The 111,727-nt window shown below is 62.3% G+C and carries 107 protein-coding genes, 1 other RNA gene and 1 pseudogene (1 of these 109 only partly in view); 49 read left to right on the top strand and 60 right to left on the bottom strand.

All coding sequences use genetic code 11. From position 1 onward, the window contains the following. The 3 genes from mraZ to rsmI all read right to left on the bottom strand — a co-directional run. Nucleotides 1-338, bottom strand: partial view of a division/cell wall cluster transcriptional repressor MraZ gene (gene mraZ, locus ACI2JX_RS11035; RefSeq protein WP_186553864.1) — the 5' portion only. The gene continues 118 nt to the left of window position 1, outside the view; 338 of the gene's 456 nt are visible here — the first part of the coding sequence; it begins with the start codon at nt 336-338; the stop codon falls past the left edge of the window. A gap of 308 nt (nt 339-646) precedes the next feature. Further along, an RNA gene (rnpB, locus tag ACI2JX_RS11030) (RNase P RNA component class A) lies at nt 647-1,006 on the bottom strand. 151 nt (nt 1,007-1,157) lie between these two features. Then, nucleotides 1,158-2,033 carry a 16S rRNA (cytidine(1402)-2'-O)-methyltransferase gene (gene rsmI / locus ACI2JX_RS11025; RefSeq protein ID WP_368972605.1) on the bottom strand — a complete coding sequence of 292 codons (876 nt, stop codon included), beginning with the start codon at nt 2,031-2,033 and terminating at the stop codon, nt 1,158-1,160. Nucleotides 2,034-2,220: 187 nt separating this feature from the next. Between rsmI and ACI2JX_RS11020 the strand changes: the two genes are divergently transcribed. From ACI2JX_RS11020 to ACI2JX_RS11000, 5 genes are all read left to right on the top strand, one after another. Beyond that, nucleotides 2,221-4,035, top strand: coding sequence for a penicillin-binding protein activator (locus ACI2JX_RS11020; protein WP_264236485.1), 1,815 nt, complete (start codon nt 2,221-2,223; stop codon nt 4,033-4,035). Then, complete coding sequence (locus tag ACI2JX_RS11015; RefSeq protein WP_186553861.1) at nt 4,035-4,406, top strand: YraN family protein; 372 nt, start codon at nt 4,035-4,037, stop codon at nt 4,404-4,406. Before ACI2JX_RS11020 ends, ACI2JX_RS11015 begins: the two co-directional genes overlap by 1 nt. An 88-nt stretch (nt 4,407-4,494) precedes the next feature. Further along, nucleotides 4,495-5,088, top strand: a complete 594-nt coding sequence (locus ACI2JX_RS11010; protein ID WP_186553860.1) for a phosphoheptose isomerase — start codon at nt 4,495-4,497, stop codon at nt 5,086-5,088. Further along, nucleotides 5,085-5,663: a BON domain-containing protein gene (locus ACI2JX_RS11005; protein ID WP_264236483.1), complete on the top strand. Its 579-nt coding sequence runs from the start codon at nt 5,085-5,087 to the stop codon at nt 5,661-5,663. The genes ACI2JX_RS11010 and ACI2JX_RS11005 overlap by 4 nt, the downstream gene beginning before the upstream one ends. A gap of 114 nt (nt 5,664-5,777) precedes the next feature. Then, on the top strand, nt 5,778-5,996 hold the full coding sequence (locus ACI2JX_RS11000) for a YgdI/YgdR family lipoprotein (RefSeq protein WP_186553858.1): 219 nt from the start codon (nt 5,778-5,780) through the stop codon (nt 5,994-5,996). 102 nt (nt 5,997-6,098) lie between these two features. Here ACI2JX_RS11000 and ACI2JX_RS10995 read toward each other — a convergent pair whose 3' ends face one another. From ACI2JX_RS10995 to rplM, 7 genes are all read right to left on the bottom strand, one after another. After that, complete coding sequence (locus ACI2JX_RS10995; protein ID WP_264236482.1) at nt 6,099-6,533, bottom strand: ClpXP protease specificity-enhancing factor; 435 nt, start codon at nt 6,531-6,533, stop codon at nt 6,099-6,101. A gap of 10 nt (nt 6,534-6,543) precedes the next feature. Further along, nucleotides 6,544-7,167, bottom strand: coding sequence for a glutathione S-transferase N-terminal domain-containing protein (locus tag ACI2JX_RS10990; RefSeq protein ID WP_186553856.1), 624 nt, complete (start codon nt 7,165-7,167; stop codon nt 6,544-6,546). A gap of 119 nt (nt 7,168-7,286) precedes the next feature. After that, on the bottom strand, nt 7,287-8,066 hold the full coding sequence (locus ACI2JX_RS10985; RefSeq protein WP_264236481.1) for a cytochrome c1: 780 nt from the start codon (nt 8,064-8,066) through the stop codon (nt 7,287-7,289). Continuing rightward, nucleotides 8,066-9,277 (bottom strand): cytochrome bc complex cytochrome b subunit, encoded by a 1,212-nt coding sequence (locus tag ACI2JX_RS10980; RefSeq protein WP_186553993.1) that lies wholly within the window; start codon nt 9,275-9,277, stop codon nt 8,066-8,068. Before ACI2JX_RS10980 ends, ACI2JX_RS10985 begins: the two co-directional genes overlap by 1 nt. Continuing rightward, nucleotides 9,277-9,870 (bottom strand): ubiquinol-cytochrome c reductase iron-sulfur subunit, encoded by a 594-nt coding sequence (gene petA / locus ACI2JX_RS10975; protein ID WP_368972602.1) that lies wholly within the window; start codon nt 9,868-9,870, stop codon nt 9,277-9,279. Before petA ends, ACI2JX_RS10980 begins: the two co-directional genes overlap by 1 nt. A gap of 263 nt (nt 9,871-10,133) precedes the next feature. Continuing rightward, on the bottom strand, nt 10,134-10,526 hold the full coding sequence (rpsI, locus tag ACI2JX_RS10970; RefSeq protein ID WP_186553853.1) for a 30S ribosomal protein S9: 393 nt from the start codon (nt 10,524-10,526) through the stop codon (nt 10,134-10,136). A 14-nt stretch (nt 10,527-10,540) separates the two neighbouring features. Further along, nucleotides 10,541-10,969, bottom strand: coding sequence for a 50S ribosomal protein L13 (gene rplM, locus ACI2JX_RS10965; protein ID WP_186553852.1), 429 nt, complete (start codon nt 10,967-10,969; stop codon nt 10,541-10,543). 257 nt (nt 10,970-11,226) lie between these two features. Here rplM and ACI2JX_RS10960 point away from each other — a divergent pair, with 257 nt between their 5' ends. Both ACI2JX_RS10960 and ACI2JX_RS10955 read left to right on the top strand, forming a co-directional pair. Beyond that, nucleotides 11,227-12,267: an NADP(H)-dependent aldo-keto reductase gene (locus ACI2JX_RS10960; RefSeq protein WP_264236479.1), complete on the top strand. Its 1,041-nt coding sequence runs from the start codon at nt 11,227-11,229 to the stop codon at nt 12,265-12,267. Between the two features lie 281 nt (nt 12,268-12,548). Continuing rightward, nucleotides 12,549-13,445: a GlxA family transcriptional regulator gene (locus ACI2JX_RS10955; RefSeq protein ID WP_186553992.1), complete on the top strand. Its 897-nt coding sequence runs from the start codon at nt 12,549-12,551 to the stop codon at nt 13,443-13,445. A 59-nt stretch (nt 13,446-13,504) separates the two neighbouring features. Here ACI2JX_RS10955 and zapE read toward each other — a convergent pair whose 3' ends face one another. The 3 genes from zapE to ACI2JX_RS10940 form a co-directional block, all read right to left on the bottom strand. Next, nucleotides 13,505-14,599 carry a cell division protein ZapE gene (zapE, locus tag ACI2JX_RS10950; RefSeq protein WP_186553850.1) on the bottom strand — a complete coding sequence of 365 codons (1,095 nt, stop codon included), beginning with the start codon at nt 14,597-14,599 and terminating at the stop codon, nt 13,505-13,507. 83 nt (nt 14,600-14,682) lie between these two features. After that, the gene (locus ACI2JX_RS10945; RefSeq protein ID WP_264236478.1) at nt 14,683-16,032 is read right to left on the bottom strand and encodes a tryptophan--tRNA ligase; all 1,350 of its coding nucleotides are present in this window, start codon (nt 16,030-16,032) and stop codon (nt 14,683-14,685) included. Between the two features lie 25 nt (nt 16,033-16,057). Continuing rightward, on the bottom strand, nt 16,058-16,693 hold the full coding sequence (locus ACI2JX_RS10940; RefSeq protein ID WP_404690076.1) for an alpha/beta hydrolase: 636 nt from the start codon (nt 16,691-16,693) through the stop codon (nt 16,058-16,060). Between the two features lie 139 nt (nt 16,694-16,832). On the opposite strand from ACI2JX_RS10940, the gene ACI2JX_RS10935 reads away from it, so the two are divergent. Next, nucleotides 16,833-17,270 (top strand): YhcB family protein, encoded by a 438-nt coding sequence (locus tag ACI2JX_RS10935; protein WP_264236476.1) that lies wholly within the window; start codon nt 16,833-16,835, stop codon nt 17,268-17,270. Nucleotides 17,271-17,347: 77 nt separating this feature from the next. Here the strand turns inward: ACI2JX_RS10935 and mdeB are convergent, their stop codons facing one another. Next, on the bottom strand, nt 17,348-20,044 hold the full coding sequence (mdeB, locus tag ACI2JX_RS10930) for an alpha-ketoglutarate dehydrogenase (RefSeq protein WP_404690075.1): 2,697 nt from the start codon (nt 20,042-20,044) through the stop codon (nt 17,348-17,350). An 85-nt stretch (nt 20,045-20,129) separates the two neighbouring features. Then, a complete protein-coding gene (locus ACI2JX_RS10925) occupies nt 20,130-21,326 on the bottom strand; it encodes a methionine gamma-lyase (protein ID WP_404690074.1) in 1,197 nt (398 codons plus the stop codon). 127 nt (nt 21,327-21,453) lie between these two features. On the opposite strand from ACI2JX_RS10925, the gene ACI2JX_RS10920 reads away from it, so the two are divergent. The 3 genes from ACI2JX_RS10920 (at nt 21,454) to ACI2JX_RS10910 (ending at nt 22,684) form a co-directional block, all read left to right on the top strand. Continuing rightward, nucleotides 21,454-21,933 (top strand): Lrp/AsnC family transcriptional regulator, encoded by a 480-nt coding sequence (locus ACI2JX_RS10920; protein ID WP_264236472.1) that lies wholly within the window; start codon nt 21,454-21,456, stop codon nt 21,931-21,933. 171 nt (nt 21,934-22,104) lie between these two features. Further along, nucleotides 22,105-22,425, top strand: coding sequence for a scaffold protein involved in DNA repair (locus tag ACI2JX_RS10915; protein WP_264236471.1), 321 nt, complete (start codon nt 22,105-22,107; stop codon nt 22,423-22,425). A 61-nt stretch (nt 22,426-22,486) separates the two neighbouring features. Continuing rightward, complete coding sequence (locus ACI2JX_RS10910; RefSeq protein ID WP_404690073.1) at nt 22,487-22,684, top strand: bacteriocin immunity protein; 198 nt, start codon at nt 22,487-22,489, stop codon at nt 22,682-22,684. An 85-nt stretch (nt 22,685-22,769) separates the two neighbouring features. Here ACI2JX_RS10910 and cysN read toward each other — a convergent pair whose 3' ends face one another. From cysN to ACI2JX_RS10895, 3 genes are all read right to left on the bottom strand, one after another. Beyond that, nucleotides 22,770-24,671, bottom strand: a complete 1,902-nt coding sequence (gene cysN, locus ACI2JX_RS10905; RefSeq protein WP_404690072.1) for a sulfate adenylyltransferase subunit CysN — start codon at nt 24,669-24,671, stop codon at nt 22,770-22,772. Nucleotides 24,672-24,687: 16 nt separating this feature from the next. Then, nucleotides 24,688-25,605 (bottom strand): sulfate adenylyltransferase subunit CysD, encoded by a 918-nt coding sequence (gene cysD, locus ACI2JX_RS10900; protein WP_186553839.1) that lies wholly within the window; start codon nt 25,603-25,605, stop codon nt 24,688-24,690. Between the two features lie 222 nt (nt 25,606-25,827). Then, nucleotides 25,828-26,586: a Nif3-like dinuclear metal center hexameric protein gene (locus ACI2JX_RS10895; protein WP_264236467.1), complete on the bottom strand. Its 759-nt coding sequence runs from the start codon at nt 26,584-26,586 to the stop codon at nt 25,828-25,830. A gap of 281 nt (nt 26,587-26,867) precedes the next feature. Here ACI2JX_RS10895 and algW point away from each other — a divergent pair, with 281 nt between their 5' ends. Further along, nucleotides 26,868-28,028: a Do family serine endopeptidase AlgW gene (algW, locus tag ACI2JX_RS10890; RefSeq protein ID WP_264236466.1), complete on the top strand. Its 1,161-nt coding sequence runs from the start codon at nt 26,868-26,870 to the stop codon at nt 28,026-28,028. A 123-nt stretch (nt 28,029-28,151) separates the two neighbouring features. Here the strand turns inward: algW and ACI2JX_RS10885 are convergent, their stop codons facing one another. The 4 genes from ACI2JX_RS10885 to ACI2JX_RS10870 form a co-directional block, all read right to left on the bottom strand. After that, nucleotides 28,152-28,916: an amino acid ABC transporter ATP-binding protein gene (locus ACI2JX_RS10885; RefSeq protein WP_186553836.1), complete on the bottom strand. Its 765-nt coding sequence runs from the start codon at nt 28,914-28,916 to the stop codon at nt 28,152-28,154. A gap of 10 nt (nt 28,917-28,926) precedes the next feature. Beyond that, the gene (locus tag ACI2JX_RS10880) at nt 28,927-30,024 is read right to left on the bottom strand and encodes an amino acid ABC transporter permease (RefSeq protein ID WP_186553835.1); all 1,098 of its coding nucleotides are present in this window, start codon (nt 30,022-30,024) and stop codon (nt 28,927-28,929) included. Between the two features lie 10 nt (nt 30,025-30,034). After that, nucleotides 30,035-31,213 carry an amino acid ABC transporter permease gene (locus ACI2JX_RS10875; RefSeq protein ID WP_264236465.1) on the bottom strand — a complete coding sequence of 393 codons (1,179 nt, stop codon included), beginning with the start codon at nt 31,211-31,213 and terminating at the stop codon, nt 30,035-30,037. 67 nt (nt 31,214-31,280) lie between these two features. After that, entirely contained in the window at nt 31,281-32,309 is a 1,029-nt protein-coding gene (locus ACI2JX_RS10870; RefSeq protein WP_186553833.1) for an amino acid ABC transporter substrate-binding protein, read from the bottom strand. Between the two features lie 337 nt (nt 32,310-32,646). Between ACI2JX_RS10870 and ACI2JX_RS10865 the strand changes: the two genes are divergently transcribed. Beyond that, nucleotides 32,647-33,303 carry an alpha/beta hydrolase gene (locus ACI2JX_RS10865; protein ID WP_186553832.1) on the top strand — a complete coding sequence of 219 codons (657 nt, stop codon included), beginning with the start codon at nt 32,647-32,649 and terminating at the stop codon, nt 33,301-33,303. Between the two features lie 100 nt (nt 33,304-33,403). Then, nucleotides 33,404-34,843, top strand: a complete 1,440-nt coding sequence (rhlB, locus tag ACI2JX_RS10860; RefSeq protein WP_392469057.1) for an ATP-dependent RNA helicase RhlB — start codon at nt 33,404-33,406, stop codon at nt 34,841-34,843. Between the two features lie 206 nt (nt 34,844-35,049). Here rhlB and moaE read toward each other — a convergent pair whose 3' ends face one another. The 5 genes from moaE to ACI2JX_RS10835 form a co-directional block, all read right to left on the bottom strand. Then, on the bottom strand, nt 35,050-35,499 hold the full coding sequence (moaE, locus tag ACI2JX_RS10855; RefSeq protein WP_368973030.1) for a molybdopterin synthase catalytic subunit MoaE: 450 nt from the start codon (nt 35,497-35,499) through the stop codon (nt 35,050-35,052). A gap of 2 nt (nt 35,500-35,501) precedes the next feature. After that, nucleotides 35,502-35,747: a MoaD/ThiS family protein gene (locus tag ACI2JX_RS10850; RefSeq protein WP_404690071.1), complete on the bottom strand. Its 246-nt coding sequence runs from the start codon at nt 35,745-35,747 to the stop codon at nt 35,502-35,504. After that, the gene (gene moaC, locus ACI2JX_RS10845; protein ID WP_264236460.1) at nt 35,747-36,217 is read right to left on the bottom strand and encodes a cyclic pyranopterin monophosphate synthase MoaC; all 471 of its coding nucleotides are present in this window, start codon (nt 36,215-36,217) and stop codon (nt 35,747-35,749) included. The genes ACI2JX_RS10850 and moaC overlap by 1 nt, the downstream gene beginning before the upstream one ends. Nucleotides 36,218-36,401: 184 nt before the next feature. Beyond that, on the bottom strand, nt 36,402-37,796 hold the full coding sequence (locus tag ACI2JX_RS10840) for a PhoH family protein (RefSeq protein ID WP_186553827.1): 1,395 nt from the start codon (nt 37,794-37,796) through the stop codon (nt 36,402-36,404). 308 nt (nt 37,797-38,104) lie between these two features. After that, nucleotides 38,105-39,247 (bottom strand): polysaccharide deacetylase family protein, encoded by a 1,143-nt coding sequence (locus tag ACI2JX_RS10835; protein ID WP_404690070.1) that lies wholly within the window; start codon nt 39,245-39,247, stop codon nt 38,105-38,107. Nucleotides 39,248-39,392: 145 nt separating this feature from the next. Here ACI2JX_RS10835 and yaaA point away from each other — a divergent pair, with 145 nt between their 5' ends. The 15 genes from yaaA (at nt 39,393) to ACI2JX_RS10760 (ending at nt 59,184) form a co-directional block, all read left to right on the top strand. Then, nucleotides 39,393-40,172 (top strand): peroxide stress protein YaaA, encoded by a 780-nt coding sequence (gene yaaA, locus ACI2JX_RS10830; RefSeq protein WP_404690069.1) that lies wholly within the window; start codon nt 39,393-39,395, stop codon nt 40,170-40,172. Between the two features lie 796 nt (nt 40,173-40,968). Beyond that, nucleotides 40,969-42,285: a nucleotide sugar dehydrogenase gene (locus ACI2JX_RS10825; protein ID WP_368973025.1), complete on the top strand. Its 1,317-nt coding sequence runs from the start codon at nt 40,969-40,971 to the stop codon at nt 42,283-42,285. A 62-nt stretch (nt 42,286-42,347) separates the two neighbouring features. Next, a complete protein-coding gene (locus tag ACI2JX_RS10820; protein WP_186553821.1) occupies nt 42,348-43,829 on the top strand; it encodes a glycosyltransferase family 2 protein in 1,482 nt (493 codons plus the stop codon). A 37-nt stretch (nt 43,830-43,866) separates the two neighbouring features. Beyond that, a complete protein-coding gene (locus ACI2JX_RS10815; RefSeq protein WP_186553820.1) occupies nt 43,867-45,033 on the top strand; it encodes an alginate biosynthesis protein Alg44 in 1,167 nt (388 codons plus the stop codon). 12 nt (nt 45,034-45,045) lie between these two features. Further along, the gene (gene algK / locus ACI2JX_RS10810) at nt 45,046-46,554 is read left to right on the top strand and encodes an alginate biosynthesis TPR repeat lipoprotein AlgK (protein WP_404690068.1); all 1,509 of its coding nucleotides are present in this window, start codon (nt 45,046-45,048) and stop codon (nt 46,552-46,554) included. Next, complete coding sequence (locus ACI2JX_RS10805) at nt 46,551-48,029, top strand: alginate export family protein (protein WP_186553818.1); 1,479 nt, start codon at nt 46,551-46,553, stop codon at nt 48,027-48,029. The genes algK and ACI2JX_RS10805 overlap by 4 nt, the downstream gene beginning before the upstream one ends. Before the next feature lie 17 nt (nt 48,030-48,046). Further along, nucleotides 48,047-49,603 (top strand): mannuronan 5-epimerase AlgG, encoded by a 1,557-nt coding sequence (gene algG, locus ACI2JX_RS10800; RefSeq protein WP_264236454.1) that lies wholly within the window; start codon nt 48,047-48,049, stop codon nt 49,601-49,603. Nucleotides 49,604-49,617: 14 nt separating this feature from the next. Next, nucleotides 49,618-51,060 (top strand): alginate O-acetyltransferase, encoded by a 1,443-nt coding sequence (locus ACI2JX_RS10795; protein WP_404690067.1) that lies wholly within the window; start codon nt 49,618-49,620, stop codon nt 51,058-51,060. A gap of 8 nt (nt 51,061-51,068) precedes the next feature. Further along, nucleotides 51,069-52,172, top strand: coding sequence for a mannuronate-specific alginate lyase (locus ACI2JX_RS10790; RefSeq protein ID WP_264236452.1), 1,104 nt, complete (start codon nt 51,069-51,071; stop codon nt 52,170-52,172). A gap of 192 nt (nt 52,173-52,364) precedes the next feature. Beyond that, a complete protein-coding gene (locus ACI2JX_RS10785) occupies nt 52,365-53,822 on the top strand; it encodes an MBOAT family protein (protein WP_186553814.1) in 1,458 nt (485 codons plus the stop codon). 13 nt (nt 53,823-53,835) lie between these two features. Beyond that, a complete protein-coding gene (locus tag ACI2JX_RS10780; protein ID WP_368973527.1) occupies nt 53,836-54,993 on the top strand; it encodes an alginate O-acetyltransferase in 1,158 nt (385 codons plus the stop codon). 17 nt (nt 54,994-55,010) lie between these two features. Then, nucleotides 55,011-55,667, top strand: coding sequence for an alginate O-acetyltransferase AlgF (locus tag ACI2JX_RS10775; RefSeq protein WP_404690066.1), 657 nt, complete (start codon nt 55,011-55,013; stop codon nt 55,665-55,667). Between the two features lie 33 nt (nt 55,668-55,700). Next, nucleotides 55,701-57,155 carry a mannose-1-phosphate guanylyltransferase/mannose-6-phosphate isomerase gene (locus ACI2JX_RS10770; RefSeq protein WP_264236449.1) on the top strand — a complete coding sequence of 485 codons (1,455 nt, stop codon included), beginning with the start codon at nt 55,701-55,703 and terminating at the stop codon, nt 57,153-57,155. Nucleotides 57,156-57,422: 267 nt separating this feature from the next. Further along, nucleotides 57,423-57,887, top strand: coding sequence for a multidrug transporter (locus ACI2JX_RS10765; RefSeq protein WP_186553810.1), 465 nt, complete (start codon nt 57,423-57,425; stop codon nt 57,885-57,887). Nucleotides 57,888-58,359: 472 nt separating this feature from the next. Continuing rightward, the gene (locus ACI2JX_RS10760; protein WP_264236448.1) at nt 58,360-59,184 is read left to right on the top strand and encodes an SDR family oxidoreductase; all 825 of its coding nucleotides are present in this window, start codon (nt 58,360-58,362) and stop codon (nt 59,182-59,184) included. 334 nt (nt 59,185-59,518) lie between these two features. On the opposite strand, the gene ACI2JX_RS10755 is transcribed toward ACI2JX_RS10760, so the two are convergent. The 5 genes from ACI2JX_RS10755 to ACI2JX_RS10735 form a co-directional block, all read right to left on the bottom strand. Continuing rightward, the gene (locus tag ACI2JX_RS10755; protein WP_404690065.1) at nt 59,519-60,028 is read right to left on the bottom strand and encodes an SDR family NAD(P)-dependent oxidoreductase; all 510 of its coding nucleotides are present in this window, start codon (nt 60,026-60,028) and stop codon (nt 59,519-59,521) included. Between the two features lie 58 nt (nt 60,029-60,086). Beyond that, nucleotides 60,087-61,535 (bottom strand): efflux transporter outer membrane subunit, encoded by a 1,449-nt coding sequence (locus tag ACI2JX_RS10750; protein ID WP_404690064.1) that lies wholly within the window; start codon nt 61,533-61,535, stop codon nt 60,087-60,089. After that, nucleotides 61,532-62,593, bottom strand: coding sequence for an HlyD family secretion protein (locus ACI2JX_RS10745; protein WP_404690063.1), 1,062 nt, complete (start codon nt 62,591-62,593; stop codon nt 61,532-61,534). The genes ACI2JX_RS10750 and ACI2JX_RS10745 overlap by 4 nt, the downstream gene beginning before the upstream one ends. Before the next feature lie 29 nt (nt 62,594-62,622). Beyond that, nucleotides 62,623-64,164 (bottom strand): MFS transporter, encoded by a 1,542-nt coding sequence (locus ACI2JX_RS10740; RefSeq protein ID WP_264236443.1) that lies wholly within the window; start codon nt 64,162-64,164, stop codon nt 62,623-62,625. A 232-nt stretch (nt 64,165-64,396) separates the two neighbouring features. Then, on the bottom strand, nt 64,397-65,305 hold the full coding sequence (locus tag ACI2JX_RS10735) for a LysR family transcriptional regulator (protein ID WP_264236442.1): 909 nt from the start codon (nt 65,303-65,305) through the stop codon (nt 64,397-64,399). A gap of 263 nt (nt 65,306-65,568) precedes the next feature. Here ACI2JX_RS10735 and ACI2JX_RS10730 point away from each other — a divergent pair, with 263 nt between their 5' ends. Then, entirely contained in the window at nt 65,569-66,015 is a 447-nt protein-coding gene (locus ACI2JX_RS10730; RefSeq protein ID WP_264236440.1) for a universal stress protein, read from the top strand. 140 nt (nt 66,016-66,155) lie between these two features. On the opposite strand, the gene ACI2JX_RS10725 is transcribed toward ACI2JX_RS10730, so the two are convergent. From ACI2JX_RS10725 to ACI2JX_RS10710, 4 genes are read right to left on the bottom strand one after another with little or no spacing between them, the layout of a single operon-like run. After that, complete coding sequence (locus ACI2JX_RS10725) at nt 66,156-67,016, bottom strand: HlyD family secretion protein (protein WP_264236439.1); 861 nt, start codon at nt 67,014-67,016, stop codon at nt 66,156-66,158. A 10-nt stretch (nt 67,017-67,026) separates the two neighbouring features. After that, nucleotides 67,027-67,227 (bottom strand): DUF1656 domain-containing protein, encoded by a 201-nt coding sequence (locus ACI2JX_RS10720; RefSeq protein ID WP_186553801.1) that lies wholly within the window; start codon nt 67,225-67,227, stop codon nt 67,027-67,029. Continuing rightward, nucleotides 67,217-69,394: an FUSC family protein gene (locus ACI2JX_RS10715; RefSeq protein ID WP_404690062.1), complete on the bottom strand. Its 2,178-nt coding sequence runs from the start codon at nt 69,392-69,394 to the stop codon at nt 67,217-67,219. Before ACI2JX_RS10715 ends, ACI2JX_RS10720 begins: the two co-directional genes overlap by 11 nt. Then, nucleotides 69,391-70,917: an efflux transporter outer membrane subunit gene (locus ACI2JX_RS10710; protein WP_264236436.1), complete on the bottom strand. Its 1,527-nt coding sequence runs from the start codon at nt 70,915-70,917 to the stop codon at nt 69,391-69,393. Before ACI2JX_RS10710 ends, ACI2JX_RS10715 begins: the two co-directional genes overlap by 4 nt. Before the next feature lie 182 nt (nt 70,918-71,099). Here ACI2JX_RS10710 and ACI2JX_RS10705 point away from each other — a divergent pair, with 182 nt between their 5' ends. Together ACI2JX_RS10705 and ACI2JX_RS10700 are read left to right on the top strand one after the other, a co-directional pair. Further along, entirely contained in the window at nt 71,100-72,047 is a 948-nt protein-coding gene (locus tag ACI2JX_RS10705) for a LysR family transcriptional regulator (protein ID WP_368972273.1), read from the top strand. Nucleotides 72,048-72,263: 216 nt separating this feature from the next. Further along, nucleotides 72,264-73,238 (top strand): 2-hydroxyacid dehydrogenase, encoded by a 975-nt coding sequence (locus ACI2JX_RS10700; protein WP_404690061.1) that lies wholly within the window; start codon nt 72,264-72,266, stop codon nt 73,236-73,238. Between the two features lie 105 nt (nt 73,239-73,343). On the opposite strand, the gene ACI2JX_RS10695 is transcribed toward ACI2JX_RS10700, so the two are convergent. Beyond that, a complete protein-coding gene (locus ACI2JX_RS10695; RefSeq protein ID WP_404690060.1) occupies nt 73,344-74,246 on the bottom strand; it encodes a DMT family transporter in 903 nt (300 codons plus the stop codon). Between the two features lie 233 nt (nt 74,247-74,479). On the opposite strand from ACI2JX_RS10695, the gene ACI2JX_RS10690 reads away from it, so the two are divergent. Next, a complete protein-coding gene (locus ACI2JX_RS10690) occupies nt 74,480-75,355 on the top strand; it encodes a helix-turn-helix domain-containing protein (protein ID WP_368972270.1) in 876 nt (291 codons plus the stop codon). On the opposite strand, the gene ACI2JX_RS10685 is transcribed toward ACI2JX_RS10690, so the two are convergent. The 6 genes from ACI2JX_RS10685 to ACI2JX_RS10660 form a co-directional block, all read right to left on the bottom strand. Further along, on the bottom strand, nt 75,352-77,754 hold the full coding sequence (locus ACI2JX_RS10685) for a TonB-dependent siderophore receptor (RefSeq protein ID WP_404690059.1): 2,403 nt from the start codon (nt 77,752-77,754) through the stop codon (nt 75,352-75,354). The genes ACI2JX_RS10690 and ACI2JX_RS10685 overlap by 4 nt on opposite strands. A 134-nt stretch (nt 77,755-77,888) precedes the next feature. Next, nucleotides 77,889-78,872: a FecR family protein gene (locus tag ACI2JX_RS10680; protein WP_404690058.1), complete on the bottom strand. Its 984-nt coding sequence runs from the start codon at nt 78,870-78,872 to the stop codon at nt 77,889-77,891. Continuing rightward, the gene (locus ACI2JX_RS10675) at nt 78,872-79,444 is read right to left on the bottom strand and encodes an RNA polymerase sigma factor (protein ID WP_404690057.1); all 573 of its coding nucleotides are present in this window, start codon (nt 79,442-79,444) and stop codon (nt 78,872-78,874) included. The genes ACI2JX_RS10680 and ACI2JX_RS10675 overlap by 1 nt, the downstream gene beginning before the upstream one ends. A 4-nt stretch (nt 79,445-79,448) precedes the next feature. Next, nucleotides 79,449-79,775 (bottom strand): DUF3325 domain-containing protein, encoded by a 327-nt coding sequence (locus ACI2JX_RS10670; RefSeq protein ID WP_186553791.1) that lies wholly within the window; start codon nt 79,773-79,775, stop codon nt 79,449-79,451. Next, nucleotides 79,769-81,349: a PepSY-associated TM helix domain-containing protein gene (locus tag ACI2JX_RS10665; protein WP_404690056.1), complete on the bottom strand. Its 1,581-nt coding sequence runs from the start codon at nt 81,347-81,349 to the stop codon at nt 79,769-79,771. The genes ACI2JX_RS10670 and ACI2JX_RS10665 overlap by 7 nt, the downstream gene beginning before the upstream one ends. After that, nucleotides 81,346-81,651 carry a DUF3649 domain-containing protein gene (locus tag ACI2JX_RS10660; protein WP_392464038.1) on the bottom strand — a complete coding sequence of 102 codons (306 nt, stop codon included), beginning with the start codon at nt 81,649-81,651 and terminating at the stop codon, nt 81,346-81,348. Before ACI2JX_RS10660 ends, ACI2JX_RS10665 begins: the two co-directional genes overlap by 4 nt. Before the next feature lie 179 nt (nt 81,652-81,830). Here ACI2JX_RS10660 and ACI2JX_RS10655 point away from each other — a divergent pair, with 179 nt between their 5' ends. The 5 genes from ACI2JX_RS10655 (at nt 81,831) to ACI2JX_RS10635 (ending at nt 86,766) form a co-directional block, all read left to right on the top strand. Continuing rightward, a complete protein-coding gene (locus tag ACI2JX_RS10655) occupies nt 81,831-82,325 on the top strand; it encodes a sigma-70 family RNA polymerase sigma factor (protein WP_368972264.1) in 495 nt (164 codons plus the stop codon). Continuing rightward, nucleotides 82,322-83,251, top strand: coding sequence for a FecR domain-containing protein (locus ACI2JX_RS10650; RefSeq protein WP_404690055.1), 930 nt, complete (start codon nt 82,322-82,324; stop codon nt 83,249-83,251). Before ACI2JX_RS10655 ends, ACI2JX_RS10650 begins: the two co-directional genes overlap by 4 nt. A 239-nt stretch (nt 83,252-83,490) precedes the next feature. Continuing rightward, the gene (gene fecA, locus ACI2JX_RS10645; protein WP_404690054.1) at nt 83,491-85,818 is read left to right on the top strand and encodes a TonB-dependent Fe(3+) dicitrate receptor FecA; all 2,328 of its coding nucleotides are present in this window, start codon (nt 83,491-83,493) and stop codon (nt 85,816-85,818) included. Nucleotides 85,819-85,985: 167 nt separating this feature from the next. After that, nucleotides 85,986-86,333: an HPF/RaiA family ribosome-associated protein gene (locus ACI2JX_RS10640; protein ID WP_404690053.1), complete on the top strand. Its 348-nt coding sequence runs from the start codon at nt 85,986-85,988 to the stop codon at nt 86,331-86,333. Between the two features lie 136 nt (nt 86,334-86,469). Then, nucleotides 86,470-86,766, top strand: a complete 297-nt coding sequence (locus tag ACI2JX_RS10635; RefSeq protein ID WP_404690052.1) for a DUF3509 domain-containing protein — start codon at nt 86,470-86,472, stop codon at nt 86,764-86,766. 3 nt (nt 86,767-86,769) lie between these two features. Here ACI2JX_RS10635 and ACI2JX_RS10630 read toward each other — a convergent pair whose 3' ends face one another. Continuing rightward, nucleotides 86,770-87,240, bottom strand: coding sequence for a phosphate-starvation-inducible protein PsiE (locus tag ACI2JX_RS10630; protein WP_186553783.1), 471 nt, complete (start codon nt 87,238-87,240; stop codon nt 86,770-86,772). A 243-nt stretch (nt 87,241-87,483) separates the two neighbouring features. Between ACI2JX_RS10630 and ACI2JX_RS10625 the strand changes: the two genes are divergently transcribed. Beyond that, nucleotides 87,484-87,747 carry a YebG family protein gene (locus ACI2JX_RS10625; RefSeq protein ID WP_264236419.1) on the top strand — a complete coding sequence of 88 codons (264 nt, stop codon included), beginning with the start codon at nt 87,484-87,486 and terminating at the stop codon, nt 87,745-87,747. Between the two features lie 136 nt (nt 87,748-87,883). On the opposite strand, the gene ACI2JX_RS10620 is transcribed toward ACI2JX_RS10625, so the two are convergent. Then, nucleotides 87,884-88,903 (bottom strand): Glu/Leu/Phe/Val dehydrogenase dimerization domain-containing protein, encoded by a 1,020-nt coding sequence (locus tag ACI2JX_RS10620; RefSeq protein ID WP_264236418.1) that lies wholly within the window; start codon nt 88,901-88,903, stop codon nt 87,884-87,886. Nucleotides 88,904-89,026: 123 nt separating this feature from the next. Here ACI2JX_RS10620 and ACI2JX_RS10615 point away from each other — a divergent pair, with 123 nt between their 5' ends. Continuing rightward, nucleotides 89,027-89,833 carry a SirB1 family protein gene (locus tag ACI2JX_RS10615; protein WP_264236417.1) on the top strand — a complete coding sequence of 269 codons (807 nt, stop codon included), beginning with the start codon at nt 89,027-89,029 and terminating at the stop codon, nt 89,831-89,833. On the opposite strand, the gene maiA is transcribed toward ACI2JX_RS10615, so the two are convergent. The 3 genes from maiA to hmgA are packed head-to-tail and all read right to left on the bottom strand — an operon-like array spanning nt 89,827 to nt 93,069. Next, entirely contained in the window at nt 89,827-90,459 is a 633-nt protein-coding gene (gene maiA / locus ACI2JX_RS10610; RefSeq protein ID WP_264236416.1) for a maleylacetoacetate isomerase, read from the bottom strand. The genes ACI2JX_RS10615 and maiA overlap by 7 nt on opposite strands. 12 nt (nt 90,460-90,471) lie before the next feature. Next, nucleotides 90,472-91,764, bottom strand: coding sequence for a fumarylacetoacetase (gene fahA / locus ACI2JX_RS10605; RefSeq protein ID WP_404690051.1), 1,293 nt, complete (start codon nt 91,762-91,764; stop codon nt 90,472-90,474). A gap of 3 nt (nt 91,765-91,767) precedes the next feature. Continuing rightward, the gene (hmgA, locus tag ACI2JX_RS10600; RefSeq protein ID WP_404690050.1) at nt 91,768-93,069 is read right to left on the bottom strand and encodes a homogentisate 1,2-dioxygenase; all 1,302 of its coding nucleotides are present in this window, start codon (nt 93,067-93,069) and stop codon (nt 91,768-91,770) included. A gap of 184 nt (nt 93,070-93,253) precedes the next feature. Between hmgA and ACI2JX_RS10595 the strand changes: the two genes are divergently transcribed. After that, on the top strand, nt 93,254-94,030 hold the full coding sequence (locus ACI2JX_RS10595; protein WP_404690049.1) for an IclR family transcriptional regulator: 777 nt from the start codon (nt 93,254-93,256) through the stop codon (nt 94,028-94,030). A gap of 6 nt (nt 94,031-94,036) precedes the next feature. Here ACI2JX_RS10595 and ACI2JX_RS10590 read toward each other — a convergent pair whose 3' ends face one another. The 5 genes from ACI2JX_RS10590 to ACI2JX_RS10570 form a co-directional block, all read right to left on the bottom strand. Then, nucleotides 94,037-97,213 (bottom strand): hypothetical protein, encoded by a 3,177-nt coding sequence (locus tag ACI2JX_RS10590; RefSeq protein ID WP_404690048.1) that lies wholly within the window; start codon nt 97,211-97,213, stop codon nt 94,037-94,039. Nucleotides 97,214-97,585: 372 nt separating this feature from the next. Next, the gene (locus ACI2JX_RS10585) at nt 97,586-98,500 is read right to left on the bottom strand and encodes an SDR family oxidoreductase (protein ID WP_264236410.1); all 915 of its coding nucleotides are present in this window, start codon (nt 98,498-98,500) and stop codon (nt 97,586-97,588) included. Nucleotides 98,501-98,633: 133 nt separating this feature from the next. Then, on the bottom strand, nt 98,634-99,539 hold the full coding sequence (locus ACI2JX_RS10580; RefSeq protein WP_186553743.1) for an alpha/beta fold hydrolase: 906 nt from the start codon (nt 99,537-99,539) through the stop codon (nt 98,634-98,636). A 181-nt stretch (nt 99,540-99,720) separates the two neighbouring features. After that, nucleotides 99,721-100,407, bottom strand: a complete 687-nt coding sequence (locus tag ACI2JX_RS10575; protein ID WP_264236408.1) for an LrgB family protein — start codon at nt 100,405-100,407, stop codon at nt 99,721-99,723. Continuing rightward, nucleotides 100,397-100,783: a CidA/LrgA family protein gene (locus ACI2JX_RS10570; RefSeq protein ID WP_186553741.1), complete on the bottom strand. Its 387-nt coding sequence runs from the start codon at nt 100,781-100,783 to the stop codon at nt 100,397-100,399. Before ACI2JX_RS10570 ends, ACI2JX_RS10575 begins: the two co-directional genes overlap by 11 nt. A gap of 100 nt (nt 100,784-100,883) precedes the next feature. On the opposite strand from ACI2JX_RS10570, the gene ACI2JX_RS10565 reads away from it, so the two are divergent. Then, nucleotides 100,884-101,762, top strand: coding sequence for a LysR substrate-binding domain-containing protein (locus tag ACI2JX_RS10565; RefSeq protein WP_404690047.1), 879 nt, complete (start codon nt 100,884-100,886; stop codon nt 101,760-101,762). A 14-nt stretch (nt 101,763-101,776) separates the two neighbouring features. Here the strand turns inward: ACI2JX_RS10565 and ACI2JX_RS10560 are convergent, their stop codons facing one another. Continuing rightward, nucleotides 101,777-102,232, bottom strand: coding sequence for a flavodoxin (locus tag ACI2JX_RS10560; RefSeq protein ID WP_264236406.1), 456 nt, complete (start codon nt 102,230-102,232; stop codon nt 101,777-101,779). A 105-nt stretch (nt 102,233-102,337) separates the two neighbouring features. On the opposite strand from ACI2JX_RS10560, the gene ACI2JX_RS10555 reads away from it, so the two are divergent. Both ACI2JX_RS10555 and ACI2JX_RS10550 read left to right on the top strand, forming a co-directional pair. Continuing rightward, nucleotides 102,338-102,778 (top strand): PAS domain S-box protein, encoded by a 441-nt coding sequence (locus ACI2JX_RS10555; protein ID WP_404690046.1) that lies wholly within the window; start codon nt 102,338-102,340, stop codon nt 102,776-102,778. Between the two features lie 59 nt (nt 102,779-102,837). Next, complete coding sequence (locus ACI2JX_RS10550; protein WP_368972254.1) at nt 102,838-103,455, top strand: hypothetical protein; 618 nt, start codon at nt 102,838-102,840, stop codon at nt 103,453-103,455. On the opposite strand, the gene ACI2JX_RS10545 is transcribed toward ACI2JX_RS10550, so the two are convergent. Continuing rightward, entirely contained in the window at nt 103,440-104,381 is a 942-nt protein-coding gene (locus ACI2JX_RS10545) for a MerR family transcriptional regulator (RefSeq protein WP_404690045.1), read from the bottom strand. The two genes, ACI2JX_RS10550 and ACI2JX_RS10545, sit on opposite strands and share 16 nt — an antisense overlap. A 216-nt stretch (nt 104,382-104,597) precedes the next feature. Here ACI2JX_RS10545 and ACI2JX_RS10540 point away from each other — a divergent pair, with 216 nt between their 5' ends. The 4 genes from ACI2JX_RS10540 to ACI2JX_RS10525 all read left to right on the top strand — a co-directional run bounded on the left by ACI2JX_RS10540 (nt 104,598) and on the right by ACI2JX_RS10525 (nt 106,583). After that, nucleotides 104,598-105,170, top strand: coding sequence for an antibiotic biosynthesis monooxygenase (locus ACI2JX_RS10540; RefSeq protein WP_264236401.1), 573 nt, complete (start codon nt 104,598-104,600; stop codon nt 105,168-105,170). 78 nt (nt 105,171-105,248) lie between these two features. Continuing rightward, nucleotides 105,249-105,941 (top strand): dihydromonapterin reductase, encoded by a 693-nt coding sequence (folM, locus tag ACI2JX_RS10535; RefSeq protein ID WP_264236400.1) that lies wholly within the window; start codon nt 105,249-105,251, stop codon nt 105,939-105,941. A gap of 11 nt (nt 105,942-105,952) precedes the next feature. Continuing rightward, nucleotides 105,953-106,249 carry a DUF1244 domain-containing protein gene (locus ACI2JX_RS10530; protein ID WP_264236399.1) on the top strand — a complete coding sequence of 99 codons (297 nt, stop codon included), beginning with the start codon at nt 105,953-105,955 and terminating at the stop codon, nt 106,247-106,249. After that, nucleotides 106,242-106,583, top strand: coding sequence for a HopJ type III effector protein (locus ACI2JX_RS10525; protein WP_404690044.1), 342 nt, complete (start codon nt 106,242-106,244; stop codon nt 106,581-106,583). Before ACI2JX_RS10530 ends, ACI2JX_RS10525 begins: the two co-directional genes overlap by 8 nt. Before the next feature lie 93 nt (nt 106,584-106,676). Here ACI2JX_RS10525 and ACI2JX_RS10520 read toward each other — a convergent pair whose 3' ends face one another. From ACI2JX_RS10520 to fabV, 3 genes are all read right to left on the bottom strand, one after another. Beyond that, nucleotides 106,677-107,585: an alpha/beta fold hydrolase gene (locus ACI2JX_RS10520; protein WP_404690043.1), complete on the bottom strand. Its 909-nt coding sequence runs from the start codon at nt 107,583-107,585 to the stop codon at nt 106,677-106,679. A gap of 95 nt (nt 107,586-107,680) precedes the next feature. Further along, on the bottom strand, nt 107,681-108,367 hold the full coding sequence (locus ACI2JX_RS10515; protein ID WP_404690042.1) for an N-acetyltransferase: 687 nt from the start codon (nt 108,365-108,367) through the stop codon (nt 107,681-107,683). A gap of 156 nt (nt 108,368-108,523) precedes the next feature. Beyond that, the gene (gene fabV / locus ACI2JX_RS10510) at nt 108,524-109,723 is read right to left on the bottom strand and encodes an enoyl-ACP reductase FabV (RefSeq protein ID WP_264236396.1); all 1,200 of its coding nucleotides are present in this window, start codon (nt 109,721-109,723) and stop codon (nt 108,524-108,526) included. A gap of 309 nt (nt 109,724-110,032) precedes the next feature. Between fabV and ACI2JX_RS10505 the strand changes: the two are divergent. Beyond that, a pseudogene (locus ACI2JX_RS10505) lies at nt 110,033-110,335 on the top strand (agmatine deiminase family protein); the annotation flags it as partial. A gap of 450 nt (nt 110,336-110,785) precedes the next feature. On the opposite strand, the gene ACI2JX_RS10500 reads toward ACI2JX_RS10505, so the two are convergent. Both ACI2JX_RS10500 and ACI2JX_RS10495 read right to left on the bottom strand, forming a co-directional pair. Beyond that, nucleotides 110,786-111,322, bottom strand: coding sequence for a cytochrome b/b6 domain-containing protein (locus ACI2JX_RS10500; protein ID WP_404690041.1), 537 nt, complete (start codon nt 111,320-111,322; stop codon nt 110,786-110,788). Beyond that, nucleotides 111,322-111,588, bottom strand: coding sequence for a PepSY domain-containing protein (locus ACI2JX_RS10495; RefSeq protein WP_186553722.1), 267 nt, complete (start codon nt 111,586-111,588; stop codon nt 111,322-111,324). Before ACI2JX_RS10495 ends, ACI2JX_RS10500 begins: the two co-directional genes overlap by 1 nt. Between the last annotated feature and the right edge of the window lie 139 nt (nt 111,589-111,727).

The following is a 111,727-nucleotide window of genomic DNA, read 5'->3' as shown; positions in this document are numbered from 1 at the left end:
TGCCCCACCAACATCGCCTTCTTGTCGAGCTTGGCGTATTCACGTAGGCGGGGCGGCACCAGGAAACGCCCACTGCCATCGAGCTCCAGGTCAACCGCATTACCGATCAGCAAACGCTGGAGGCGGCGGTTTTCCTCACGCAACGACGGCAAGGCGCGCAACTTGGCTTCTATCTGTTCCCACTCATCGAGGGGGTATACGCAAATGCAGGGATCGACCGCATCAATGGTCACGATCAACTGCCCTTGGCAACGCGAATCGAGCTCGTCACGGTACCGACTCGGCATGGCGAGTCTGCCCTTTGCATCGAGGCTGACGGCGTTGGCTCCGCGGAACACGGCTGCGATTCCCCACAATGTTAGCGTTTTTGTGTCAGAAAACCCACTTCATCCCACTTTCTGCCACTTGCGCACACTATAGGAATCCGCCCGCCACACCGTCAAGGCACGCTCGTAGGGAAATCCCTTACAGGACGGCGATTTAGCGTAACAATGAGAGGAAGAAGGAGTATCAGCAGGTAAATCTGAGGAAAAAAATCGCGCACACTCAGTCGGATAGAGTGCGAAGTTAAAGTGATTTATTAAGAGTAAGATTTTTTCGGTATTACCAATGCGTTCCTGCTATCGATTCAAGCAGGGAGGGAGAGGTGGAGAGTCGACCTGTAAGCCGGGTTTTGTCGAGGACAGTCATTCCTCTACGACGGCCATCACTGGACGCCTCTAGCAACCTACCCGGTTCCGACGCGGGCCACGCCTAATGGAACCCTATTTGGTCTTGCTCCGAGTGGGGTTTACCTAGCCACGAACTGTTGCCAGACGTGCGGTGCGCTCTTACCGCACCTTTTCACCCTTACCGGCACCGAAGTGCTTAGGCGGTTATTTTCTGTGGCACTTTCCGTAGGCTCGCGCCTCCCAGGCGTTACCTGGCACTCTGCCCTATGGAGCCCGGACTTTCCTCCCCCCTCTTTTGCGGAACAAAAGAAGGCAGCGACTGTCCGATCGACTCTCCGCCGACAAGGTTAACGGCAGGCGCGCTCAAGAACAAGTGATATAGCAGCTATATCGCCAAGCCGAGCGCGCTTTACGGCTGATCGCCCAGCACGCCTGTTCGGGCGCCGGCAAATAATTCGAAACACTCAATTGAATATCAGTAAGCCATTATTGGGCTTTCTGCTTTTCCAGCGCGGCCTGATAAAGCAGGTTTTTCCGCACGCCGGTAATTTCTGCCGCCAAAGCAGCCGCACGCTTGAGCGGCAACTCAGCCAACAGCAGATCCAGTACCCGCTGTGCCTCGTTACTGATCGCCTGCTCATCTTCTGGCGCACTCCATCCGCCCACCAGCACCACGCACTCGCCACGCTGCTGGTTGCTGTCGCCAGCGACGAATGCGCGTAGCTCACCCAGGGGCAAACCCTTGAGGGTCTCGAAGGTTTTGGTCAGTTCACGCCCCAGCAACGCCGGACGATCAGCACCGAACACTGCCTCCATATCTTCGAGGCACTCAAGAATACGGTGCGGTGCTTCATAGAAAATCAGCGTGCGCGGCTCTTCCCTGACCTGCTCCAGGCGAGCGCGACGCCCGGCGGTCTTGGCCGGCAGGAAGCCTTCGAAAATGAATCGGTCAGACGGCAGCCCGGCCGCGGACAACGCCGCGATCAGCGCGCAAGCGCCCGGCACTGGCACCACCTTGACCCCGGCGGCACGCGCCTGGCGCACCAGGTGATAACCCGGATCGGAGATCAGCGGCGTGCCCGCATCGGAGACCAGCGCCACATCGTCACCCGCCAGCAGCCGGGTAATGAAGCGCCCACCTTCGTCACGCTCGTTGTGCTCATGACAGGCAGCCAGCGGGGTATCGATACCGAAATGCTGCATCAGGCGCACCGAGTGGCGAGTGTCCTCGGCAGCGATCAGGGCAACATCGGCCAATACCTTGAGCGCCCGCGCGCTCATATCGTCGAGGTTGCCGATAGGCGTGGCGACGACGTACAGCGTACCGGTGGTGGATTTCGAAGCCCCTGCTACATCTGTCACTGCGCACACCTGTCTTTCGGATCAAAGGCGCCATTGTAGCCCGAGCCTTGGCAATAGGGCGCAATGAACTTCACCGGCGCACGCCCTCAAGCGACCTATAGTGAAGGTTCAGCATCAGCAACATCGCGCCCCGGCCAGCGGTTGGGTACAATTGCCGGCCAACTTGATCGAGTAACAGGACCTTTACATGATCGCTTGCCTGCGGCTGCTTACAGCCCTCTGCCTCGCTGCCCTGCTGGCAGCTTGCGCCAGCTCGCCCTCATCCAGCCTGGGCGAACTCCCGCGCACCCCGGATGCCAGCATCGAGCAGCTGCTCGACAAGGCAGCCAACAGCAAGTCGCCGGAGGACGCCGCGCTGCTGCGCCTGAGCGCCGCCGACCTTGCCTACAAGCAGAAGGACTACCCACGCGCCGCACGCATTCTCGAGCAGGTGCCACTGGATCCACTCAAGCCTGCCCAGCAAGTGTTCGCCAGCACGCTCAGCGCTGAACTGGCCATGAGCCGTAACCAGCCCAAGGCCGCCCTGACCGCCCTCGCCCACCCGAGCCTGCAGCGCCTTGGCGAGCTGCCCGAAGAGCAACAGGTGCGCACCTATAGCGTGCACGCCGCGGCGCTGGAGGCCGATGGCCAGACCCTCGCCGCCGCCCAGCAGCGCGTAGCGCTGACGCCACTGCTCAGCGGTCAGGCCGCCAGCGCCAACAATGACGCGATCTGGGCACTGGTCGCCGCGTTGCCAGCCGAGCAACTGCAACCGAGCACCGATCAAACCCTGGCCGGCTGGACCAGCCTGGCCCTGGCAGTGAAAAGCGCAGGCACCCTGGAGCAACAACAGGCCGCCATCGATACCTGGCGCACTCAGAACCCAGAGCACCCAGCGGCCAAGCAACTGCCGACCGCGCTGGTCAAGCTCAAGGAACTGGCCAGCCAACCCCTGACCAAGATCGCCCTGCTGCTGCCCCAGGAAGGCCAACTGGCCGGTGTCGCCCGCGCCCTGCGAGATGGCTTCATGGCTGCCCACTTCCAGGCCCAGCAATCCGGTCAAGCGGTGCCAGCGGTGCAGGTGTTCGACAGCTCGCGCATCAGCTCGCTGGACGACTTCTACCGTCAGGCCCAGGCCGCTGGCGTGCAACTGGTCATCGGCCCGCTGGAGAAGCCGCTGGTGAAGAAGCTCGCCGCCTACCCGCAGCTGCCGATCACTACCCTGGCCCTGAACTACGCCGACGCTGGCCAGAAAGCCCCGCCACAACTGTTCCAGTTCGGCTTGGCTGCTGAAGACGAAGCCCGCGAAGTCTCGCGCCGCGCCCGTGCCGATGGCATGGTTCGCGCCGTCGCCCTGGTGCCTAGCGGCGAATGGGGCGACCGCGTACTGGCCGCCTTCCGCAAGGACTGGGAAGCCAATGGCGGCACCCTGCTGGCCGCCGAGCGCATCGCCCAGCCGATTGCCCTGGCCCAACAGATTGCCGAGCTGTTCCAGCTGCGCCAGAGCGAAGGCCGCGCCAAGAGCCTGCAGAGCACTGTCGGTGGCAACATCGCCGCCCAGCCGTCGCGCCGCCAGGACATCGACTTCATCTTCCTCGCCTCGACGCCGCAGCAGGCCCAGCAGATCAAGCCGACCCTGAACTTCCAGTACGCCGGGGACGTACCGGTCTATGCCACGTCCAACCTGTACAGCGCCAGCGGTGATGTCAACCAGTACAACGACATGACCGGCATCCGCTTCTGCGAAACGCCATGGCTGCTCGACAGCAGCAACAGCTTGCGCCAGCAAGTGGTCCAGCAGTGGCCGCAAGCTGCCGGCAGCCTGGGTCGCCTGTATGCCATGGGCGTCGATGCCTACAGCCTGGCGCCACGCCTGGGCCAACTCAAGGCTCTGCCGGACAACCGCGTCGAAGGCCTGTCGGGCAGCCTGAGCATGAATGCCAACCAGCGGGTTGAACGTCAACTGCCGTGGGCAGAGTTTGCTGGCGGCCAGGTCAAGCGCCTGCCGGACACCCCGCGCTAATGCCCGACGCATCGCCCAGCCGCGCCGGCCAAGCCGCTGAAGACCAAGCCCTCGAGTACCTTCGAGGGCAAGGTTTGCAGCTAGTCACGCGTAACTGGCGATGCAAGGGTGGTGAGCTTGATCTGGTCATGCTCGACACCGATACAGTAGTATTCGTCGAAGTCCGCTACCGGCTGCACGCGGACTTCGGCGGCGCCCTCGGTAGCATCGACGGGCGCAAGCAGAAGCGACTGGCGCTAGCCGCCAACCTGTTCCTGCAGAAGGAGTCCCGCTGGGCCAATCATCCCTGCCGCTTCGATGTAGTCGCTCTGCAAGGCAGTGGCCACGCAGGCCAACCGCTGCAATGGCTGCAAAACGCCTTCGAATGCTGAACCCATTCCGAATTTTTTGCTCTATGTTTCGCGGGCTGGTCCCTGTTGCGCGTAGCAAAGGCCACCGCCCCTCTTAAGGTCACACCAGATGGACATGCAATCCCGAATTCGCCGGCTGTTTCAGGCCAGCATCGACACCAAGCAACAGGCAATGGACATCCTGGCACCGCACATCGAACATGCCAGCATGGTCATGGTCAATGCACTGCTCAACGAGGGCAAGATGCTCGCCTGCGGCAACGGCGGCTCGGCCGGCGACGCCCAGCATTTCTCCTCCGAGCTGCTCAACCGCTTCGAGCGCGAACGCCCGAGCCTGCCGGCGATCGCCTTGACCACCGACAGCTCGACGATTACCTCGATCGCCAACGACTACAGCTACAACGAAGTCTTCTCCAAGCAGATCCGCGCCCTGGGCCAGCCCGGCGACGTACTGCTGGCGATTTCCACCAGCGGTAACTCGGCCAACGTGATACAAGCGATCCAGGCCGCACATGACCGCGAAATGATTGTCGTAGCAATGACCGGGCGCGACGGCGGTGGCATGGCCTCGCTGCTGCTGCCCGAAGATGTAGAGATCCGCGTGCCTTCGACGGTCACCGCGCGGATCCAGGAAGTCCACCTGCTGGCGATCCACTGCCTGTGCGATCTGATCGACAGCCAACTGTTCGGGAGTGAAGAATGATCCCCAAGCGTTTCGGCCTGATGGCCCTGACCCTGTGCCTGAGCATCTCCGGCTGCAGCTCGGTCCTGACCTCGACCCGCGACAACCCCATCGAGGATGATCGCGGCACCCGTACCATCGGCAGCAAGATCGACGACTCGCTGATCGAGACCAAGGTCTCGGTCAACGTCGCCAAGGCCAACCCTGACCTGGACAAGGGTTCGCACATTGTCGTGAGCAGCTACAACGGTGTTGTACTGCTGGCCGGCCAGACCCCACGCGCCGACCTCAAGAGCCTCGCCGAGCAGACCGCAGGCCAGGTGCAACGGGTCAAGAAGGTCCACAACGAGCTGCAGGTGATGCAGCCCTCGTCGATCCTGGCGCGCAACAACGATGCCTGGCTGACCACCAAGATCAAGGCCTCGATGCTCGGTGACGCCAACGTCCCTGGCTCGCGGATCAAGGTGATCACCGAAAACGGTATCGTCTACCTGCTGGGCCTGGTCACCCAAAACGAAGCCAATGCCGCCACCAACGTGGTGCAGGGCGTCTCTGGCGTGCAGAAGATCGTCAAGCTGTTCGAATACATCGACTGATCAGCCACTACCATCGCGGGGCAAGCCCGCTCCCACGCGCCCTTGCTCTGAGCACTCGCGTGCGAGCGGACTTACCCCGCGGTGCTTACACCTCGACAACTCAGGAAACACCGCATGAACAAGTACCTGCTGCCCGCCCTGCTGATCGGCGCCTGCGCCACCCTGGCCGGCTGCTCCACCCCGAGCCTGATCACCCTGAACGATGGCCGCGAAATCCAGGCCGTGGACCAACCGCACTACGACCGTAACTCAGGCTTCTACGAGTTCGAGCAACTGGACGGCAAGCGCACTCGCATCAACAAGGACCAGGTTCGCACCATCAGCGACCTGTGATAGCACGGCAGCCCGCTACCAGCGTGCAGGAGCGGGCCTGCTCCGCGACAGGTCAGACGCGGCAACACAAAAAAGGCGATCCATCACGGATCGCCTTTTTCGTTACTTGACCACCTTCAGACTCGGCCGGCCGCTCGGGCGCGGCGGCTGCCCGCCACCCTCTGGCGGACCATCGTCATCTGGCTCGACACCTTCTTCTTCGAACTCATCTTCATCATCGCTCAATGGCGGCTCCAGCTCGAAGACCATGCCCTGGCCATTCTCTCGGGCGTAGATCCCGAGGATCGCGCTGATCGGCACATACAACGAATGGGCAACCCCACCAAAGCGACCTTCAAAGCTCACCGCCTCGTTGTCCATGTGCAGGCTACGCACTGCACTGGGGGAAATATTCAAAACTATCTGGCCATCACTGGCGAAGCCCTGAGGCACCTGGACGGCCGGGTACTCGGCGTTGACCAGCATATGGGGCGTGCAATCGTTGTCGACGATCCACTCGTACAGTGCTCTAACCAGATAGGGGCGACTGGAGTTCATCAACGGCTCCTTAAAGCTTGCGCATTTCACGTTCAGCAGCAGACAGGCTCGCCTGGAAAGGCTCACGAGCAAACTGTCGCTCCATATAATCAAGCAGCGGCTTGGCTTGCCGCGGCAATTCGATACCCATTACCGGCAAGCGCCAGAGTATGGGCAATAGACAACAATCGACCAGGCTTTGCTCCTCACTCATGAAGCAGGCCATCTCGCCAAACAGCGGCGCAACGCCCGTCAGGCTCTCACGCAGCTCTTTGCGCGCCTGGGTGCGGGCAGCCTCGGCGCTACGCTTGTCGAGCAACACATCGGCCAGTGCGCACCAGTCACGCTGGATGCGATGCATGAGCAAGCGGCTGTTGCCGCGCCCGACCGGATAGACCGGCATCAGCGGCGGATGTGGATAACGCTCATCGAGGTATTCCATGACCACGGTCGATTCGTACAACGCCAAATCGCGGTCGACCAAGGTCGGTACGCTGGCATAGGGGTTCACTTCAACCAGCTTGGGTGGCAGACGACCAGGATCGACGTCGATGATCTGCACACTGATGCCCTTCTCGGCGAGCACAAGGCGCACCCGGTGAGAGTAGTGATCAGTGGGATCGGAATAGCAGGCTAACCTGTTGGTTACGCCCATGAAGCGCCTCCTCGCATGGGATGCTCGTGAAACTGAAATGCAAACGCGCCCTGGGAGGCTCTCCGCAGCTGCGGGGAGCGCCCCAGGGCGCGTTCAACTAACCAGAAATTACTGCGTGATCAGTGCACGTCCTTCCAGTATTCGCGCTTGAGCAAGTAGGCGAACACGAAGAAGAAAGCCAGGTACAGCAACACATAGGTACCAATGCGCTGGCTCTCCAGTTTGACCGGGTTGGCCGAATAGGCCAGGAAGGTCACTAGGTTCTTGACCTTCTCGTCGAACTGCTCGGGAGTCAGGGTACCGGATTTCGGCTCGATGGTCAGCTGGTCACACGCTTCATGGGTCAATGGGCTGCCTGTCAGCGGGTCGTACTGCTTCTTGCCATCGACCACACTCTGCACCTGTTTGCAGCCAATCACCTGGTTACCCTGCAAGCCGACCAGCACGTTAGGCATGCCGACGTTAGGGAAGACCTTGTTGTTGACCCCATAAGGCCGCGACTTGTCCTCGTAGAAGCTGCGCAGGTAAGAGTACAGCCAATCGTTGCCACGCACCCGGGCGACCAGGGTCAGGTCCGGTGGCGCTGCGCCGAACCAGGTCTTGGCGTCGTCCGGCTGCATGCCGATCTTCATGTGATCGCCGATCTTGGCCCCGGTGAACACCAGGTTCTCCAGCATCAGCTCATGTGGAATATCCAGATCATCCGCCACCCGCTCGTAACGCTGGAACTTGGCGCTGTGGCACCCCATGCAATAGTTGGCGAAAGTGCGCGCACCATCTTGCAGGGCGGCTTTGTCGGTCAGATCGACATCGACCTTGTCCAGCTCCAGGCCGTGTTCCGCGGCAAAGGACAAGGCAGGCATCACAGCCAGGAACAATACTGCAATAAGCTTTTTCATCAGCCAGTCACCCTTTCCGGAACCGGTTTGGTCTTCTCAAGCCTGGTGTAGAACGGCATCAGCAGGAAGTAGGCGAAATACAGCACGGTGCAGACCTGCGAAAGCAAGGTCCGACCCGGCGTAGGCGCCAGCACACCGAGGATGCCAAGGATGACGAAGGACACACAGAACACCAGTAGCCAGATCTTGCTCAACCAGCCCTTGTAGCGCATCGAGCGCACCGGACTGCGGTCGAGCCAGGGCAACACGAACAGCACAGCGATGGCGGCGCCCATGGCGATCACGCCGAACAGCTTGTCAGGCACCGCACGCAAGATCGCGTAGAACGGCGTGAAGTACCAGACCGGAGCGATGTGCTCGGGGGTCTTGAACGCGTTGGCCTGTTCGAAGTTCGGTTTTTCCAGGAAGTAACCGCCCATTTCCGGGAAGAAGAACACCACGGCGCAGAACACGAAGAGGAACACCACCACGCCGACAATATCCTTGACGGTGTAGTACGGGTGGAACGGAATGCCATCCAGCGGAATGCCGTTTTCGTCTTTTTTCTTCTTGATGTCGACGCCATCGGGGTTGTTCGAACCCACTTCATGCAGCGCCAGGATGTGCAGTACCACCAGGCCGAGGATCACGATCGGCAAGGCGATCACGTGCAAGGCGAAGAAGCGGTTCAGGGTGATACCGGAAATCAGATAGTCACCACGGATCCACTGGGTCAGGTCATCGCCGATCAGCGGAATCGCGCCGAACAGCGAGATGATCACCTGGGCGCCCCAGTAGGACATCTGCCCCCACGGCAGCAGGTAGCCCATGAAGGCCTCGGCCATCAGTGCCAGGTAGATCAGCATGCCGAACAGCCAGACCAGCTCACGTGGCTTCTGGTAGGAGCCGTAGAGCAGCCCACGGAACATGTGCAGGTAGACCACGATGAAGAACGCCGAGGCACCGGTGGAGTGCAGGTAGCGCAGGATCCAGCCGTACTCGACATCGCGCATGATGTACTCGACCGAGGCGAACGCCTCTTCCGCCGAGGGAGTGAAACTCATGGTCAGCCAGACACCGGTCACGATCTGATTGACCAGCACCAGCAGTGCCAGGGAGCCGAAGAAGTACAGGAAGTTGAAGTTCTTGGGCGCGTAATACTTGCTCAGGTGGTCTTCCCACATCTTGGTGGCGGGGAAGCGAGCATCAATCCAGTCCATGAACTTGCTCATCATGCGTTCTCCTGATCGACGCCGATGACGATGATGTCGTCCGTCTCGTATGAGTGCGGAGGCACTGGCAGGTTGAGAGGCGCAGGTTGCGATTTATAGACGCGACCCGCGAGGTCGTAGTGGGAGCCATGGCAAGGGCAGAAGTAGCCACCGACCCACTTCGGACCGAGGTCAGCCGGTGCGACTTCAGGGCGGAAGGTCGGCGAGCAGCCCAGGTGGGTACACAGGCCCACGAGGATGAGAATTTCTGGCTTGATCGAACGCGTTTGCGGGTCGACATAGGTCGGCTGCGCTGACGCCTTCGATTCAGGATCGGATAGCTCGCCGGCGATGTTCTGCAGATTCCCCAGAATCTCCTGCGTTCGCCGCACGATGAATACCGGCTGACCGCGCCACTCAGCAACCATCTGCTGGCCCGGCTCAACCTTGGCAATATTGACCTTCACCGGTGCACCTGCGGCTTTCGCCTTGGCACTGGGAAACCATGACCCCACGAACGGTACCGCAGCCCCCACAGCCCCCGCTGCACCCACCACGGACGTGGCGGCTACGAGGAAGCGGCGCCGGCCTGCGTTGACGCCGTCATTACTCATTCAGTCCTCTCCCATCAGCTGCTTTTGGCCTGTTGGATCAGGCCTGTATTTAGTTAAGTCTGTGGCACTAAATTTTGGTCGCCATGGTAAGAAACAAATCCACACACTGACAAGGTGATTACCCCCCGGCCGGGCTATAACCCTCTCTTTGCTTGATCTGCGTCTATGTGGCAAGTGGTCACGGACATGCTGACAGGTTAGTTCAAGACATAAAAAAAGCCCGGTTCCAAAGAACCGGGCTTTTTTCGACTGCCGAAGCGAAATTAACGCTTGGAGTACTGAGGACGCTTACGCGCTTTACGCAGACCCACTTTCTTACGCTCAACTTCACGAGCGTCGCGGGTGACGTAGCCAGCACGACGCAGAGCGCCACGCAGGGTTTCGTCGTAGGCCATCAGAGCGCGGGTGATACCGTGACGGATCGCACCGGCTTGACCGCTAACACCACCACCGGAAACGGTGACATAGATGTCGAACTTGGCCACGTTCTCGGTCAGCTCCAGCGGCTGGCGAACAACCATGCGAGCGGTTTCGCGACCGAAGAAGGTGTCCAGAGGACGGTTGTTGATGGAGATGTTACCGGTACCTGGACGCAGGAAAACGCGAGCGGTTGCGGTCTTGCGACGGCCAGTGCCGTAATTTTGAGTCGCCGACATAATGAACTATCCCGTTAGATCTTCAGTTCTTGAGGCTGCTGAGCAGTGTGTGGGTGAGCAGCACCCGCGTACACTTTCAGCTTGCGGTACATGTCGCGACCCAGCGGGTTCTTAGGCAGCATGCCTTTGACCGCGGTCTCGATGACACGCTCAGGGGCTTTGGCGATCAGCTTGTCGAAGCTGATTTCCTTGATGCCACCTGGGAAGCCGGAGTGGGAGTAGTACATCTTGTCAGTAGTTTTGGCACCAGTGACACGTACCTGCTCGGCGTTGATAACGACGATGTAGTCGCCGGTGTCAACGTGAGGGGTGTATTCAGCTTTGTGCTTGCCACGCAGACGACGAGCGATTTCGGTAGCCAGACGACCCAGGGTCTGACCAGCGGCGTCGACGACGAACCAGTCGCGCTTTACTGTTTCTGGTTTAGCAGTAAAAGTTTTCATTATCTCTAAAGCCTCAGAGGCCGCCCAGCGAAAAATAGACGGCGAATCTTACTGGATAGTGCACAGCTTGACAAGCAAGCGCGCAGCCGGATACGGACGCTATTGGGGGCTCGGGTCGGGCACGTCCAATATTCGGCGGGGTTACTCTCGTAAGGCGGTGCATCACTTCCGCAGAACGCAGAGGTGCAGAATTATCCAGATTGCGCAAAAAAATTCAACCTGATTTGATGGCTTATTTCCCGAGGAGACGCACCCGCATGGAACATCGCAAGCTCGGCCGTACCGACCTCAACGTCAGCGCCCTGTGCCTGGGCACCATGACCTGGGGCGAGCAGAACGATCAGGCCCAGGCCTTCGAGCAAATCGCCCGGGCCAAGAGCGGCGGAATCAACTTCATCGACACCGCCGAAATGTATCCGGTGCCGCCGCGCCCGGAGACCTACGCCGCCACCGAGCGAATCATCGGCAATTGGTTCGCAGCCAACGGCGATCGCGACCAGTGGATCCTCGCCAGCAAGGTCGCCGGCCCCGGCAACGGCATCAGCCATATCCGCGATGGCCAGCTCAAGCACAACCGCCAGCACATCGTCGCTGCCCTGGATGAGAGCCTCAAACGCCTGCAGACCGACCGCATCGACTTGTACCAGTTGCACTGGCCAGAGCGCAGCACCAACTTCTTCGGCAAATTGGGCTACCAGCATCTGCCGCAGGATCACTTCACGCCGCTGGAAGAAACGCTTGAGGTGCTCGATGAGCAGGTGCGCGCCGGCAAGATCCGCCACATTGGCCTGTCCAACGAAACGCCGTGGGGCACGATGAAGTTCCTGCACCTGGCCGAGAGCCGTGGCTGGCCACGGGCGGTGTCGATCCAGAACCCCTACAACCTGCTCAACCGCAGTTTCGAGGTGGGCCTGGCCGAGGTGGCGATTCGCGAACAATGCGGCCTGCTGGCTTACTCGCCACTGGCGTTCGGCATGCTCTCGGGTAAATACGAAAATGGCGCGCGGCCGGCGCAAGGCCGCCTGACCTTGTTCAGCCGCTTTTCCCGCTACTCCAATCCGCAGACCGTCGCAGCCTGCAGCCGGTATGTGCAGCTGGCCCGCGAGCATGGCCTGGATCCGGCGCAGATGGCCCTGGCGTTCGTCACTCGCCAGCCGTTCGTGACCAGCAACATCATTGGCGCGACCAGCCTGGAACAGTTGGACAGCAACCTGGCGAGCACCGACCTGGTACTCAGTGATGAGTTACTGGCGGCGATCGAGGCGATTCATCAGGAGCAGCCTAACCCGGCGCCTTGATCGTGAATTGCGTCGTTCTTTTCGCGGGCAAGCCCGCTCCCACAGGGTTATCCACTGACCCTGTGGGAGCGGGCTTGCCCGCGAAAAGAACGACGCAGTCCTGCGGGGTAGACACAATCGCCAAAAAATAAGACGATCCAGCCGGTGATTGACCACTCTACCCTATAAGAACAATGACAATGATGTTTACCCAACCCTCCACTTCACTGCGGCGCGTCAGCATTCTGGCTGTCGACAAAGTGTTCGCATCGACGCTGATGCAGGCCAAGGATTTCTTCCACCTGGCCAGCCTGCGCTACAGCAAACAGCTGGGCCTGGGCCTGCAACCGATGTTCGAGATCTGCCTGGTGAGCCCCGACGGCCAGCCGGTGGACAGTTTCAGCAACGTGCAGGTGCCGGTCGATGGCGGTCTGGGCGATGCCGATGTGATCATCCTCCCGGCATTCTGGGACGACTTCGACAATCTCCAGCAACGCTACCCACACGTCCTGCCCTGGCTACGCGAGCAGCATGCGCGTGGCGCGGTACTGTGCGGCGAGGCCAGCGGCGTGTTCTGGCTGGCCGAGGCCGGCCTGCTCGATGGCAAGGAGGCAACCACCTACTGGCGCTTCTTCGCAAGCTTCGCCGAACGCTTCCCCAAGGTGAAGCTGAATCAGGACAAGCACCTGACCGACGCTGATAACCTCTATTGCGCCGGCGGCACCACCTCGGCCTGCGATCTGTACATCTATCTGATCGAGCGCTTCTGCGGGGCCAATGTCGCCCGCGCCGTGGCCCGTGACATTCTTTATGAGGTGCAGCGCAGCTATACCCCTGGGCGGATGGGGTTTGGTGGGCAGAAGCTGCATCAGGACCTGATCATCCTGCAGATTCAGCACTGGCTCGAAGAACACTTCGCCGACAAGTTCCGCTTCGAGGACGTGGCCCGCAACCACGGCATGAGCATTCGCAACTTCATGCGCCGCTTCCAGACGGCGACTGGCGACAAGCCGTTGCACTACTTGCAGCGGCTGCGCATCGAGACGGCTAAAGGCCTGCTGTCGAGCACTCGCAAGAGCATCAAGACCATCAGCTATGAGGTGGGTTACGACGATGCCAGCTTCTTTGCCCGGCTGTTCCGCCAGCACACCGAATTGTCGCCGAACCAGTATCGGCAGCAGTTCATGCAGGAAGCGTGAAAACAGCGAGGCCGCTGTAAGAGCGAGCTTGCCCGGCTCCTACAGCGGCAGTGGCGCACTCAGGGCTTGTGCGCGCGCGACAGGAATTCGTGCGACTGCATCTCCAGCAAGCGGCTCAGGGTACGCTGGAACTCGAAGCTCAAGCGGCCTCCGGTGTACAGGTCCTTGAGCTCGACCTCGGCGGAGATGATCAGCTTGACGTTGCGGTCATAGAATTCATCGACCATGTTGATGAAGCGCCGGGCGATGTCATCGGTGGTTACCCCCATCTGCTCGACATTGCTTAACAACACGGCGTGGAAGATCTTGCCCAGCTCGATGTAGTCGTTCTGGCTGCGCGGCCCGTCGCACAGGGCGCGGAAGTCGAACCAGGCAACGTCATCGCAAGTACGCAGGGCGTGGATCTCGCGATTCTCGATCATCAGTACGTCGTTCTCGACGGCCTGGGTGCACTCCGGCGTCAGCGCCTTGAAGCTCTGGCGCAGGCTCTCGTGAGCCGCCGCGTCGAGTGGGTAGTGGAACAGTTCGGCCTGCTCCAGGTGACGCAGGCGATAGTCGACCCCGCTGTCGACGTTCACTACGTCGGTGTACTGCTTGATCATGGCAATCGCCGGCAGGAAGCGCGCACGCTGCAAACCGTCCTTGTACAGGCCGTCAGGGACGATGTTGGAGGTTGCCACCAAGGAGACGCCATTCTTGAACAGCTCTTCCATCAAGGTGCCGAGGATCATGGCATCGGTGATGTCGGAGACGAAGAATTCATCGAAGCAAATGACCTTGGCTTCCTGGGAGAAACGCTTGGCGATCACCGTCAGCGGGTTCTTTTCGCCCTTGAGCGTGCGCATCTCTTCGTGCACGCGCTTCATGAAGCGGTGGAAGTGGGTGCGCATCTTCTCTTTGAACGGCAGGGCCTCGAAGAAGGTGTCTACCAGGTAAGTCTTGCCCCGGCCTACCCCGCCCCAGAAGTACAGACCCTTGACCGGCGTCTGGTCTTTCTTGCCGAACAGCTTGCCGAACACGCCCGGCTTGTTGTTCTGCGCCGCGACCAGATCGTCGTACAGACGCTGCAAATGACGCACCGCTGTTTCCTGCGCCGCGTCATGGAAGAAATCGGGACGTTTCAGATCTGCTTGATATCGTTCTAAGGGCGTCATAATTCGTTAGCGAGGTAACAAAAGCGGGCCGTCACTGTAGCGACGGGCCCGCATAATGGCAATCAGAGTTGCGGCGAAATGCCTCAGTCGGCCTGTGGTTGCAGTGCTGCACGCAAGCTGACCAGCGCTGCGTCGCGGGCGGTGGCGTCGGCGAACTGCGGGCCGGCGGCGACTTGCTCGCCTTCGAGCCACAGCGAGAAGCTCAGGCCATCGACCCGTACATCGGCTTCACCCCCCTGCTGCAGTTGCTTACTGACAGCGCCCGCGCTCTTACCGTCGGCGAAGCTGCGCGACAGCAGCAGTTGCTCACCGTCAGCAGCCAGCAGGCGGAAGCGGAAGCTGCCGTCGTCATCGCGGAAGCTGACGAAGCGGGCGCTCTTGGCAGCCTTTTTCTTCACTTCGCCGGTGCTTTGCACGCTGGTGCGGAACGAACGCAGGCCGACCGCTTCACGCAGTTGCTCAAGGAATGGCGTAGCGATCTTGCGCGCCTTGGCGGCGCCGGCCAAGAGGATGTCCTCAAGGTCTGCGGGGCGCGCGATCAACTGATGGTAGTGCTCACGCGGCGCGGCCAGTTGGCCATCGAGCAGCTGGAACAGGCGCTGCTTGGCCTCACCCCAGCCCAAGCCCTGCAGCAGTTCTTCACGGAATTCGGCCGACTGCGCCTGGGTCGAGAAGGCCTGGAACAGGGTGAACAAGTGCGAGTTGTCTGGATCCTTGGCCTCGCCCGGCGCGCGCGAGTCGGTGACGATCCGCGAGATGGCGTCCTTCATGTCCTTGGCGCTGCTGAACAACGGAATGGTGTTGTCGTAGCTCTTGGACATCTTGCGACCGTCCAGGCCTGGCAGGGTAGCCACGCTTTCTTCGATCACCGCTTCCGGCAGGGCGAAGAACTCCTTGCCCTGGCCGAACAGGTGGTTGAAGCGCTGGCCGATATCGCGGGCCATTTCCACGTGCTGGATCTGGTCACGGCCCACTGGCACCTTGTGGGCGTTGAACATGAGGATGTCGGCGGCCATCAGCACCGGGTAGCTGAACAGGCCCATGGTCACGCCGGCGTCCGGGTCTTCGCCGTTTTCCAGGTTCTTGTCCACCGAGGCCTTGTAGGCATGGGCGCGGTTGAGCAGGCCTTTACCGGCGACGCAGGTCAGCAGCCAGGTCAGCTCGGGGATCTCAGGGATGTCGGACTGGCGGTAGAAGGTCACCTTGTCCGGATCCAGGCCGCCGGCCAGCCAGGTAGCGGCGATCTCCAGGCGCGAGCGCTGGATGCGCAGCGGGTCATCGCACTTGATCAGCGCGTGGTAGTCGGCCAGGAAGTAGAACGAGTCGGCACCGGGCTGTTGGCTGGCGAGAATCGCCGGGCGGATGGCCCCGGCGTAGTTGCCCAGGTGCGGGGTGCCGGTGGTGGTGATACCGGTAAGAATGCGCGTAGTCATGGGTAATCGCTTGATCAGGCTTGGCTCAGTTCGAAAGACGCGGCAGCACCAGATCCTTCAGATCGGTCAGCTTGCCATGGAAGAAGTGTCCGCATTCTGCCACTTTCAGCAGCTCATGGGGGCGCGACAGGGCGTCGGACCAATCGTAAACCAGCTGCGGATCGACCACCTCGTCGGTGTCTGGCTGGATCACGCTCAACGGGCAGCGCTGCGGCAATGGGAAGTCGGCGTTCAAACGCATCACCGCTGGCGCGACCATGAACAGGTGTTGCAAGGTCACACCCGTGGTCTCCAGGCGCCCGGCCAGGCTGGCAGCCACGAAGCCGCCGAAGGAGAAGCCCATCAACACCAGCGGCAAGTGCGGATGGGTAGCACGCACCCAGGCGGCGACCGCCTCGGCATCGTCGACTTCGCCTGCGCACATGTCGTGGCTGCCAGCGCTTTGCCCGACCCCACGATAGTTGAAGCGTAACGTGGTGTATCCAGCATCACGGGCAGTGCGTTGCAGGGTCGAGACCACCTTGTTGAGCATGGTGCCGCCCTGGACCGGGTTGGGATGGCAGATCAATACCACCCCGCGCGGCTCGGCGACTTCCAGGTGCAAGGCTTCAAGTTGGCCGCAGGGACCATCGATGAACAAAGGGGTTTCGCGGATAAGCAAAGCACTACTCCGTGACCTCAGGAGGGGTCGACTCGTCTAGCTGATGAATTCTGTTCTGAAATATTTGCGATCGCTCGCGGTATACAGCGCAGGTCTGAGCCGTTAACGTAAAGCAAAGCCGTTTATAGAGGAAGGACTCGTGGAACTCTCGCTCCTTGTTTGGTTGTTGCCGACCCTGGCCCTGGTCGTCGGCGTAGTCGTCGGCTTCGTCGTGGCCCGCCTGCTGCCCAACGCTGCACCCAGCAGCACGCAACGCCAGCTGGATGACATCCAGCAGCGTTTTGACAGCTATCAGAACGAAGTGGTGACGCACTTCAACAGCACTGCTGCCCTGGTCCAACGCCTGACCCAGAGCTACCAGGATGTGCAGGATCACCTGGCCGATGGCGCCAACCGCCTGGCCCTCGACGAACTGACCCGTCAGCGCCTGCTGGCCGCCCTGCACTCGGAAGCGGCGCAAGGTCCACGTGACCGCCTGACTCCGCCCAAGGACACGGCCGAAGTACCGCGTGACTACGCGCCCAAGGCACCTAACGCGCCGGGCATGCTCGACGAGAGCTACGGGCTCAAGCGTTGATCAGGATGTAACGAACAAGGCCTCGCAAGAGGCCTTGTTTATTTCAGACACATTGACACTTGGCGTCACCTCCAGGATCAGCGGCACCAGGGCGCATGTGAATCACTCAGCTGATAACGCGCCCTCGCCTGCCCCAGCACCTGCCCTGCCAACTGCCCCTGCTTGACCAGGCTATACAACGCCGCCATCACCACGCTATGCCGATCCACCTCGAAGAACTGGCGCAACGCCTGGCGCGTATCGCTGCGCCCAAATCCATCGGTACCCAAGGTCATGTAAGGCGCCTCGATGTATTCGGCAATCAGCTGCGGCCAGGCCCGTGCATAATCACTGGCGGCTATCACCGGTGCATCTCCTGCCAAGCAGCGGCGTACATGACTCTCTTCTTCGCCACCCTGCCCCATCGCCGCAGACCGGCGCTCTTGCCGTGCTTCACGCGCCAGTTCACTGAAGCTGGTCACGCTGAACACCTCACTGTCGACCTGCCACTCGGTGGCCAACAGCTCGCTGGCGGCGATCACCTCCCGCAAGATCGCCCCTGAGCCCAATAACCGCACCTTGCCACGTGGATTGAGCGCCTGCTGTTGGCTAAAACGGTACATCCCACGCAGCACATCCTCGTAGAGCTGGGCAGCCAGCGTGGGTTGTGGATAGTTTTCATTCATCACCGCCACATAGTGGAATTCGTCGCACTGCTCGACCAACATGCGCCGCGCGGCGTAATCGAGGATGACTGCCAGCTCGCCAGCAAAGCACGGATCCCAAGCTCGGCAGTTAGGCACTAGCGCAGCCATCACCAGGCTCGAACCATCCTGATGCTGTAACCCCTCGCCGCCCAGTGTGGTGCGCCCGGCCGTTGCCCCGAGCAGTAAGCCCCGGGCACGCTGATCGGCGGCAGCCCAAATCAAGTCACCGACGCGCTGGAAGCCGAACATCGAGTAATAGATGTACACCGGCAACATCGGCTCGCCGTGCACCGCGTAGGAGGTTGCCGCCGCCACCCAGGAGGAAATCGCCCCTGCCTCGGTGATGCCTTCCTCGAGTAACTGACCGTCGCGAGCTTCCTTATAGGTCAGCAGCGAACCGGCATCCTCAGGCTCGTAGCGCTGGCCACAAGACGAGTAGATGCCGATCTGGCGAAACAGGCTGGCCATGCCAAAGGTTCGCGCCTCGTCAGCCACGATCGGCACTACCCGCGGGCCCAGCTCCGGCGTCTTCAGCCAACTGCCAAGCAGGCGCACGGCGGCCATGGTGGTGGACATCGGCTTGCCATCGGCGTGCAGGGCGAAACTGCCGAATGCTTGCAGATCCGGCACTGGCAGCGTGCGGCAGTCACTGCGCCGCTGCGGCAAAGGTCCGCCCAAGGCGGCCCTGCGCTGGCGCAGGTAGAGCATCTCGGCGCTGTCCTCGGCGGGGCGATAGAACTGCAGTTGCTCCACCGCCTGGTCCGACAATGGCAAATGGAAACGATCGCGAAATGCCAGCAGTGCCTGCACATCGAGCTTCTTGGCCTGGTGCGCGGTCATCCGCGACTCACCGGCGCTGCTCATGCCGTAGCCCTTCTTGGTCTTGGCCAGGATCACCGTCGGTCGGCCCTTGCAGGCCTTGGCGGCGGCGTAGGCGGCATGCAGCTTGCGCATGTCGTGGCCACCGCGCCTGAGCGCATTGATCTGCTCTGAGCTCATGTGCTCGACCAGCCGCTGCAACGCCGGGCTTTGCTTGAAGAAATGCTCGAGGTTGTAGCTGCCATCGTTGGCGCCCAGGGTCTGGAACTGGCCATCCGGGGTCGCGGCCAATTGGCGCAGCAGCGCATGTTCATGGTCACGGGCGAACAACGCATCCCATTCCGAGCCCCACAGCACCTTGATCACATTCCAGCCGGCACCGCTGAACAGCGCCTCCAACTCCTGGATGATCTGCCCGTTGCCACGCACCGGGCCATCCAGGCGCTGCAAGTTGCAATTGATGATGAAAGTCAGGTTATCGAGGCCTTCGCGCGCCGCCAGGGTGAGCCCGGCAATCGATTCCGGCTCGTCCATCTCGCCATCGCCGAACACGCCCCAAACATGTCGCTGCGACGTATCCAACAGGCCGCGGTGCTGCAAATAACGCATGAAGCGCGCCTGGTACACCGCATTGATCGGGCCAATGCCCATGGAACCGGTAGGGAACTGCCAGAACTCAGGCATCAGCCAAGGGTGTGGATAAGAGCACAAGCCATTGCCGGCGACTTCCTGGCGGTAATTGGCCAATTGCGCCTCGCTCAAGCGCCCCTCGAGAAAGGCGCGGGCATAGATGCCTGGTGCCGAATGCGGCTGGAAGAACACCAGGTCCGCGCTGCGCTGCTCACCGCCGCCCTCGCCCCGGAAGAAGTGCTGAAAACCCACTTCGAAAATCTCCGCCGCCGAGGCGTAGCTGGCGATATGACCGCCCAGATCGCCATAGGCATGGTTGGCCCGGACCACCATCGCCAGGGCGTTCCAGCGCAGGATGCTGGTGATGCGCTCGTCCAGCTCCAGGTCACCGGGATAAACGCCTTGCTGCTCCACCGGCAAGGTGTTGCGATAGGCGGAAAAAGCCTGGACATCGCGCTCCAGGCCCAGCTCCAGGGCATGCGCCTGTAACCGCTGCAACAAGTAGCGCGCCCGCGCCGGGCCGCAATGGGCCAGGGTCGACTCCAGCGCTTGACACCATTCAGCGGTCTCGCCGGGATCGCTGTCCAGATCGGCCTCTTCGGCGCTCAGCGGCTCATTGGGATTCATCATCGCTACCATGGCATCGCCTCATCCCTGAAGGTTTTGTAGAGCCGCGTAGGCCTGTAGGAGCGGGCTTGCCCGCGAAGAAGCCACCACCCACTGCTCAGGCACACAACCGAAGTGCCTGCTCAATATCAGCAAGCAGATCATCGACATCTTCCAACCCCACCGACAACCGCACCAACCCTTCGGAAATCCCGTGATGGGCACGCTCCTCTGGGGTGTAGCTGGAGTGGGTCATGCTGGCCGGATGCTGGGCCAGCGACTCGGCATCGCCCAGGCTCACGGCCCGGCTGAACAGTTGCAGGGCATTCATGAAACGCCTGCCAGCCTCGATGCCACCCTTGAGTTCAAAGGCGATCATCCCGCCCGGCTGGCGCATTTGCCGCTGTGCCAGCGCGTACTGAGGAAAGCTCGGCAGCCCTGGATAGTGCAGCAGCTCCACCTGGGGCTGCTCTTGCAGATACGCCGCCACCTGCCGAGCATTGGCGCAATGTCGATCCATGCGCAGGGCCAGGGTCTTGATACCGCGCATCAGCAGCGAAGCATCGTGCGGCGACAGCACCGCGCCGGTCATGTCCTTGAGCCCTTCCAGGCGAATACGATCGACCAGCGCCTTGCGCCCGACCACCAGCCCAGCCGTGATATCGCCATGGCCGCTGAGGTATTTGGTGGCCGAATGCACTACCAGGTCAGCGCCCAGCTCCAGCGGGCGCTGTAGATAAGGCGTGCAGTAAGTATTGTCGACCACCACCCGAATGTCATGGCCAGCAGCGGCCGCCACCACAGCCGCGATATCGACCAACTGCATATTGGGGTTGGCCGGCGACTCGAAGTAGATCATTCGCGTCTTCGCCGTGATCGCGGCGTTGAGCGCCTGTAGATCGGTGAGATCCACATGCTGCACCTTGACCCCAAATTCGCCGATACCGTGATGCAGATAGGCAAAGGTACAGCCATACAGCGTACGCCCGACGATCAGCTCATCGCCAGGGCGCAGTAAGGTCCACAACGTCGAGGTGATCGCGCCCATCCCCGAGGCCAACGCCAGCCCCGCCTCGCCGCCCTCCAACGAAGCCATGCGCTGCTCCAGCAGGGCGAGGGTCGGGTTGGAAATGCGGCTGTAGAAGTGCCCCGGCTCTTCGCCGGCAAAGCAGGCAGCGCCGTATTCAACAGTGGGGAAGGCATAGGTCGCGGTTTGATACACCGGCGGCACCAGCGCGCCACCGTGAGAAAGCGGGTCGTAACCGTGGTGGATCGCTCGCGTGGAAAACCCTGAATTATTGTTGGAGTCGCGCATGGCAACAGCCTCGTGTGGTTTGTTATAAGCTTATGCCAACGAGCTGCCAGGATTTTTCCAAAGTTGCCCACGCAAGCGGGTGCTTCTTGGAACAAAAACAACAATTAGCCACCCTGGAGGGCAAATCATGCCTTCGACTCTCGACCGCACCGACCGCGCCCTGCTCGCGGCCCTGCAAGACAACGCCCGCCTCACCGTTTCCGAACTCGCCGACCAGGTCGCGTTAACTACCTCGCCGTGCTGGCGGCGAGTCAAACTGCTCGAAGACAACGGCTTTATCACCGGCTATCAGGCCATTCTCTCGCCCAAGTCACTGGGTTTTGGCGTGACCGCCTTCGTCAGCATCATGATGGATTCGCACACCAAGGAAATCGCCCTGGCGTTTGAAAAGCGGCTGCTGGAAATTCCCGAAATCGTCGCCTGCCATAACATTTCCGGGCGCTATGATTTTTTGCTGGAGATCCTCGCGCGGGACTTGGAGTCGTTTGGCGAGTTCACCCGGGAAGTGCTGCAGCGGTTGCCGGGGGTGAAGGAGATTTATTCGAGTTTTTCTTATAAAGCGGTCAAGGAAAGACGTGTGATCCCAGTGTCGGAAAAGCACATCTAGAACGTTTTTGAATCAACCTACGCCAACGTCAAAAACCACCTACAGCCGACTCAGCCCTCGAAAGCTGTTCCCTCTGCGCGTTTCAAGCAAACATCAACACCTGCAATTGCGCTAGCAGCGGACTGACTCTCCCTGCACATCGCTTGTCGTCACTTACGCAGGTAAATATTCATGGCCGCCTACCTACCCCGGCACATCACCAGCAAACTGGCAGGGCACACATTCGAAAGTTTCGAGCAATATTCCATGGCCTTCTGGATGGCGATTGCCGAAGACCCGGTCTACTCCCAGCAGTTCATCAGTGCTCAGCTGCATCGAATCAAACAAGGCTGGCCACCCCGTGCGCCGTTCAAGGACACTGCAAAGGGGCTGCGTTCCTATGAGATCCGCCACCTCGACCCACCCGAGTTTGGCGGCTCGCTGTATGACGCTTACAACCTGAGGGTCATGAGCGCTCTGCAATTTGCGCTTTCGTCGGAGGTTCCGTGGTGATCCTTGATAGACCAGCCTCGCTGATTACAGCTATGGAGAGTTCAAGGCGCTGGTCGAGGAGTTGATCCAGGCCGCCGGGACGCGCGCCTGGCAGGACCGTTTGCTTGAGCATTTCATTGAGCTGGTGGGACACCCATCCGGCTCCGACCTGATCTACAACCCGGACTCGGGGAAGGATGAAAGCGCTGAGCAGATTGTCCAGCGTGTAATTGGCTGGCGGACGGCAGAGGGGCTTGTGAGCCTGCGCGACATGTCATGACGCTGCATAAACCGCCGAAGCGCACTGCCACCATGTCGTCAGTTTTGGGGCCGCCTTGCGGCCCCAACAGCTGTAGCGCTAGCGATCAGATCGCGCCGCGCTGGCGCAACACGTCCAGCACTTGCTTGACGCCTTCTTCAACACTGCTGTTCTGGGTATCGATCACCAGGTCGGCATCCAGCGGTACATCGAACGGGAAGCTTTCACCCGGGATGTTGTCGCCACCGGCAGCGTACAGGCCTTGCGGGTCGCGCTCGCGGCAGGCAATCGGCGATGCCTGTACGTACACGGTCACCAGGCGCTCTTTGCCGATCAGTGCCTTGGCCTGTTCGCGGCCTTCGGCATCCGGGGCGACGAAGGCGGCCAGGGTCAGCAGGCCGGCTTCGTTGAACTGGCGCGCGACGTGGGCGGCGCGGCGCCAGTTCTCGGTGCGACCGGCGCGGTCCTGTGGCAGGCCTTTGTTCAGGTCATGACGCAGGTTCTGGCCATCAAGCACATACACCGCACGGCCCATGTCGAACAGCTTGCGCTCAACGGCATAGGCCAGGGTGCTCTTGCCAGCGCCAGAGAGGCCGCTGAACAGCACGGTAGCCGGCTGCTGACCGAAGCGCAGGGCGCGCTCTTCGGTGGCAACGTGGGCCAACTTGCCATGCTGGCCGGTGCTGCCATGCGGCAGGACTGGCGGGGCGATGATCATGCCGGCGCCAACGGTGCCGTTGGTCAGGCGGTCGATGACGATGAACGCACCGGTGGTGCGGTTGCTGTCGTAGCCGTCCAGCGCGATAGCGGCGTCGAGGCTGACCTTGACCTGGCCGATCTCGTTCAGCTGCAGCGCGCTAGCGGCGCCCTTCTCGAGGGTGTTCACATCGACCTTGTGGGTGATGCTGGCAATCGAGCCGGGTACGTAGCTGGTGGCACGCTTGATGTCGTATTTCTTGCCTGGGAGCATCGGCTCTTCAGCCATCCACACCAGCATGGCGTCGAACTGATCGGTCACCGGTGGGACATTGTCGGCATGCACCAGCAGGTCGCCACGGGAGATGTCGATCTCGTCTTCCATGGTCAGGGTCACGGCCTGGCCTGGCCCTGCGTTTTCCAGCTCACCTTCGTAGGTGACGATCGACTTGACCCGGCTGCTCTTGCCCGACGGCAGCACGACGATTTCATCGCCCTTGTGCACTACGCCGCTGGCCAGGGTGCCGGCAAAGCCGCGGAAGTTCAGGTTCGGCCGGTTGACGTACTGCACCGGGAAGCGCAGGTCGGTGAAGTTGCGGTCGGCGGCAACTTCAACGGTCTCGAGGATTTCCATCAACGCCGGGCCCGTATACCACGGCGAACGCTCGCTGCGGTTGACCACGTTGTCGCCCTTGAGCGCCGACATCGGCACGAAGTGCAGGCTGCTCGGCGTCAGGTTGATGGCCTCGGCAAACTTCAGGTAGTCGGCCTTGATCGACTCGAACACGCCTTCATCGAAGCCCTTGAGGTCCATCTTGTTGACCGCAACGACGATGTGCTTGATGCCCAGCAACGAGGCAATGTAGCTGTGTCGGCGGGTCTGGGTCTGCACGCCGTAACGGGCGTCGACCAGGATGATCGCCAGATCGCAAGTCGAGGCACCAGTGGCCATGTTACGGGTGTACTGCTCGTGGCCCGGGGTGTCGGCGATGATGAACTTGCGTTTGGCGGTGGAGAAATAGCGGTAGGCGACATCGATGGTGATGCCCTGCTCACGCTCGGCCTGCAGGCCATCGACCAGCAGCGCCAGGTCGACTTCTTCGCCAGTGGTGCCGGACTTCTTCGAGTCACGGGTGATGGCCTCGAGGTGGTCCTCGTAGATCATCTTGGAGTCGTGCAGCAGGCGCCCGATCAGGGTGCTCTTGCCATCATCGACGTTGCCGCAGGTGAGGAAACGCAGCAGTTCTTTACGCTCGTGCTGAGCCAGATAAGCGACGATGTCTTCGCTGATCAAATCGGATTGGTGCGACATGGAGTAACCCTGAAAATTAGAAGTAGCCCTGACGTTTTTTGTCTTCCATGGAGCCTGCGCCATCGTGGTCGATGACCCGGCCCTGGCGCTCGGAAGTGCGCGTCAGGAGCATTTCCTGAATGATGTCGGTCAGGCTCTCGGCTTCCGACTCGACAGCACCCGTCAACGGGTAGCAGCCGAGGGTACGGAAACGCACCTTCTTCTTGACGATGCGCGCTTTCTCTTCCTCGGACAGGTGCTCGAGGATGCGCTCGTCGTCGATCATGATCAGGGTGCCGTTCTTCTCGATGACGTCACGCTCGGCGGCGAAGTACAGCGGCACGATTGGGATGCCTTCGAGGTAGATGTACTGCCAGATGTCCAGTTCGGTCCAGTTCGACAGGGGGAAGACGCGGATCGACTCGCCCTTGTTGACCTTGCCGTTGTAGACGTTCCACAGCTCCGGACGCTGGTTTTTCGGATCCCAGCGATGCTTGCTGTCACGGAACGAATAGACCCGCTCCTTGGCCCGCGATTTCTCTTCGTCACGGCGCGCACCACCGAAGGCGGCGTCGAAGCCGTACTTGTCCAGCGCCTGCTTGAGGCCCTGGGTTTTCATGATGTCGGTGTGCTTGGAGCTGCCATGGGTGAACGGGTTGATGCCCTGCGCCACACCCTCAGGGTTGACGTGGGTGATCAGCTCCAGGCCCATTTCCTCGACCATCTTGTCGCGGAAGCTGTACATCTCCTGGAATTTCCACTGGGTGTCGACGTGCATCACCGGAAACGGCAGCTTGCCCGGGAAAAAGGCCTTGCGCGCCAGGTGCAGCATCACGGCGGAGTCTTTGCCGATCGAGTACAGCATCACCGGGTTGTCGAACTCGGCGGCCACCTCGCGGATGATGTGGATGCTTTCCGCCTCCAGCTGTTTCAAGTGCGTCAGTTTGTCGACCATGGCTACTCACGTAAAACGATACGATCTTATGGACGGCCAAGCGGGCCGTGTTCGAGCGAGCCACTTTATCACAGCACCTGATTCTATTTAGGAGGCTGGCTAGATCGAAACAATCTAACCATATGACTGGGGGTTTGGGCCGCATGGGGCCTGCTGTGCAGGCCATCGCAGGCAGGCCGGCTCCTACAGGATCGATGAGCCGCAAAGCGGCCCAACGCTCGATCAGATCGGATTAGGGCAATCGATGAACAGGTGCTCCACAGCAAACCGCCGCGCCAGGTAATCGCCCAGTGCCTGCACGCCATACCGCTCGGTCGCATGGTGCCCGGCCGCGATGAAGCTGATGCCATTCTCGCGAGCGCTGTGGAAGGTCTGCTCGGAAGCTTCACCGCTCAGAAACAGATCGACACCCTCGGCAATCGCCGTGTCGATGTAGCCCTGGCCGCCGCCTGTGCACCAGCCAATGCGTCGCACCAATTGATCACCCTCGATCAACAGCGGCTCACGGCCCAACGCTTCCTGCACTCGCCGGGCAAAGTCGCGCGCCGACATCGCCTCACTCAGCGAGCCGACCATGCCCACCACCTTCGGGTTGTTCGGATCCAGCGGCCCTTCGACGGTAATCCCCAGCTGGTGCGCCAACTGCACGTTGTTGCCCACCTCCGGATGCACATCCAGCGGCAGGTGAAACGCCAGCAGGCTGATGTCATGCTTGAGCAAGGTCTTCAACCGGCGCTGCTTGATGCCGGTGATGCACGGGTTCTCGCCTTTCCAGAAATAACCGTGATGGACCAGGACCAGATCCGCTTGCGCCTCGACGGCAGCATCGAGCAACGCCTGGCTGGCAGTAACGCCTGTGACGATCCGGCTGACCTGCGGCCGCCCCTCGACCTGCAGGCCGTTGGGGCAGTAATCCTGGATCTTGGCGCTGGACAGGTAGCGCTCGGCTTCCTCGACCAGGGTGCTGAGGGCGACGGCCATGGAAAATCTCCTCGAAATCTGCACATTCGGCGGGCGCAACGCCCGTATAATGGCCGCCATTATGGGCCGTCGCCGGACGCGGGGAAACCGGCGATAGTCGCCTGGGACATATGGCAATCGCGGGGCAAGCCCGCTCCCACGGATCAGCGCGGCCTGGGTAGGAGCGGGCTTGACCCGCGATTGCAGCCGTCGCCGAGCATACTTTTGACGTGTATGATCGCGCGCGCTTGCATCCCGGCCCGCTCTGCAACGGCCCTTGCCCCACTCCCAGGATTCATTCGATGCTCAAGGTTCTGCGTTACTTTGGCTGGCCACTGCTTACCGGCATATTGATTGCCCTACTGGTGATCCAGCGCTTCCCCGAATGGGTCGGCCTGCCCAGCCAGGACGTCAACCTGCAACAAGCACCGCAAACCACGCGGATCATGCAGGGCCCGGTGTCGTATGCCGACGCGGTGACCCTGGCCGCCCCGGCGGTGGTCAACCTGTACACCACCAAGGTGGTGAACAAGAGCGCCCACCCGCTGTTCGAAGACCCGCAGTTCCGCCGTTTCTTCGGCGACAACCTGCCCAAACAGCGCCGTTGGGAGTCGAGCCTGGGTTCGGCGGTAATCATGAGCCCCGAGGGCTACCTGCTGACCAACAACCACGTCACCAGCGGCGCCGACCAGATCGTCGTGGCCCTCAAGGATGGCCGCGAAACCCTGGCGCGGGTGATCGGCAGCGACCCGGAAACCGACCTCGCGGTGCTGAAGATCGACCTCAAGAGCCTGCCGGCGATCACCATCGGCCGCTCCGACAACATTCACATCGGCGACGTCTCGCTGGCCATCGGCAACCCGTTCGGTGTCGGCCAGACCGTGACCATGGGCATCATCAGCGCCACCGGCCGTAACCAGCTGGGGCTGAACAACTACGAAGACTTCATCCAGACCGACGCCGCCATCAACCCAGGCAACTCCGGTGGCGCGCTGGTCGATGCCAACGGCAACCTGATCGGGATCAACACGGCGATCTTCTCCAAATCTGGCGGCTCGCAGGGCATTGGTTTCGCCATTCCGGTCAAGCTGGCGCTGGAGGTGATGAAGTCGATCATCGAGCACGGCCAGGTGATCCGTGGCTGGCTGGGTATCGAAGTACAACCGCTGAGCCAGGAGCTGGCCGAGTCGTTTGGCCTTGAGGGGCGGCCAGGGATTGTCGTGGCGGGGATCTTCCGCGATGGCCCGGCGCAGCGCGCAGGCTTGCAGCTCGGTGACGTGATTCTGAGCATCAATGGCGAACCGGCCGGCGATGGCCGCAAGTCGATGAACCAGGTGGCGCGGATCAAGCCGACCGACAAGGTCGCCATCGAGGTGATTCGCAATGGCCAGCAGCTCAAGCTGATTGCCGAGGTGGGGCTGCGGCCGCCACCGGCGCCGGTGGCCAAAACCGAGGAGAAGTGAGGTTCAGTCTAGGTAGAGTTTCAGCCTAGCCAGCGAACCTTGTGGGAGCGGGCTTGCCCCGCGATAGCGTTAGTTTGATCGGACGCTATCGCGGGGCAAGCCCGCCCCCACGAGGGCGTTTTATCAGTGCAGGATCTGGCTCAAGAACAGCTTGGTCCGATCACTGCGCGGCCGGTCGAAGAAATCATCCGGCGCCGCCTGTTCGACGATCTCGCCCTTGTCCATGAAGATCACCCGGTTCGCCACGGTCCGGGCAAAGCCCATCTCGTGGGTCACGCAGAGCATGGTCATGCCGTCTTCAGCCAGGCCGACCATGGTATCGAGCACTTCCTTGACCATCTCCGGATCGAGCGCCGACGTCGGCTCATCGAACAGCATGATCTTCGGCTTCATGCACAGCGCCCGGGCAATCGCCACCCGCTGCTGCTGGCCACCGGACAACTGCCCCGGAAACTTGTGCGCCTGCTCGGGAATCCGCACCCGCTCAAGGTAGTGCATGGCGATTTCCTCGGCCTTGCGCTTGGGCATCTTGCGCACCCACATCGGCGCCAGGGTGCAGTTCTGCAGAATGGTCAGGTGCGGGAACAGGTTGAAGTGCTGGAACACCATGCCCACCTCGCGGCGGATCGCTTCGATCTGCTTGAGGTCGTTGGTCAGCTCGACGCCATCGACGACGATACGCCCCTGCTGATGCTCTTCCAGGCGGTTGAGGCAGCGGATGGTGGTCGACTTGCCCGAGCCAGACGGGCCGCACAGGACGATACGCTCGCCTTGGCGCACATTCAGATTGATGTCCTTGAGTACATGGAACTGGCCGTACCATTTGTTCACGCCCTGCATCTGGATGATGCCTTCGGGGCCAGCAGGCTGCTTGATCGCTTCACTCATATGCAAACTCCTAACGCTTGTGGCCAGTGTCCAGCTTGTGCTCCAGATGCATGGAGTAGCGGGACATACCGAAACAGAAAATCCAGAACACCAGGGCCGCGAACACATAGCCCTCGGTCGCCATGCCCAGCCAGGCCGGGTCGGCCGCCGCCTGCTTGACGCTGTTGAGCAGGTCGAACAGGCCGATGATGATCACCAGGCTCGTGTCCTTGAACAGGGCAATGAAGGTGTTGACGATGCCGGGGATAACCAGCTTGAGCGCCTGCGGCAGGATCACCAGGCCCATCGCCCGCCAGTAACCCAGGCCCATCGCCGCAGCGGCCTCGTACTGGCCCTTGGGAATCGCCTGCAAGCCCCCGCGCACCACCTCGGCGATGTACGCCGACTGGAACAGGATCACCCCGATCATCGCCCGCAGCAGCTTGTCGAAACTCATGCCCTCGGGCAGGAACAGCGGCAGCATCACCGACGACATGAACAGCACGGTAATCAGCGGCACGCCGCGCCAGAACTCGATGAAGGTCACACAGACCACCTTCACCGCCGGCATGTGCGAGCGTCGGCCCAATGCCAGCAATATGCCCAACGGCAACGCGCCGACAATTCCGACAGTGGCGATCACCAGGGTCAGCATCAAGCCGCCCCATTGGCTGGTCGGCACCGTGGCCAGGCCCAGGCTGCCGCCATGCAGCAACACATAGGCGACGATGGGGTACAGGACCAGGAAACCCAGGCCGTAGATGGCCTTGCGCGGGAAGCGACTGATGAACAGCGGCGCGGCGCCGATCACCGCCAGCCATACCGTCAGGTCGACGCGCCAGCGCAGTTCGCTGGGGTAGTAGCCATACATGAACTGGCCGAAGCGCTGCTGGATGAACACCCAGCAAGCGCCTTCCTTGGTGCAGTCGGCACGGGTGGTACCGACCCAGTTGGCGTCGATCAGCGACCACTGCAACAGCGGCGGCACGATCAACCACACCAGGTAAAGGGCGAACAGGGTCAGCAGGGTGTTAAGCCAGCTGGAGAACAGATTGGCACGCATCCATGCGAGCACGCCGACGGTTTTCACCGGTGGCGGCATATCGGGTTTGAAAACATGGGCATTCACGGGCGTATCCTCACCGCTCGATCAGCGCAATGCGCTTGTTGTACCAGTTCATCAGCAACGAAATGCTGATGCTGATGGCGAGATAGACACTCATGGTGATGGCAATCACCTCGATGGCCTGGCCGGTCTGGTTGAGCACGGTACCGGCGAACAGCGAGACCATCTCCGGATAGCCGATACCGGCGGCCAGGGACGAGTTCTTCGCCAGGTTCAGGTACTGGCTGGTCAGTGGCGGAATGATCACCCGCAGGGCCTGGGGAATGATCACCTTGCGCAGGGTCGGGCCCTCGCGCAGGCCAAGCGAACGCGCAGCTTCGGTCTGGCCATGGCTGACCGAACGGATCCCTGAGCGCACGATCTCGGCAATGAAGGCTGCGGTATAGATGGTCAGCGCCAGGGTCAATGCCAGCAACTCCGGGATCAGCACCCAGCCGCCAACGAAGTTGAAACCCTTGAGCTGCGGCACTTCCCAGTGCACCGGGCTACCGAACAGCAGCGCGCACACGCCAGGAATGCCCAGCAACAGCAGCAAACCCACCCAGAACTTGTGAAACGGCTCGCCAGTCTCGTCGAACCGTTTGTTGGCATGTCGCACCATCAGCACCACCGCGACGATCGCCAGCAGCACCGCGGCAACGAACGGCCAGAACCCGTCCGCCATGGACGCGCCGGGCATGTTCAGGCCGCGGTTGCTGATAAAGAACATGTCGTCGATGTTGATGCTGCCACGGGGTCCGGGCAGGGTCAGGAACACCGCGAAGTACCAGAACAGGATCTGCAACAGCGGCGGAATGTTGCGGAAGGTCTCCACATACACGGTCGCCAGCTTGTTGATCATCCAGTTCGGCGATAGCCGCGCCACGCCGACGATAAAACCCAGCAAAGTCGCCAGGATGATGCCGATGAAGGTCACCAGCAGGGTGTTGAGCAGGCCAATGACGAACACCCGCGCATAGCTGTCCGACTCCACGTAGGGAATCAGGTGCTGGGCGATGCCGAAGCCGGCACTGCGTTCGAGGAAGTCAAAGCCCGAGGTGATGCCACGGTGCTGCAGGTTGGTCTGGGTATTGTGGAACAGGTACCAACCCAGACCGACCACCAATGCCACCGTGACGATCTGGAACAGCCACGCACGCACACGTGGATCGCTCAGGGAAAACCCCTTTTGTGCGCCGATTTGATTTTGCATGAAGTGCCCCGGAAAAAAGGGATCAGAACAGCCTGCGGCGGCGGAATGCCGCCGCAGGGTGCAGCCATCAGCGCACAGGTGGCGCGTACTGGATGCCGCCGTTGTTCCACAGGGCGTTCAAGCCACGATCGATTTGCAGGGGGGTGCTTTTGCCCAGGTTCTTCTCGAACACTTCGCCGTAGTTACCCACTTGCTTGACGATCTGTACGACCCAGTCCTTGGGCAGCTTGAGGTCCTTGCCGTATTCGCCGTCAGCGCCGAGCAGACGGGCGTTGTCCGGGTTCTTGCCCGACTTGGCTTCGGCCTCGACGTTCTTCGAGGTGATGCCCGCCTCTTCCGCGTTGAGCATGGCGAACAAGGTCCACTTGACGATGCTGAACCACTCTTCATCGCCTTTGCGTACCACAGGGCCCAGAGGTTCCTTGGAGATGGTTTCCGGCAGTACCACGTACTCGGTCGGTGCAGCCAGCTTGGAGCGCTGTGCGTAAAGCTGCGACTTGTCCGAAGTAAGCACGTCGCAACGGCCGGATTCGAGCGACTTGGCGCTCTCGTCGGAGGTGTCGAAGGTGATCGGGGTGTACTTCAGGCCATTGGCACGGAAGTAGTCGGAGACGTTCAGCTCAGTGGTGGTACCGGCCTGGATGCACACGGTAGCGCCGTCGAGCTCCTTGGCACTGGAGACGCCGAGCTTCTTGTTGACCAGGAAGCCGATGCCGTCGTAGTAAGTAACACCGGCGAATACCAGGCCCATGCCGGCATCGCGCGAGCTGGTCCAGGTGGTGTTGCGCGAGAGTACGTCGACTTCGCCGGACTGCAGCGCGGTGAAGCGCTCCTTGGCGTTGAGCTGGCTGAACTTGACCTTGGTGGCGTCGCCGAACACGGCGGCGGCAACGGCGCGGCAGACATCGGCGTCGATACCGACGATGTTGCCTTTGGCATCAGGTACCGAGAAGCCCGGAAGACCATCGCTCACGCCACACTGGACGAAGCCCTTCTTCTTTACCGCATCGAGGGTAGCGCCGGCCTGGGCGAAACTGGTGGCGCCCAGCGCGGCGGCAGCGGTCAGGACTGCCAGGGTGGTTTTCAACATCTTCATTCACAACCTCCAAATCGCTCTTGTTGTATCGAGCCGGAATTGCACCGCACCCTTATGAGGCGCATCCGACCCTTGTTGGCTTGTTTTTGGGTCAATTGGCGCAATGAGCTGTTCTATGACAGCCTTTGTATCCGTACGAGGGGTGTTACCGGCATGGGGCCATCCCTTCGCATCACTCGATTCATAGCAAAGCGCGTACCACAGTCGAAGGCTTAAGCGTTTAAGCGGTAGTCAAGTAGGAAAAGTTGTAGAGTTGCGACATCTATTTCTGGCATTCACTACAGATGCCTTCTTTTTACGCACCACTTAAGCCAGCGCGCACACTTTCGGAGCAGTCATGACCCAACCGCTGATTCTCGAACCGCAAAATACCGCCGACGCCTGTGTGATCTGGTTGCACGGACTGGGGGCCGACCGTTACGACTTCCTACCGGTGGCCGAATTTCTTCAAGAGCGCCTGCTCAGTACCCGCTTCGTCATGCCTCAGGCCCCGACCCGACCAGTGACCATCAACGGCGGCTATCAGATGCCTAGCTGGTACGACATCAAGGCCATGACTCCAGCCCGCGCCATTGACGAGGCGCAGCTGGATGAATCGGCCGAGCAGGTGATCGAACTGATCAAGGCCGAGCAAGCCAAGGGCATCAACCTGGCGCGGATCATCCTCGCCGGTTTCTCCCAGGGTGGCGCGGTGGTACTGCACACTGCCTATATAAAGTGGCAAGAAGCACTGGGCGGCGTGATTGCCCTGTCCACCTATGCCCCGACCTTCAGCGAAGGCCATCAGCTCAGCGCCTGCCAACAGCGCACCCCGGCCCTGTGCCTGCATGGCGTGCATGACCCGGTGGTGATCCCGTCCATGGGCCGCACGGCCTTCGAATACCTCAACAGCTGGGGCGTCGCCGCGCGCTGGCATGAATACCCGATGGAGCACGAGGTGGCCGTGGCAGAGCTGTCCGACATCCACGACTGGCTGAGTGAACGCCTGCGCTGAGTCCGCCCGTATGTAGTTGCCTGTGCATTGCGCTACGCCGCGCCCGGTTCTTGCATTACACTGCCGGGCGTACATTCCTTAACCAATTGATGAGACGACCGTGCTCAAGGCACTTAAAAAAATATTCGGCAAGGGAGACGCCGCGCCTCAGGCCGTCGAACCCGATGCCCGCGTGATCACGCCCGCGCCCGCGGTCCAACCGCCGGCACCCCAGGCCCAGCCCAGCGCCAAAGCGCCAGCTCCAGCGCCTGCCAGCCCTCGCGTCGACAAGCCCGTACCGGACAAGCCGCGCCGCGAGCGCAAACCCAAGCCACAAGCCAGCCTGTGGAAACCAGAAGACTTCGTCGTCGAGCCACAAGAAGGCAAGACCCGCTTCCATGACTTCAAGCTCTCCAACGAGCTGATGCATGCCATCCAGGACCTGGGCTTCCCCTATTGCACTCCCATCCAGGCCCAAGTGCTGGGTTACACCCTGCGCGGCCAGGACGCCATTGGTCGGGCGCAGACCGGCACCGGCAAGACCGCCGCGTTCCTGATCTCGATCATTTCCCAACTGCAACAGACCCCGGCGCCTAAAGAGCGCTACATGGGCGAGCCGCGCGCGCTGATCATCGCCCCAACCCGTGAGCTGGTGGTACAGATCGCCAAGGACGCCGCGGCGCTGACCAAGTACAGCGGCCTGAACGTGATGACCTTCGTCGGCGGCATGGACTTCGACAAGCAGCTCAAGGCCCTCGAAGCGCGTCACTGCGACATCCTGGTGGCCACGCCAGGGCGCCTGCTGGACTTCCACCAGCGCGGCGAAGTGCACCTGGACATGGTCGAGGTGATGGTGCTCGACGAAGCCGACCGCATGCTCGACATGGGCTTCATCCCCCAGGTGCGGCAGATCATCCGCCAGACCCCACCCAAGAGCGAGCGCCAGACCCTACTGTTCTCGGCGACCTTCACCGACGATGTGATGAACCTGGCCAAGCAGTGGACGACCAACCCTGCGATCGTCGAGATCGAGCCGGAGAACGTTGCCAGCGAGACCGTCGAGCAGCACGTCTATGCCGTGGCCGGCAGCGACAAGTACAAGCTGCTGTACAACCTGGTGACCCAGCAGAAGTGGGAACGGGTGATGGTCTTTGCCAACCGCAAGGACGAAGTGCGGCGCATCGAAGAGCGCCTGGTGCGCGACGGCATCAATGCCGCCCAGTTGTCCGGTGACGTGCCGCAGCACAAGCGCATTCGTACCCTGGAAAACTTCCGAGAGGGGCGCATCACCGTACTGGTCGCCACCGACGTGGCTGGGCGTGGGATTCACATCGATGGCATCAGCCACGTGATCAACTTCACCCTGCCGGAAGATCCGGATGACTACGTGCACCGCATTGGCCGTACCGGCCGCGCCGGGGCTGCGGGTGTGTCGATCAGCTTTGCCGGTGAAGATGATTCGTATCAGTTGCCAGCGATCGAAGAGCTGCTGGGGCGCAAGATCAAGTGCGAGATGCCGCCTGACGAGTTGCTGCAAGCAGTACCGCGCAAGCATCATTGATCACACAAGCTCGACTATCGCAGAACAACTGCTGATTGATTGACCTAGCAGGGACGCTGTGGGAGCGGGCTTGCCCGCGAAGAGGCCACTAGCAGCGCTATCTAGGTACGGCGAGGGCTTCGCCCTCGTTCGCGGGCAAGCCCGCTCCCACAGGCTAAGCCTGATCACACAAGGGTCGACAAGCCATCCTGCGACTGCCCGCGTAGCTATTGCCAGCGCTCGGCAGCATCCTGATCCGACTGCCTGCCCTCGACCCAGCGCGGCCCGTCCTGGGTGTTTTCCTTCTTCCAGAACGGCGCCCGGGTCTTTAGGTAATCCATGATGAAGTTGCAGGCATCGAATGCTGCCTGCCGATGCGCACTGGCCACACCGACGAACACGATCGGCTCGCCCGGCTCCAGCCCGCCAATACGATGCAGCACCTCGACCTTCAATAACGGCCAACGCTGCTCGGCCTCGACGACGATCTTGGCCAAAGCCTTCTCGGTCATGCCCGGATAATGCTCCAGGAACATCCCGGCCACATCCCGGCCATCATTGAAATCGCGCACATAACCGACAAAGCCGACCACCGCCCCGACCCCGACGTTGGCGGCATGCATGGCGTTGACCTCGGCGCCCGGATCGAACGCCTGCTCCTGCACTCTAACCGCCATGCTCAGCCTCCGGTCACCGGTGGGAAGAACGCCACTTCGTCGCCCTCTGCCAACGGCTCGTCGAGCCGGCACAGATCCTGGTTACGCGCGCACATCAGGTTCTGCTCGGCCAGCACCTGGTAATCATCGCCCTTCGCCAGCAAGGCGTTGCGCACATCGGCAATCGTCGCGAAATCGCCTTCCAGCGGCTCGCCATCACGCCCCAGTTGCTCACGGTAGCGAGCGAAATACACCACTTGGACTTTCATCACGCCTGCACCTGATAGTGGCCGCTCTTGCCGCCGATTTTTTCCAAGAGGCGCACCTGCTCGATGACCATGCCCTTATCCACTGCCTTGCACATGTCATAGATAGTCAGCGCCGCAACGCTGGCGGCAGTCAGTGCTTCCATCTCGACTCCGGTCTGCCCGGCCAGCTTGCAGCGGGCGACGATACGCACTGCATCGGTACCTTCGGCGCTGAGCTCGACCTTGACGCTGGTGAGCATCAGGGGATGGCAAAGCGGGATCAGCTCGCTGGTCTTTTTCGCCGCCTGGATACCGGCAATCCGCGCCACGGCGAACACATCGCCTTTGGGGTGCTCGCCGTCGACGATCATTTGCAGGGTCTGCGGCAACATGCGCACGCGCGCTTCGGCCACCGCTTCGCGTTCTGTCACGGCTTTTTCAGTGACGTCGACCATGTTGGCGCGCCCCTGGGAATCGAGATGAGTCAGCACTGCTCTGCTCCTGGGAAGGGAGCGATCAGTGTAAACCTGCCGGTCAGGTTTACGCAGCGAAAAAAGCCGGGCGGGTGGTGATTGTAGCGGCCTCATCGCGGGGCAAGCCCGCTCCCACAAGAGCGGTGCAGCCCGGTAGGAGCGGGCTTGCCCCGCGATGAGGCCGCTACAGCCACCTATCTATCTACAGGTGCGACTCAGCGTACTCAGCCAGTACCGAACGAGGCACACCCTGCAGGGTGATGTGCACGCCATGCGGGAAGTCCTTGAAGCGCTCGGTCAAGTAGGTCAACCCAGAACTGGTCGCCGACAGGTAAGGCGTATCGATCTGCGCCAGGTTGCCCAGGCACACCACCTTGGACCCTGCCCCCGCGCGGGTGATGATGGTCTTCATCTGGTGCGGGGTAAGGTTCTGGCATTCATCGATCAGGATCAGGCTCTGTTGGAAGCTACGACCGCGAATGTAGTTCAGCGACTTGAACTGCAGCGGTACCCGCTCAAGGATGTACTCGACGCTGCCATGGGTGCTCTCATCGTCCATGTGCAAAGCTTCAAGGTTGTCGGTGATCGCCCCCAGCCAAGGCTCCATCTTCTCCGCCTCGGTGCCTGGCAGGAAGCCAATCTCCTGGTCCAGCCCCTGCACGCTGCGGGTGGCGATGATGCGCCGGTAGCGCTTGCTGACCATGGTCTGTTCGATAGCCGCAGCCAAGGCCAGGATGGTCTTGCCGGAACCGGCGGCGCCAGTCAGGTTGACCAGGTGAATATCCGGATCGAGCAAGGCGAACAGCGCCAGGCTCTGATGGATGTCACGCGGTTTCAGCCCCCAGGCCTCCTGGTGCAGCAGCGGCTCCTGGTGCAGGTCGAGCAATAGCAGCTCATCGTTACGGATGCCCTTGATCCAACCCACGAAGCCTTGCTCATCGATGATGAACTCGTTGACGTGCACCGCCGGCAGGTTGTCGGTCAGCTGCACCCGATGCCAGGTGCGGCCGCGCTCCTGACGGGTCTCGACCTTGCTGACCCGGTCCCAGAACGATCCGCTGACCGAGTGATAGCCCTTGGACAGCAATGACACGTCGTCGACCAACTGGTCGGTGCTGTAGTCCTCGGCGGCAATCCCGCAAGCGCGCGCCTTCAGGCGCATGTTGATGTCCTTGGTCACCAGCACCACGTCCAGGTCGGATCGTTTAGCGCGCAGTTCCAGAAGCTGGTTGATGATGATGTTGTCGGCCAGGTTCTCTGGCAGCAGACGGTTGGGCTCGCTACGCGGGCTCATCAGGATGGACAAAAAACCTTTCGGTCCGCTCTTGCCACGCTGGATCGGCACACCCTGTTCGACATCACTGGGCGAGGCGTCACCAAGGGTTTGATCGATCAGCCGGATCGCCTGGCGGCATTCGGCGGCGATGGTGTGTTTACCGGTCTTGAGCTTGTCGAGTTCCTCCAGCACCGTCATCGGAATGGCGACGTGGTGCTCCTCGAAGTTGAGTAATGCGTTGGGATCGTGAATCAGGACGTTGGTATCGAGCACATAGAGGATCGGCTGGGTGGAGGAAGGGTTGCGTCCATGGTCATCCATACTCGGGCACCTTGTGTCAGAACCACGCGGCGCGTAACCGCTGCGCCGCAGAGTGACGCCGTTCTCCCCGTATCCGCGTCGTTACGGGCGGGAAGCGCACCTGGCAAAGGAGGGTCTGGATGACGCCACCTGTGCTGCAGGAATCGGCTGTCTGGTTCTTTCATACCGCAAAAACCATGAACAAAAAAAGCTTTTTTACGTGTCGATGAAGTTTATTTTTCCGAATGGCTAACGCGCCTTGGCTGGCTGCCATCGGGGGACTAAAGTCAAAGATCAAGCCCTATGCTTTTCGCGGGGTAGGTTGCCGCCTAGCGTGATGCAGGGGGGCCATCCTGGTGCGCATACGCCTGGCAATCCTCCCAGCCGATGCCACTTTGACCGGTGTTGTGCAGCAGCCACTGCACCGCCTGCTGGGCCTTGGGCTGATTGTCGTGCAGCTGAATCACCCCTTTGCGCCACAACAGCATCAGGGTTACCACGCGCTGGGCGGATTGCTCGGCAGTCAAGGCCGTGTCATCCAATGCATCGATATCCCACAGCGACACCTGCAGCCCCTGGCTGGCCATGAACGCCTCGCCATCGGCGCGGCGCTGGCCATAGGGCGGACGGAACAACGGCACGTACCGCTCGGGCAAATCCGCCTGGACCCGCGCCTGACTGCGGCGCAGCGAGTCTTGCCAGTCCTGCCACTGCGCATGCGAGCGGTACTCCCACCCCTGAATGCCTACGCATTGCCCGGCATATAGCTCGCCGAGCGAACTGGCGGCGGCGTCGCGACGTTGTTGCAGGCGATTACCCAAGACAAAGAAGGTGCCGCCCAGCTTCTGCCGGCGCAAATAGTCGGTCAGGCTGTCGGTGCTGCTGCCTTCGGCGCCGGGGCCACCAACGAAGGTCAGCAAGAACATCCGGTCATTGAGCTCATCGCCATTGCGCTCGCGGCTGGAGAGGCGCTCGATCTCGCTGCTGGTCTGCGGGAACAACGCTGCCTTGCGCAATTGCTCATCCAGATAGCGTACATGGAACTGCCGGCTCGGCTCGATCCAATCGGTATAGAACTCGCCGACATCAGCGTTGAACGTGGCGGCTTGCGTGCGAAGTTCGGCCATCGACTCGACCGGATAGCAGAACGAGGCATCCTGCTCGCAACTGCGCTGGGCCTGCTGATAGTTCTGCCACAGCCGCTGCCACATCCGCGCCCTTACCGCACGAATCACTGTCAAGTTGACCTGCCTGAGCTTGAGCCGCGCAGCCAGCGCCGGCTCATCGAGCAACTCGCTCTCTTGCAACACCTGGGCAAACGACAAAATTTCCGCGCGCGAAGCGACATCGAACAGCGCCGGGCTGTCCAGTTGCTCGGGCCACAGGCTGCGGTCCAGGCTGGCTTGAATCGGTGGGGCGGCCTGCACGGCCAGGCTGAACCATCCTGCCAGCAAGGCTAAGGCAATGCGCACGGTCGGACTCTCCGCAAATCCCGTTCAATCATGAGCTGCACTATAACGCGAGCCTCGCCGATGTTCTGTGACTATCGTCGGCATAGTTTGGACTTACCCCGGCCAGCCCGTAGAATCCGCCTCTACGATTCAAGGAGCCGACCTGATGCTGACGGTGATTTCCCCCGCCAAGACCCTCGATTACGACACCCCTGCGGTGACCCAGCGCTTCACCCTGCCGCAGTACCTGGACGACTCGCAGGAGCTGATCACCCAGCTGCGCGAGCTGAGCCCTGCGCAAATCAGCGAGTTGATGCACCTGTCGGACAAACTCTCCGGCCTCAACGCCGCACGCTTCGGCAGCTGGACCCCAGACTTCACCCCAGCCAACGCCAAGCAGGCGCTGCTGGCTTTCAAGGGTGACGTGTACACCGGGCTCGACGCCGAAAGCCTCAGCGAAGACGACTTCAGCTATGCCCAGCAACACCTGCGCATGCTCTCCGGCCTGTATGGCCTGCTGCGCCCGCTCGACTTGATGCAACCCTACCGCCTGGAGATGGGCACCAAGCTGGCCAACGCACGCGGCAAAGACCTCTATGCATTCTGGGGCACGCGGATCAGCGAATGGCTGAACCAGGCCCTGGCCGAGCAAGGCGATGACGTGCTGCTCAACCTGGCCAGCAACGAGTACTTCAGCGCAGTCAAGCGCAACGCCTTGAATGCGCGGGTCATCAACGTCGACTTCAAGGACTGGAAAAACGGCCAGTACAAGATCATCAGCTTCTATGCCAAGAAGGCCCGGGGAATGATGAGCCGGTTCGTGATCCAGGAGCGGATCAACGATCCTGAGCAGCTTAAGCAGTTCGATGTGCAGGGGTACTACTACAGTGCCGAGCAGTCGAAGACGGATCATTTGATGTTCTTGCGGGATAATCCTGAGGCCTGAAACATGCTGGGCCGCTTTGCGGCCCCAGCGGCGGTCCGACGCGAAGGGCGGCACCGCCCCCTCACGTCACTCCTAATTCATATAGCCATCACGCCAAGATCCTGGCGCCAAAAACCCACCTCCTATACTGTTATCGCCAAACGCCATAAGACCGTTCGTACTTTTTTGACGAATTTTGAAAAAATTTTTCTGATACTGGCACAAAACTATCTCACCCCGTTTTCGCCCTTTATATATAGGGATGGCACTCGCCAGTGCCATCAGTATGAAAGTATTTACGCCTGAAAAAATATTTAGAAATCATTCATTCTGCACGAACCCCCTCAGGAACTTCTGCTAGCCGCGGTCGCTCATAGCACCCGTAACGATTCACGAGCGTTGAACGTGAGAGATGACTTACAGATGACAACGGCAGGTATCTACACCCGCCCAGGAAAGTTCGACAGCGGCAATGGCACGCGCCACTAAGCCCTGTCACACGGAGGATAGACGCGCCCCCTTTAATCGTCCTAGTGGTTGATTTCAAAGGATTTATTCACTTGAAAAAACAAGCACAGCAGTTCGCCAAGTAGCGTTCTGCATTTAAGACGGCTGCATTTCAGGGCACGCCTTTTAATTATCGGCCTTTGACTGCCATTTAAGAGTGCACAACTTTTTGCACTCCGGATTTATTCATGCCTGCGTTCGGTGAAGTGTCTTTTCGCCATGGATCCGTGCGCCCGAATACTGCTGGTTAATCAACCCGGTCGGCTCTTCCGCTGAAGGGCTGGCGTGATAAACACACGAGGTGAATGCGATGCGTATCAGCATCTTTGGTTTGGGTTATGTGGGTGCAGTCTGTGCAGGTTGCCTGTCGGCACGGGGCCATGAAGTGATTGGTGTGGACGTGTCCGCCACCAAGATCGACCTGATCAACAAGGGCAAGTCGCCCATCGTCGAACCGGGTCTGGAAGAACTGCTGCAACAAGGCCTGGCCAATGGCCGCCTGCGTGGCACCACCGACTTCGCCGAGGCCATCCGTGCCAGCGACGTGTCGATGATCTGCGTCGGCACGCCGAGCAAGAAAAACGGCGACCTGGGCCTTGAGTACATCGAGTCGGTGTGCCGCGAGATCGGCTACGTACTGCGTGACACCAGCCGCCGCCACACCATCGTGGTGCGCAGCACCGTGTTGCCAGGCACCGTGAAGAACGTGGTGATCCCAATCCTGGAAGACTGCTCGGGCAAGAAAGCCGGGGTCGACTTCGGCGTGGCGGTCAACCCTGAGTTCCTGCGTGAAAGCACCGCGATCAAGGACTACGACCACCCGCCAATGACCGTCATCGGCGAACTGGACAAGGCCAGCGGCGACGTTCTGCAAGCGCTGTACGAAGAGCTCGACGCGCCGGTGATCCGCAAGGACATCGCCGTGGCCGAGATGATCAAGTACACCTGCAACGTCTGGCACGCGACCAAGGTCACCTTCGCCAACGAGATCGGCAACATCGCCAAAGCGGTCGGCGTCGATGGTCGTGAAGTGATGGATGTGGTCTGCCAGGACAAAGTGCTCAACCTGTCGCAGTACTACATGCGCCCAGGCTTCGCCTTCGGCGGCTCGTGCCTGCCCAAGGACGTGCGCGCCCTCACCTACCGCGCCTCCAGCCTGGATGTGAAAGCGCCGCTGCTCGACTCGCTGATGCGCAGTAACGAATCGCAGGTGCAGAACGCCTTCGACATCATCGAAAGCCACGACAAACGCAAGATCGCCCTGCTTGGCCTGAGCTTCAAGGCTGGCACCGACGACCTGCGCGAGAGCCCCCTGGTCGAGTTGGCCGAGCGCCTGATCGGCAAGGGCTACGAGCTTAACATCTACGACCAGAACGTTGAGTACGCCCGAGTCCACGGCGCCAACAAAGACTACATCGAGTCGAAGATCCCGCACGTGTCCTCGCTGCTCAACGCCAACTTCGAGCAAGTGGTCAACGACGCCGAGATCATCATCCTGGGCAACCGCGACGAGCAGTTCCGTGCCCTGGCCGACCGCGCCCCGGAAGGCAAGCAAGTGATCGACCTGGTCGGTTTCATGAACAAGCCGACCTGCTCCACCAGCCGCACCGAAGGCATCTGCTGGTAAGCCAGCCTGACGCGGGGCCGCAAGGCCCCGCTCTTCACTGAATTTCGCGACGGATGCCGAACATGCAAAGGTTCCAGACAGTGCTGTTGCAGTGCGCCGGGTGGCTGCTCTACATGAGCCTGCTCATGTTGATCGCCCTGGCCCTGCCCAGCGACATCTTCGACTCGCAGTCGAAGCACTTCATCTTCCTGGTCGGCGCCGTCGGCATCTGGCGCTACTCAATGGGCGCCACCCATTTCATCCGCGGCATGATCTTCCTGTACGGCGTCTACCCGTACCTGCGCAACAAAGTGCGCAAACTGGGCAAGGCCGCGGACCCGTCCCACGTGTACCTGATGGTCACCAGTTTTCGCATCGATGCGCTGACTACCGCCCAGGTCTACAGCTCGGTGATCCGCGAAGCGATCAACTGCGGCTACCCGACCACTGTGGTCTGCTCGCTGGTGGAAAAGTGCGACGAGCTGCTGGTGAAAAGCCTGTGGGCCAAATACAACCCGCCTGAACACGTCACCCTCGACTTCGTGCGCATCGCCGGTACCGGCAAGCGCGATGGCCTGGCCTTTGGCTTCCGCGCCATCTCGCGGATGATGCCCGACCAGCACGCGGTGGTGGCGGTGATCGATGGCGACACCGTGCTCGGCGAGGGCGTGGTGCGCAAGACCGTACCTTGGTTCAAGCTGTTCCCCAATGTCGGTGGCCTGACCACCAACGAATTCTGCGAAGTGCGCGGCGGCTACATCATGAGCGAGTGGCACAAGCTGCGCTTCGCCCAGCGCCACATCAACATGTGCTCGATGGCCCTGTCCAAGCGCGTGCTGACCATGACCGGGCGGATGTCGATGTTCCGCGCCAGCGTAGTGACCAACCCTGAGTTCATCGCCGACGTCGAGAGCGACTCGCTGATGCACTGGCGCCTGGGCCGCTTCAAGTTCCTCACCGGCGACGACAAGTCGAGCTGGTTCAGCCTGATGCGCCTGGGCTACGACACCTTCTATGTGCCGGATGCGGCGATCAACACGGTCGAGCACCCGCCGGAAAAAAGCTTCCTCAAGGCCAGCCGCAAACTCATGTACCGCTGGTACGGCAACAACCTGCGGCAGAACTCGCGCGCCTTGGGCCTGGGCCTCAAGCGCCTGGGGCTGTTCACCAGCGTGGTGCTGTTCGACCAGCGCGTGTCGATGTGGACCAGCCTGCTCGGCCTGACCGTGGCGGTGATCGCCAGCCTCAAGTTCGGCATGGCCTTCCTGCTGGTGTACCTGCTGTGGATCGGCATCACCCGGCTGATCCTGACCATCATGCTGCTGTGCTCAGGCCACAGCGTGGGTCCGGCCTATCCCGTGATTCTCTATTACAACCAGATCGTCGGCGCGTTGATGAAGATCTACGTGTTCTTCCGCCTCGACAAGCAGTCCTGGACCCGCCAGCCCACTGCCCTCAAGCGTGACCTTGCCAGCTTTCAACAATGGTTCAACACCTGGTCCTCCCGCACCATGACCTTCTCGGCCGCGAGCATCTTCGTCGCCGTGCTGTTCATGGTCGTGTGAGCCACCCCGGATCGGATACAACAGGAACGAAATCGCCATGAATACCGCCGTGAACGTCAATGTCGTGCATGAGTCCGAAGCCCAGCGCCAGCACGCCCGGGTCCGCATCCCCGCCAAGCTGCGCTTCCTGGATGGCAATCGCGAGCCACAAGAGGTCAAGGTCGACGACCTCTCCGCTGGGGGCCTGTCCTTCCATGCCAAGCGCGCGCTGCCGATCGGCGATGTGCTGCGCGGTCGCCTGCAGTTCGTGGTCGACAACCTCGGCCTGTCGATGGATATCGAATTCCTCGTGCGTGCCAGCGACCCCGCCACCGGCCGTACCGGTGCCGAGTTCCAGAACCTGGAGCCGCGTGACATCGCCACCCTGCGCCACATCATCACCTCGCACCTGTCCGGTGAACTGATCACCGCCGGTGACGTGCTCAGTACCCTGCAGCGCGACAACTTCACCAAGGCGCGCAAGCAGAAAGACGGCGGCTCGGGCTTGAGCGCCTTCGGCCGCCTGCGCGCGGTGACCGTGACCCTCGGCGTGTTCGTGGTGGGTATCGCCGCCTTCGGCTTCGTCGCCAAGTCGCTGTATGGCATGTACTTCGTCAGCCATGCCGAAGCCGGTGTGGTCGCAGTGCCGACCACCACCGTTACCATGCCACGTGATGGCACCGTCAAAAGCCTGGTGGAGAGCGGCGGCCAAGTGGTCAAGGGCGCGCCACTGGCAAGCTTCAGCACCAGCATGCTGGACATGCTCAAGGGCCATCTGGACGACGCGCAATTGGAGCCGGCCAAAGTCGAGGAACTGTTCGGCAAGCAGCTCGCAGGCACCCTCACCAGCCCCTGCGACTGCGTGGTTGCCCAGCAACTGGTGGACGACGACCAGTACGCCAGCAAAGGCCAGCCGATCTTCCAGCTGATCCCCCGCACCACCAACCCGATGATCGAGGCGCGCTTCAGCTATCGCCAGTTCGACGAGGTCAAGCCAGGCACCCGGGTCAACTTCCAGATCGCCGGCGAAGACGAAGTACGTACCGGCCAGATCGTCAGCAGCGCCAGCCTCAACAGCGCAGACCTGGCCTCCGACATCCGCGTGCAGATCAAGCCAGACGGCGCGCTGCCTGCTGAACTGGCCGGTCGCCCAGCGTCGGTCAACAGCGACCGCGGTCCGTCGTTGAACTGGCTGATCGACAAAGCCGTCGCCCGTGGGCTTTAAGAGGATCGAACAATGATCTCCAAGCACACCTCTGTCCCTGTGGGAGCGGGCTTGCCCGCGAATAGGCCGGCGCCGATCTCACTGCCCCTTCGCGGGCAAGCCCGCTCCCACAAGGTGCGTGTCAACCTCGGGCTTTGCGCGTTGACCGCTGCCATCGCCCTGGCCGGCTGCGCGGGCCTGCCCGACCAGCGCCTGGCCAACGAAGCGATGAAGCGTGGCGACACCGCCACCGCCGAGCGCAACTACAAGGCCCTGGCCGACCTCGGTTACAGCGACGCCCAAGTGGGCCTGGCCGACATCAAGGTCGCCTCCCGCGACCCTGCCCAGCTCAAGGAGGCCGAGGCCACCTACCGCGACGCCGCTGCCACTTCGCCGCGTGCCCAGGCGCGCCTGGGCCGCCTGCTGGTGGCCAAGCCCGACAGCACCCAGGCTGAACGCGAAGAAGCCGAGACCTTGCTCAAGCTCGCCGCCAAGCAAGGCGAAGGCAACACCCTGATCCCGCTGGCGATGCTCTACCTGCAATACCCGCAAAGCTTCCCCAACGTCAACGCGCAACAGCAGATCGAGCAATGGCGCGCCGCCGGCCAGCCGGAAGCGGGCCTGGCGCAGATCCTGCTCTACCGCACCCAGGGCACCTACGACCAGCACCTGGATGACGTCGAGAACATCTGCAAGGCCGCCATCAACAGCACCGACATCTGCTACGTCGAGCTGGCCACCGTCTACCAGAAACGCAACCAGGCCGACCAGCGCAACGCTCTGCTCGAGCAGCTCAAGGCCGGCTATGCCCGCGGCACTGTGCCGGCTACCCGGGTCGACAGCGTCGCCCGCGTGCTGGCTGATCGCAACCTCGGCCAAACCGACGAGAAAACCGCCAAGGAGCTGCTCGAACACGTGGCCCCGGCCAACCCAGCCTCCTGGGTCAGCCTCGCCCAGCTGCTGTACGACTTCCCCGAACTGGGCGACACCGAACAGTTGCTGGCCTACATCGAAAAGGGCCGCGCCGCCGAACAGCCACGCGCCGAACTGCTGCTGGGCCGCCTCTACTACGAAGGCAAGACCCTGCCGGCCGATGCCGAGAAAGCCCAAACCCACTTGCAGGCCGCAGCCGATGCCGGCGAGATCAGCGCCCACTACTACCTCGGCCAGCTCTATCGCCGGGGCTATCTGGGCCAGGTCGAGCCACAGAAGGCCGTCGACCACCTGCTCAGCGCCGCTCGCGGCGGTCAGCTCAGCGCCGACTACGCCTTGGCCCAGCTGTACAGCGAAGGCCACGGCATTCGCCAGAATCCGGGCAATGCCTGGGTGTTCGCCCAGTTGGCCCAGGCCAACCCCACCGAACAGTCCAGCGCCATGCTGCAACAACTCGATCAGCAATTGACGCCTGACCAGCGCAGCCAGGCCGAGCGCCTGCTGGCGCAGGAGAAGCAGGCGCGCGGCAGCATGGCCAAGGGCGCCAACAGCGTCATGGCCATCGAAGCCCTGCAAGACGATGAAGACGCCGAGGACGCCTCCCTATGACGCTCAACCCTTTCGTGAAAGCCGGCATCGGCCTGAGCTTCGCCCTGCTGTGGTCGTGCCCGACCCTGGCTGACATGACTGCGCAGAAAAACTTCGGCCTGGAAGTGAAAGTCACTGCTCAATCCGAAGACGACCGCGACCTGGGCACCCGCTCCGGCGGTGACGTCAACGGCCTGGGCCTGGACCTGCGCCCCTGGGTATATGGCGAGCGCGGCAACTGGAACGCCTATGCCATGGGCCAGGCAGTGACCGCCACCGACATCATCGAGACCGACACCCTGCGCGCCTCGGACGATGGCAGCGCCATCGACACCGGCGACGACAGCCGCCAGCCCGACAAAAGCTACCTGGCCCTGCGCGAATTCTGGGTCGGCTACAACGGCTTCACGCCCTACCCCGGCGAATACCTGCGCTTTGGCCGGCAACGCCTGCGCAACGACGACGGCATGTGGCGCGACACCAATATCGAGGCGCTGAACTGGACCTTCGACACCACCCTGCTCAAGGCCGATGTCGGCGTTGCCCAGCGCTTCAGCGAATACCGCACCGACCTGACTGAGCTGGCCGCCGAAGACGAAGACCGCACGCACGTCTACGGCAACGTCGCCGCGCAGTGGACGCCAGGTCACTGGGTTGGCCTGCGCGCCCATCACACCCATGACAGCGGCAGCCTGAACAAACCCGGCGAAACCATCGACACCCTCGACAAGACCCGCACTGGCGATCTCACCTGGCTTGGCCTTGAGGCCAACAGCGATGCCTACAACTGGCGCAACGACCACACCGTCAACTACTGGGGCAGCCTGACCTGGCTGACCGGCGATCGCGACAAGCTCAGCAGCGAGACGCGCAATGGCGAGCAAGTGGTTACCGGCAAGCAAAGCGGTGACGTCAACGCCTGGGCCACCGACCTGGGTATCCGCCTGCGCCTGGACCCCAACTGGCAGGTCGGCGCCGCTTATGCCCGCGGCAGCGGCGGGGGTGGCAGCGACGGCTCGAACAACTTCGAACAGACCGGCCTTGAGAGCAATCGCTCCAACTTCACCGGCACCCGCTCGCGCGTGCACCGCTTCGGCGAGGCCTTCCGTGGCGAGCTGGGCAACTTGCAGGCAGCCACCCTGTTCGCCTCCTGGCAGCTGCGCGAGGACTACGACGCAAGCTTCATCTACCACAAGTTCTGGCGCGTCGATGACCAACAGAACATCGGCTCCAGCGGCATCAACGCGGTGGTCGAGGACAACGGCGTCAACCGCCCGCTGATCAGCGGCGAGAAGGACCTGGGCCAAGAGATGGACGTGGTCGTCACCAAGTACTTCAAGCAAGGCTTGCTGCCGGCTTCGCTGAGCCAGTCGATCGACGAACCGTCGGCCCTGGTACGCCTGCGCGCGGGTGTCTTCAAGCCGGGTGACGCCTATGGCAAAGAAGCCGATTCGTACATGCACCGCGCCTTCGTCGACGTGATCTGGCGCTTCTGAGCCGGGAGAGGAAAGCTATGAACCTGCACCCGCATCTTCGCCACAGTCTGCTCGCCAGCGCCTTGCTGCTGGCCGCAGGCGTGGTCCAGGCCGCCGAGCCGGAAATGGCCAAAGGTCTGCAGCAGGCCAAGACCTACACGGTATCCAGCGCGCCGGTCGAGCCGCTGCACATGGATCCGCCCAAGCTGCCCGATCTTTCCGGCTACACCGCGCAAGCGGTGCAAAAGAAGATCGATCGCAGCCGCAAGGGCAAGGTCAGCGTGCGCCGCATGCTCCAGGAAGAGTCGCTCAAGGAGTTCATCGGCGGCGACAACAAGGCCGCCGAATGGGTCCAGCGCCAGCACGGCATCCCGCAGGCGATCTTCGTCGATGACGGGCATGTCGACATGGCGCAGCTGAGCAAGCAGGTGCCTGACCAGTACCTGCGCGAAGTCTCGCCTGGGGTGTTCCTCGCCCGCCTGCCGATCGTGGTCGGGCAGAAGGGCATCCTTGAGATCGACGGCAAGGTCAAGGAGCTGCGCCTGTCGCAAGAGGGCGGCTCGTTCCTGGTCAACGACGGCAAGCTGTTCGTCAGCGACACCCAGGTCACCGGCTGGCGCGAGAAGGACAACGGCCCATCGACCTTCCGCTCGCCCAAGGAATTTCGCCCCTTCTTGCTGTCGTGGGGTGGCACCGAGACCTACATCGTCAATAGCAAGATGGCCAGCTTCGGCTACGCCAAGTCCAAGTCGTATGGCGTGAGCATCTCGCAGTACACGCCGAACATGGCCAAGCGCATGGGCCGCCCGGAACCGACCGGCTGGATCATCGGCTCCGAGTTCAGCGACATGTGGTACGGCTTCTATTGCTACGAGACCAGCGACTTCGTGGTCAAGGACAGCACCTACCGCGACAACATCGTCTACGGCATCGACCCACACGACCGCTCGCACCGGCTGATCATCGCTGGCAACACCGTGTACGGCACCAAGAAGAAGCACGGCATCATCGTTTCGCGTGAGGTCAACGACAGCTGGATCATCAACAACAAGAGCTACGACAACAAGCTCTCCGGGGTGGTGATCGACCGTAACAGCGTCAATAACCTGATCGCCTACAACGAGATCTACCGCAACCATACCGACGGCATCACCTTGTACGAAAGCGGCGACAACCTGATCTGGGGCAACAAGCTGATCAACAACCGTCGCCACGGCATTCGCGTGCGTAACAGCGTCAACATCCGCCTGTATGAAAACGTCGCCATGGCCAACGGCCTGGTCGGGGTCTACGGGCACATCAAGGACCTGTCCGACACCGACCGCGACATCGCCCTTGACCCGTTCGATACCAAGGTCTCGCTGATCGTCGTTGGCGGTGAGCTGGCGGCCAATGGTTCCGGGCCTTTGTCGATCGACTCGCCGCTGTCGGTCGAGCTGTACAAGGTGTCCATGCTCGCCCCACGCAAAGCCAGCGGCATCAGCCTCAATGGCGTGCTTGGCGAGCGCCAGGACGAAATCCTCGACCTGCTGGTACGCCAGCAGAAGGCCGTGCTGATCGACCCGGTCGAACGCCAGACCGAAATGATCGATTAAGGAAAGCCAAGACCATGACGACCCCACACCTGATGAAACTGCTCGGTCTGTCCGCCGCCCTGCTGGCGATCAGCCAAGGCGTGCGCGCCCAAGACGTGCAAGCGCCAAGCTTCAGCGCCGAGCCCTGCTGCCAGCTGTGCCCAGAAGCACATGACGCCAGCCGCTACACCACTCGCTACCAGCAGAACTTCACCACCCTGGTGCAAGCGCAAGGCGACTGGCTGTTCCGAACCCGCGAAGACCTGCGCACCGAGTTCACCACCACTGCCGCCGGCTACAAGCGCTTGCAGCAGGTGCACGACGCGTTCAAGAAACGCGGCGTCGAACTGGTCGTGGTGTACCAGCCAACCCGTGGCCTGGTGAACCGCAACATGCTCAACCCGCAAGAGAAAGCCGCCTTCGACTACCAGAAGGCGCTGGGTAACTACCAGGCCATGCTGCAGCGTTTCGCCAAGATGGGCTACAACGTGCCGGACCTGTCGCCGCTGACCAACGAGCAACTGGCCGCCGCCGACCAGGGCAAGGACTTCTACTTCCGCGGCGACCAGCACTGGACCCCATACGGCGCCGAGCGCGCAGCGAAGATCGTCGCCGATACGGTGCACAAGATGCCCGCTTTCGAGGGCATCCCGCGCAAGGAATTCGAAACTCACAAATCCGGGCGCATGGGCAAGACCGGCACCCTGCACAACGTCGCCGGCCAGCTCTGTGGCACCAGCTATGCGGTGCAGTACATGGACCAGTTCGCCACTGAGCCGAAGGGTTCGAGCGGCGGCGACGACCTGTTCGGTGACAGCGGCAACGCCGAGATCACCCTGGTCGGCACCAGCCACAGCGGCAAGAACTACAACTTCTCGGGCTTCCTGCAGCAGTACATCGGCGCCGACGTGCTCAACGTCGCCTTCCCCGGTGGCGGTCTGGAAGGGGCGATGATCCAGTACCTGGGCAGCGAAGAGTTCCAGAAAAACCCACCGAAGATCCTCATCTGGGAATTCTCGCCACTGTATCGCCTGGACCAGGAAACCATCTGGCGGCAGATCCTCGGCCTGCTCGACGACGGTTGCGACGATCGCCCGGCGCAGATGAGCGCCAGCGCCACTCTCAAACCCGGCAAGAACGAGCTGATGGTCAACGGCAAGGGCGGCGTGATCAAGGATCTGGTCAACCGCAACCTGCAGATGGACATCAAGTTCGAGGACACCTCGGTCAAGGTCCTGCAGGCCACCTTGTGGTACCTCAACGGCCGTCATGAAGACATCAAGATCGAGAAACCGGAAACCTCCGAGACCGACGGGCGTTTCGTCTTCCAACTGCGTGAAGACGAAGACTGGGCCAGCCAGAACCTGCTGGCGCTGGAAGTCCAGGGGCCAGAACAAGGCACCCAGAAGGTCGAGGCCAAGCTGTGCAAACGCAACAACTTCGCCAGCCCCGCGCACACCGCGCAAGCTGGCCAGTGAGGCGAACCATGACCAACACTCGCACCATCACCGCCCCCGCCCTGCTCGCCCTGGCGCTGTTTGGCAGTGCCGCGCATGCCGCGTTGGTGCCGCCCCAGGGTTACTACGCCGGGATCGAGCAGATCAAGACCACCGACGGCAAGTTCCAGTGTGAAGCGGCGCCCAAGCCCTACACCGGTGCGCTGCAATTTCGCAGCAAGTACGAAGGCTCGGACAAGGCCCGGGCGACGCTCAACCTGGCGTCGGAAAAAGCCTTCCGCAGTTCCACCCAGGACATCACCACGCTGGAGCGCGGCATCAGCAAGATGGTCGGTCAGTACATGCGTGACGGCCGCCCGGCCCAGCTCGATTGTGCACTGAGCTGGCTCGGCACGTGGGCGCGCGCCGATGCCTTGATGTCGACCGACTACAACCACACCGGCAAGTCCATGCGCAAATGGGCGCTGGGCAGCATGAGTGGTTCGTGGCTGCGTCTTAAGTTCTCCAACTCCCAGCCACTGGCCGCGCACCAGGCCGAGGCCGAACTGATCGAGAAGTGGTTCGCCCGCCTCGCCGAACAGACCGTGCGCGACTGGAGCGACCTGCCGCTGGAGAAGATCAACAACCACAGCTACTGGGCGGCCTGGTCGGTCATGGCCACCGCCGTGGCCACTGACCGCCGCGACCTGTTCGACTGGGCAGTGAAGGAATACAAGGTCGGCGCCAACCAGGTCGATGAGCAGGGCTTCTTGCCCAACGAACTCAAGCGCAAGCAGCGCGCGCTGGCCTATCACAACTACGCCCTGCCGCCACTGGCGATGATCGCCAGTTTCGCCCAGGTCAATGGTGTCGACCTGCGCGGTGAGAACAACAACGCCTTGCAGCGCCTGGGCCAGAAAGTCTTGGCCGGGGCCAAGGACCCGAGTGCGTTCAAGCGCCGCAATGGTGAGAAACAGGACATGAAAGACCTCAAGGTCGACAGCAAGTATTCCTGGCTCGAACCCTATTGCAGCCTCTACGCCTGCAGCGGCGACACCTTGCAGCGCAAACGGGGCATGCAGCCGTTCGACAGTTTCCGCCTCGGCGGCAACCTGACCCGGGTCTACGACCCGAGCGCAGAAAGCAAGAAGTAACAATCCGATGTGGGTGTGATCCCTGTGGGAGCGGGCTTGCCCGCGAAGAGGACACCGCAGTGTCTGGCAATGGCTTCGCCATTGTTCGCGGGCAAGCCCGCTCCCACAAGGAAATGAGTTGCTCTTCAGTCATCGACTGGGGGGTTTGGGGGGCTGCTGCCCCGGATGCTGTGAACAATAAGGAGAACCGGGATGGTCTTCTCGTCAAACGTGTTCCTGTTCCTGTTCTTGCCGATCTTCCTCGGCCTGTACTACTTGAGCGGGCAACGCTATCGCAACCTGCTGTTGCTGGTTGCCAGCTACATCTTCTACGCCTGGTGGCGGGTCGACTTCCTCGCGCTGTTCGCCGGGGTCACCCTGTGGAACTACTGGATCGGCCTGAAAGTCGGCGCCGCCGGCGTGCGCACCAAGCCGGCCCAGCGCTGGCTGCTGCTCGGCGTCGGTGTCGACCTAGCAATCCTTGGCTACTTCAAGTACGCCAACTTTGGCGTCGACAGCCTCAACGCGATCATCACCTCGTTCGGCCTTGAACCGTTCATCATCACCCACGTGCTGCTGCCGATCGGCATTTCGTTCTACATCTTCGAGTCGATCAGCTACATCATCGACGTGTACCGCGGCGACACCCCGGCCACCCGCAACCTGATCGACTTCGCCGCGTTCGTGGCGATCTTCCCACACCTGATCGCCGGCCCCGTGCTGCGCTTCAAGGACCTGGTCGACCAGTTCAACAACCGCACCCACACCCTGGACAAGTTCTCCGAAGGCTGCACCCGCTTCATGCAGGGCTTCATCAAGAAAGTGTTCATCGCCGACACCCTGGCGGTGGTCGCCGACCACTGCTTCGCCCTGGAAAACCCCACCACCGGCGATGCCTGGCTGGGCGCCCTGGCCTACACCGCGCAGCTGTACTTCGACTTCTCCGGCTACAGCGACATGGCCATCGGCCTGGGCTTGATGATGGGCTTCCGTTTCATGGAGAACTTCAAGCAGCCGTACATCAGCCAGTCGATCACCGAGTTCTGGCGACGCTGGCACATCAGCCTGTCGACCTGGCTGCGCGACTACCTGTACATCACCCTGGGCGGCAACCGCAAAGGCACCTTCAACACCTACCGCAACCTGTTCCTGACCATGCTGCTCGGTGGTCTGTGGCATGGCGCCAACTTCACCTACATCATCTGGGGTGCCTGGCACGGCATGTGGCTGGCAATCGAACGCGCCCTGGGCCTGGATACCAACCCGCAGCGCTTCAACCCGGTCAAATGGGCCTTCACCTTCCTGCTGGTAGTGGTCGGCTGGGTGATCTTCCGCGCCGAGAACCTGCACGTCGCCGGGCGTATGTACGGCGCCATGTTCAGCTTCGGTGAGTGGCAGCTGTCGGAACTCAACCGCGCCAACCTCACAGGCCTGCAAGTGGCGACCATGTTCATCGCCTACGCGAGCCTGGCGTTCTTCGGCCTGCGCGACTTCTACCGCAATGCCAAGCCAACCGCCAAGGCAACGCCGGTGCAGATCAACGCCGACGGCTCGATCGGCCTGGACTGGACCCGGGTGATGGCCCGTGTGCTGGTGCTGCTGCTGTTCGTCGCCTCGGTGCTCAAGCTCTCCGCGCAGAGCTACTCGCCATTCCTCTACTTCCAGTTCTGAGGCACGGACGACCATGACCCGGACACTTCGCATCACCTACTCCCTGACCTTCCTCGGCCTGCTCACAGGCCTGGGCGTGTGGTCGCTCAGCGGCGCCTCGACGTTCCAGCGCACCGAGCAGATGACCCTGCTCAACGGCAAGCTGGCCAAGGCCGCCGAAACCCATTACGACGATCAGTTCCCGATCAAGCGCATCAGTACCAACCTCTGGGCGGCACTGGATTTCAAGCTGTTCAACGAAGGCCGCCCCGGCGTGGTGCTGGGGCGCGAGCAGTGGCTGTTCAGCGACGAAGAGTTCAAGCCCACTGCTGGCGCCGAGCAACTGATGCAGGAAAACCTGGCGCTGATCCGCGGTGTGCGCGACACCTTGCAACGCCAAGGCACGCAGCTGGTGCTGGCGATCGTCCCGGCCAAGGCGCGGATCTACTCCGAATACCTCGGCCAGGAGCTGCCGGCCAGCCTGCATGGCGACCTGTACAACCAGTTCCATGCACAGGCGCGTCAGGCCAACGTATTCGCCCCTGACCTGCAAGCGCCAATGGAGCAAGCCAAAGCGCGTGGCCAGGTGTTCCTGCGTACCGACACTCACTGGACGCCGATGGGCGCCGAGGTCGCCGCCCAGGCGGTGGCCGAAGCGGTGGCTCGCCAGGGCCTGCTCAGCGGCGACCCACAGGCGTTCATCACCCAAGCGGGCGAGACCAAGCCATACAAGGGCGACCTGACCAACTTCCTGCCGCTCGACCCGCTGTTCAGCAACCTGCTGCCCGCTCCGGACAACCTGCAGCAACGCAGCACCCACGCGGTCGAGACCGAAGGCGAGACCGGCGATGCGCTGTTTGCCGACAGCCAGATCCCGGTGGCCCTGGTCGGCACCAGCTACAGCGCCAACCCCCACTGGAATTTCCTCGGTGCCCTGCAGCAAGCGCTGCGCAGCGATGTCGCCAACTACGCCGAAGACGGCCACGGGCCGTTGCTCCCGATGCTCAAGTACCTGCAAAGCGATGCCTTCAAGAATGCCGCGCCACAGGTGGTGGTGTGGGAATTCCCCGAACGTTATCTGCCAATGAAAAACGACCTCAGCGCGTTCGATCCGCAGTGGATCGCGCAGCTGAAAAACACCCGTAAATCTGAAGAAAACCTGGCCCTGTCGTCCAACCGGGCGAACCACTGATAGAGAGGAACACGCACATGACCCATAAGCCATCTTTTGCCAAAGCCCTCACCCTCGCAGCCGGCCTGTCCCTTTCCGCGCTGGCCTCGGTACATGCCTTCGCCGGCGCTGACGCGGCCCTGTACGGCCCAAGCGCGCCTAAAGGCTCGACCTTCGTGCGCCTGTACAACGCCAGCAGCGCGCCGACCGCCGCCAGTGTCGGCAACACCCAGATCAAGCAGGTTGGCGCACAAGCCAGCAGCGACTTCAGCTTCCTCCCAGGCGGCGACTACACCGCCCAGGTCGCGGGCAAATCGGTGCCGGTCAAGCTCGCCTCGGATAAGTACTACACGCTGGTCAACAACAGCGCTGGCAATCCGCAGTTGATCGAAGAGCCACCGTTCAAGAACAAGCAGAAAGCCCTGGTCCGCGTGCAAAACCTGACCGACCAGCAGCTGACCCTGAAGACCGCCGACGGCAAGACCGAAGTGGTCAAGCCGGTAGCCGCCAACGGCCGCGGCGAGCGTGAGATCAACCCGGTCAAGGTCAACCTGGCCTTGTACCAAGGAGACAAGAAAGTCGGCGACGTCAAACCCGTCGCCCTGGAACGCGGCGAAGCTGCCGTGCTGTACGTCACTGGCTCCGGCAGCAGCCTGTCGCCGGTGTGGGTAACCCGCCCTGTGTCCACTAACTGATCCCCTGCCTCTATCGACCTTTGGAGAAACATCATGATTCCGGTAATTCTTTCTGGTGGTAGCGGTTCGCGTCTGTGGCCTCTGTCGCGCAAGCAGTTCCCCAAGCAGTTCCTCGCCCTGACCGGTGAGCACACCCTGTTCCAGCAGACCCTCGAGCGCTTGGTGTTCGAAGGCATGCAGGCGCCGATCGTGGTCTGCAACAAAGACCACAAATTCATCGTTCAGGAGCAACTGAGCGCGCTGAACCTTGAGACCCAGGCGATCCTGATGGAGCCGTTCGGCCGTAACACCGCGCCAGCGGTGGCGATGACCGCAATGAAGCTGGTCAACGAAGGTTGCGATGAGCTGATGCTGGTGCTGCCGGCCGACCATGTGATCGATGACCAAAAAGCCCTGCAACGCGCCCTGGCCCTGGCCACCGTGGCTGCCGAGCGCGGTGAAATGGTGCTGTTCGGCGTGCCGGCGACCAAACCGGAAACCGGCTACGGCTACATCCGCTCCAGCCAGGACGCGCTGCTGCCCGAAGGCGTGGCGCGGGTTGCGCAGTTCGTCGAAAAACCTGACGAAAAACGCGCCACCGAGTTCGTCCGCGCCGGCGGCTACTTCTGGAACAGCGGCATGTTCCTGTTCCGCGCCAGCCGCTTCCTCGAAGAGCTGAAAAAGCACGATCCGGACATCTACGACACCTGCCTGCTGGCCCTGGAGCGCAGCGATCAACAAGGCGACACCCTGAGCATCGACGAAGCCACCTTCGCTTGCTGCCCGGACAACTCCATCGACTACGCGGTGATGGAAAAGACCCAGCGCGCCTGCGTGGTGCCGCTGTCAGCCGGCTGGAGCGATGTCGGCTGCTGGTCGTCGCTGTGGGACGTGCACGAGAAGGACGACAACGGCAACGTCACCAAAGGCGATGTGGTGGTGCAAGACAGCCGCAACTGCATGATCCACGGCAACGGCAAGCTGGTGTCGGTGATCGGCCTTGAGAACATCGTCGTGGTCGAGACCAAGGACGCCATGATGATCGCCCACAAGGACAAGGTCCAAGGCGTCAAGCAGATGGTCAACACCCTCGACAAGCAGGGCCGCAGCGAGACCCAGAACCACCTGGAGGTGTACCGCCCGTGGGGCTCGTACGACTCGGTCGACATGGGTGGGCGCTTCCAGGTCAAGCACATCACGGTCAAGCCCGGTGCCAGCCTGTCGTTGCAGATGCACCACCACCGCGCCGAGCACTGGATCGTGGTCTCGGGCACGGCCGAGGTGACCTGTGACGAGAACGTGTTCCTGCTCACCGAGAACCAGTCGACCTACATCCCGATCGCCTCGGTCCACCGCCTGCGCAACCCCGGCAAGATCCCCCTGGAGATCATCGAAGTGCAGTCCGGCAGCTACTTGGGCGAGGATGATATCGAGCGCTTCGAAGACGTCTACGGGCGCACGTCCACGCCGATGGAGCGTGGGGTTTCGGTGAAGACCATCGCCCAGTAAGCGTTTCCCTGATCACCTGGGGACATTGACTACGTGGTGACCACGTGGGAGCGGGCTTGCCCCACGATAGCGTCATGGCAGACAACGCAATCACTCTGTCAGATCGCTATCGCGGGGCAAGCCCGCTCCCACGCCCCCCCGCCTATTAGTTCCATCAACCAACAGGTCCACGCAGCCATCCTTGCGTGCGCCAACGTTGCTTTTTGAGGTGAACCCCTTTTACAGCTACGATGGTCAAACCCGCCCAACCAAGGCATGCCCTGCACAATGATCATCGGCGCTCTGCTCATCCTCACCTGGCTGGTCCTGCTCCTGCGCTACCCGGCCAAGGCCCTGCCGATCTCCCTGGCCGCCGTATTGGGCCTGGGGCTGGTTGCGCTGTGGGTAGTCTGGCAAGACAGCCGCGAATCTTCGCAGCTGGCCCGCCTGGAATTGCGCCTGACCTACGCTCCGGATCAGTGTCCTGCCGACCGCGCCCTGCGCGTGACCATGAAAAACGGCAACAAGGCCCCCCTCACCGAACTGCGCTGGCGAGTCGGCGCCTATGCGCCGGGCGATACCGTCAACCTCGCTGAAAGCACCTACAGCGCACCGCGCTACCGCGGCCCCGGCGAATTGCAACCTGGCGCCGAGTGGAGCGACTGCCTGCCCTTGCCGCCGCTGCGTTCAGGCTATCGCCCGCAGACCCTGGAGTTTCGTCCAGAACACCTGCAAGGCTCGTTTGCCAACTAGCATTTTTGTCAGTTTCGCCGCGGCACCACCTGGCATTGAATAGGCGCATTGCCTTGTCAGGAGGACGTTGTCGTGCACCTGCATCCACTCTGCGACCCCGATGCCCTGGACGACCTGCTCGATGCCGAACGCCGCGAGCGGCGCAGCGTGATCTTCGTCGGCTCGCACAGTTGCCCGCCGTGCAACAGCCTGCGGCCGGTCTATAAACGCCTGGCGCGCCGCCTGCGGGGCATCACCTTTTACGACTTGAACCTCGACCAGTTCGAAGCCCCCGCCTGGGAGGGCTGGCTAACCGCCGTGTTCAAGGACCTCGACCTACGCTATATCCCCTCGCAGATCCTGCTGCCGGTCAAAGGCTCAGCTCAGGTGGTGCGCGTTGGCCGCGCGGCACCGTTGCGTCAGGCATTGGCAAGGCTGCATGGCCCCGGCTGCGCTATGATCGAACCTTCATCCCTTTTGCGCAGACCCCGCCATGCCCACAGTTCTCATCACCGGCTGCTCCAGCGGCATCGGCCGCGCCCTGGCCAACGCCTTCCGCGATACTGGTCACGAAGTCTGGGCCACGGCCCGCAAGCTCGAGGATGTGCAGCAACTGAGCGCGGCTGGTTTCTGCGCACGACAGCTGGATGTCAATGATGCACACGGCTTGACGCAGTTGGCCGGCGAACTCGAACAGCGCCATGGTGGCCTGGATATCCTGATCAACAACGCCGGCTACGGCGCCATGGGGCCGCTGCTCGATGGCGGGGTCGAGGCGCTGCGTCAGCAGTTCGAGACCAACGTATTCGCCGTGGTCGGCGTGACCCGCGCGCTGTTCTCGCTGCTACGTCGCAACCGCGGCCTGGTGGTGAATATCGGCAGTGTTTCCGGGGTGTTGGTGACGCCGTTTGCCGGCGCCTACTGCGCCTCGAAAGCCGCCGTGCATGCACTCAGTGATGCCCTGCGCCTGGAGCTGGCGCCGTTCGGCATTCGGGTGATGGAGGTACAGCCTGGGGCGATTGCTTCGCAGTTTGCCAGCAATGCCCAGCAGCAGGCCGAGCAGGTATTGGCGGCTGATTCACCGTGGTGGCCGCTGCGCGAACATATCCAGGCACGCGCGCGCGCTTCGCAGGACAAACCCACACCGGCCGCGCAGTTCGCTCAGGGTTTGTTGGCGGCGACACAGAAGTCGCCGACGCCAGCGCTGGTGCGCTTGGGCAATGGCAGCACTGCGCTACCGCTGCTGGCGCGCTTGCTGCCACAGCGGCTGCTCGACAAGGTGCTGCGCAAGCGCTTTGGGTTGTTGCGACCGCTTTGACTGTGCTGGCCTCTTCGCGGGCAAGCCCGCTCCCACAGGTACAGCGTCGGTCTCAGGCTCTACATACCTAGCTCAAACGACTCGGGCCCTGTGGGAGCGGGCTTGCCCGCGAAGAGGCCGGCACAGTCAGCACAAAGGCTGGACGCCGACCACCGCCAGATCAACCACCCTGGTCGCCACCTGCCTCGCCACCCCAGGCACAACCGCATCAACCCTCACCCCAGTGCCGGCCAGGATCTCCCACAGGGTCCGAGTCGTTTGAGGCAGGTGTATTGAGCCTGAGACCGACGCTGTACCTGTGGGAGCGGGCTTGCCCGCGAAGAGGCCGGCACAGTCAGCACAAAGGCTGGACGCCGACCACCGCCAGATCAACCACCCTGTTCGCCACCTGCTCCGCCACCCCGGGCACAACCGCATCAACCCTCACCCCAGTGCCGACCAAGGTCTCGCCCATCCCGCCCACTAGCGTCCCCAACTCGCGCTCAGCGCACAGAAACACCAGCAGCCCCCAGTTACGCGCCACCATACCCTGGACGTAATGGCGTGCCAGGCTGGTGGTGGCTTCGACCACGGCTAAGCCGTTGACCAGGATATCGGTGTGCGGCACGCGCTCGATCAACGTCTGGGTGCCCAGGTCAGTGCTCAGGTCGGCGGCGACGCCGATGAGGCGAGCGGCGGGAAGTGCCTCGCGCACCTGCCTGAACGCTTCATCGACGTGGGCCTGACTGCGGCCGTTAAGCACCACTTCGGCGCCGGCCTGGGCCAAGCCGATCACGATCGCCAAACCCAGCCCGGTGGTCGAGGCCGTGACGATGGCGCGCTTGCCGTTCAGGGGAAGGTGCATCTGCGGCCTCCTCGTTAGTTGGTTGGGGCTTGCTTTGCAACCGCAAAGCGGCCCCGCTTCACACCCTGGGCGGCTCTTGGTCAAACGCCTGCCACCCCCCACCCAACGCTTTGTACAAACCCACCATGGCCTGCGAAACCGCTGCCGAGCTGTCGATCCACTGCTCTTCACTGGCCAGCAACGCCGACTGCACGCTCAGCACATTGAGAAAGTCCACCGCCCCTTCGACGTACTGGCGCTGAGCGGTTTGCAAGGCAATACGGTTCTCCCGCACCGCCTCGGCCAAATGGTCGCGGCGCAGCTGACTGGCGTTATACAAACGCAGCACATCGTCGATCTCGTGCCAGGCAGCGAGCACCACCTTGCGATAGTTCAGCGCCGCTTCCTGTTGCTGGGCCTCGCGCAATTGCAAAGTCCCGGTCAGCCTGCCACCTTCGAAAATCGGCAGCGACAACTGCGGGCCAAAGGCAAACCGGCGTGAGTCCCACGCGCCAAAGTCAGACAGCTGCATGGCCTGGAACCCCATGCTGCCGGACAAGCGAATACTGGGGTAGAAATCCGCCTTGGCCACGCCGATGCTGGCCGTGGCGGCATGCAAGCGCGCTTCGGCCTGGCGGATATCGGGGCGGCGCTCAGCCAGCTCAGACGGCACGCCGATGGCGAATTTCTGCTGCGGCGCCGGCAGCTCGCCGGTCTTCAGCAGCTCGTTCTGCAAACTACGCGGTGGCTCGGCGGCGAGCAGGCTCAGGGCGTTGATCAGGTCATCGCGGCGCGCCTCCAGCGTTGGCAGGCGCGCTTCGATAGAGGCCACCTGGGCCCCGGCCTGGGCCACATCCAAACGGGTGGCAACGCCTTGCGCCTGGCGATCCTGGGATAGCTGCAGGCTGTGCCGGGCAACCTTGAGGTTGTCCTGGGTGACCTCCAGGGTGTGCTGTACGGCGCGCAGCTGAATGTAGTTACCGGCAGTTTCCGAGAGCAACGCCAGCAGCACCCCGCGCCGATCATTCTCGGCCACGGCCACCGTCGCATCGGCGGCTTCCACCTGCCGCCGTACCCGGCCCCACAGGTCTAGCTCCCAGCCTGCGACCAAGTCGCCCTGCCACAGGTTGAACGCCGACTTGCCGGCCTTACCGGACGGGTCGTTGAGGCCTTCGGCGCTATTGCGGGCGCGACTGTAACCGGCATTGACATCCACCGACGGCGCCTGCTCGGCCGCCACGCTGCTACGCAGGGCGCGGCTTTGCAGCAGGCGGGCACTGGCCATCTGCAAGTCGAGGTTGCGCTCGGCGACGCGCTGGATCAGGGCGCTGAGCTGGGCATCGTGAAAGCTGTCCCACCAGCGCAGCTCCAGCGGTTCGGCCACCGGCTGGCTAGCCGCAGCCGGGCCTTGTAGCGCCGCCCAGTCCTGCGGCGCTTGGCTGTCAGGGCGCTGGAAGTCCGGCCCAAGGGTGCAGCCTGCCAGCAGTACGGCAAGCAGCAAGGGGCTCAAGGGCAATAGCGGTTTCATCGGGCAGTCACCTCTTTGCCTGCGAGGGTGTCGCCTTGGGTGTCGATGGTGGCTACCACCGACATCCCCACGCGCAGGCGCTGCAACAGTGGCTGGCCGTCATCGAAGACAATCTTCACCGGGATGCGCTGGACCACCTTGGTGAAGTTGCCGGTGGCGTTATCCGGTTTGACCGCAGCGAAGGTCACGCCCGTGGCTGGGGCGATGCTCTGGACATGGCCCTTGAGGGTTTCGCCAGCGAAGGTGTCAACGCTGATGCTCACCGGCTGCCCGGGTTGCACGTGGGTCAGTTGGGTTTCCTGGAAGTTGCCCACGACATAGGCCTGCTCCAGCGGCACCACCGACAGCAAGCGTGCGCCCGGATTGACGTAGGCGCCGACGCGCAAGGCGCGCTCGCCGACCATGCCGTCGACGGGGGCGGCGATGCGGGTATAGGACAGATCCAGCTCGGCCTTCTCCACCCCGGCTTCGGCCCGCTTGAGCTGGCCATCGGCGCTGGCCACCTGGGCGCTGAGAATGTCCACCTGCTTGCGGGTGGCGACCAATGCCGCCTGGGTGTTGGCCAGGCGCGCACGGGCCTGATCGACCCGGCTGCGCGCTTGCTGGGCATTCTGCACGGTGCCGGCGCCTTGCTCGGCCAGACGGCTGTAGCGATTGACCTCATGCTCGGCGAAGGCCATCTCAGCCTGGGCCGCTTTCACCGCCGCCTCGGCCTGGGCGATCAGTGAGCCTTGGCGATCGAGCGTGGCGCGGGCATCGGCGCTTTGCGCCTTGGCTACCAGCAACTGAGCTTGCGCAGCATCGAGGGCGGCTTGGTAGTCGCGCGCATCGATCGTCGCCAGCAACTGGCCGGCCTTGACCTGCTGGTTGTCCTCGACCAAGACCTCTTTGATGAAACCTGCCACCTTCGGCGCGACCACGGTGTAGTCGGCGATCACGTAGGCATCGTTGGTCCGTTGCTGATGGTCGCTGCCGAGCAGCCACGGGCCAATCAGGCCGGCCAGCACAGCCACGGCCAGCACCGAGCCGATGACGAGAGTCTTGCGATTGTTGGTCATGTTCTGTGTTCTCGAATTCATCCAGGGGTTCAGGCCACCGCACGCGGTGGATAGACCCGAGTGGGCACGAAAGGAATAAGGCAGATGAGGGCCACGGCGATGGCCGCCATGACCAGGTACAGATCGGCCGAGGTCAGCACCAGGGCCTGTTGATGGATGCGTTGCGCAAGGCCTGCGGCGCGATCATCGATCAGCGGCGCATTGCCCAGGCTGTCCACCAGGTGGTTGGAATGAAAATGCCGGCGCAGGGTCCCCAGGGCATCGAGCAGGCCGGTGGCGATCACTGCAGACAAGCCCTTGACGGTGTTGAACCAGGACGAGGCGAACGGCCCTTCCTGCGGCGTCATGCCATTGGTGGAAAGCATCAGCAGCGGCAGCACGGCCATCGGCTGGCCAAACACCTGCAGCAAGTAGAAACCGTAGAAGTTGTCGCGAATCCACTGCGAGGTCAGCAGGCTGCTGCCCACGCACGACAGCGCCAGCATCGCCAGGCCAACCGCCAGCACCCAACGGCAATCCACTGCGCGGATGTTGCACAGCGCAGCAGTCAGCGGCAGGGCCAGCAGTTGCGGCATGGCCACCAGCATCATCAACGGGCTGGTCTGCGCCGGACGATAGCCCTGGATCTGCGCCAGGTACGCCGATGGAATAGTGCCCACACCGGAAAGCACGATCAGCACCCCGGCCAAGGTCACCAGGGCGAAACTGAGGTTGCGCCGCGAGAGCATGCGCAGTTGAAAGAACGGCAGCGGCTCGGACCATTCGTTGTACATGAACAGCACCAACAGCAGCAGGCCGCCCCCGAGCAGCCAGCAGATCAGCGGCGAGTCGAACCAGCCCCAGCGGTCCCCCAGCGACAGGCCGAGGACGATGCAACTGAGCGCCGGTAAACCAAGCACCACCCCGCGCCAGTCGAACTGCTTGAAGCGCTCCAGGCGCAGCGGGTCTTGCGGCAGGCCCCAGCCGACGCAGGCCATTGCCAGCAGGGAAGGCAGGATGATCTGCCAGAACGCCCACTGCCAGCCGACGTATTCGGTCCACAAACCCGCCAGCGGCGTGCCAAGGTTAGGGCCAAAGGTGGCAGTCAGGGCGTAGCAGGCCAGGCCATAGACCTTGATGCCTGGCGGCAGGAAGCGCAGCGCCACACTCATCAGCATTGGCGGCAAGGCGCCCGAGGCCAGGCCTTGGAGAACGCGCAGCAGCATCAGGCTGTGCAGGTTGGGTGCATAGGGTTGCAGCAAGCCGAGCACGGCGAACAGGCCGATGGCAGTCAGGGTGAAGCGGCGTAGCGAGAAGGTCGTGGCCAGCCAGGGTGAAAACGCCATGGCCGACACCGAAGCAGCGGCGTACACCGCCAACAGCCACGCGCCCTCGTCGGCGCCGATGCCCATGGCGCCGCGGATATCGGCCAAGGAAATCTTCGTCACCGCTTCGTTGAGACCCGCGCAGAGCACTGCCAGCAGTACGCCAAACAAGCCGACCACCACCCGCAGGCCGAACGCCGTTTGCGCAGGCGCAGCTGGCGCCGGGGCGGCAGCGAGCGCGGCGGTAGGCGCGGTCAAAGAACTCATGGACGGACATCTCCAGCAACATAATTGGGGCTGGAGCAAGTCTAAGAAGGTCGAATGCTTACGAAAACTGACTTATCGGCAGTTTTAAGTTGCGTCAGGCGCAATCCGCTTTAACCGCGTCGCCTGCTTCGCGGGCAAGCCCGCTCCCACAGGGATGGGTGTGTACTCACTGTTTGTGTCCGGCGCGCTCAGTGTGGGAGCGGGCTTGCCCGCGAAGAAGACACCGCCGATGTCACGGATCGACACTGCAACAAGCTTTCAAGGTCTGGCGCAACCAGCGGTGCGCCGGATCGCTGTGAAAACGCGGGTGCCACGCCTGCATCACATTGACCCGTTCCAGCGGCACCGGGATCTCGAACGAACGCAGCGGCAGCCCGAGCTTGGTAACGCTGTTGAGGATATTGGCCGGCATCGGCAGGATCAGGTCCGAATCGGGCAGCGAGAACAGCGCCGAGTGAAAACTTGGGGTAATCAGCGCCACCCGCCGCTGCACCTTGAAGTTGGCCAGCTCGACATCGATCGGGCCATTGGCCCGGCCGCGCCGCGACACGCTGATCTGTGGATAAGCGGCAAAGCGCGCCGGGGTGATCTGGGCATCGAAGATCGGATGATCGCGGCGCGCCAAGCCAACATAAAAGGTATGGAACAAGCTCTGCACCTTGATCTCTGGCGCCAGGTCGATGCTTGAGCTGATCACCAGGTCAGTACGGCCGTCACGCAGCACGCTGTCATCATCACCGCCTGGGCTCTCCGGCACAAAGCGCAGCACCGTGCGCGGTGCCTGTTCGTGCATCATGCGCAACAGCTGGGCGCCATACAGGGCGATGAACAGGTCGTTGGTGCGGATGTTGAAGGCCCGATCCAGGTTGAGCAGGTCGACGTCTTCGGCGCTGCGAAACACCTGCCCGGCCTGCTCGACCAGCAGGCTGACCTGCTCGCGCAGGGCCAGGGCGCGTGGCGTGGGGACCAGGCCGCGACCCGCACGCACCAGAATCGGATCGCCCAGTGCATCGCGGATGCGCCCCAGCGTACGGCTCATGGCTGCCGGGCTCAGGTTCATGCGCTGGGCTGCGCCAACCACGCTACCTTCATCGAGCAGGGCGTCGAGGGCGACGAGCAGGTTCATGTCCGGGAGTTGCATGGCCGTGGTCCGTGGCGGCTGGGGGAAGCGCGATGTTAACAGGTCGCCGATTGCGCCAGACGCAACGGCGCCGTGCGTGGGGGGCTATTTATCCTGATCGGTGGATCGGCTCAGAATGCTGTAGAGACTTTGCCGGCCTCATCGCGGGGCAAGCCCGCTCCCACACAGTTCTCGGTGTTAGAGAAATTGCGTGGGAGCGGGCTTGCCCCGCGATGAGGCCGGCAGTTGCTGCATCATTTCCTGCCCCAGACCGAGGAGCCTGCATGCCCCGCCCCGTCTTGATCGCCATCGACGCCTCCCCCGCTGCCAGCGCCCTGCTTAACCTGGCGCTACGCTACTGCCGCCCGGACGAGCAGCAACTGCACGTGCTGATGGCCATCGACGCAAGCTTTGCCGTGCACGACAAACCCCTTCCCTTCAGCGCAGGCGAGCTGGAGGAATACCCCGCCGCCTGCGAAGAACAGCAACTGGCCGAGCAGGCCGTGTCCGATGCGCTGACAACCCTGCGCAACGCCGGTTTCAATGCGCAGGGCTGCATGATCGCTGCTGATCCGGTCGAGGCCATCGTCGACAAGGCCAAGGCGCTGGACTGCGAACTGATCATCATAGGCCACCGCCACCTGTCGCGGCTGGGCCGGCTGCTGGACCCGTCGATCAGCGCCAAGGTGATCGATCGGGTGCAGATTCCGGTGTTGGTGGGGGCTGCGTAACCTGGGTGGATTGACTGACGCCATCGCGGGGCAAGCCCGCTCCCACGCAATTTCTCAACACCGAGAACTGCGTGGGAGCAGGCTACGTGGGAGCGGGCTTGCCCCGCGATGGCGCCAAAAGGCTCACTGCCAGTGCTGGATCAACCCTCGCCAGGCTTGACCACCACGGTACAGGTGGTTCCCGCCGCCAACATAAAACCGTCCGGCACTTCATCGATGTGAATCCGCACCGGCACCCGCTGGGCCAAGCGCACCCAGTTGAAGGTCGGGTTCACATCGGCAATCAATTCGCGGCTCTGCGGGTTGTCGCGGTCATAGATACCGCGAGCAATGCTCTCCACATGGCCCTTGATCCGCTCGCCACTCATCATCTGCAGCTCGGCCTGATCGCCCACCTTCACATGCGGCAACTTGGTCTCTTCAAAGAACCCATACACCCAGAACGAGTTCTCATCGACCACCGCCATCACCGGCTCGCCGGTACGCGCATAGTCGCCGCGATGAATATTCAGGTTGGTCACGTAACCGTCGACGGTGGCCACGATGCGCGTACGCTTGAGGTTGAGTTCGGCTGCCGCCAATTGCGCCTGGGCCTGCTGGTAATCGGCCAGGGCGGAGCTTGCGATGTTGCTGGCGTCGTCGCGGTTTTCCTTGGAGATCACCAGGTTGTCCATATCGGCGCGGCGCTTGGCGTTGACCTTGCGCATCTCCCAGGTGGCCTTGCGCGAAGCGACCAGGGCCTTGGCCTGATCGACCGCGACCTGGTAGTGCTCGGGGTCGATCTGGATCAGCACATCGCCCTTCTTCACCCGCTGGTTATCGCGCACCGGCACGTCGGTGACATAGCCCGGCACGTCGGCGGCGACGTTGATGATGTCGGCGCGTACGCGACCGTCGCGGGTCCACGGGGTGGTCATGTAGTGCAGCCACAACTGGCGGCCGATGGCCACGGCGGCGACCAGCACCAGCAGGGTGGCAATCAGGCTGAAGAACTTTTTCATCGAAGGATTCTCACCAGTAGACAGACAGCGCCATGGCGCCGAAAAGGCAGATGAACAGGCACAGGCGCAGCAGCGCCGGGTGCCAGAAGAAGCGGTAGCCGTCAACGCTTGCGATGAAGCGGTCCAGGCCCCAGGCCAGGCCTGCGGCGAACAGGAACATCAAGGTCATGGTGGGCATGTACACGCCATGGAAGGCGATCTCACGGGGCATGGTGCAATCCTTTCGCCGGGGCCAACGGCGACTGTGGGTCGAGCAGGGAAGTACGGATGAAGTGCAGGTAGCTTTGCGAGCGGCGCAGCACCGAGGTGTCGAAGTGGCGGGCGAACGGCTCGTCGGTGGCTTGCACGCGACTGATCGCATGATCCACCGCGACCAGCGCGCGCTCGTGGTTGCTGGCGTTGGGTTGCAGGAACAAGCGCGCCAGCGCCCGGCCCATCACCCGGATCGCCTGGCGCCAGGGCTGCGACTCGGCATAGGCCGGGTGCACCGGGGCGCGGTCCTGCTCCTTGCGCAGCTCGATGATGGCGTGGCCGACTTCCAGCACCACGAACATCCAGCGCATCAGTTCGCTCTGCACCTGCGGCTTGCCAGCGGCCAGGCCGTAGGCTTGGTGCAGCAAGTCGCGGGTGCGGCTTTCGAATGCCGAGCCCAGCCCGCGCAGGCGCCCGCCGATGGCGAACAGCACCTGCTCACGCAGGTCGCGCTGCAAACGGCTCCACAGCCAGCGGCTGTTGGGCGGCAGGATGATCGCCCCGGCGGCAGCGCAAACCAGCATGCCGATGACCATGCCGATGTAGTCGTTGATGAAGGTGTAGGGGTTATACACGGTGAGGTTGTTCGGCACCGAGCCGATGGCGAAGAACACCAGCAAGCCAATCCCGTAGCCGGCGTAGGCCGGGCGCGAGGAGAGGAACGCGCCGAGCACGAATACCGGCGCCAGGACCATGCACAACAGCGGGAAGCCATCGATCCAGGGGAAGACGAAGAAGGTTTCGAAGAAACCGATAAAGGCGCCGATCAGCGTGCCACAGGCCATCTGGAACGACATGCGCTTGGGGTTGGGCGAAGCCGCCGACAGGCCCACAGTGACCGTGGCGATCAGGGTCATCATCGCCCCGCTCGGCCAGTCGCTGATCAGCCAGTAGCTGCCCAGCAACAGCAGCACCGCCGAAGCGCGTACCCCGGCAGCCAGCGACACCAGCCAGTTGGTCTGCGACACATAGGGCTCGTCCCACTGCTCGCGCTGGTGGTTGTGCGCAGACAGCGAAGCGTGGGTCTCAGCGTAGCTGAACATCTCGTCGACGAAGCGGTACAGCAGCTCGAAAGCGGTGTGGAAGTCGAGCAGGTCGGCTTCGCTGGGGTTGGTCTCCAGGTACTCGGCGCGCAAGGTGCGCACCTGGGCTTGCAGGCCCTCCTTGTAGGCGGCCAGCTCCAGGGTCAGGCGCAGCGCATCGGCATCGGTCAGGGCCCGGCCGACGTAGGGTTCGAGCAACTCTGCGAGGGTCGCAAGCCCCGGTTCGATAGCGCCGACGATCTGCAATGGCCCGCGTGCGCGCAAGCGTTCGAGCAAACGGTGCAGGGCATTGAAGCGGGTGGTGATGGCCATGAACTCGCTGTTCATGCGCACCAGGCGACCGCTGCGCCGACGCATGTGCGGGTCTTCGAAGGCGGTGACGTTACGCAGGCTTTCCAGGCCCACGGCCTCGGCGATGAAGCGCACGTTGCTGGTTTCGAAACGATCACGCTGGCTGTCGCCCCGTAGCGCCTCGACCACCACCCCTGCGAAGATGCCGAAGCGCTGGTACAGGGCGTTGCGCATGGCAGCGCTGGCCGACTGCGGCAGGATCGCGGCGCTGACCATGGTCGACACCAGAATCCCCAAGGAGATCTCCAGTACCCGCCACACGGCGGCCATGAAGGCTTGGTCAGGGTGCTCCAGCACCGGCAGGCCGATCATCGCCGCGGTGTAGCCAGCGAGCACGAAGCCGTAGGCGCGGAAGGTCCGGTAGCGCATGGCGCCTGCCGAGCACAGGCCCACCCAGAGGGCCAGGCTGGGCAGGAACAGCTCGGTGTTCTGCGGGAAAAGCGCAATCAGCGCGACCATCATCGCTGAACCAGCCAAGGTGCCGAGCACCCGGTAGAAACTCTTGGCGAACACATGCCCGCTCTGCGGCTGCATGACGATGAACACGGTGATCATCGCCGTGCGCGGCTGCGGCAGTTCCAGGCGCATGGCCAGCCACAGGGTGATGAAGGCTGCGGCCAGCACCTTGAAGATGTAGACCCAGGTCACCCCGTCGGTACGCGCCCAGGCGAAGAAGCCCCGGCGCCACTCCAGGCTTTGCAGCCAGCGCACGGGCAAGCTCGATGTGCTCATTGGCTGTGGTCCGGCTTGTCGAAGATGGCCAGGGTGGCTGGGGTTTTCGGCGCCGCCTGGCGCTGTTCGGCAGGTGCATCCTGGCCCGCTTGCAGACCACCACCTAACGCTGTGACCAGCTCGGCATGGGCGGTCAGGCGCGCGGCCTGGACCTGCTGCTGCACTTGCTGCTGGCGGAACAACAAGGTCTGCGCATTGAGCACGTTGAGGTAGTCGGTCAGGCCGCGCTGGAAGGCGACCAGGGCAATGTCGTAGGTTTTCTGCGCGGCGGCCACCGACGCTTGGGCAAAGTGCGCCTGCTCTTTCATCGACTCGCGGCGAATCAATTGATCGGAGATGTTCTTCAGCGCGCCGATCACGGTCTGGTTGTAACGCGCCACGGCGACGTCATACCCCGCCGAGGCCACGCCCAACTGCGAGCGCAGGCGGCCACCATCGAAGATCGGCAAGCTGATGGCCGGACCGACGTTGTAGTTGAACTTGCGCCCGGTGAGAAACTCCAGCGCGCCACCCCCGGTGGCCATGAAGCCCAAGCTGCCGACCAGGTCGACGTTGGGGAAGAAGCCTGCGTGTGCGACGTCGATACCCCGCGCCTGCGCCGCGACCTGCCAGCGGCTGGCGACCACGTCGGGGCGCTGGCCGACCAATTCGGCGGGCAATGCCGAAGGCAAGCTCAGCGCTGCGCCAAGGGTCAGGCTCGGACGCTGGAGCTGCGCGCCCTCCCCCGGCCCCTTGCCGGCCAGGGCCGCCAGCTGGTTACGCGCCAGGGCGATTTCTTCATTGAGGGCATCGAGCTGGCGATGGGTCTCGGGCAGCGGCGCTTCGGCCTGGCTGACCTCGAAATGAGTACCGATGCCGCCCTCCAGGCGACGCTTGGCCAGGCCCAGGATCTGCTCCTGCTGTTCGAGCTCGGACTTGACGATGTCGCGCTGGGCAAAGTGCAGGGCCAGCTGGATGTAGACCTTGACCAGGTTGTTTTCCAGCTCCAGCTGAGCCTGGCGCGCTTCGGCCACGCTCATGTGGGCCAGGTCGACCGCCTGCTCGCTGGCGTTGCGCTCGCGCCCCCACAGGTCGAGGGCATAGCTCAGGCCAAGGGCGGCATTATTGTCCCAGGTGTTGGCACCCGACAACGCGCCGGGGCCGTAGAACTGATCCTCTGGCCAGTTATGCCGCTTGAGGCTGGCCTGGCCGTTACCCTGGAGTTTCTCCGCCGATTCGACCACCCCGGCCATGGCCTTGGCTTCGCGTACTCGCGCTACGGCCATCGCCAGGCTCGGGCTGCCGGCCAGGGCCAGGGCTACCCAACGGTCGAGCTGGGCATCGCCATAGGCGCGCCACCACTGCTGGTCGGGCCAGCGGGCATCGCGGGCGGCCTCGCTGATGGCGTGGTCGGTGGCTAGGGTATTGGCTTGCAGCGTCTTGCTTTGCGGGGCGATACCCCAGGTTCCGATACAGCCAGACAAGGACAGGCTAAGGGCACAGGCACTGAGCGCATTCAGCGCTCTGATGATGCGACGCGGCACAGCTGCGATTTCCCGAGGAAAGAAGTGGATGAGGCCGGGCAATTCTAGGGGGCCGTCGCACTGGCGATAAGCGCATAATCCTGCGAATCTTTGTTACCAAAACAGCGATAATCCGGCTTTGGTCGAAGGAACAAATCTGTAACTTCGTGTCACAATTTCGGCCTCTACCTAGAGAGTGACCCATGGACACCCTGCAAAACATGCGTGCTTTCAGTTGCGTGGCCCAGCTCGGCAGCTTCACCGCTGCCGCAGTGCAACTGGACACCACCACCGCGAACGTGTCGCGGGCGGTCTCCAATCTGGAAGCCCATCTGCAAACTCGGCTGCTCAACCGCACCACCCGGCGCATCGCCTTGACCGAGGCGGGCAAGCGCTACCTGATGCGCTGCGAGCAAATCCTTACCTACGTGGAAGAAGCCGAAGCCGAAGCCAGCGATGCCCACGCCCGCCCTGCCGGGCAGTTGAAGGTGCATTCGATGACCGGCGTCGGCCAGCATTTCGTCGTCGATGCAATCGCCCGCTACCGCGAGTCGCATCCAGACGTAACCTTCGACCTGACCATGGCCAACCGCGTGCCCGATCTGCTCGACGAGGGTTACGACGTATCCATCGTGCTGGCTACCGAGCTGCCTGACTCAGGTTTTGTCTCGCAGCGCCTGGGGATCACCTACAGCATCGTCTGTGCCTCGCCCGAGTACGTCGCCAAGCATGGCATTGCGCAAAAGCCAATCGACCTGCTCAAGCACGCTTGCCTGCGCATGGTCAGCCCGGTGATTCCGCTGGAGAAATGGCTGTTCGACGGGCCGGAGGGCCAGGAGGTGGTCAACATCACCAGCTCGCCGTTCCAGGTCAACTCGGCCGATGCGATGAAGACCGCGATCCGCAGTGGCATGGGGGTGGGCGTGTTGCCGATCTATTCGGCCATCGATGGCCTGCGTGACGGCAGCATCGTGCGGGTGATGCCCGATTACCGCTTGCAGGAGCTTAACCTGTACGCGATTTATCCGTCGCGTCAGTACCTGGATGCCAAGATCAAGACCTGGGTCGAATACCTGCGTAACTCGTTGCCGGAGATTCTTGCCGCGCACGAGGCGGACTTGAAAACCCACGAGTTACTGGTCGCCAATTGAAAAACCTGCTGCACGGCGGTGAAGGACAATGGTAGGTTGCTATCCATTAATCCGCGCCAGCCAGGATTGGGAGGGCTCTGCCCTCCTTCGCGGGCAAGCCCGCTCCCACAGGGTTTTATGCAGTCCCTGTGGGAGCGGGCTTGCCCGCGAAGGGCCACATAGTGGCCCCGTTCCTGGCCTTGGCATTCATGCCCCGCCTTGCAGAGAAGTAGCCCGATGAAAAAGACCGTCCTGGCCTTCAGCCGCATCACCCCGGCCATGGCCGAGCGCCTGCAGCACGACTTCAACGTGATCCTGCCCAACCCCAAGCTCGGCGACATCAATGCCCAGTTCAACGAAGCCCTGCCCGAGGCCCACGGCCTGATCGGCGTCGGCCGCAAGCTTGGTCGGGCCCAGCTCGAAGGCGCAGCCAAGCTGGAAGTGGTGTCGAGTGTGTCGGTCGGCTACGACAACTACGACCTGGACTACTTCAACGAGCGCGGCATCGCCCTGACCAACACCCCCGACGTGCTCACCGAAAGCACTGCCGACCTGGGTTTCTCGCTGATCATGGGCTGTGCCCGTCGCACCGCTGAACTGGACGCCTGGACCAAGGCCGGCCAGTGGCAGGCCACTGTGGGCCCAGACCGTTTCGGCAGCGATGTGCACGGCAAGACGCTGGGCATCATCGGCCTGGGCAATATCGGTGCCGCCGTCGCCCGGCGTGGCCGCTTTGGTTTCAACATGTCGATCCTGTATGCCGGCAACAGCCGCAAGCAGGCGCTGGAACAGGAACTCGGCGCGCAGTACCGCAGCCTCGATCAGCTGTTGGCCGAAGCGGATTTCGTCTGCGTGGTGGTGCCGCTGTCTGATGCTACCCGCAAGCTGATCGGCGCTCGCGAACTGCAGCTGATGAAGCCCAGCGCATTCCTGATCAACATCGCCCGCGGGCCGGTGGTAGATGAGGCGGCGCTGATCGAGGCGTTGCAGGCCGGCACCATTCGCGGCGCCGGGCTGGATGTGTACGAGAAAGAGCCGCTGACCGATTCGCCGCTGTTCAAGCTGCCCAATGCCTTGACCCTGCCGCATATTGGCTCGGCCACTGCCGAGACCCGTGAAGCGATGGCCAACCGGGCGCTGGACAACCTGCGTGCGGCACTGCTCGGTGAGCGGCCGCGGGATCTGGTCAATCCGCAGGTGTGGAAGCACTGACAGTTAGGGGTTGGCTGCACTGGCCTCTTCGCGGGCAAGCCCGCTCCCACAGGGATTGCATAGAATCCTGTGGGAGCGGGCTTGCCCGCGAAGAGGCCAGTACAGTCAACGAGCAACTACAGCCCCTTGCACTACTTTGACCTTCGGCTTACGAAACACCAACACGTTCCCCGCCATCACCGCCACCAGCCCCAACAGCGCTGGCGCCGTCCATTGATAGCCCTCGGCAACCGCCGACACGTTCAGCGCCACCAACGGGAACAGCACCGTGCAATAGGCCGCGCGCTCCGGCCCCATGCGCCCGACCAGGGTCAGGTACGCGGTAAAGCCGATCACCGAGCCCGGGATCACCAGGTACAGCAACGAACCGATATAGCGCATGTTCCATTCCATGGCGAATGGCACCCCACTGAGCAGGCAATACACCGCCAACATCGCCGCGCCGTAGACCATGCCCCAGGCGTTGGTGGTCATCGGCTTGAGCCCGGCTTTTTGCTGCATGCTCGAAAGCATGTTGCCGGCCGAGAAACACAGCGTGCCGAGCAGCGCCAGGCCCAGGCCGTAGAGGGTTTCGCGGCTGGCAGCGTGGCTGGACAGTTCCGGCCAGAACAATAAGCCCAGCCCGAGCAAGCCCATCGCCCCACCGGCCAAAACATTGCTGGCGATCCGTTGGCCGAACAACACCCGCGCATTGAGCGCATTCCACAGGGTCGCGGTGGAGAACACCACGGCGATCAGGCCGCTGGCGATCCATTGGCTGGCAGTCAGGAAGCACATGAAGTTGACGCAGAACAGGCACAGGCCCTGGGCCAGGCAGATCAGGTGGCCGCGGCGGTTCATCGGTTGCAGGCGGCGGGTCAGCAGGAGGATGGCGAACAGGATCAGCCCGGCCAGGGCGAAGCGGTAGACGATCGAAACGGGGATGGCGACTACCCCTAGTTGCAGCTTGAGGGCGATCCAGGTGGTGCCCCAGATGAGCACGGTGAGCAGGTAGAGCGACAGGTTCATGGCTGGATACTCTGACAAGGCTTAGGCCCCCATCGCGGGGCAAGCCCGCTCCCACGCAGATATCCAGTGCTGGATAGGCAGCGTGGGAGCGGGCTTGCCCCGCGATGGGCATCACATGGAGCCAGTGTCGAGCCTCAGATGACCGGTGCGCTTGCACAATCTTGCGCTTTTCCATCGGCAACGGCTGTCATCTTCGTGCGGGCTCAGTAGGATGGCACTCAGAGGAATCGCCCATGCCGCCACTGACCCAGCTGCAAGTCTTCAACGCCATGCACGCCTCGCCCAACGCTCGCCTGGAACACAGCGCGCAACTGGGCGAGGGGCTGGCCGCTGCGTTATGGAGCAACCGCGACGATGCCCGTGATTACCAGGCGCCCAGCCATCACACCTTGTCCTGCTACATCGCCGACGGCACCGGCACATTCCGCCGCCAGCGCCCGTCCGACAAAGGCGCCCCCGACAAGCTGTGCATCATGCCCGCCGGCCATGAATCGAACTGGGTGGTCAACGGCGCCATTCGCCTGGCGCACCTGTACATCAGCGAGGAGCAGTTCGCCCTCGGCTGTATTCGCCTGCTCGATCGTGAGCCGCGCGAGATGCAGCTACAAGAAGCGACCTTCCTTGAAGATGCGCAGCAGGCCCGGCGGTTTCGCCACCTGATCAGCTTGAACTGGGACGAGCCCGGCGAGCGCTTGCTGGCCAGCAGCCTGGCCCACGATATCGTCGACCACGCGGTGCTCAGCCAGGCCGGTCTACGCCAAGGCCTGCGCCTGAAGGGCGGCCTGGCACCGAGCCTGCGCCGGCAACTGGTCGAGTACATCGAAGCGCACCTGGATCAACCGATCACCCTGGCGGACCTGGCGCTGCGCTGCAACCTTTCCGAATACCACTTTGCCCGGATGTTTCGTGCAAGCTTCAGCCTGCCGCCGCACCAATACCTGCTGGCGCGGCGTCTGCAGCGGGCCTGCCAACTGCTGCGCCTAGGCGATCTGGCACTGGTGCAGATCGCCCTGCTGTGTGGTTTTGCCAGCGCCAGCCACTTCAGCAACCGCTTTCGCCAGGCGCTCGGCGCGACCCCTGGCGAGTATCGTGCAGCGTTCGCCCATTAGAACTCGAAGGTGCTCGACAGGCTGACTTGACGTGCATCGCCGAGGGCGACGAAGTAACGATTGACTGCCGAGGTGTAGTACACCTTGTCGAACAGGTTCTTCACGTTCAGTTGCAAGCGCACCTTGTGCTCATCCAATTGGGTTTCGTAACTGGCGAAAGCATCGGCGACGGTATAGGCCGGCAGGTCGAAATCGTTGCTCGCGTTGCCTGCGCGCTCGCCCACATAGCGAGCGCCCGCCCCCAGCCGCAGGCGGTCGCCACCGAACAGGCTGCCGTAGTCGTACACCGCCGACAGCGAGCCGCTGTGACGGGCGACGTTCTGCAGGCGCTTGCCCTTCAGTTCAGGGTCCTTGGTCACTTCGGCGTCGGTGAAGGCGTAGCTGCCGATCAAGCTCCAGCGCTCGCTGAGCTGGCCGGTCAGGTCCAATTCCACACCTTGTGAACGCACTTCGCCTGCGTTGCTGTAGATGATCGTGCCGGGGTTACTGTCGCCGTCGGCGACCAGCACGTTGCGCTTGGTGATATCGAACAAGGCCAGATTGCCGGTGAGCTGGCCGGGGATGTCGAGCTTGGCGCCCAGCTCCCAGGACTTGCCCTCTTCAGGTGCAATACCGCCATCGAGCAGCAAGGTCTGGCCGCCGCCGATGCTCAGCGGAGCGATGCTCGAATTGGGCTTGAACGACTCGCTGTAGCTGCCATACAACGACAGCTGCTCATCGACCTTGTACACCACACCCGCATTCGGTACCCAGGTCTGGCCACGGTTGTCGGTGTTGGCCTTGAACGGGCGGCCGCGTCCGGCGTATTGGTCGTACTGCTGAAAACGCCCACCGGCCACCAGGATCCAGTGCTCATCCAGGTGCAGCGCATCCTGGATAAACAGCGAGTCCGTGCGCAACTTGTCGGTCTGGTCGCTGTCGCTGGCACGCACGTTGCTGCCTTCCTGTTGCTGACCGTACAGCGGATTCTCATAGCTGAAGGTCGAGCTTGGGGTCTGGCGGATCAGGTCGCCACGAAACACCTTGCGGTCCTCGTGATCGACGCCCACCAGCAGATCATGGCGCATGCCCGCCACCACCACGTTGCCGTTCAAGCTGAAGGTGGCGAACTGATCGCGACTCATGGCGTTGTGCGTGCCGTCGATGCTGCGCGTCAACGTGCCCTTGGCTTCGTTGACGGCGGTTACCCGGACTTGGCTGGCATCGTAGGTTTCGCGGTTGAAGCTGTAGCCAAAATGCGCTTTCCAGTCATCGCTCAGCTGATGATCGACCTCCAGGCGGTACAGGTCCGAGCGGCCTTCCATGTCGTTGAAGGGCTCATCCAGACGGCGCGTGGCAGGAATGTTCAGCGGATGCCCGTCGCTGCCAAAAGCGGTGCCGCGGTCGAACGGATAGAGAAACTCGCGGTGCTCGTAGGCCAGCACCACTTGCGTGTCCTCGCCCAACCAGGCCAGCGACGGCGCCACCAGGGATTCGCGGTGTACGCCGTAGTTGCGCCAGTAGTCTTCGTCTTCATGATCAACGATCAAGCGGTAGGCCAGTGGGCTATCGCCCAACGCGCCGGTGCTGTCCAGGCCACCGCCACTACCGTTCTTGCCGCTGCCGTAGGTCGAGCCGCGCAGGGTCAAGGCGTTGTACTGCTCAAGTTGCGGGCGCTTGCTGACTACGTTGATCACCCCGCCCGGGTCCTGGATGCCATACAGCAACGATGCCGGCCCCTTGAGCACTTCGACCCGCTCGGTGCTGGCATTGAGGCTGCGGCCCTGCACCAACGGCATGCCGTCGCGCATGATCGAGCCGTCGCGATTGTCACCAAAACCGCGCTTCATCACCGTGTCGGAAGTGCCACCGAAGTTGTTGCCCTGGGTAATGCCGCTGACATTGGCCAGGGCGTCGTCGAGGTTGCGCGGGGCCTGGTCGCGGATGACCTGGGCCGGGACCACGTTGATCGCCTGGGGAATGTCCTGGATCGGCCCCTGGCCGCGCATGATCGAGGCGCTGGCCGGCGGCTGGTAGCTGTAGTCGTCCATCTGCGAATTGACGTTGGTTGCCTCAAGGTTCAGCGCGCCGGCGCTGTCGGTCAATTCCAGGGTCAGGGTACGTGCGTCGAGCCGGCGCCAGCTTAGGCCAGCGTTGCCGAGCAACTGCTGCAAGGCTTGCTCGGCAGTGAGCGAGCCGTTCAGCGCTGGCGCTTGCAGGTCGGGCAGTTCGAGGGTGTAGACCACACTCTGGCCGGTGGTGCGGCTGAACGCGTTGAGGGCTGCGGCCAGCGGCTGGCTGGGCTGGGCGAAGGCATACAGCTGGGTCTGCTGGGCAGCGCTGGCAGCCGGCACCACGCCGACGGCGGACAGGGTGCTAAGACCGAGCCAGAGGGACACGCAACGCGGGGAGAACTTCATGGACGCTGACCTGTGAGAGGGTGATTACTTGCGAATGAATCGCACTTCCACTCACTACACGGATGCCACGCCCTGGTACCTCACCTGTGCTGTGAAAAAAGTTGAAAAATACATTGCCAGTGTCGGCGCTAACGCTACTTCAAAAGGGTCAACCGCCCTAACAAGGTGCTGCGCGAAAAGCCCATGACCTTGCCCAGCGAGTCCAACGCTAGCAGCGGCTCTTCGACCGGGAAACTTCCACTGACCTTACGCTGGCCTTGCTCGCCATCGAGCAGCACGATCCGCCCAGGGTAATAACGGCTGAGATCATCGATCACCTGCGCCAACGGCACCTGGTAATAATTCAACCAGCCCTGGCGCCAGGCCAGGCGGCTGTCACTGTCCACCGCCAACACCTGCCCGGCCACGCCATCGGCATAGGCCAGTTGTTGATTAGCGGTTAGCTCGCGAGGCTGCTGACCCTGCCCGGAGGTTACCGCGACCCGCCCGCTACGCACCGTGACCTGCGCCCCCGCGCCCTGCTCACGCACCTCGAACTGGGTGCCAAGCACCCGCACCTGGCCACCGCCGGCATCCACCAGGAATGGCTGGCCGGTATGGGTCACCTCAAAGAACGCAGCACCGCGCAACAACCGCACGCGCCGCTCGCCCTGGGCAAAATCGATGGCTACTGCGCTGCCCGCATCCAGGCTCATGCGCGACTGGTCTGCCAGGGTGATCTGCTGCACCTGCCCAGCGCTGGTGTAGTCGGCCTGCATATCCTGGAGCCAGAATTGCGGCTGCCAACCGCCCAGGGTGCCCAGTGCCAACACCAGGCACGCGGCAACCGACAGGGCGCCAGCACGGCGTCGCCAGGGGTTGCGGGCTGGCGTCTGGCGGATGGCATCGAGGTAGTGCTGCAGGCTGTCCTGCTCCTCGCCAGCCAGCTTCGCTGCCGGCGCTTCACTCAGGCGCCACAGTGCCTGAGCCTCGGCATAGGCCTGGCGATGGGCGGGGTCGGCCAGCAGCCAACGCTTGAACGCAGCACTCTGTGCCTCGGCCGGATGCTGGTTGATCCGGCTCAGCCAGCTCAGGGCCGCCTGGGCAGGCTCGGCGCAGATCGGGTCGGTACGGCTCATCAACGGGCGCTCCCTGGTCTGCGCATGGCGGATGCGGGCTCGGCAATACTCGCCTTGCACGCTTCGAGGGCGCGCATCATATGCTTTTCCACAGCGCTCTGGGACAGTTGCATGGCCGTGGCGATCTCGCCGTAAGTGCAACCGTGGATGCGGTTGAGCAGGAAAATCTGCCGCGTCCGTTCCGGCAGGGCACGCAGCGCGGCCTCGATCCGTTGCAGGTCATGCTCGACTTGCAGCGCTTGCTCCATGGCTTGGCTGGGTGAGTCTTGATCCACTGCGGGCAGGCCTTCAACGATTCGCCCGCGGCTGCCTTCACTGCGCAGATGATCGATGGCCAGGTTGCCAGCACAGCGCAGCAGGTAGGTGTCCAGCGCCTCGACCTTGACCTCGGGGCGCCGCCAGAAGCGCAGGAACAACTCCTGGACCAGATCAGCCGCAGTGGCACGACAACCTACGCGGCGGCTGACCAACGCCTCCATGCGCGCCCGTTGGGCGAGGAACACTTGCACGAAGCGCGCGCGGCCAGTGGCGCTGTCGGCTTCAGGCTTGCTGATGTCCAGCGGCTCGCTCAAGCGCTCACACGCCGATCACGGCCAGCAGTGGCCCAAGCACCACGCTTGCTGCGGCAAGGCCCAGCAGCAGACGGGGCTGATAGGGCAAGCCGAACACCCACAGGGTCACGCCAGCCATCAGCACAGCGATCCACTCCACCAGCCCCAACGCCCAACCGCGCAGTTGCACGGCAAGCACCAGCGACAGTGCCAACAGCAGCCAGCCGCCGATACGCAGCGCCCGCGCCTGCGCGCCGCTGGGCTTGCGCTTGAGCAGCTCGTTGAAGTGTTTTTCCATGCTCAGGCACAGGCCGGCGAACCCGGCAAAACCGATCAAGGCAATGCTCAGCATCCGTTCACCTCGACCACTTCAGCGCTGGCCTTGGCCGTGCGCGGGGCGCGCTTGGCGACCAGTTTGGGCGCGCGCAGCATCTTGTTCGCCACCCAGCCGAGGAACAGGCCGGTGCCTAGCGCAGTCAGGTCAAAGCCTGCCATGGCCCAATCACCGGCAGCGATCGACTGATCCAACCCCTGCCCAGTGGTCAGCGCGTTGAGCAAGGGCAACAAGGCAAATGCCAGCGCGCCCAGCGCCAGTTGCTCACCCCAGGCCTTACGACCGGGTCGCAGCACGGCATGCACCAGCGACACTGCCCACGCCAGGAAGAAGGCCTTGACCTCCCAGTCGGCGCGGCCCTGCAGGCCAACCGGCAGCAGGCGGTTGGCCCAGAAGAAAGCCGCCACGCCCAGCAGCAGGCCGCTCATGCTGGCAATGTTCAACACTTCGACCAGGCGCAGTTCACCCGGCAGGCTGGCGCTCTTGGCATGCTTGAGCTGGCGCTTGCCCAGCCACATCACCAGGCCAGTGCCAATCACCGCAGTGCCAGCAATGCCGAAGGCAAAATACAGCCAGCGCAGCCAAGGGCCCGCGAAGTTACCCATGTGCAAACCGGCGAAACTGAAGGCGGTCATCATCGCAGCGGATTCCGGAGCGCCCTGGCGCAGCAGCTCGCCGCTGACGCCATCGAAGGTCCAGTTGGCGCTGCGTCTGTAGGCCACATGATCGGCGGCGGCCTGGGTGAAGGTGACCCGGGCACTGCTGTCACCAGGGTTCTGAATCTGGATGTAGCCCATGCGCGCACCGGGGGCCAGGGTCTGGACCTTGGCATAAAGCTCGGGCAGTGGCGCCATCGGCGCGGCGACGCCAGTCACTGCAGGCGGGTCGTCGCGGCCGAACAGGTCGTTGAAATAACCGCCGCTATCGCCGTAGCTGGCAAGGATGCCAGCCGGCATCACCATGTACATGAACAGCACCAGGCTGCTGTAGCTGATCATCAGGTGGAAGGGCAGCACCAACACGCCGATTGCATTGTGCCCATCCAGCCAGGAGCGCTGGCCCTTGCCCGGGCGGAAGGTGAAGAACTCCTTGAAGATCTTCTTGTGGGTGATGATCCCGGTCACCAGCCCAAGCAGCATGATGAAAGCGCACAAGGTCGATAGCCAGCGGCCCCACGGGTAGGGCATTTCGAGCTGGAAGTGGAAACGGTAGAAGAACTCGCCGCCGCGGCTGTCACGCGCCTCGACCGGCTCGCCACTGTGGGCGTCCAGCGCTTTGCTGGTGAAGCCGCGCCGGCCTTGGGCGTTGGGGTCGCGCCAGTTGACGCTCAGTGCCGCCTCGCGCTCATTGGGCAGGCGGATGAACCAGCTGCTGGCGTTGCCGGCGTTGCTCTGCAGGTACTGCTGGGCCAAGCCCAGGCTTGCGACCGGGTCGAGCTGATGGCTGCGGATCTCAGGCTGGGCCCAGTGGCTGATCTCTTCCTTGAAGTACGACAGCGTGCCGGTCAGGAAGATGGCGAACAACAGCCAGCCGAAGATCAGGCCGGTCCAGGTGTGCAACCAGGCCATGGCCTGGCGGAAGCCCTCTTTCATGGGTTTTTCATCCAGTAGGCCAGTCCATTGATCATCCCCAGCAGCAGGCTCGGCAGCAGCACGCCAAGCCAGGCGCGCCAGGCACTGCGACAGGCAAAGCACCAGATGAAGGCCAGCAGGTAGAACACAAACGACGACAACAGGCCGGTCAGGGCCGCGTCCACTTGCGCCATCGGCGCCAGCAAGGCAATGCAGACACTGGTCATCGACGCCAGCAGGTAACCGCCCAGCAACGCAGCCAGGCTGCGTGAAGTCACGGCCAGTCGATAGCTCAGGGGCAACCCGGCGGCTTTGCTTTTCATGACGCGGTCCGAGAAAACGGGGCTGCAATAATAATGATTTCAATTCTCATAAGCAAAGTTCAAGCGACACGTTTTGATGAAATCGGTCGCTCGGCAAGGATTGCCGTAGATCGATCGCCTGAATACAATGCGAACAATTCTTACTTCCAGTTGCGCAATCAGGCGCCGGAGTGTCGACGGTGTCCAGCGCCCTCTCTTCTACGGTCGAAGGCCTTTATCACGCCCATCACAGTTGGTTGACCGGCTGGCTGCGGCGGCGCCTGGGTTGCCCGCAAAACGCTGCGGACCTCGCCCAGGACACTTACATCCGCCTCTTGCAGGCACGAGAAGTACCGCAGCTGGTAGAGCCGCGGGCGTTTCTGACCACGGTGGCCAAGCGCGTGCTGTGCAACCACTTTCGCCGCCAGGAACTGGAGCGCGCCTACCTCGAGGCCTTGGCCCAGGTGCCCGAAGAGTTCGCGCCGTGCGAGGAGCAGAAGGCGATCATCTTCGAGACGTTGCTGGAGCTCGACCGCTTGCTCGACGGCCTGGCGCCCTTGGTCAAGCGGGCGTTCCTGCTGGCTCAGGTCGACGGCCTGGGCCAGGGCGAAATCGCACGGCAGCTGGGCATCTCCCTGGCCACGGTCAAACGCTACCTGAACAAGGCGGCCATGCGCTGTTACTTCGCCCTGTGAACAGCACCTTCTGCGCGCAGGTGGCCGAACAGGCCGTGCACTGGCTGATCGAGTCCCAGGACGAAACGTTCGACGTTGCCCAGCAGCAGGCATTGGAGCGCTGGCTGGCCGCAGACAGCGAGCACCAGCGTGCCTGGAGCCATATCCAACAGGTCAACCAGCGCCTGCGTGGCGTTGCCTCACCGGTGGTGCACGCCACCTTGCAGGCGCCGCCCTCCCCGGCCCGCCGCCGGGCGCTCAAGGCGCTGCTGCTGGTGGGCATGGCCAGCGCCGCCGGCTTGGGCTTGCAGCAGCACACAGCGCTGCCTGGGCTGATGGCCGATTATCGCAGCCCGGTGGGGCAGCGGCGGCGCATGACCCTCGACGACGGCAGCGAGCTGCAGCTCAATACCCGCAGCGCCGCCGATGTGCGCTTCGACAGCCAACAACGGCTGGTGCGCCTGTTCGAAGGTGAATTGCAACTGCAAGTGGCCAAGGATCCACGGCCGTTGCTGCTGCGCAGTGCCGAAGGCGTACTGCGCCTGGAACAGGGCCGGTTCAACCTGCGCCAGGTCAATGGCTTTAGCCAGGTGTCGGTGTTCGACGGCAGCGCGAGCGTGGGCGGGCACGCATTACTGGCCGGACAGCAGGCCAGGTTCGCTGGCAGCGGTTGGCAGGCGATCGCCCCGCTACAGCGCAATGTTGGCGCCTGGGTCGACGGCATGCTGGTGGCCTCGCAGATGCGCCTGGCGGATTTTCTCGACGAGCTGGGGCGTTATCGGCAGGGTCAGTTGGGGTGCAGCGAACAGGTCGCGGACCTGCGTATTTCAGGGTCGTACCCGTTGGATGACAGCGAGCGGATTCTGCAGATGCTGGAGGTGGCGCTGCCGGTGCGGGTGAGGCGATTTACCCGGTACTGGGTGACGGTTGAATCCCGGACCAGTTGAGTCACTCGGCTGTCAGCACCGACCTCTTCGCGGGCAAGCCCGCTCCCACAGGTACAGCGCCAACCCTGAGATCAGCGCTATCCCCTGTAGGATCGGCGGTGTGCCGCTGCGACTTGCTCGCGAAAAGGCCAGTACAGACACCGAAATAAAAAGGTTTTGAAAAATATCGAAATCACCTGAGCCATTTAGCAAAGCTCGCGTGACAGAGAAGGCAGAACCCCTTCTCAAGGACCACTCACATGCTGCTTCGCCCCAGCCCTCTCGTTCAGGCGCTCTTGCTCACCACCACCCTTGGCCTCGCTGTGCCCGCCACCCAAGCGGCCGATGCCCGCGCCTACCACATCGCGGCCGGCTCGCTGGAAGATGCGCTCAACCAGTTTGGCCGCGAAAGCGGTGCACTGATCTCGTTCGGCTCGCAGTTGACCCAAGGCATGCAAAGCCCAGGGCTGGACGGTCAGTACGAGGTGCGCCAGGGCCTCGATGCCCTGCTGCGCGGCAGCGGCCTGCAAGCCCGCCAGGAGACTGGCAACGCCTTCAGCCTGCAACCCATCACCGCCCCCGCGGCTGGTGCGCCAGTAGAATTGGGCGCCTCGACCGTGGTCGGCGACTGGCTGGCCGAAGCCCGGCAGGACAACGTTTTCGAGCACCCCGGCGCGCGTGACGTGATCCGCCGCGAAGCGTTCGAACGCAGCGGCGCCAGCAGCGCGCGCGAAGTGCTCAACCGCATCCCTGGGGTCAATGCCCCGGAAAACAACGGCACCGGCAGCCATGACCTGGCGCTGAACTTCGGCATCCGTGGCCTCAACCCACGCCTGGCCTCGCGCTCGACCGTGCTGATGGACGGCATCCCGGTGCCGTTCGCGCCCTATGGCCAGCCGCAGCTGTCGCTGGCCCCGCTGAGCCTGGGCAACATGGACGCGGTAGACGTGGTGCGCGGCGGCGGAGCGGTGCGCTACGGGCCGCAGAACGTCGGCGGCATCGTCAACTTCGTGACCCGCGCCATTCCTGAACAGGCGACCTTCAAGGCCGCCATGCAAAACCAGATCAGCCCTTCCTCCAGCCACGATGGCTTCAAGAACAGCGCCAACCTGCTGGTTGGTGGTACCAACGACAACGGCCTGGGCGGTGCTTTGCTGTACTCCGGCACCCGTGGCGGCGACTGGCGCGAACACAGCGACACGCAGATCGACGACCTGATTCTCAAGGGCAAGCTGCAGCTCGACGAGGCCAACAGCCTGCACGCCATGGCCCAGTACTACGAGGGCGAGGCGCAAATGCCTGGCGGCCTGAGCAAGGCCGCCTTCGATGACGACCCGTATCAGTCGACCCGCTTGAAAGACAAGTTCTGGGGCCGTCGCACGCTGGTCAACGTCGGTTATGACTACAAGCAGGATGACCGCCAGTTCAGCGTCAACAGCTTCTTCACCAAGACCCTGCGCAGCGGTTATCTGGACCAAGGCAGTTTCGTCTCGCTGTCGCCGCGCGAGTACTGGGTGCGTGGTATCGAAACGCGTTTCTCGCAAGGCCTGGCGCTGGGCGACAGCTGGCACGAACTGGGTGTTGGCTACCGTTACATCAACGAGGCCGGCCACGAACTGCGCTTCCGCGAGCCGGTCAATGGCGAGCTGCCAACCACTGCCAGTCGCAACGACCGCGACACCCGCGGCAATACCGAAGCGCATGCCATCTACCTCGATGACCGCATCGACATCGGCCGCTGGACCATTACCCCGGGCGTGCGCTACGAGATGATCGACTCCGAGCAGAGCAACAAGCTCAACGGCCAGCGCTACCAGGGCAGCTACAACACCGCCCTGCCGGCGCTTAACGTGATGTACCACCTGACCGACAGCTGGAATCTCTACGCCAACACCGAAGGCTCGTTCGGCAGCGTGCAATACAGCCAGATGCCCAACCGGGTCAGCAGCGGCGAGGTCAAGCCGGAGAAGGCGCGCACCTGGGAAGTGGGTACCCGCTACGACAACGGCGATCTGCAGGCAGAAATCGGCGCGTTCCTGATCAACTTCGACAACCAGTACGAAAGCAACCAGACCAACGACTCGGTGATCGCCCGCGGCGAAACCCGTCACCAGGGCATCGAGACCAGCGTGCGTTATGCCCTGGATGGCTTGAGCCCTGCCCTGGCCGGCTTCGATGTGCATGCCAGCTACGCCTTCGTCGATGCCACTATCCGCGAAGATGGGCCGAACAAAGGTAACCAGGTGCCGTTCTCGTCTCGGCATAAAGGCACCCTGGGCGTGGGCTACAGCGAAGGTCCGTGGCAGTTGGACCTGGACAGCAGCTTCCAGAGCAGCCAGTACGCCGACAACGCCAACACCGGCGAAGAGAGCGCGGATGGCAGCACCGGGCGGATTCCTGGCTACATGCTGGTCAGCACCCGCGCGGCCTACGATTTCGGCCCGCAGTTGTCCAACCTCAAGGTCGCGGTGGGGGTGAAGAATCTGTTCAATCGTGAGTACTACACCCGCTCGTTCGATGACAACAACAAGGGCAAGTACGTCGGCGAACCTCGAACTTTATACCTGCAAACATCCGTTGCGTTCTGACGGCCCTAGATGATTTCAACTTTATTGCAACAGGAAATTTTTCTTTCTCAAGGGGTTGAATTCGCCGCGCGGATGCCTGACCTTAGAGTCAAGAGGCGAAAAAATTCCACAGGCCTCAGTGGCCTAGGCACGTCTCTTTGCGAGCAAGCTGAATAAGGGTTGAAGTCATGCAAATCCAGGTCAACAGCAGCAACCATATCCAAGGCAACATCCGGCTTAACGAGTGGGTCCGCAGTACGCTTGAAAGCACCCTCGAACGCTACGAGGACGACCTCACCCGCATCGAGGTCCACCTGCGCGACGAAAACGGCGCCAAGCCCGGACCGCATGACAAACGCTGCCAGATGGAGGCTCGCCCCAAAGGCCACCAACCGATTTCCGTGACCCATACCGCCACCTCGCTGGACCAGGCAGTCGATGGCGCCGCCAGCAAGCTGAACAACGCCCTGGAACACTTCTACGGCAAACTGCGTAGCAAACGCGTGATCCTTGAAGTGAATGATCCCGAGGAATGATCGAGGTTGCTTGAACACAAACGCCCGGTGCACTGCACCGGGCGTTTTGCTTTCTGCCTTGACCCGATCAGCGGCCCTGAACCAACCCGCCTGCCCGTCGGTCAACCCCTGCATTGCCACTTACAGATGCGCGACCATGAACAATCCATTCGATCAAATCAGCGACGCCTTCGCCCCACGCTACCGGGTCAACCTGAGCATCGAACGCCTGGATGGCAGCATCATGCTGACCTTGTCCGATGACAGCGGCATCGTCGCCAAGCGCCTGATCAGCCAAGCCCAGCGCAACGACCCCGTGCGCTTGCAGCGGGTGATCGACAGCATCCGCCTGGGCCTTGCCATCGAACAGGGCGACAATCCCCTTGAGGTGCTCGCGGCCCTCACCCGCGACCCAGGCCAGCAGCATTTCAGCGCCAGCCACATCGCCAACTAAGCATTAGCGACCCTCGTCGACTTCCTTGCCGCTGGCGTCCAGCACCCGGCTCGACGGGTAGCGGTAGGAGGCATAGCGCACCACCAGGATCGCGAAGGCCAGCAGCAGGATGCCGCCGCACAGGTACAACAGGCCAACATCCGGCGCCTTGTGGTGCGACACATCGCCAATCAGCAAGCGGGTCAATGCCGTAATCGCCACGTACAGCAAAAAGCGAATGGGCATGTGGTTGGTCTTGAAGTAGATCCCTACCATCGCCCCCAGCTCCAGATAGATGAACAGCAGCAGGATGTCATCGACGCTGACCCCACCTTTGCTGAGCATGTCCAGGAAGGTCATCACAGCGGCCCAGGCCGTGATCCCGCCGATACCGAACAACGCCAGGTAGTGGAACGACTCAACGCACAGGTTGCCCAGCGAGTCGGCCGAGCCATGCAAGCCCTTGCGCAGTTTTTCTGCCCATTTGATGTTCACGATGTTCGATTCCCCGATACGAGCTGAAGGATGATGCGCCACGCCTGTGACGCTTGTGCCATGCAGTTAAAGGGCCAGGCCCTTGGCTTGGAAGGCGACCGATTGCCGCAAGGCACCTATGGGCTACGCTTTTCCCGGATATAAATGGCCACTATTGGCTTGCATTGGGGTGGCCCGAGCGATTACTGTATATAGATACAGTAATTGATCAATCCAACCAGCTAAAAGGCACAGAGGTGATGAATGGCCGTCGAAGTGGTGTACCGCAGCAGCCGCGACCCGGAGCGTTTGTTCATGGATAAAGCCGAAGCCGATCGTCACGACAAGATGCTCGAACTCGCCGAGCGCCTGGCTGAGGTGCTACAAAAGGCGGTGCCTTCGTTGACTGAACAGCAGGTCGAGGAAGCCGGTATCTACATGGCCAAGAACCGCGATGTGTTTGCCCGGGCGTTCAAGAGCCAGCCGGATGCGTTGGCTGAGTTGCTTGAGGGTGGTGGCGAGGAATAAGTTTTGGGGGCCTGTTCTGGCCTCTTCGCGGGCAAGCCCGCTCCCACAGGTACAGCGCTTAACCTGAGAACAGCGCAATCCCTGTGGGAGCGGGCTTGCCCGCGAAGAGGCCAGGACAGACAACATCAAACCCGGATCATCCGTAAAGCAACCGCTCCGCCAACATCTGCGCTACCCGCGCCGGCGAGCGCTTTTCCGCCTGGGCATGCGCAAACACTTCCGTCAGCCGCGTAGGAATGCGCGCCAGATGTGCAGTGATAGTGCCCAGGTCTACTCCTCGATGGGTCAGCGCCACATAGATCAAGCCACCGGCATTGATCACATAATCAGGCGCATACAGAATTCCGCGTTTTTCCAACTGATCGGCCACTTGCAAGGTGGTCAACTGGTTGTTCGCCGCCCCCGCCACCGCTGCGCAACGCAGCTGCATCACGCTTTGGCCATTGAGCACCGGGCCAACACCACAAGGGGCGAAAATATCGCAGGGCGTGCTGATCAAGGCGTCATTGATCACCGGATGGGCATTGAATTGCTCCACCGCCAGGCGCACTTTGCCAGGGTCCAAATCACTGACCAGTAATTCCGCACCCGCCGCATGCAACTGCTCGGCCAGTGCATAACCGACATTGCCCAACCCTTGTACCGCAACCCGCAAACCTTCGAGATTGTCGCTGCCCAGACGCGCCATCGACGTCGCGCGAATCCCGGCAAATACGCCCATGGCGGCATGCGGTGAGGGATCGCCGGAGGCAGTGGTGCTGGTGACATGCGGGGTGGTTTGGGCAATGCAGTCCATGTCCAGGGTCGAGGTACCACTGTCGACGGCGGTAATGAAACGCCCTTGCAAGCTGTCGACAAATCGCCCGAATGCCTCAAACAGCGCCGCGCGGTTTTCCACATGCGGATTACGCACGATGACTGCTTTACCGCCCCCCACCGGTAGCCCCGCCAACGCCGCTTTGTAGCTCATGCCTTGGGCCAGGCGAATAGCGTCGGTCATGGCGCTTTCGTCATCGGCGTAGGGCAAGTAGCGGCAGCCGCCCAAAGCCGGGCCCAGCTGCTCGCTGTGGATGACCACCACCGCCTTGAGGCCGGTAGGTGGGTCAATGAACAGGTGCAGAGACTGAGTGCGGGTGCTTTGCATGAGCGCGAACATCAACGGGCTCCCCGAAGAGGTGCTCCACACAGTATAGGCAGCCCGCAAGCCCATGTATCGCAGCCGGACCACTGGACGAAACCGCGCGCCAGAGCTAATAGTTAAGCGTGTTGGGAGATTTTCATGAAGCCACGTCAAGCCTGCCTGGCCTGCCTGGAACGCGAGCCGGTCGCCCTGCTGGAAGCCTCGTTATGGATTGCCGCCGAGCACGACCGCAGCGTCGAGCCCGCGGACAGCCTTGCCCGGCTCAATGACCTGCAACGGGAGATCAATGCCAGCCTACCCATGTTGCCGGTTAGCGAACTGGCGCAACCACTGCTGCGCCAGCTCACTGCCTTGGGCTTTGCCCAGGACGAATACCACCCGCTGCGACCCCATGCGGCATTAATGGACAAGGTCTTGCTGCGCCGCCGTGGCCAACCGCTGGTGCTGGCGATCCTGGCGCTGGAGCTTGCCAGGCGTCTGTCGATCCCACTGGAGGGGGTGAACTTCCCCGGTCATTTCCTGCTGCGAGTACCCGGCGCCGACCACTTGCTCGACCCGTGTGGCGGACGCCGTCTGTATCCGGCTGAATGCCGCCAGTTACTGGCCCGTCAGTTCGGCCCGCAAGTCGCGCTGAGCGCTGACCACATGCAAGTGGCCAGCCCCAGGCAGATGCTGCAACGGCTGTCGCGTAACCTGCGCCAGTTGCACATCAGCAACGACAACGACCTGGCGGCACTGATCGATGCCGAGCGGGTGATGCAGTTGGGGCCGGTGCTAGTCAGCGACTACCTGGCGCGGGCAACGCTGTATCAGCGCCTGGATTGCCCGCAGGCCGAACGCTTCGACCTGGAGCATGCCCTGCTGCTGACCGACGACCCCGTGCAGCGGGTAAAACTGAGCGAGCGGCTGGGCCATCTACCCGCCAGCAACCCGTCGATTCACTGAGCCGGGGTGTCTGGCTGCTGGGCGGGATGCGCCTGGACGAAGGCCGGATGCTGCTGGGCCAGCGCCGCTACCCGGCGAATTCGCGGGTATCCAGTGAGCTCGACATTGAACCGCTCGGCCGCGTACAGCTGCGGTATCAGGTAGAGATCGGCCAACCCCGGCGTCTGGCCGAAGCAGAAGCCGTTATCTCCGATCAACTGTTCCACAGCCGCCAAACCCTGGCCAATCCAGTGGCCAATCCACTGATTGACCTGCCCTTCGTCATGGCCCAACTGACGCAGCTGGTTGAGCACACTGACGTTGTGCAGCGGGTGAATATCGCAGCCAATCAACGCCGCCACCCCGCGCACCTTGGCCCGCGCTTCAGGCGCGGCGGGCAACAGCGCCGGCTGCGGATAGACCTCTTCCAGGTACTCGATGATCGCTGGTGACTGGACCAGCACCTCACCACTGTCAGTACGTAGCGCCGGCACTCGCCCTTGAGGATTCACCGCCAGATAATCATCCGCGCGGTGCTCGCCCTTGAGCAGGTTGACCGGCAGGGCCTGGTAATCCAGACCCTTGAGTGCCAGGGCGATGCGCACCCGGTAGGAAGAGGTGGAACGGAAGTAAGTGAACAGCTCCATCACCCTACCCTCTTAGTTGGCCGCGACGACCTTGCCGCGGCATTCGCCGAAGCCGATGCTGGCCACGCCATCCTTGCTGCAGCGCGCACGCAGGATGATCTCGTCACCATCTTCGAGGAACTTGCGCACCTCGCCGCTGGCCAATTCGATTGGCTGCTTGCCGCCTTCGGTGATCTCCAGCAGGCTGCCGAACGAGCCTGGCTGGGCACCGGACAGGGTGCCCGAGCCGAACAGGTCACCCGGCTGCAACTGGCAGCCGTTGACGCTGTGGTGCGCGACCATCTGCGCCACGGTCCAGTACATGCTGCGGGTGTTGCTCAGGGTCAGGCGATGCGCCGGCAAGCCTTGCTCGCGCATGCGCTCGGTGATCAGCAGCACTTCCAGTTCGATGTCGAAGGCGCCATTGGCCTGGTCGCGTTTATCCAGCAGGTACGACAGCGGCTGCGGATCGCCTTCAGGGCGTGCCGGCTGGGCGCAGCGGAACGGCTCCAAGGCTTCGGCAGTAACCACCCAAGGCGACAGGCTGGTGATGAAGCTCTTGGACAGGAATGGCCCCAGCGGCTGGTATTCCCAGGCCTGGATATCGCGCGCCGACCAGTCGTTGAGCAGGCAGTAGCCCGCCACGTGCTCGGCGGCATCGCCGATGGCGATCGCCTCGCCCATCGGGTTGCCCTGGCCGATCCAGATGCCCAGTTCCAGCTCGTAGTCCAGGCGTGCACAAGGACCGAACACTGGCTCAGTCTGGCCGGCTGGCAGGGTCTGGCCCTTGGGCCGGCGCACCTCGGTACCCGAGGGGCGCAGGGTCGAAGCGCGGCCGTGATAACCGATGGGGACGTACTTGTAGTTAGGCAACAGTGGGTTGTCGGGGCGGAACAGCTTGCCGACGTTCTTGGCGTGCTCGATGCCGACGTAGAAATCGGTGTAGTCGCCGACCTTGGCCGGCAGGTGCAGCTGGCACTCGCTAGCTGGATACAGCGCCGACGTGAGCGCAGCCTGGTGTTCGCTGCGCTCGCCGAGCAGCGCCAGCAGACGCTCACGCAAGGCTACCCGGGCGCTACGGCCGAGGGCGAAGTAGGCATTCAGCGCCCCCCCCTGGGTCGCCTGTGCCGCTTGCTTGGCTGGGCCCTCGAACAGTCCGGCAGCGAGCACCGCGTCCAGGTCGAGAATCGCCTCACCAATGGCCACGCCGCAGCGCAAGGCTTCACCCGGGCGGCTGAAGATGCCCAGCGGCAGGTTTTGCAGAGGGAAATCGCGATGGCCGTTGGCGTGCTCGACCCAGCTACGGGCGATGGCGGTCTGGTTCATGGGTTATCTCCGGTTCGGGTTGAAGGTGCTCGGCAAGGTGGCCCAGCAACTATCGTAGTCGGCCTGCAATTGCGGGCATTCAAGGGCATGCTGGCTCGGGCGCAGCACTTGGCTGGTCTCGAACATGAAGGCCATGGTGTTGTCGATTTTCTGCGGCGCAAGCTCGGCGCTGATGGCTTTGCTGCAGGTCTCGGCGTCCGGGCCGTGGGCGCTCATCACCCCATGCAGCGAGGCGCCGCCGGGCAGGAAGCCTTCGGCCTTGGCATCGTAGGCACCCTGGATCAGGCCCATGAACTCGTTCATCAGGTTGCGGTGGAACCAGGGTGGACGGAAGGTGTTCTCGGCCACCATCCAGCGCGGTGGGAAAATCACGAAGTCCATGTTGGCCAGACCGTGAACGCTGGTCGGCGAGGTCAAGACGGTGAAGATCGAAGGATCTGGGTGATCGAAGCTGACCGTGCCGATGGTGTTGAAACGGCGCAGGTCGTATTTGTACGGCACGTTGCTGCCATGCCAGGCGACCACGTCCAGCGGCGAGTGCTGCAGCTCGCAGGCCCAGTGTTCGCCGAGGAACTTCTGTACCAGTTGCACCGGGCCGCGGGTCTCTTCGTAGTGTGCCACCGGGCTGAGGAAGTCACGCGGATTGGCCAGGCCGTTGCTGCCAATCGGTCCGAGGTCGGGCAGGCGTAGCGGTGCGCCGTGGTTCTCGGCGATGTAGCCACGCGCTTGGCCATCGAGCAGTTCGACGCGAAACTTCATGCCCCGCGGGATTACCGCGATTTCCAGCGGTTCGATTTCCATCACGCCCAATTCAGTGGCGATACGCAGGCGGCCCTGCTCGGGCACCAGCAGCAGCTCGCCATCGGCGTTGAAGAACACCCGCTCCATCGAACGGTTGGCGCGGTAGATGTAGATGCTCACGCCCGCAGGTTTATCGGTCGCCGAGTTGGCCACCATCGGCAGCCAGCCCTCGATGAAATCGGTCGGCTCGCCGGGAATCGGCTGCGGGCTCCAGCGCAGGCGGTTAGGCGTAACCGCACCAAGTGAGCCTGCCAGGGGCTGGCGTTCCAGGCGCTCGAAGCGCGGGTGCAGCGCCGAGGGACGAATGCGGTACAGCCAGGTGCGGCGCAGCTCGCTGCGGGTCATGGTGAACGCGGTGCCCGACAACAGCTCGGCGTACAGGCCATAGGGCGCTTTTTGCGGCGAGTTCTGCCCGACCGGCAAAGCGCCAGGCAGCGCCTCGCTGGCGAATTCGTTGCCGAAGCCGCTCAGGTAGTCGATTGCGGGGGACGTGTCGCGAGTCATCGATGCCTCCGGGCTCGAAGCGAGCCATGCTGGCAGCTGCTGCCAGCTCAATTGCCCATGCGGCAAGCACCGGTAGCGCGTCTGCATTGTTTTTATCGTAATCAGATTACGAATAACGTAATTTGATTGGATCAAGGCGTCAAGCTATAAAGACGCCCTCAGTCTTCCCCGGATGCCCAGCCCCATGACCACCGCCCGCAACCCTGCCGACACCGGCAAGCAGAAGGTCCGCTCGGCGGAAATCGGTACCGACATTCTCAAGGCGCTCGCCGAACTGTCGCCCTCGACCTCGCTGTCGCGCCTGGCCGAACACGTGCAGATGCCTGCCAGCAAGGTCCATCGCTACTTGCAGGCACTGATCTCCAGCGGCTTTGCCGAGCAGGACCCAAGCACCAACCACTATGGGCTGGGACGTGAAGCACTGCGCGTGGGGATGGCGGCGCTGGGCAGCATCGATGTGCTCAAGGTGGCCGCACTGCCGCTGTCGCAATTGCGCGACGAGCTCAATGAGAGCTGCTTCATCGCGGTGTGGGGTAATCAGGGGGCAACGGTGGTCAGTATCGAGCCGGCGGTGCGCGCGGTAACCGTGGTGACCCAGATCGGCTCGGTGCTGCCGCTGCTCAGTTCATCGACCGGGCTGGTATTCGCCGCTCATCTGCCGGCGCGCGAGACGCAGGATTTGCTGGAGCGGGAACTGGCGATGCTCAAGCAGAGCGCCAGTGATTATGCCCCCCTGCTGGAGGCGATACGCGAGCGTGGTCTGCACCATGTGCACGGCTTGCTGATGCCGGGGGTGGATGCCCTGTCAGCGCCGGTGTTCAACGCCATGGGCCAGATCGCTGCGGTGATGACTGTGGTCGGCCCGACTTCGATCTTCCACGCCGATGAGCAGGGCCCTGCGGCACAGCGCCTGTTGGCTGCCGTGGAGGCAGTCAGCAGGCGGATGGGTTATCAGCGCTAGGCGGATTTACTTGGACGACAACACCGACGGTGGTTCATTTTCAGCGAATATCGGCTTGATAAAGTCGATAAACTCATCAGTGAAGAGGCTGCTAGCGGCACTCGCAGTCTTGAGACCGTATGGAGACGCGAGCTCTTTGAACCACGCCTTCAGCAACTCGACTGCCGGTCCCGATGGACCCGGGCGCAACTTGCTCCAAGCGGCGGCAAGGCCAGCGCTAACTACGCTCGTGACGCCCGTCGCCGACGCAACGCCGGTGATCCCTAGCAGGAAGAAAAAGGCACTCGTCAGCTTTTCCCCATCCCACCAACTGGTGTAACTCTTGGAGAAGTCCCTGACTGCCTGAATCAGGTTGATAACAGCAGCGATTGGCGGGAACCCGAGGGACAAGGCACTGGCCACTTTGCTGCCGATCAGGTCGACCGTTTCAAAAACCCGGCTCGCGACGCTGGTGGTTTGTGACCGCGCATCGTCAAGCAGATGCTGAACACGCCTTTGGTGATCCTTCTCCCAGCTATCGATCCGGTCGACCAGATGAGGAAGCGCATCAAGCACCACTTGTTTACCGTTTTCCCAGCGATCGCTATCCAGCGCCCTCATGGCAGCTTTATCGGAGTGAATAACCCGGCTGGTAAAGTATGGGCCGAGATTTTCCCTGTACCAGCTTGAGGCAATGTCCATGAACGTGCGTACAGTTTGACCATTGGCCGGGTCACTGAGGTAAACGAATCGCTCACCTGCCGTGTTTTCTAACAGATAGCAGCCGTCGACCAATCGGTATTCACCACGGTGGAAGGCCAACCTGCCTAGCCGGACGTTATCCAGAATGTCTATCTCAACCGGCGTCTGAGCGAGTTCTTTCAACCAGCTTGCGTCGGTGTCATCAAGGTAGCCCTGTAGACTTGCCGCCAAGAAATCGCGGCGCAGCTTCACGTTCATCACCAACCCATGCAACCTGAGCTGACGCTCGCGTTGGGGGCGGTCATCGGCCAGGTAGCGGTTTTCCAGACGTGTGCTGTATTGCTCCCGTACCTGGCCGCTGAAGCCACGGATGGCACTGGCCAACAAGGACAGGTTGAGGTGCGAAAGGTCTTGTCCGCGGGTTGAACTGAGGGTGGAAAACCCTGCGAAATTGAAGCCTGTCGGATACCCCCACGCCATCCATTGGGTGAAGCTCAGCGCGCCCTCGGATGACTCGACCCTGACCGTGTCGGGGTCAATCCAGAACCCGCTGTTGCCGGGATACCCATTGATCCGGTCAGAGGCTTGATCATGGGCAAAATCCAACAGCGTCTGCATGCCATTACTGGCGATGTAATCCGCCTCCAGGGCAGCCAGTTGATTGTCCAGGAAGTCCAAGTGCTGCCGGTCTTCCTGGCTCGCCTCGAGATACCATTGAGGTGTTGCCTGAAGCCGATTGCTGCGATGGACCGAGAGCCGCCCCTCAAGCAGCATCTGGCGCAAACCACCGTCGTGTGGCTGCAGGCCGATGATAGTCGGACGCCAGGTGATGGGTTCTACCCGATGGACGAATTCTTGCACCGGTTGCCGGTGCTGCACAGGAATACGCTCCAGCAGGTAGGCAATGCCAACAGGGTTATTGAGCATCTCGAAGACCGCCTCGACCAGCTCCCGCTCATTGGCGAAGCGCTGGAAGTGACCGCCTGGCGAGCCTGGGGCATAAAGAATGAAGGACTCGTCAGTGGCAAAGGCAACCACGCCATCTAAATACTGCTCGCGCAGTTGCAGCCGGTGCACCTGCAGCTCAGCAGTGGGCTGATCATCCTCGAGCAGGGCGATGAGGTTGGCGTAGGTCGGCGCAGGCAACACCTCAGCGTGCAGCGCAGCCAATGCCGCAAACAGCATCTCGGCGCGGATAAGCTCACCTAGCAGCGCCTGGGTTTGTGCATCCTGATAAGCCGCGCTGACTTCGCGGTAGTAGCTCTCGCGCAGATTGAGTTGATTGATCATTCTCTGCAGCACAGCATGGGTTAAAACCTCTTCCAGATCCGGGGCCGAAGGCTCGACGAACAGGTCATAGCCGTCATAGCCGCCACTGATAACCCAGTCCAGCACCGTGGATTTACGCTGTCCTCGGGCGTTGCTGAAGAGTCGATGAATTGTCAGTTGGGTTTTTTCCGGGGCGATCCGCAGGCCGTCGGCATTTGCCTCCAGCCATGCCCTGATCCGCGCTGCGGCAAACGTCCGATAGTCCGCAAGACTGCCCAAATGGTCGTCGAACGTTGTCTGTGCATCGATTTTGGCTTGCTCCAGCGCCGCATAGTGAGCCAGCTCGTCACCTTCAAGCTCAGTCACCCACTGCACCTGGGTGCTGAGTCGGTAGGCTTTGAGATAGCTGGCCACGCGGTCCTGTACCTGGCTAACCCAGCTATCCAGACGTATAGCGGCGTTGAGCCTGCTGAGCGACAGCTGATCGTTGGAGGGGTGCCGGGATACCTCGCCCAGTAGCTGAATCTGCAAGTCCTGCAGGTCTTCGAGCATTCTGCGCGATACCGAGTAATCAACCTCCTCGAAGCTCAACTCCAGCGCGGCGCCCTCCCGTACAGCAGTGCGTAGCGCAGCCGGGATCGTCAGCGTCCATGGCTCGCCCGCCAGCAGGGCTTGCTGCACCCGAGCCGCGAGCGTTACCGGCTCAGCACTGAACCAGGCCCCCCAACCCAGGCCATACACGAGGAAATCTTCACCACCGTGACTGGCAACGTCGAAATCAGCGGTATAAACGAAGCAACCCGGTAAACGCACCTTGATCTCGCCCGCCTTGGCAATGACCTGACCAAGGTCGATATCCGCCTGCCCACTCCACAGCGCTTCCACCCGCTCCCGGATCGACGGCTCAGTTATTGCCAGTATGGCCACTTCCAGTTCGAACAAGTCCCTCAACTGGTTACGCAGACGGCCTGAGGAAAAATGCGCTTGCTCCTGCCACCACTGGTCATTGGCGTCTCGCCACTCCCCCCAACGCTCGTCGAATTGCTCAACCGTAAGCAGCGCGGGCTCCGTAGATTCAGCCTGCGGCTCTGCGGCAAAACGCGGTGCATCTGCAAGCTGCCCCTGAATGGCGACAGCAAGCAACGACACCTGCGCCAACATTTCTTCGTATGAGGTAGGAGAAGTAGCTGTTTTCAGGAACGACAGGTCTGGAAACAAAGTATCGGAAAGCATGGCGAACTCCGAAGGTTGTGTGGAGTTGCAGTCTGCTTTTCGAGCTGTACGACACAGAAAGGGGAAACCCTTCCTGGATCCAGGAATAGGCGTCTGCGCGATACGCGCCTGCGGTTGAAGCACTGTTGGATAATCGCGACCCAGAGCCGCGCGATTATCACCCATGATGTAATAGAGAATGTCAGAAGCGACTATTTTTCCCACAGGATCAAGCGCTTATTCTTATCTCACTGGTTAGCGCGAAGGGCCCTCCCCCCCGCCTTTCGCGCCACCCCAGGTTCACCGACGTTGATTTTGAAGCTCCTTGATCTAACGTCTCGATTGGCCGCTGCGCTTGCAGCGGCCTTTTTTATGCCTGCAAGAATCTGCTGTTCAACTCAGCGGATATTTTTGCAGATTGGCCATCATTTGCTGCAACGCCTGCAAGCTGTCTTCGGGATGCAGCGCGCCTTCGAAATCACCAATCTGCGCCCAGTGATCGGCGACCTGTTCGGGGGTGAAGCCTTCACGCGGATCGAACCCTACGCCCACACTGCGCTCCCAACGCAGCTTGCCTATCCAGCCACCACCTACTTCGTACAGTTGGCCACTGTCCTGGCAGTGCTCGCTGCCCAGGTACACCACCAGCGGGCTGATCAGTTCGGGCTTCAAGCGCTCGAACACCTGCTGGGGAATCAGCCCTTCGGTCATCCGGGTACCACCGGTAGGGGCGATGGCATTGACCAGGATGCCGTGCTTGCGCCCTTCAATGGCCAACGTTCGGGTCAGGCCATACAGACCGAGCTTGGCCATGCCGTAGTTAGCTTGGCCAAAATTGCCATAGATGCCCGAGGTCGAAGCGGTAAATATCACTCGCCCCCAGTTTTGCTCGCGCATATGCGGCCAGGCGGCGTGAGTGACCTTGTAGGCGCCTTCGACATGAATCCGATAGACCTGGTCCCAGTCGGCGTCGTCCATTTTGTGGAAGGTCTTGTCGCGCAAGATGCCGGCGTTGTTCACCAGCACATCGATCCGGCCAAAGCTGTCCAGGGCCTGCTCGACGATGCGCCCGCCATCGGTGACCGAATCGTGGTTGGCCACCGCGGTACCACCGGCAGCGCGAATCTCCTCGACCACCCGATCCGCCGCCGAGGCACTGGCGCCTTCGCCATGGGTGCTGCCGCCCAGGTCATTGACCACCACCTTGGCGCCGTGCGCGGCGAACAACAGGGCATGGGCCCGGCCCAGACCGCCACCGGCCCCTGTGACGATCACCACTCGATCTTGCAGACGTACGGGCTCGCTCATGCTCATGGCTCCACAGGGTGATTGGATTTAAGGCAGTGTCGGCCAGCCAAGTGCCCGGAACAATCAAGCGCACTGGAGCTGAATGATGAGCGATAAGACAGGCCGATGGTTGCCACCGGCCTGCACTCTGGCGCTACGACCAGGCGACCTTCTGCGGCAGATAGCTCATCGGCTGCTCACGAAAGGCCAGGTAGTGGCGCAGCACCTGTACCGGTGCTTCGATATGCGGATAGTGGCCTATGCCCTGCAGCAGCACGGTGTCCGGATCGGGGACCTGCTGGCGGTAAGCCTCGACCATGTGCGCGCCGGACAACGGATCGACGGCACCGTTGATAAAGCGCAGCGGCACCCCGTCATGTTGCAGCGCCCCCACCCAGCGCTCGCGGTAAAAGCGCCGTTCCGGGACGAAGCTCATCAACTTGTGCAGGATCCGCGTGCCTCGGTTGGAAACGATCAGGCTCCAACTGTCATCCAGTGCGCTCTCGCTGGGGTGGGTGCAAGGGCCATACACCTGGGTGACATTGCGCACCAGATCGTCGCGGCCAAACGAGCGCCCCACCAGCCACCCCAGGGGGCTGAGCAGCAGCTTCTGCACCAGCAGCAATGGGCAGCGCTCGGGGAACAAGGCGCTGTTGAGGAACACACAGCTGGCGATCTCGGCACGCCCTTCATGATGGCGCGCGAGCAGCTCCTGGGCCACGCTGCCACCGTAGTCGTGGGCCAGCAGATGCGCAGGCTGATCGATCTTCAAATGAGCCAGCAACGCCAATTGCAGATCAGCCTGCTCCATCAGGCTGTAGCTGTGCCCCAGGGGCTTGGCGGAATCGCCGAAGCCGATCATGTCGCAGGCGATAACGCGAAAACGCTGCGCAAGGGGCGCCCACAGGTAGTGCCAGTCCCAACTGGCGGTAGGAAAACCGTGGAGTAGTAGCAGTGGCTCTCCTTGCCCTGCTGTCCAGTAGCGGATGCTCTGGCCCCGGAATGAGAAACTCTGACCCCGGGTTCGCCAGACGCACAATGGAATTTCGGCCAAAGGCATCACAGTGGTCCCGGGAGGTTGGGGGTGAAGGAATACGGCAAGGCTGCGGTCATTGCATGTCACCTCGGCACTTACATGTGCTCTCTATGTCGCGTCGAGGCACAGTCTAGTCAGCGCGAGCAGTGGCGGAACTTACCTTGGCAGCCAGCTTGATGACCTAACAGGTCAGGTGTATGAACGGTCAGAGCAGCATCGCCAGCAAGGGCGCGGCAAACAGGTTGAGCAGCCCGGTCAAGACCATGACCAAGCCGGCCACAGAACCTTCTTCGCGGCCCACTTCCTGTGCCCGACTGACCCCGGCGCCGTGCGCACCGACCCCGAACAACGCACCACGCGCCAGGGGCGTACGCAGCGGCAGGTAGCGCAACAAGATGCCGCCGAACATGGCGCCGAGCACGCCGGTGAACATCACGAACACCGCAGTCAGTTCCGGTACTCCACCCAAGTCACGCGCCAGGGGCATGGCAAAAGGCGTGGTAATCGAGCGCGGCAGCAACGATAGGCTGACCGCATCATCCAGCGCCAGCCAATGGGCCAGGCCCCAGGAGCTGGCGATCGATGCGGCGCTACCGGCCAGCATACCCACCAACAACGCCGGCCAGTGCCGCGCCAGCAAAGCCTTCTGCTGCCAGATGGGGACGGCGAAGGCCACCGTCACCGGGCCTAGCACGCCCATCAGCCAGTGGGTATTGCGGGCATATTCGGCATAGGCGGTATGCAACGGCAGCGCCACCGCCAACAGCAAAGCCGGTACCAGGATCAACGGAGACAGCAGATAGCGCCCGCTGCGCCGGTACAGCCAGCGGCTGCCCAGATAGGCCAGCAAGGTCAGCGCGAGCCAGAACAGCGGCATGGGCTCAAGACTCATGGCGCAGGCTCCAGCGGCACACCAGCTCGACCGTCACCGCCGTGACCACCATCACCAGCAGGGTACTCACGGCGATCACCAGCAGAATGCGCCAACCCTCGTCGCGCAGCAGGCTGCCGTAGTCGAGCAGGCTCATCAGCGCAGGGATGAAGAACAGCAGCATCTCGGCCATCAGCCAGCCGGCGCCCAGTTGCAGCATGGCCGGCTTGAGAATGCCGCTGGCAAACAACACCAGCAGCAGCGCCAGCCCCATCACTCCTCCGGGGATGGGCCAGCCGAACCACACGGCGAGCTGGCCGCCGAGCAGAAACAAAACGAGCAGCACCGCCAGTTCAATCAGCAGGCGGGCGAATTTCTTCAACAACAGGGCGTTCATGGGGCGGGGTTCCTCGAGCAGGTGCCCATTGTAAAATTTGCCTGCCTAGGCCAGAAGCGAATTGTTAGACTTAAGCCCATTCCAAAATGGAATTCAGAACATGGAATTCAAACAACTGCGCAGCTTCATCGAGGTGGTGCACCGCGGTGGCTTCACCCAGGCCGCGCTGACCCTGCATATCAGCCAATCAGCCGTGAGCAAGCAGGTCGCCCAGCTGGAGCAAGATGTGGGCCAGCCGCTGCTTGAGCGGCAGGGCTCGCAATTGCACCTGACAGCGGCTGGGCGAATTGTCCTGGAGCGCGGCGAGGCGCTGCTGCGCCAGCGTCAGGAACTGCAAAGCGAGTTGGATGACCTGAGCCAGATGGCCCGTGGCGAACTGCGCCTGGGCTTGCCACTGCTGGGTAGCGATGCGCTGTTCGCCGGATTGTTCGCCGAATACCGGCGCCGGCATCCGAACATCGCCATCCAATTGCTGGAAGGCGGCAGCCGCACGGTGGAGCAGGCGGTCAAAAGCGGCGAGCTGGAGCTGGGCGGTAGCCTGACGCCGAGCGATGGCGACTTTGAGTACCAGCCATTCTGCAATGAACCGCTGGATGCCCTGCTGCCGGCGGATCATCCGCTTGCCGGGCTGGCTCAGGTCGAGTTGCGCCAACTGGCCGAAACGCCGTTTTTGCTGTATCAGCGCAGTTTCGTGCTCAATGACCGCTTGCTTAGCGCCTGCCAGCAGGTGGGGTTCACCCCTAAAGAAGGCGGGCGCAGCGGCCAGGCGGACTTTCTTGCCGCGCTGGTTGCCGCTGGCCAGGGGGTGGTGTTGCTGCCCCGGGTGGTGGCACGGGCGCTGGAACGCCCTGGGGTGGTGCGTTTGCCGCTGTTGGCGCCGGACTATTTGCGTTGGGATATCGCTTTTATCTGGCGCCGCGGGGCATACCTGTCACGGGCGGCGCAGGCCTGGTTGAACCTATTGCGCGAGCAGGTTTGAGGCCAGCACCAGACTCAGCCCTTGAGGGCAGCGGCAAACTCCGCCAACCACGGCTCGGCATCGGTTTCCGGCGTCACGGTTTCGCTGGCATCCAAGCGCAACATCGGCAGCACCTCACGCACGCCCAATTCAGCAAACAGCTCGCGCATCTGCTCGCCACCGCCGCAATAGGTGTCGCCATAGCTCGAATCACCCAGGCCGATCACCGCACCTGGCAAGCCACGCCAGGCTGCCGGCAAGGTGTCGCGGAGGGTGCTGTACAGCGGCATCAGGTTATCCGGCAGCTCGCCCATGCCGGTGGTCGAGGTGACGGCCAAAAATGCCTCCGGGGCAAACCCTTGAATATCCTGCAAGGTAGCCCGCGCGGCGTGCCAGGCTTCATGGCCTGCCGCCTTGAGCAACGCTTGGGCATGACGAGCAACTTCTTCGGCGGTGCCATACACCGACCCGGAAATAATGGCGACTTTCATCTGAAAGAGGATTCCGAAACTGAGTGAAAACGTAGGATACTAGCATCCGGCGATAGCAAAAGGCCGCCTAAGCCAAAAGTCCCCTCCTCTGCCAATGGTCCAAAGATGATCAACGCGCACCTGCTGCAATCCATGATCGATGCCTCCAACGACGGGATCGTCATCGCTGAACAAGAAGGCGATGAAGACACCATCCTGATCTACGTGAACCCGGCATTCGAACGCCTCACAGGCTTTGCGCGCGATGAGATTCTCTACCAGGACTGCCGCTTCTTGCAGGGTGACGATCGCGACCAGATTGCCCGCTCGCGCATTCGCAAAGCCTTGAAAGAAGGCCAGCCGTGCCGTGAAGTGCTGCGCAACTACCGCAAGGATGGCAGCGCGTTCTGGAACGAACTGTCGATAACCCCGGTGCACAACGCCGCTGAAAAACGTACCTATTTCATCGGTATCCAGAAGGACGTCAGCCGTCAGGTCGAGCTGCAACGTGAGCTGGATAACGCGCGCGCTCGCCTGGCTGAACTGGAATCTCAACTGCACGCTTGAACCAAGCGCCTCGGACGCGGTCAATCACGTTGAAGAAATCGCCACTCTCGAGCTCGATCATGCACGCAAACGCCCTCCTGACCCAGGACGAAATGGATTTCATCCAGGATATGCAGCATTCGCCGCAGTTGAACCTGGCCGACTCCATGTCGAGCCTGCTGGTCAATGGCGACCCGCAGATCCAGCAGTTGCTGACCCGCCTGGTGGCCAATGAACAGGTCACCCTGCAGGCGCAGTTCAACAACCAGCAGATCAGCTTCCCGCTGCAGTTGGTCGAGGACGAATTCCACGCCCTGCACTTGCAGGTAGGTTCTCCGGAAATCTACGAAGATGGCCCGATGCTGCGCCCTTGGCGGCTGTCGATGGAACAGCCTTCGGCGCTGCTGGGCGAGCATGGCGAACACAGCGGCTTGTGGGTCAGGGACATCTCGTTCAAGGGTGCACTGGTGGAAATCCGTGGTCTGGCCCAAGCGCCATCACGCTTCGACCTGCGTTTCGCCCCCGAAGGCATCCCGGCGATCGGCCTGCATGGCGTGCTGCGCCGACGCATTGGCCGTGACCTGGCCGCCTACGACCTCAGCCGCAGCCCAGCGCACGAGATCGAACGCCTGCGTGAGTACATCCTCCAGGCCCATCGCCTGGCCCACCCCGAGCTGCATACTCAGGTATCGAGCTGACCCGCCAGGTACTGGCGTAGGCGCTTGCGCATCAGGCTGCCGTTGGCGCCCAGGCAAGCCACGGGACTGCCGGCCAGATGATCCTGGGCCATTTCTGCTACTTCTCCAGCCAGCAATAGCGGACAGCCAAGGCCCAACACCCATCGCGCCAGTCGCTTGCCCAACTCAGCGGTAGGCCGTTGGTTGGAAAACAGCACCAAGGCATCCGGGCTCAAGCGCTCGCAAACCAGCGTCAGCTCATCCAGGGGTTGCCCTGGCGCCAGCACCACCACGCTCACTTCATCACTGCTCAGCAGCAAGCCTGCGACCAGCAGCTCAAGCTCCAGCGCTCCGCTGCTCAGCGGCGCCAGCACTATGCGCCGATTACGCGGGCCACGTGACAGTTGCAGGCGCATCAGCACCCGCCCCCGCAGAAACTGGTCGAGAAACGCCCACTCGCTCATTTGTCCAAAACTTGCGTGACCTGCACGCAGGCTGTGCCAGACCGGCATGAACACCTCATCGAACACCGGATCCAGGGCATTGCTGGCAAACACCTGGTCAAACAGCCGATCGAGGCTGGCGCCGTCAAAGCGCTGCACAGCTTCACGCACTTCGGTACGCCAGCGCACGCGTTCATCGGCGTTGCTAGCAGCCCAGCCGTCCTGCGCCAACGCCTGACCGCGGGCCAGGATGCTGCCGACCTTGCTCACTGCCACACCGCGTTCCAGCCAACCTAGGATGCTGCGGATATCGTCGATGTCCGCTTGGGAATACAGGCGATGGCCGCTGTCGGTGCGAGTCGGCTGGATCAATCCGTAACGGCGCTCCCACGCGCGCAGGGTCACGGGGTTAACGCCAGTCAACTTCGCCACCTCGCGGATCGGATACAGCTGCTGGTAGTCCAGATCAGCTGCGCTGGTTGAGGCCGATAGCTGCTTGTTCATGCGCCCAGATGCCCTGTCTCAGGTAATTGAAAGGCATTTTACGCCCGCTTGCACACAGTGCTCAGTGTATCCCGTTCGCCGTCTGAAACTGACGGGTCATGAAATATCCGCGATAATCGCGCCCGATTCTTGCAAGCCTGCTTGCGTCGCCCACCACCCCGGGCGACGAAGCCAAGGGGCCAGCTACCCGCCAGCCTCGTCGCCAGGAGATACACGATGTCTACCCCACCCGTCACCTTGATGGTGTCGCGCCGCGCCGCCCATGGCCGCTACCAGGACCTACTGACCTGGCTGCATGAAGGCGAGCAGCTGGCCACCGACTTCCCCGGCTACCTGGGCTCGGGCATTCTCGCACCGCCCGCCGAGGGCGATGAATTCCAGATTATCTTCCGTTTCACCAACGAGCAGACCCTGCACAGCTGGGAGCATTCCGCGTCGCGGCGCGCCTGGCTGCAACGCGGTGATGGCTTGTTCGAACGCCCCAAAGAGACGCGCGTCAGCGGCATTGATGACTGGTTTGGCACTAATATGGTGCAAAAACCGCCGCGCTGGAAGCAAGCGGTCGCCATCTGGCTGGCGTTCTTTCCGGTTTCGCTGCTGTTCAACGTGGTCTTCGGCCACTGGCTGGCGCCACTCGACCTGGTGCCCAGAGTGCTGCTCAGCACCCTGGCCCTGACGCCGGTGATGGTCTACCTGTTCATCCCGTTGTCGACCCGTCTGCTGGCCCCCTGGCTGCACCCGACGCCGGCCAACGCCAGCCAACCGGCACGAGGGCTGCGCAGCCGCTGAGGCACGCCACGCAAGAGGCAGACAGTTCGGGTATGCTGGTGCATCACTGCACGCACAGACAAGTAGACTGCCCCGAACATGAATAGCCCTATCCTCGTAACCGGAGCCAGCCAACGCGTAGGGCTGGCCCTGGCGCTTGAACTGGCACAGGCCGGCCATACGGTGGTCAGTGCCAGTCGCAGCATTCTTGCGCAGTCGGCGCACCCGAACATCGTCCAGTTCCGCGCCGACCTCTGCCAGCAGGCCGACCGCCAGGCGCTGATCGAGCACCTGCACACCCACTACGACGGGCTGCGGGCGATCATCCACAACGCCTCGGTGTGGCTCGATGACGGCCTGGATAACCTCGACATGATGTTCCGCCTGCATGTCGAGGCGCCCTACCACCTCAACCTGGCCCTGGGTGAACTGCTGGCCAAGGTCGACAAGGCCGATATCATTCACATCTGCGACGAAACCTCCTCACGCGGCAGCAAGAGCCACATCGGCTACGCCGCGACCAAGGCTGCGCTGCAGAACATGGTGCTGTCGTTTGCCGAGAAATACGCGCCCAAGGTGCGCGTCAACGGTATCCTGCCGGGCTTGCTGATCCTCAAGGAAGGTGGCGACGAAGCCTACCGCCAGCAAACCTTGAAAAAAGCCCTGCTGGAGTTCGAACCCGGCGCCGGGCCGCTGATCGAGGCGGTCAAATACCTGCTCGACAGCCAGTACAGCACTGGCAGCCAGGTGGTCATCAATGGTGGCCGCCATCTGAAGAACCGCATGACCTGAGGGAAGCTCCCATGACCGCGCAACAACAACTCGAACTCGAAGCCGCCGCGTTCCGGCGCCTGGTCGAACACCTGCGAAAACGTACCGACGTGCAGAACATCGACCTGATGAACCTCTCCGGTTTCTGCCGTAACTGCCTGTCCAAGTGGTACAAGGCCGCAGCCGACGAGCAGCAGATCGAGCTGAGCATGGATGACGCCCGCGAAGCGGTGTACGGCATGCCCTATGCCCAGTGGAAAGCCCAATACCAGAAAGAAGCCAGCGCCGAGCAGCAAGCGGCGTTCGAACAAGGAAAACCTCGTGACTGATCTGAACACCCTGCGCGCCAGCCTTGCCAGCGGCGAACACGTTTTTGCCGATACCCTGGCGTTCATTGCCGAGCACTACAGCTACCACCCTCAAGCGTTCAGCAATGGCGGCGTGGAGAACGCTGCCGGGCAAAACGAAGGCTCCTGCAAGACCTTGGGCCTGGCATTGCTCGAAGGCCTGAGCGACCAAGAGGCGCTGCTGGCGTTTGGCGAGCACTACCGCAGCGTAGTGGCCACGCCTGATGGCAGCGACCACGGCAATATCCGCGCGCTGATCGCCCATGGTCTGGCCGGGGTCAAGTTCGCTGAGCAGCCGCTCAAGCGTCTGGCCTGATTCGCTTCGCGGTAAATCCCGCTCCAACAGTGCTCTGTAGGAGCGGCGGTGCGCCGCTGCGACTTGCCCGCGAAGAGGCCAGAGCTGCCTCCATCAGCTGATGATCTGCCCCGGCACCTCAGCCCCCAGCTCCCCCTGCCCTAACCACCTCAGGGCAATCGGCCACAGCGCCTCGCGAAAACGATCGTGAAAAAACGCAAAATGGCCGATCTCATCCACTGAGATATCCCCAGGCGCCACCCGCAGATGCAGCCGCTCGGCGTGGGTCAGGTACCCCAGCAGACGCTCAGTCGCCGCCACCGTACCAAACGGATCATCGGTCAGGCTGATTGCCAATGTCGCTGCCCGCACTTGGGCAAACGGCAAGCTGTCCAGCGAGCGTGCACTGGGCCTGTGCTCAAAGCGCGGCGTGCGCGTGCTCCAGTCCTCCACCACCCCTGCCGGGGTATCCTCCAGCCAGCCCAGCCGCTTGCCCGGGAAATAGCCATAGACCCGCGTCAACAACGGCATCAGCACATGCCACTTGCCAAACAACTGCCAGCGCTGCTGCGCCGCATAGTCGCGCCAGTAGGCAAACTGCGCGCCGACCATCACCACCCGCCGCACCTGCTCGGCAGACGGCGCCAGGCCAACCGCCCAGCCGCCAAAGCTATGCCCCACCACATCCACGGGCTGCCCTGCGAACTGCTCGGCTGCGCGCTGCAACATGGCTTCGAAATCCAACCGCCCCCAGTCGCTCCACGAAGCACTGAACCCGCGCAACGACGCCGGCCGTGACTCGCCGATACCACGGTAATCGTAGGTCAGCACATCGAAGCCCTGGGCAAACAGGTAGTCGGCAAAACGCGAGTAGTAACGACAGCGCACCGAGGTCGCGGCATTGATGATCACCAGCGGACGCTGGGGATCGGGTTGGGCATGACGCCACTGGAAACCGCCGAGGCTGTAACCATCGGCGGCTGGCTGGCGAAAGGCACTGGCGGGTTGAGTGAGGCTGCTCATGGCGCGCTCCCTGCGGCGTCGCGCCTACAGGAAAAGGCGGACACACGAATTGTTGTCCGCCAACGCTAGCAAAAAATCAGCGCCAAGCCATCCCCTCAGGTCGTCGACAGGGCGCGAGCCACGCCTGGCTTGCGCAGCACTTCCAGGCGCGAACCGTGATAGTGGCTCTCGCGGAACAGTTTGAAGCGGCCGAACAGGCCGTACACATGCATCACCCGGCCCTGCTCGTGGTAGCCCATGCGCAGGTGCAGTTTCATCGCCGGCACGTTGTGCGTCTCGACCACATCCACCACCTTGTGGCAGCCCTTCTCGCGCATGGTGTTCCACAGTGCGACCTGGGCGGTCACCGATAGCTCACTGCCAAAGTAGCGGCGGATCATTTCACCGCCGAACTCGAAGAATTCCCCCGGTTTGACCGGGAAGGTGCAGCCGTAATAGTGCTTGTCGTGATAGTCGACCACGCTGGCCCAGATGAAGGCGATCGCATCGCCCTGCTCGTCCAGGTACATGTGCCCGGTATGCCCGGCAGCGGCCAGTTCGCGCATGGTTTCGACGCGGTCGCCAAAGTGGCGAGCGAAGGCATCGGCATTGTCGGTGGTGATTTCCACCAGGGTGACCGGCGGGTGCTCTTTAAGCTTGCAAGGGGGGACGGGGCTGATCAAATCGCGTTCCATCCACAGCAGTTCCCAGTGGAAAAACACGTAACGTTCGAACAGCGTCTTGAAGGTGCGCTTGAGACCTTTTCGCCTTATGCGTTCTTGTAGTTTTTGCAGTGCACTCATACCGCCTCCCAGGCCACGGCGAAATTGCCCGGCCAATAACTGCGGTATAGATGGCGGCCATATCAAATGGCCAGCAGATAATGTGTTGCAAGATGTTAACAAGCCCAGGCGGGAACCGTACACCTGGGGAAAACAGGTGCACGGTCAATGGCTTGCTTACAGCTCGACGCAGTCGAACCGTACGTCGGTGGCTACGTCTTGATCATAGTCAACATCCTGACGCTCGAAACCGAACAGGTTGAGGAACTGCTTCTTGTAACCGGCATAGTCGGTCAGCTCGAACAGATTCTCGGTGCTCACTTGCGGCCACAGGGCCTTGCAGGCGTCCTGAACGTCGTCGCGTAGCTCCCAGTCGTCCAGGCGCAGGCGGCCTTCGCTGTCCAGCTCGGCCGGCTGGCCATCGGCGCGGTACATGCGATCACGGAACATGCGATCGAGCTGATCCTGAGTGCCTTCGTGGACGTTTTTCTCTTTCATGATCTTGAAGACCATCGACAGGTACAGCGGCATCACCGGGATGGCCGAGCTGGCCTGGGTCACTACCGACTTGAGCACGGCCACGTTGGCGCCGCCACCGACCTGCTTGTTCAGGCGCTTGGCGGTTTCGTCCAGGTCTTGCTTGGCCTTGCCCAGCGCACCGTGCCAGTAGATCGGCCAGGTGATTTCAGTGCCGATGTAGCTGAAGGCGACAGTGCGCGCATCGTCGGTCAGCACGTCGGCCTGCGACAGGGCATCGATCCACAGCTGCCAGTCCTGGCCACCCATGACGGTCACGGTGTCGGCGATTTCCTGCTCGGTGGCAGGCTCGATGCTGGCTTCGATGATGGTGTCTTTGTTGGTGTCGATCGCGGTCGACTTGTACGGCTCGCCGATTGGCTTGAGCGCCGAGCGCACCAGCTCACCGGTCTGTGGCAGCTTGCGCACAGGCGAGGCCAGCGAGTAGATGACCAGGTCGACCTTGCCGCCCATTTCGTTCTTGATCAGCTCGATGACCTTGGCGCGGGCTTCGTCGGAGAAGGCATCACCATTGATCGACTTGCTGTACAGGCCTTCGGCCTTGGCGAACTTGTCGAACGCGGCGGCGTTGTACCAGCCGGCGGTGCCTGGCTTGGTTTCGGTGCCCGGCTTTTCGAAGAACACGCCCAGGGTGTCGGCCTTGAAGCCGAATGCGGCGGTGATGCGCGCTGCCAGGCCGTAGCCGCTGGAAGCACCGATCACCAAGACCTTCTTCGGACCATCCTCGCGCACGCCCAGCTTGCGGGTGGCTTCGATCTGGTCACGGACGTTGAGCTCGCAGCCCTTGGGGTGAGTCGTGGTGCAGATGAAACCGCGAACCTTGGGATGAATGATGGCCAATGTCTGTACCTCGTCAGGTTTATGCTGAGGAGCCGCGCCGCATGGGCCGGATCCGTTGATCAGAGGGTGAGACTACCCCCGCAGGTTATCCGACACATATTACGGGGTGATTGAGTGATGCAAAAGGCTGCCGGCCACATCGCGGGACATGTCGCAGCGGCGCAGCAACTGTGGGAGCGGGCTTGCCCCGCGATGAGGCCAGCCCAGACACCCTCAGTCCGCCAGCTCACCCCGCAACCACGCCAGAAACTGCCGCGCCAGCGGATCATCCTGGCTATCGCGATGCACCAGGCAGGCCCAGGCAGGCGCAAGGGCGCGACCGATGCCGACGGCCGCCCGCTTGAAATTCACACCGTATCGCCGCCGCTGGCGCCCAGGCGCAGCAAGTACAGCTGCGGCAATCCGGATTTTGCGGCGGGGTATATCAACTACTTCGTGATCAACGGAGCGGTGATTGCGCCGCAGTTTGGCGACAAACGTGCGGAGGGCAAGGCGCGTGACTTGCTGGTGAAGCTGTATTCAGGGCGCGAAGTGGTGCAGCTGGATATCGATGCGATTGCAGCCGGGGGTGGCGGGATTCACTGCGTTACCCATCAGTGCCCCGCTGTGTGACTGATGGTCAATGGGGCTGCTTTGCAGCCCTTCGCGGGCAAGCCCGCTCCCACAGGGGTAGCGGAGATCTTGAGGGTAGCGTAGTACCTGTGGGAGCGGGCTTGCCCGCGAAGGGCCGCAAGCGGCCCCATTCACCAATCCCACAGGGATAGCGCAGACCTTGAGGGTAGCGCAGTACCTTTGGGAGCGGGCTTGTCGGGACGCCGAACCGCCGCGAAGGGCCGCAAGCGGCCCCATTCACCAATCCCACAGGGATAGCGCAGACCTTGAGGGTAGCGCAGTACCTGTGGGAGCGGGCTTGTCGGGACGCCGAACCGCCGCGAAGGGCCGCAAGCGGCCCCATTCACCAATCCCACAGGGGTAGCGCAGACCTTGAGGGTAGCGCAGTACCTGTGGGAGCGGGCTTGTCGGGACGCCGAACCGCCGCGAAGGGCTGCAGAGCAGCCCCATTCACCGATCCCCAGGCCCCCGCCGCCACCCGGTAATCATCGACCAAGGCAAGTTCTCACCCAGCCGCACACTCTCGACCAGCGCCGCCAACACATGCACGCACACCAGCGCCAACAAGGCATTGGCCAGCACACTGTGCACATCCACCGGCCAATCCGCGCCCCATAGCGCGTCGACTTCCTGCGACAACCACCCAGTCAGCCCAAGCCCGGCGATACAGCCAAGCATCGCCAGCATCACCAACGCGCCAATCGGCGAATGCCCCAACCGGTGATACGGCTCACCCCGCAGCAGCGCCCGAGCGTGCGCCGCCAAGCGCACACGGGTCGGCCAAAAGTCCACCCAACGGGCACTGCGCGGGCCAACGAAACCCCATAGCAGCCGCAGCAACAGGCAGCTCAGCGCGTAATAACCCAGCCACTGATGCCAATCGTCGCCTTCTTCATTGAAGAAATAATTGGCGAAGAACACCACGGCAAACGACAGGTGACAAACGCGCAACAGCGGATCCCACAGCCGCACCCTGGCGGCTGGCATCAGTCTTCGATCTCGGTTTTCACCGCCTTGCCAGTGACTGGGTCATGATAGATCTCGACCTTGCGGCCATCCTTGTCGAAGCCATAGATCTCGTAGCAGTTGCCTTTGGTGACCTTGAACTTGTTGATCTTGTAGCCCTGCTCCTTGAGCTGGGTCTGGAATTTCTCTGGGTCTTGCCAGGTACTTTTCTCGGCGGTGGTGCATTGCGGCGAGGCGAGGGAAAGGCCACTGACAAGCAGCAACGTGAGCAGGATCAGGGTACGCATGACGATAAGCTCCAGTGAGAGTGAAACAGCACGCGGCGCGGCCAAGCTCATCTAGCGTAGCTGCGAATGCCTGGCGATGCTGGCTGCCACTGCTGCTGCCCCCGGGGACCATTCATTTGCATTTCAGATCAATCACAAA

Source organism: Pseudomonas sp. NPDC088890, from assembly GCF_044900155.1.
GTDB lineage: Bacteria > Pseudomonadota > Gammaproteobacteria > Pseudomonadales > Pseudomonadaceae > Aquipseudomonas > Aquipseudomonas urmiensis.
The sequence above is the reverse complement of the archived record's forward strand: the minus strand, read 5'-3'. Positions and strand labels throughout refer to the sequence as shown.

What these genes read in the sequence shown, in the direction of transcription:
- ACI2JX_RS11020 (WP_264236485.1), top strand. Translation starts at nt 2,221, where the DNA reads ATGATCGCTTGCCTGCGGCTGCTTACAGCCCTCTGCCTCGCTGCCCTG.
- ACI2JX_RS11015 (WP_186553861.1), top strand. Translation starts at nt 4,035, where the DNA reads ATGCCCGACGCATCGCCCAGCCGCGCCGGCCAAGCCGCTGAAGACCAA.
- ACI2JX_RS11010 (WP_186553860.1), top strand. Translation starts at nt 4,495, where the DNA reads ATGGACATGCAATCCCGAATTCGCCGGCTGTTTCAGGCCAGCATCGAC.
- ACI2JX_RS11005 (WP_264236483.1), top strand. Translation starts at nt 5,085, where the DNA reads ATGATCCCCAAGCGTTTCGGCCTGATGGCCCTGACCCTGTGCCTGAGC.
- ACI2JX_RS11000 (WP_186553858.1), top strand. Translation starts at nt 5,778, where the DNA reads ATGAACAAGTACCTGCTGCCCGCCCTGCTGATCGGCGCCTGCGCCACC.
- ACI2JX_RS10995 (WP_264236482.1), bottom strand. Translation starts at nt 6,533, where the DNA reads ATGAACTCCAGTCGCCCCTATCTGGTTAGAGCACTGTACGAGTGGATC.
- ACI2JX_RS10990 (WP_186553856.1), bottom strand. Translation starts at nt 7,167, where the DNA reads ATGGGCGTAACCAACAGGTTAGCCTGCTATTCCGATCCCACTGATCAC.
- ACI2JX_RS10985 (WP_264236481.1), bottom strand. Translation starts at nt 8,066, where the DNA reads ATGAAAAAGCTTATTGCAGTATTGTTCCTGGCTGTGATGCCTGCCTTG.
- ACI2JX_RS10980 (WP_186553993.1), bottom strand. Translation starts at nt 9,277, where the DNA reads ATGAGCAAGTTCATGGACTGGATTGATGCTCGCTTCCCCGCCACCAAG.
- petA (WP_368972602.1), bottom strand. Translation starts at nt 9,870, where the DNA reads ATGAGTAATGACGGCGTCAACGCAGGCCGGCGCCGCTTCCTCGTAGCC.
- rpsI (WP_186553853.1), bottom strand. Translation starts at nt 10,526, where the DNA reads ATGTCGGCGACTCAAAATTACGGCACTGGCCGTCGCAAGACCGCAACC.
- rplM (WP_186553852.1), bottom strand. Translation starts at nt 10,969, where the DNA reads ATGAAAACTTTTACTGCTAAACCAGAAACAGTAAAGCGCGACTGGTTC.
- ACI2JX_RS10960 (WP_264236479.1), top strand. Translation starts at nt 11,227, where the DNA reads ATGGAACATCGCAAGCTCGGCCGTACCGACCTCAACGTCAGCGCCCTG.
- zapE (WP_186553850.1), bottom strand. Translation starts at nt 14,599, where the DNA reads ATGACGCCCTTAGAACGATATCAAGCAGATCTGAAACGTCCCGATTTC.
- ACI2JX_RS10945 (WP_264236478.1), bottom strand. Translation starts at nt 16,032, where the DNA reads ATGACTACGCGCATTCTTACCGGTATCACCACCACCGGCACCCCGCAC.
- mdeB (WP_404690075.1), bottom strand. Translation starts at nt 20,044, where the DNA reads ATGGTAGCGATGATGAATCCCAATGAGCCGCTGAGCGCCGAAGAGGCC.
- ACI2JX_RS10925 (WP_404690074.1), bottom strand. Translation starts at nt 21,326, where the DNA reads ATGCGCGACTCCAACAATAATTCAGGGTTTTCCACGCGAGCGATCCAC.
- ACI2JX_RS10920 (WP_264236472.1), top strand. Translation starts at nt 21,454, where the DNA reads ATGCCTTCGACTCTCGACCGCACCGACCGCGCCCTGCTCGCGGCCCTG.
- ACI2JX_RS10915 (WP_264236471.1), top strand. Translation starts at nt 22,105, where the DNA reads ATGGCCGCCTACCTACCCCGGCACATCACCAGCAAACTGGCAGGGCAC.
- cysN (WP_404690072.1), bottom strand. Translation starts at nt 24,671, where the DNA reads ATGTCGCACCAATCCGATTTGATCAGCGAAGACATCGTCGCTTATCTG.
- cysD (WP_186553839.1), bottom strand. Translation starts at nt 25,605, where the DNA reads ATGGTCGACAAACTGACGCACTTGAAACAGCTGGAGGCGGAAAGCATC.
- ACI2JX_RS10895 (WP_264236467.1), bottom strand. Translation starts at nt 26,586, where the DNA reads ATGGCCGTCGCCCTCAGCACCCTGGTCGAGGAAGCCGAGCGCTACCTG.
- algW (WP_264236466.1), top strand. Translation starts at nt 26,868, where the DNA reads ATGCTCAAGGTTCTGCGTTACTTTGGCTGGCCACTGCTTACCGGCATA.
- ACI2JX_RS10885 (WP_186553836.1), bottom strand. Translation starts at nt 28,916, where the DNA reads ATGAGTGAAGCGATCAAGCAGCCTGCTGGCCCCGAAGGCATCATCCAG.
- ACI2JX_RS10875 (WP_264236465.1), bottom strand. Translation starts at nt 31,213, where the DNA reads ATGCAAAATCAAATCGGCGCACAAAAGGGGTTTTCCCTGAGCGATCCA.
- ACI2JX_RS10870 (WP_186553833.1), bottom strand. Translation starts at nt 32,309, where the DNA reads ATGAAGATGTTGAAAACCACCCTGGCAGTCCTGACCGCTGCCGCCGCG.
- ACI2JX_RS10865 (WP_186553832.1), top strand. Translation starts at nt 32,647, where the DNA reads ATGACCCAACCGCTGATTCTCGAACCGCAAAATACCGCCGACGCCTGT.
- moaE (WP_368973030.1), bottom strand. Translation starts at nt 35,499, where the DNA reads ATGGCGGTTAGAGTGCAGGAGCAGGCGTTCGATCCGGGCGCCGAGGTC.
- ACI2JX_RS10850 (WP_404690071.1), bottom strand. Translation starts at nt 35,747, where the DNA reads ATGAAAGTCCAAGTGGTGTATTTCGCTCGCTACCGTGAGCAACTGGGG.
- ACI2JX_RS10840 (WP_186553827.1), bottom strand. Translation starts at nt 37,796, where the DNA reads ATGGATGACCATGGACGCAACCCTTCCTCCACCCAGCCGATCCTCTAT.
- yaaA (WP_404690069.1), top strand. Translation starts at nt 39,393, where the DNA reads ATGCTGACGGTGATTTCCCCCGCCAAGACCCTCGATTACGACACCCCT.
- ACI2JX_RS10825 (WP_368973025.1), top strand. Translation starts at nt 40,969, where the DNA reads ATGCGTATCAGCATCTTTGGTTTGGGTTATGTGGGTGCAGTCTGTGCA.
- ACI2JX_RS10820 (WP_186553821.1), top strand. Translation starts at nt 42,348, where the DNA reads ATGCAAAGGTTCCAGACAGTGCTGTTGCAGTGCGCCGGGTGGCTGCTC.
- ACI2JX_RS10815 (WP_186553820.1), top strand. Translation starts at nt 43,867, where the DNA reads ATGAATACCGCCGTGAACGTCAATGTCGTGCATGAGTCCGAAGCCCAG.
- algK (WP_404690068.1), top strand. Translation starts at nt 45,046, where the DNA reads ATGATCTCCAAGCACACCTCTGTCCCTGTGGGAGCGGGCTTGCCCGCG.
- ACI2JX_RS10805 (WP_186553818.1), top strand. Translation starts at nt 46,551, where the DNA reads ATGACGCTCAACCCTTTCGTGAAAGCCGGCATCGGCCTGAGCTTCGCC.
- algG (WP_264236454.1), top strand. Translation starts at nt 48,047, where the DNA reads ATGAACCTGCACCCGCATCTTCGCCACAGTCTGCTCGCCAGCGCCTTG.
- ACI2JX_RS10795 (WP_404690067.1), top strand. Translation starts at nt 49,618, where the DNA reads ATGACGACCCCACACCTGATGAAACTGCTCGGTCTGTCCGCCGCCCTG.
- ACI2JX_RS10790 (WP_264236452.1), top strand. Translation starts at nt 51,069, where the DNA reads ATGACCAACACTCGCACCATCACCGCCCCCGCCCTGCTCGCCCTGGCG.
- ACI2JX_RS10785 (WP_186553814.1), top strand. Translation starts at nt 52,365, where the DNA reads ATGGTCTTCTCGTCAAACGTGTTCCTGTTCCTGTTCTTGCCGATCTTC.
- ACI2JX_RS10780 (WP_368973527.1), top strand. Translation starts at nt 53,836, where the DNA reads ATGACCCGGACACTTCGCATCACCTACTCCCTGACCTTCCTCGGCCTG.
- ACI2JX_RS10775 (WP_404690066.1), top strand. Translation starts at nt 55,011, where the DNA reads ATGACCCATAAGCCATCTTTTGCCAAAGCCCTCACCCTCGCAGCCGGC.
- ACI2JX_RS10770 (WP_264236449.1), top strand. Translation starts at nt 55,701, where the DNA reads ATGATTCCGGTAATTCTTTCTGGTGGTAGCGGTTCGCGTCTGTGGCCT.
- ACI2JX_RS10765 (WP_186553810.1), top strand. Translation starts at nt 57,423, where the DNA reads ATGATCATCGGCGCTCTGCTCATCCTCACCTGGCTGGTCCTGCTCCTG.
- ACI2JX_RS10760 (WP_264236448.1), top strand. Translation starts at nt 58,360, where the DNA reads ATGCCCACAGTTCTCATCACCGGCTGCTCCAGCGGCATCGGCCGCGCC.
- ACI2JX_RS10755 (WP_404690065.1), bottom strand. Translation starts at nt 60,028, where the DNA reads ATGCACCTTCCCCTGAACGGCAAGCGCGCCATCGTCACGGCCTCGACC.
- ACI2JX_RS10750 (WP_404690064.1), bottom strand. Translation starts at nt 61,535, where the DNA reads ATGAAACCGCTATTGCCCTTGAGCCCCTTGCTGCTTGCCGTACTGCTG.
- ACI2JX_RS10745 (WP_404690063.1), bottom strand. Translation starts at nt 62,593, where the DNA reads ATGACCAACAATCGCAAGACTCTCGTCATCGGCTCGGTGCTGGCCGTG.
- ACI2JX_RS10740 (WP_264236443.1), bottom strand. Translation starts at nt 64,164, where the DNA reads ATGAGTTCTTTGACCGCGCCTACCGCCGCGCTCGCTGCCGCCCCGGCG.
- ACI2JX_RS10735 (WP_264236442.1), bottom strand. Translation starts at nt 65,305, where the DNA reads ATGCAACTCCCGGACATGAACCTGCTCGTCGCCCTCGACGCCCTGCTC.
- ACI2JX_RS10730 (WP_264236440.1), top strand. Translation starts at nt 65,569, where the DNA reads ATGCCCCGCCCCGTCTTGATCGCCATCGACGCCTCCCCCGCTGCCAGC.
- ACI2JX_RS10725 (WP_264236439.1), bottom strand. Translation starts at nt 67,016, where the DNA reads ATGAAAAAGTTCTTCAGCCTGATTGCCACCCTGCTGGTGCTGGTCGCC.
- ACI2JX_RS10720 (WP_186553801.1), bottom strand. Translation starts at nt 67,227, where the DNA reads ATGCCCCGTGAGATCGCCTTCCATGGCGTGTACATGCCCACCATGACC.
- ACI2JX_RS10715 (WP_404690062.1), bottom strand. Translation starts at nt 69,394, where the DNA reads ATGAGCACATCGAGCTTGCCCGTGCGCTGGCTGCAAAGCCTGGAGTGG.
- ACI2JX_RS10705 (WP_368972273.1), top strand. Translation starts at nt 71,100, where the DNA reads ATGGACACCCTGCAAAACATGCGTGCTTTCAGTTGCGTGGCCCAGCTC.
- ACI2JX_RS10700 (WP_404690061.1), top strand. Translation starts at nt 72,264, where the DNA reads ATGAAAAAGACCGTCCTGGCCTTCAGCCGCATCACCCCGGCCATGGCC.
- ACI2JX_RS10695 (WP_404690060.1), bottom strand. Translation starts at nt 74,246, where the DNA reads ATGAACCTGTCGCTCTACCTGCTCACCGTGCTCATCTGGGGCACCACC.
- ACI2JX_RS10690 (WP_368972270.1), top strand. Translation starts at nt 74,480, where the DNA reads ATGCCGCCACTGACCCAGCTGCAAGTCTTCAACGCCATGCACGCCTCG.
- ACI2JX_RS10685 (WP_404690059.1), bottom strand. Translation starts at nt 77,754, where the DNA reads ATGAAGTTCTCCCCGCGTTGCGTGTCCCTCTGGCTCGGTCTTAGCACC.
- ACI2JX_RS10680 (WP_404690058.1), bottom strand. Translation starts at nt 78,872, where the DNA reads ATGAGCCGTACCGACCCGATCTGCGCCGAGCCTGCCCAGGCGGCCCTG.
- ACI2JX_RS10670 (WP_186553791.1), bottom strand. Translation starts at nt 79,775, where the DNA reads ATGCTGAGCATTGCCTTGATCGGTTTTGCCGGGTTCGCCGGCCTGTGC.
- ACI2JX_RS10665 (WP_404690056.1), bottom strand. Translation starts at nt 81,349, where the DNA reads ATGAAAGAGGGCTTCCGCCAGGCCATGGCCTGGTTGCACACCTGGACC.
- ACI2JX_RS10660 (WP_392464038.1), bottom strand. Translation starts at nt 81,651, where the DNA reads ATGAAAAGCAAAGCCGCCGGGTTGCCCCTGAGCTATCGACTGGCCGTG.
- fecA (WP_404690054.1), top strand. Translation starts at nt 83,491, where the DNA reads ATGCTGCTTCGCCCCAGCCCTCTCGTTCAGGCGCTCTTGCTCACCACC.
- ACI2JX_RS10640 (WP_404690053.1), top strand. Translation starts at nt 85,986, where the DNA reads ATGCAAATCCAGGTCAACAGCAGCAACCATATCCAAGGCAACATCCGG.
- ACI2JX_RS10635 (WP_404690052.1), top strand. Translation starts at nt 86,470, where the DNA reads ATGAACAATCCATTCGATCAAATCAGCGACGCCTTCGCCCCACGCTAC.
- ACI2JX_RS10625 (WP_264236419.1), top strand. Translation starts at nt 87,484, where the DNA reads ATGGCCGTCGAAGTGGTGTACCGCAGCAGCCGCGACCCGGAGCGTTTG.
- ACI2JX_RS10620 (WP_264236418.1), bottom strand. Translation starts at nt 88,903, where the DNA reads ATGTTCGCGCTCATGCAAAGCACCCGCACTCAGTCTCTGCACCTGTTC.
- ACI2JX_RS10615 (WP_264236417.1), top strand. Translation starts at nt 89,027, where the DNA reads ATGAAGCCACGTCAAGCCTGCCTGGCCTGCCTGGAACGCGAGCCGGTC.
- maiA (WP_264236416.1), bottom strand. Translation starts at nt 90,459, where the DNA reads ATGGAGCTGTTCACTTACTTCCGTTCCACCTCTTCCTACCGGGTGCGC.
- fahA (WP_404690051.1), bottom strand. Translation starts at nt 91,764, where the DNA reads ATGAACCAGACCGCCATCGCCCGTAGCTGGGTCGAGCACGCCAACGGC.
- hmgA (WP_404690050.1), bottom strand. Translation starts at nt 93,069, where the DNA reads ATGACTCGCGACACGTCCCCCGCAATCGACTACCTGAGCGGCTTCGGC.
- ACI2JX_RS10595 (WP_404690049.1), top strand. Translation starts at nt 93,254, where the DNA reads ATGACCACCGCCCGCAACCCTGCCGACACCGGCAAGCAGAAGGTCCGC.
- ACI2JX_RS10590 (WP_404690048.1), bottom strand. Translation starts at nt 97,213, where the DNA reads ATGCTTTCCGATACTTTGTTTCCAGACCTGTCGTTCCTGAAAACAGCT.
- ACI2JX_RS10585 (WP_264236410.1), bottom strand. Translation starts at nt 98,500, where the DNA reads ATGAGCGAGCCCGTACGTCTGCAAGATCGAGTGGTGATCGTCACAGGG.
- ACI2JX_RS10580 (WP_186553743.1), bottom strand. Translation starts at nt 99,539, where the DNA reads ATGCCTTTGGCCGAAATTCCATTGTGCGTCTGGCGAACCCGGGGTCAG.
- ACI2JX_RS10575 (WP_264236408.1), bottom strand. Translation starts at nt 100,407, where the DNA reads ATGAGTCTTGAGCCCATGCCGCTGTTCTGGCTCGCGCTGACCTTGCTG.
- ACI2JX_RS10570 (WP_186553741.1), bottom strand. Translation starts at nt 100,783, where the DNA reads ATGAACGCCCTGTTGTTGAAGAAATTCGCCCGCCTGCTGATTGAACTG.
- ACI2JX_RS10565 (WP_404690047.1), top strand. Translation starts at nt 100,884, where the DNA reads ATGGAATTCAAACAACTGCGCAGCTTCATCGAGGTGGTGCACCGCGGT.
- ACI2JX_RS10560 (WP_264236406.1), bottom strand. Translation starts at nt 102,232, where the DNA reads ATGAAAGTCGCCATTATTTCCGGGTCGGTGTATGGCACCGCCGAAGAA.
- ACI2JX_RS10555 (WP_404690046.1), top strand. Translation starts at nt 102,338, where the DNA reads ATGATCAACGCGCACCTGCTGCAATCCATGATCGATGCCTCCAACGAC.
- ACI2JX_RS10550 (WP_368972254.1), top strand. Translation starts at nt 102,838, where the DNA reads ATGCACGCAAACGCCCTCCTGACCCAGGACGAAATGGATTTCATCCAG.
- ACI2JX_RS10545 (WP_404690045.1), bottom strand. Translation starts at nt 104,381, where the DNA reads ATGAACAAGCAGCTATCGGCCTCAACCAGCGCAGCTGATCTGGACTAC.
- ACI2JX_RS10540 (WP_264236401.1), top strand. Translation starts at nt 104,598, where the DNA reads ATGTCTACCCCACCCGTCACCTTGATGGTGTCGCGCCGCGCCGCCCAT.
- folM (WP_264236400.1), top strand. Translation starts at nt 105,249, where the DNA reads ATGAATAGCCCTATCCTCGTAACCGGAGCCAGCCAACGCGTAGGGCTG.
- ACI2JX_RS10530 (WP_264236399.1), top strand. Translation starts at nt 105,953, where the DNA reads ATGACCGCGCAACAACAACTCGAACTCGAAGCCGCCGCGTTCCGGCGC.
- ACI2JX_RS10520 (WP_404690043.1), bottom strand. Translation starts at nt 107,585, where the DNA reads ATGAGCAGCCTCACTCAACCCGCCAGTGCCTTTCGCCAGCCAGCCGCC.
- ACI2JX_RS10515 (WP_404690042.1), bottom strand. Translation starts at nt 108,367, where the DNA reads ATGAGTGCACTGCAAAAACTACAAGAACGCATAAGGCGAAAAGGTCTC.
- ACI2JX_RS10500 (WP_404690041.1), bottom strand. Translation starts at nt 111,322, where the DNA reads ATGCCAGCCGCCAGGGTGCGGCTGTGGGATCCGCTGTTGCGCGTTTGT.
- ACI2JX_RS10495 (WP_186553722.1), bottom strand. Translation starts at nt 111,588, where the DNA reads ATGCGTACCCTGATCCTGCTCACGTTGCTGCTTGTCAGTGGCCTTTCC.